The 109,402-nt window shown below is 65.8% G+C and carries 110 protein-coding genes (2 of these 110 cut by a window edge); 63 read left to right on the plus strand and 47 right to left on the minus strand.

Annotated elements, in window-relative coordinates; translation table 11 throughout:
- The 3 genes from dapD to ACUCV0_RS06530 form a co-directional block, all read right to left on the minus strand.
- On the minus strand, positions 1-603 hold the 5' portion of the coding sequence (dapD, locus tag ACUCV0_RS06520) for a 2,3,4,5-tetrahydropyridine-2,6-dicarboxylate N-succinyltransferase (RefSeq protein ID WP_059315746.1). The gene continues 432 nt to the left of window position 1, outside the view; the window shows 603 of its 1,035 coding nt (coding positions 1-603); it begins with the start codon at positions 601-603; its stop codon lies beyond the left edge, outside the window.
- A gap of 74 nt (positions 604-677) precedes the next feature.
- Positions 678-1,040, minus strand: a complete 363-nt coding sequence (locus ACUCV0_RS06525; RefSeq protein WP_313648608.1) for an ArsC family reductase — start codon at positions 1,038-1,040, stop codon at positions 678-680.
- A 133-nt stretch (positions 1,041-1,173) separates the two neighbouring features.
- The gene (locus ACUCV0_RS06530; protein ID WP_007160614.1) at positions 1,174-1,614 is read right to left on the minus strand and encodes a Z-ring associated ZapG family protein; all 441 of its coding nucleotides are present in this window, start codon (positions 1,612-1,614) and stop codon (positions 1,174-1,176) included.
- Between the two features lie 185 nt (positions 1,615-1,799).
- Between ACUCV0_RS06530 and ACUCV0_RS06535 the strand changes: the two genes are divergently transcribed.
- The 6 genes from ACUCV0_RS06535 to rpsI all read left to right on the plus strand — a co-directional run bounded on the left by ACUCV0_RS06535 (position 1,800) and on the right by rpsI (position 6,804).
- Positions 1,800-2,435: an alpha/beta hydrolase gene (locus ACUCV0_RS06535; protein ID WP_059315744.1), complete on the plus strand. Its 636-nt coding sequence runs from the start codon at positions 1,800-1,802 to the stop codon at positions 2,433-2,435.
- A 43-nt stretch (positions 2,436-2,478) separates the two neighbouring features.
- On the plus strand, positions 2,479-3,825 hold the full coding sequence (locus ACUCV0_RS06540) for a tryptophan--tRNA ligase (protein WP_059315743.1): 1,347 nt from the start codon (positions 2,479-2,481) through the stop codon (positions 3,823-3,825).
- A gap of 86 nt (positions 3,826-3,911) precedes the next feature.
- Entirely contained in the window at positions 3,912-5,006 is a 1,095-nt protein-coding gene (gene zapE / locus ACUCV0_RS06545; RefSeq protein ID WP_059315742.1) for a cell division protein ZapE, read from the plus strand.
- A 53-nt stretch (positions 5,007-5,059) separates the two neighbouring features.
- The gene (gene nfi / locus ACUCV0_RS06550) at positions 5,060-5,761 is read left to right on the plus strand and encodes a deoxyribonuclease V (RefSeq protein WP_059315741.1); all 702 of its coding nucleotides are present in this window, start codon (positions 5,060-5,062) and stop codon (positions 5,759-5,761) included.
- 206 nt (positions 5,762-5,967) lie between these two features.
- The gene (rplM, locus tag ACUCV0_RS06555) at positions 5,968-6,396 is read left to right on the plus strand and encodes a 50S ribosomal protein L13 (RefSeq protein ID WP_007160609.1); all 429 of its coding nucleotides are present in this window, start codon (positions 5,968-5,970) and stop codon (positions 6,394-6,396) included.
- A gap of 15 nt (positions 6,397-6,411) precedes the next feature.
- A complete protein-coding gene (rpsI, locus tag ACUCV0_RS06560; RefSeq protein ID WP_007160608.1) occupies positions 6,412-6,804 on the plus strand; it encodes a 30S ribosomal protein S9 in 393 nt (130 codons plus the stop codon).
- A 721-nt stretch (positions 6,805-7,525) separates the two neighbouring features.
- Here the strand turns inward: rpsI and rne are convergent.
- Positions 7,526-10,834 carry a ribonuclease E gene (gene rne, locus ACUCV0_RS06565; protein WP_482212336.1) on the minus strand — a complete coding sequence of 1,103 codons (3,309 nt, stop codon included), beginning with the start codon at positions 10,832-10,834 and terminating at the stop codon, positions 7,526-7,528.
- 706 nt (positions 10,835-11,540) lie between these two features.
- Between rne and rluC the strand changes: the two genes are divergently transcribed.
- From rluC to sppA, 3 genes are read left to right on the plus strand one after another with little or no spacing between them, the layout of a single operon-like run.
- Positions 11,541-12,494 (plus strand): 23S rRNA pseudouridine(955/2504/2580) synthase RluC, encoded by a 954-nt coding sequence (gene rluC, locus ACUCV0_RS06570; RefSeq protein WP_434774694.1) that lies wholly within the window; start codon positions 11,541-11,543, stop codon positions 12,492-12,494.
- Positions 12,487-13,173: an HAD-IA family hydrolase gene (locus ACUCV0_RS06575; protein WP_313649672.1), complete on the plus strand. Its 687-nt coding sequence runs from the start codon at positions 12,487-12,489 to the stop codon at positions 13,171-13,173. The genes rluC and ACUCV0_RS06575 overlap by 8 nt, the downstream gene beginning before the upstream one ends.
- On the plus strand, positions 13,166-14,158 hold the full coding sequence (sppA, locus tag ACUCV0_RS06580) for a signal peptide peptidase SppA (RefSeq protein ID WP_271655615.1): 993 nt from the start codon (positions 13,166-13,168) through the stop codon (positions 14,156-14,158). The genes ACUCV0_RS06575 and sppA overlap by 8 nt, the downstream gene beginning before the upstream one ends.
- Positions 14,159-14,179: 21 nt before the next feature.
- On the opposite strand, the gene ACUCV0_RS06585 is transcribed toward sppA, so the two are convergent.
- Positions 14,180-14,758, minus strand: a complete 579-nt coding sequence (locus ACUCV0_RS06585) for a Maf family protein (RefSeq protein ID WP_313649671.1) — start codon at positions 14,756-14,758, stop codon at positions 14,180-14,182.
- 99 nt (positions 14,759-14,857) lie between these two features.
- On the opposite strand from ACUCV0_RS06585, the gene ACUCV0_RS06590 reads away from it, so the two are divergent.
- The 13 genes from ACUCV0_RS06590 (at position 14,858) to ACUCV0_RS06650 (ending at position 24,855) form a co-directional block, all read left to right on the plus strand.
- On the plus strand, positions 14,858-15,385 hold the full coding sequence (locus ACUCV0_RS06590) for a YceD family protein (protein ID WP_082696371.1): 528 nt from the start codon (positions 14,858-14,860) through the stop codon (positions 15,383-15,385).
- A 10-nt stretch (positions 15,386-15,395) separates the two neighbouring features.
- Positions 15,396-15,578: a 50S ribosomal protein L32 gene (rpmF, locus tag ACUCV0_RS06595; protein WP_010797729.1), complete on the plus strand. Its 183-nt coding sequence runs from the start codon at positions 15,396-15,398 to the stop codon at positions 15,576-15,578.
- 24 nt (positions 15,579-15,602) lie between these two features.
- On the plus strand, positions 15,603-16,574 hold the full coding sequence (plsX, locus tag ACUCV0_RS06600) for a phosphate acyltransferase PlsX (protein ID WP_482212583.1): 972 nt from the start codon (positions 15,603-15,605) through the stop codon (positions 16,572-16,574).
- Positions 16,575-16,656: 82 nt separating this feature from the next.
- Complete coding sequence (gene fabD, locus ACUCV0_RS06605; protein WP_271655612.1) at positions 16,657-17,592, plus strand: ACP S-malonyltransferase; 936 nt, start codon at positions 16,657-16,659, stop codon at positions 17,590-17,592.
- A gap of 15 nt (positions 17,593-17,607) precedes the next feature.
- Entirely contained in the window at positions 17,608-18,351 is a 744-nt protein-coding gene (fabG, locus tag ACUCV0_RS06610) for a 3-oxoacyl-ACP reductase FabG (RefSeq protein ID WP_059315736.1), read from the plus strand.
- A 167-nt stretch (positions 18,352-18,518) separates the two neighbouring features.
- Positions 18,519-18,755, plus strand: a complete 237-nt coding sequence (gene acpP, locus ACUCV0_RS06615) for an acyl carrier protein (protein ID WP_007160597.1) — start codon at positions 18,519-18,521, stop codon at positions 18,753-18,755.
- A gap of 137 nt (positions 18,756-18,892) precedes the next feature.
- A complete protein-coding gene (gene fabF / locus ACUCV0_RS06620; RefSeq protein WP_059315735.1) occupies positions 18,893-20,137 on the plus strand; it encodes a beta-ketoacyl-ACP synthase II in 1,245 nt (414 codons plus the stop codon).
- The gene (pabC, locus tag ACUCV0_RS06625) at positions 20,137-20,949 is read left to right on the plus strand and encodes an aminodeoxychorismate lyase (protein WP_313649674.1); all 813 of its coding nucleotides are present in this window, start codon (positions 20,137-20,139) and stop codon (positions 20,947-20,949) included. Before fabF ends, pabC begins: the two co-directional genes overlap by 1 nt.
- A gap of 3 nt (positions 20,950-20,952) precedes the next feature.
- Positions 20,953-22,011 (plus strand): endolytic transglycosylase MltG, encoded by a 1,059-nt coding sequence (gene mltG, locus ACUCV0_RS06630; RefSeq protein WP_482212337.1) that lies wholly within the window; start codon positions 20,953-20,955, stop codon positions 22,009-22,011.
- The gene (gene tmk, locus ACUCV0_RS06635; RefSeq protein WP_482212338.1) at positions 22,008-22,646 is read left to right on the plus strand and encodes a dTMP kinase; all 639 of its coding nucleotides are present in this window, start codon (positions 22,008-22,010) and stop codon (positions 22,644-22,646) included. The genes mltG and tmk overlap by 4 nt, the downstream gene beginning before the upstream one ends.
- A complete protein-coding gene (locus tag ACUCV0_RS06640) occupies positions 22,639-23,622 on the plus strand; it encodes a DNA polymerase III subunit delta' (protein WP_313649667.1) in 984 nt (327 codons plus the stop codon). Before tmk ends, ACUCV0_RS06640 begins: the two co-directional genes overlap by 8 nt.
- A gap of 39 nt (positions 23,623-23,661) precedes the next feature.
- On the plus strand, positions 23,662-24,018 hold the full coding sequence (locus ACUCV0_RS06645) for a PilZ domain-containing protein (RefSeq protein WP_017641886.1): 357 nt from the start codon (positions 23,662-23,664) through the stop codon (positions 24,016-24,018).
- A 54-nt stretch (positions 24,019-24,072) separates the two neighbouring features.
- Positions 24,073-24,855, plus strand: coding sequence for a TatD family hydrolase (locus tag ACUCV0_RS06650; RefSeq protein WP_482212339.1), 783 nt, complete (start codon positions 24,073-24,075; stop codon positions 24,853-24,855).
- 218 nt (positions 24,856-25,073) lie between these two features.
- Here the strand turns inward: ACUCV0_RS06650 and ACUCV0_RS06655 are convergent, their stop codons facing one another.
- Positions 25,074-26,204 (minus strand): aminotransferase class V-fold PLP-dependent enzyme, encoded by a 1,131-nt coding sequence (locus ACUCV0_RS06655; RefSeq protein WP_482212340.1) that lies wholly within the window; start codon positions 26,202-26,204, stop codon positions 25,074-25,076.
- A 171-nt stretch (positions 26,205-26,375) separates the two neighbouring features.
- Between ACUCV0_RS06655 and ACUCV0_RS06660 the strand changes: the two genes are divergently transcribed.
- The 4 genes from ACUCV0_RS06660 to ACUCV0_RS06675 all read left to right on the plus strand — a co-directional run bounded on the left by ACUCV0_RS06660 (position 26,376) and on the right by ACUCV0_RS06675 (position 29,305).
- The gene (locus ACUCV0_RS06660; protein WP_007160588.1) at positions 26,376-27,017 is read left to right on the plus strand and encodes a TetR/AcrR family transcriptional regulator; all 642 of its coding nucleotides are present in this window, start codon (positions 26,376-26,378) and stop codon (positions 27,015-27,017) included.
- 63 nt (positions 27,018-27,080) lie between these two features.
- Positions 27,081-28,049, plus strand: coding sequence for a GTP 3',8-cyclase MoaA (locus ACUCV0_RS06665; protein WP_482212341.1), 969 nt, complete (start codon positions 27,081-27,083; stop codon positions 28,047-28,049).
- Positions 28,050-28,118: 69 nt separating this feature from the next.
- A complete protein-coding gene (locus tag ACUCV0_RS06670) occupies positions 28,119-28,733 on the plus strand; it encodes a DUF4823 domain-containing protein (RefSeq protein WP_313649725.1) in 615 nt (204 codons plus the stop codon).
- An 11-nt stretch (positions 28,734-28,744) separates the two neighbouring features.
- The gene (locus tag ACUCV0_RS06675; protein WP_482212342.1) at positions 28,745-29,305 is read left to right on the plus strand and encodes a DUF1285 domain-containing protein; all 561 of its coding nucleotides are present in this window, start codon (positions 28,745-28,747) and stop codon (positions 29,303-29,305) included.
- A gap of 32 nt (positions 29,306-29,337) precedes the next feature.
- Here ACUCV0_RS06675 and ACUCV0_RS06680 read toward each other — a convergent pair whose 3' ends face one another.
- Complete coding sequence (locus tag ACUCV0_RS06680; protein ID WP_482212343.1) at positions 29,338-30,987, minus strand: electron transfer flavoprotein-ubiquinone oxidoreductase; 1,650 nt, start codon at positions 30,985-30,987, stop codon at positions 29,338-29,340.
- A 292-nt stretch (positions 30,988-31,279) separates the two neighbouring features.
- Between ACUCV0_RS06680 and ACUCV0_RS06685 the strand changes: the two genes are divergently transcribed.
- The 5 genes from ACUCV0_RS06685 to ACUCV0_RS06705 all read left to right on the plus strand — a co-directional run bounded on the left by ACUCV0_RS06685 (position 31,280) and on the right by ACUCV0_RS06705 (position 36,479).
- On the plus strand, positions 31,280-32,032 hold the full coding sequence (locus ACUCV0_RS06685; RefSeq protein WP_059315725.1) for an electron transfer flavoprotein subunit beta/FixA family protein: 753 nt from the start codon (positions 31,280-31,282) through the stop codon (positions 32,030-32,032).
- A complete protein-coding gene (locus ACUCV0_RS06690) occupies positions 32,032-32,961 on the plus strand; it encodes an electron transfer flavoprotein subunit alpha/FixB family protein (protein WP_059315724.1) in 930 nt (309 codons plus the stop codon). The genes ACUCV0_RS06685 and ACUCV0_RS06690 overlap by 1 nt, the downstream gene beginning before the upstream one ends.
- Before the next feature lie 217 nt (positions 32,962-33,178).
- The gene (locus ACUCV0_RS06695) at positions 33,179-34,612 is read left to right on the plus strand and encodes an aminotransferase-like domain-containing protein (protein ID WP_482212344.1); all 1,434 of its coding nucleotides are present in this window, start codon (positions 33,179-33,181) and stop codon (positions 34,610-34,612) included.
- Between the two features lie 107 nt (positions 34,613-34,719).
- Positions 34,720-35,256 carry a hypothetical protein gene (locus ACUCV0_RS06700; protein WP_482212345.1) on the plus strand — a complete coding sequence of 179 codons (537 nt, stop codon included), beginning with the start codon at positions 34,720-34,722 and terminating at the stop codon, positions 35,254-35,256.
- A gap of 113 nt (positions 35,257-35,369) precedes the next feature.
- On the plus strand, positions 35,370-36,479 hold the full coding sequence (locus ACUCV0_RS06705) for a Gfo/Idh/MocA family protein (RefSeq protein WP_482212346.1): 1,110 nt from the start codon (positions 35,370-35,372) through the stop codon (positions 36,477-36,479).
- Between the two features lie 61 nt (positions 36,480-36,540).
- Here ACUCV0_RS06705 and ACUCV0_RS06710 read toward each other — a convergent pair whose 3' ends face one another.
- Both ACUCV0_RS06710 and ACUCV0_RS06715 read right to left on the minus strand, forming a co-directional pair.
- A complete protein-coding gene (locus tag ACUCV0_RS06710) occupies positions 36,541-36,708 on the minus strand; it encodes a DUF2897 family protein (RefSeq protein WP_271655602.1) in 168 nt (55 codons plus the stop codon).
- A 48-nt stretch (positions 36,709-36,756) separates the two neighbouring features.
- Complete coding sequence (locus ACUCV0_RS06715) at positions 36,757-37,212, minus strand: multidrug/biocide efflux PACE transporter (RefSeq protein WP_482212347.1); 456 nt, start codon at positions 37,210-37,212, stop codon at positions 36,757-36,759.
- An 82-nt stretch (positions 37,213-37,294) separates the two neighbouring features.
- On the opposite strand from ACUCV0_RS06715, the gene ACUCV0_RS06720 reads away from it, so the two are divergent.
- From ACUCV0_RS06720 to ACUCV0_RS06740, 5 genes are all read left to right on the plus strand, one after another.
- Positions 37,295-38,170 carry a LysR substrate-binding domain-containing protein gene (locus tag ACUCV0_RS06720; protein ID WP_313648244.1) on the plus strand — a complete coding sequence of 292 codons (876 nt, stop codon included), beginning with the start codon at positions 37,295-37,297 and terminating at the stop codon, positions 38,168-38,170.
- Between the two features lie 91 nt (positions 38,171-38,261).
- Positions 38,262-38,960: an orotidine-5'-phosphate decarboxylase gene (gene pyrF, locus ACUCV0_RS06725; protein ID WP_059315719.1), complete on the plus strand. Its 699-nt coding sequence runs from the start codon at positions 38,262-38,264 to the stop codon at positions 38,958-38,960.
- Between the two features lie 102 nt (positions 38,961-39,062).
- Entirely contained in the window at positions 39,063-39,980 is a 918-nt protein-coding gene (locus ACUCV0_RS06730) for an AAA family ATPase (RefSeq protein ID WP_059315718.1), read from the plus strand.
- Entirely contained in the window at positions 39,977-40,933 is a 957-nt protein-coding gene (locus tag ACUCV0_RS06735; RefSeq protein ID WP_313648243.1) for a DUF58 domain-containing protein, read from the plus strand. Before ACUCV0_RS06730 ends, ACUCV0_RS06735 begins: the two co-directional genes overlap by 4 nt.
- Complete coding sequence (locus tag ACUCV0_RS06740; RefSeq protein WP_313648242.1) at positions 40,930-42,939, plus strand: DUF3488 and transglutaminase-like domain-containing protein; 2,010 nt, start codon at positions 40,930-40,932, stop codon at positions 42,937-42,939. The genes ACUCV0_RS06735 and ACUCV0_RS06740 overlap by 4 nt, the downstream gene beginning before the upstream one ends.
- Here the strand turns inward: ACUCV0_RS06740 and ACUCV0_RS06745 are convergent.
- The 3 genes from ACUCV0_RS06745 to ACUCV0_RS06755 all read right to left on the minus strand — a co-directional run bounded on the left by ACUCV0_RS06745 (position 42,921) and on the right by ACUCV0_RS06755 (position 45,439).
- Positions 42,921-43,100, minus strand: coding sequence for a hypothetical protein (locus ACUCV0_RS06745; RefSeq protein ID WP_059315715.1), 180 nt, complete (start codon positions 43,098-43,100; stop codon positions 42,921-42,923). The genes ACUCV0_RS06740 and ACUCV0_RS06745 overlap by 19 nt on opposite strands.
- Before the next feature lie 74 nt (positions 43,101-43,174).
- Entirely contained in the window at positions 43,175-44,449 is a 1,275-nt protein-coding gene (locus ACUCV0_RS06750) for a methyl-accepting chemotaxis protein (protein WP_059315714.1), read from the minus strand.
- Positions 44,450-44,515: 66 nt separating this feature from the next.
- Positions 44,516-45,439 (minus strand): TatD family hydrolase, encoded by a 924-nt coding sequence (locus ACUCV0_RS06755; RefSeq protein ID WP_482212348.1) that lies wholly within the window; start codon positions 45,437-45,439, stop codon positions 44,516-44,518.
- Positions 45,440-45,527: 88 nt separating this feature from the next.
- Here ACUCV0_RS06755 and ACUCV0_RS06760 point away from each other — a divergent pair, with 88 nt between their 5' ends.
- Positions 45,528-46,958, plus strand: a complete 1,431-nt coding sequence (locus ACUCV0_RS06760; protein WP_059315712.1) for an MltF family protein — start codon at positions 45,528-45,530, stop codon at positions 46,956-46,958.
- A gap of 153 nt (positions 46,959-47,111) precedes the next feature.
- Positions 47,112-47,417 (plus strand): hypothetical protein, encoded by a 306-nt coding sequence (locus tag ACUCV0_RS06765; RefSeq protein WP_059315711.1) that lies wholly within the window; start codon positions 47,112-47,114, stop codon positions 47,415-47,417.
- A gap of 4 nt (positions 47,418-47,421) precedes the next feature.
- Here the strand turns inward: ACUCV0_RS06765 and greB are convergent, their stop codons facing one another.
- The 3 genes from greB to ACUCV0_RS06780 are packed head-to-tail and all read right to left on the minus strand — an operon-like array spanning position 47,422 to position 51,110.
- A complete protein-coding gene (greB, locus tag ACUCV0_RS06770) occupies positions 47,422-47,925 on the minus strand; it encodes a transcription elongation factor GreB (RefSeq protein ID WP_313648240.1) in 504 nt (167 codons plus the stop codon).
- A gap of 3 nt (positions 47,926-47,928) precedes the next feature.
- Entirely contained in the window at positions 47,929-50,439 is a 2,511-nt protein-coding gene (locus ACUCV0_RS06775) for an FtsX-like permease family protein (RefSeq protein WP_313648239.1), read from the minus strand.
- Complete coding sequence (locus ACUCV0_RS06780; protein ID WP_059315708.1) at positions 50,436-51,110, minus strand: ABC transporter ATP-binding protein; 675 nt, start codon at positions 51,108-51,110, stop codon at positions 50,436-50,438. Before ACUCV0_RS06780 ends, ACUCV0_RS06775 begins: the two co-directional genes overlap by 4 nt.
- Before the next feature lie 148 nt (positions 51,111-51,258).
- On the opposite strand from ACUCV0_RS06780, the gene ACUCV0_RS06785 reads away from it, so the two are divergent.
- The 3 genes from ACUCV0_RS06785 to ACUCV0_RS06795 all read left to right on the plus strand — a co-directional run bounded on the left by ACUCV0_RS06785 (position 51,259) and on the right by ACUCV0_RS06795 (position 53,245).
- Positions 51,259-51,813, plus strand: coding sequence for an arylesterase (locus ACUCV0_RS06785; protein WP_271655859.1), 555 nt, complete (start codon positions 51,259-51,261; stop codon positions 51,811-51,813).
- Between the two features lie 98 nt (positions 51,814-51,911).
- Positions 51,912-52,193: a hypothetical protein gene (locus ACUCV0_RS06790; RefSeq protein ID WP_017641915.1), complete on the plus strand. Its 282-nt coding sequence runs from the start codon at positions 51,912-51,914 to the stop codon at positions 52,191-52,193.
- Positions 52,194-52,267: 74 nt separating this feature from the next.
- A complete protein-coding gene (locus ACUCV0_RS06795; RefSeq protein ID WP_059315706.1) occupies positions 52,268-53,245 on the plus strand; it encodes a L,D-transpeptidase family protein in 978 nt (325 codons plus the stop codon).
- A gap of 123 nt (positions 53,246-53,368) precedes the next feature.
- Here the strand turns inward: ACUCV0_RS06795 and ACUCV0_RS06800 are convergent, their stop codons facing one another.
- Positions 53,369-53,620, minus strand: a complete 252-nt coding sequence (locus tag ACUCV0_RS06800) for an Lpp/OprI family alanine-zipper lipoprotein (protein WP_059315705.1) — start codon at positions 53,618-53,620, stop codon at positions 53,369-53,371.
- Between the two features lie 444 nt (positions 53,621-54,064).
- Between ACUCV0_RS06800 and ACUCV0_RS06805 the strand changes: the two genes are divergently transcribed.
- The gene (locus ACUCV0_RS06805) at positions 54,065-54,346 is read left to right on the plus strand and encodes a GNAT family N-acetyltransferase (RefSeq protein WP_017641917.1); all 282 of its coding nucleotides are present in this window, start codon (positions 54,065-54,067) and stop codon (positions 54,344-54,346) included.
- Positions 54,347-54,404: 58 nt separating this feature from the next.
- On the opposite strand, the gene ACUCV0_RS06810 is transcribed toward ACUCV0_RS06805, so the two are convergent.
- Complete coding sequence (locus tag ACUCV0_RS06810; RefSeq protein WP_059315704.1) at positions 54,405-55,484, minus strand: 3-deoxy-7-phosphoheptulonate synthase; 1,080 nt, start codon at positions 55,482-55,484, stop codon at positions 54,405-54,407.
- Between the two features lie 165 nt (positions 55,485-55,649).
- Between ACUCV0_RS06810 and ACUCV0_RS06815 the strand changes: the two genes are divergently transcribed.
- The 3 genes from ACUCV0_RS06815 (at position 55,650) to cysB (ending at position 57,663) form a co-directional block, all read left to right on the plus strand.
- The gene (locus ACUCV0_RS06815; protein WP_059315703.1) at positions 55,650-55,976 is read left to right on the plus strand and encodes a thioredoxin family protein; all 327 of its coding nucleotides are present in this window, start codon (positions 55,650-55,652) and stop codon (positions 55,974-55,976) included.
- A gap of 116 nt (positions 55,977-56,092) precedes the next feature.
- A complete protein-coding gene (locus ACUCV0_RS06820) occupies positions 56,093-56,575 on the plus strand; it encodes a universal stress protein (protein WP_059315702.1) in 483 nt (160 codons plus the stop codon).
- A 113-nt stretch (positions 56,576-56,688) separates the two neighbouring features.
- Complete coding sequence (gene cysB / locus ACUCV0_RS06825; protein WP_059315701.1) at positions 56,689-57,663, plus strand: HTH-type transcriptional regulator CysB; 975 nt, start codon at positions 56,689-56,691, stop codon at positions 57,661-57,663.
- A 116-nt stretch (positions 57,664-57,779) separates the two neighbouring features.
- On the opposite strand, the gene ACUCV0_RS06830 is transcribed toward cysB, so the two are convergent.
- The gene (locus tag ACUCV0_RS06830) at positions 57,780-58,703 is read right to left on the minus strand and encodes a LysR family transcriptional regulator (protein WP_059315700.1); all 924 of its coding nucleotides are present in this window, start codon (positions 58,701-58,703) and stop codon (positions 57,780-57,782) included.
- Positions 58,704-58,805: 102 nt separating this feature from the next.
- Between ACUCV0_RS06830 and araD1 the strand changes: the two genes are divergently transcribed.
- On the plus strand, positions 58,806-59,801 hold the full coding sequence (gene araD1, locus ACUCV0_RS06835; RefSeq protein ID WP_313648237.1) for an AraD1 family protein: 996 nt from the start codon (positions 58,806-58,808) through the stop codon (positions 59,799-59,801).
- A gap of 149 nt (positions 59,802-59,950) precedes the next feature.
- Positions 59,951-61,528 carry an aldehyde dehydrogenase (NADP(+)) gene (locus tag ACUCV0_RS06840; RefSeq protein ID WP_059315698.1) on the plus strand — a complete coding sequence of 526 codons (1,578 nt, stop codon included), beginning with the start codon at positions 59,951-59,953 and terminating at the stop codon, positions 61,526-61,528.
- A gap of 522 nt (positions 61,529-62,050) precedes the next feature.
- On the opposite strand, the gene ACUCV0_RS06845 is transcribed toward ACUCV0_RS06840, so the two are convergent.
- The 8 genes from ACUCV0_RS06845 to ACUCV0_RS06880 all read right to left on the minus strand — a co-directional run bounded on the left by ACUCV0_RS06845 (position 62,051) and on the right by ACUCV0_RS06880 (position 71,389).
- Entirely contained in the window at positions 62,051-63,199 is a 1,149-nt protein-coding gene (locus ACUCV0_RS06845) for an aldose epimerase family protein (protein WP_313648236.1), read from the minus strand.
- Positions 63,200-63,322: 123 nt separating this feature from the next.
- Positions 63,323-65,062, minus strand: coding sequence for an IlvD/Edd family dehydratase (locus ACUCV0_RS06850; RefSeq protein ID WP_442964877.1), 1,740 nt, complete (start codon positions 65,060-65,062; stop codon positions 63,323-63,325).
- 82 nt (positions 65,063-65,144) lie between these two features.
- Positions 65,145-66,113, minus strand: a complete 969-nt coding sequence (gene araH, locus ACUCV0_RS06855; RefSeq protein WP_059315695.1) for an L-arabinose ABC transporter permease AraH — start codon at positions 66,111-66,113, stop codon at positions 65,145-65,147.
- Positions 66,114-66,157: 44 nt separating this feature from the next.
- Positions 66,158-67,684 carry an L-arabinose ABC transporter ATP-binding protein AraG gene (gene araG, locus ACUCV0_RS06860; RefSeq protein WP_059315694.1) on the minus strand — a complete coding sequence of 509 codons (1,527 nt, stop codon included), beginning with the start codon at positions 67,682-67,684 and terminating at the stop codon, positions 66,158-66,160.
- A 59-nt stretch (positions 67,685-67,743) separates the two neighbouring features.
- Entirely contained in the window at positions 67,744-68,748 is a 1,005-nt protein-coding gene (locus ACUCV0_RS06865; RefSeq protein ID WP_271655584.1) for a substrate-binding domain-containing protein, read from the minus strand.
- A gap of 221 nt (positions 68,749-68,969) precedes the next feature.
- The gene (locus tag ACUCV0_RS06870) at positions 68,970-69,839 is read right to left on the minus strand and encodes an SMP-30/gluconolactonase/LRE family protein (protein WP_482212349.1); all 870 of its coding nucleotides are present in this window, start codon (positions 69,837-69,839) and stop codon (positions 68,970-68,972) included.
- An 81-nt stretch (positions 69,840-69,920) separates the two neighbouring features.
- Positions 69,921-70,607 carry a FadR/GntR family transcriptional regulator gene (locus tag ACUCV0_RS06875; protein ID WP_059315691.1) on the minus strand — a complete coding sequence of 229 codons (687 nt, stop codon included), beginning with the start codon at positions 70,605-70,607 and terminating at the stop codon, positions 69,921-69,923.
- A gap of 29 nt (positions 70,608-70,636) precedes the next feature.
- Positions 70,637-71,389: a FadR/GntR family transcriptional regulator gene (locus ACUCV0_RS06880; RefSeq protein WP_059315690.1), complete on the minus strand. Its 753-nt coding sequence runs from the start codon at positions 71,387-71,389 to the stop codon at positions 70,637-70,639.
- A 267-nt stretch (positions 71,390-71,656) separates the two neighbouring features.
- Between ACUCV0_RS06880 and ACUCV0_RS06885 the strand changes: the two genes are divergently transcribed.
- Positions 71,657-72,967 carry an MFS transporter gene (locus ACUCV0_RS06885; protein ID WP_271655581.1) on the plus strand — a complete coding sequence of 437 codons (1,311 nt, stop codon included), beginning with the start codon at positions 71,657-71,659 and terminating at the stop codon, positions 72,965-72,967.
- Here the strand turns inward: ACUCV0_RS06885 and ACUCV0_RS06890 are convergent.
- The 3 genes from ACUCV0_RS06890 to pabB all read right to left on the minus strand — a co-directional run bounded on the left by ACUCV0_RS06890 (position 72,940) and on the right by pabB (position 76,294).
- Positions 72,940-74,220: an MFS transporter gene (locus tag ACUCV0_RS06890; RefSeq protein ID WP_313648234.1), complete on the minus strand. Its 1,281-nt coding sequence runs from the start codon at positions 74,218-74,220 to the stop codon at positions 72,940-72,942. The genes ACUCV0_RS06885 and ACUCV0_RS06890 overlap by 28 nt on opposite strands.
- Before the next feature lie 61 nt (positions 74,221-74,281).
- Positions 74,282-74,902: a phosphoadenosine phosphosulfate reductase domain-containing protein gene (locus ACUCV0_RS06895; RefSeq protein WP_271655579.1), complete on the minus strand. Its 621-nt coding sequence runs from the start codon at positions 74,900-74,902 to the stop codon at positions 74,282-74,284.
- A gap of 48 nt (positions 74,903-74,950) precedes the next feature.
- Positions 74,951-76,294, minus strand: a complete 1,344-nt coding sequence (gene pabB, locus ACUCV0_RS06900; RefSeq protein ID WP_482212350.1) for an aminodeoxychorismate synthase component I — start codon at positions 76,292-76,294, stop codon at positions 74,951-74,953.
- Between the two features lie 154 nt (positions 76,295-76,448).
- Here pabB and ACUCV0_RS06905 point away from each other — a divergent pair, with 154 nt between their 5' ends.
- The 4 genes from ACUCV0_RS06905 (at position 76,449) to prpD (ending at position 80,805) form a co-directional block, all read left to right on the plus strand.
- Entirely contained in the window at positions 76,449-77,150 is a 702-nt protein-coding gene (locus ACUCV0_RS06905) for a GntR family transcriptional regulator (protein ID WP_323149923.1), read from the plus strand.
- Positions 77,151-77,154: 4 nt separating this feature from the next.
- A complete protein-coding gene (prpB, locus tag ACUCV0_RS06910) occupies positions 77,155-78,042 on the plus strand; it encodes a methylisocitrate lyase (protein ID WP_059315684.1) in 888 nt (295 codons plus the stop codon).
- Positions 78,043-78,097: 55 nt separating this feature from the next.
- Positions 78,098-79,225 (plus strand): bifunctional 2-methylcitrate synthase/citrate synthase, encoded by a 1,128-nt coding sequence (prpC, locus tag ACUCV0_RS06915; protein ID WP_482212351.1) that lies wholly within the window; start codon positions 78,098-78,100, stop codon positions 79,223-79,225.
- 95 nt (positions 79,226-79,320) lie between these two features.
- On the plus strand, positions 79,321-80,805 hold the full coding sequence (gene prpD, locus ACUCV0_RS06920; RefSeq protein ID WP_482212352.1) for a 2-methylcitrate dehydratase: 1,485 nt from the start codon (positions 79,321-79,323) through the stop codon (positions 80,803-80,805).
- Between the two features lie 111 nt (positions 80,806-80,916).
- Here prpD and ACUCV0_RS06925 read toward each other — a convergent pair whose 3' ends face one another.
- From ACUCV0_RS06925 to ACUCV0_RS06945, 5 genes are all read right to left on the minus strand, one after another.
- On the minus strand, positions 80,917-81,246 hold the full coding sequence (locus tag ACUCV0_RS06925) for a hypothetical protein (protein ID WP_271655573.1): 330 nt from the start codon (positions 81,244-81,246) through the stop codon (positions 80,917-80,919).
- Positions 81,247-81,272: 26 nt separating this feature from the next.
- Positions 81,273-82,868 (minus strand): isocitrate lyase, encoded by a 1,596-nt coding sequence (locus ACUCV0_RS06930; RefSeq protein ID WP_482212353.1) that lies wholly within the window; start codon positions 82,866-82,868, stop codon positions 81,273-81,275.
- A gap of 595 nt (positions 82,869-83,463) precedes the next feature.
- Positions 83,464-85,491, minus strand: coding sequence for a methyl-accepting chemotaxis protein (locus ACUCV0_RS06935; protein WP_482212354.1), 2,028 nt, complete (start codon positions 85,489-85,491; stop codon positions 83,464-83,466).
- 252 nt (positions 85,492-85,743) lie between these two features.
- A complete protein-coding gene (locus ACUCV0_RS06940) occupies positions 85,744-86,160 on the minus strand; it encodes a GFA family protein (RefSeq protein ID WP_482212355.1) in 417 nt (138 codons plus the stop codon).
- A 96-nt stretch (positions 86,161-86,256) separates the two neighbouring features.
- Positions 86,257-86,538: a peptidylprolyl isomerase gene (locus tag ACUCV0_RS06945; protein WP_059315677.1), complete on the minus strand. Its 282-nt coding sequence runs from the start codon at positions 86,536-86,538 to the stop codon at positions 86,257-86,259.
- A gap of 152 nt (positions 86,539-86,690) precedes the next feature.
- Between ACUCV0_RS06945 and ACUCV0_RS06950 the strand changes: the two genes are divergently transcribed.
- Complete coding sequence (locus ACUCV0_RS06950) at positions 86,691-87,539, plus strand: CAP domain-containing protein (RefSeq protein WP_482212356.1); 849 nt, start codon at positions 86,691-86,693, stop codon at positions 87,537-87,539.
- Here ACUCV0_RS06950 and ACUCV0_RS06955 read toward each other — a convergent pair.
- Both ACUCV0_RS06955 and copM read right to left on the minus strand, forming a co-directional pair.
- Positions 87,536-87,916 carry a VOC family protein gene (locus tag ACUCV0_RS06955; protein WP_174523169.1) on the minus strand — a complete coding sequence of 127 codons (381 nt, stop codon included), beginning with the start codon at positions 87,914-87,916 and terminating at the stop codon, positions 87,536-87,538. The genes ACUCV0_RS06950 and ACUCV0_RS06955 overlap by 4 nt on opposite strands.
- A 61-nt stretch (positions 87,917-87,977) precedes the next feature.
- Entirely contained in the window at positions 87,978-88,313 is a 336-nt protein-coding gene (gene copM / locus ACUCV0_RS06960; RefSeq protein ID WP_059315674.1) for a CopM family metallochaperone, read from the minus strand.
- 418 nt (positions 88,314-88,731) lie between these two features.
- Between copM and ACUCV0_RS06965 the strand changes: the two genes are divergently transcribed.
- Together ACUCV0_RS06965 and ACUCV0_RS06970 are read left to right on the plus strand one after the other, a co-directional pair.
- Positions 88,732-89,922, plus strand: a complete 1,191-nt coding sequence (locus tag ACUCV0_RS06965; protein WP_271655568.1) for a sugar transporter — start codon at positions 88,732-88,734, stop codon at positions 89,920-89,922.
- A gap of 162 nt (positions 89,923-90,084) precedes the next feature.
- Positions 90,085-90,543 (plus strand): DUF4442 domain-containing protein, encoded by a 459-nt coding sequence (locus tag ACUCV0_RS06970; RefSeq protein ID WP_313648225.1) that lies wholly within the window; start codon positions 90,085-90,087, stop codon positions 90,541-90,543.
- Here the strand turns inward: ACUCV0_RS06970 and ACUCV0_RS06975 are convergent.
- On the minus strand, positions 90,540-92,933 hold the full coding sequence (locus tag ACUCV0_RS06975) for a DEAD/DEAH box helicase (protein ID WP_482212357.1): 2,394 nt from the start codon (positions 92,931-92,933) through the stop codon (positions 90,540-90,542). The two genes, ACUCV0_RS06970 and ACUCV0_RS06975, sit on opposite strands and share 4 nt — an antisense overlap.
- A gap of 182 nt (positions 92,934-93,115) precedes the next feature.
- Here ACUCV0_RS06975 and ACUCV0_RS06980 point away from each other — a divergent pair, with 182 nt between their 5' ends.
- The 3 genes from ACUCV0_RS06980 to ACUCV0_RS06990 all read left to right on the plus strand — a co-directional run bounded on the left by ACUCV0_RS06980 (position 93,116) and on the right by ACUCV0_RS06990 (position 95,677).
- Positions 93,116-94,471 carry a cation:proton antiporter gene (locus ACUCV0_RS06980; RefSeq protein ID WP_174523144.1) on the plus strand — a complete coding sequence of 452 codons (1,356 nt, stop codon included), beginning with the start codon at positions 93,116-93,118 and terminating at the stop codon, positions 94,469-94,471.
- A 36-nt stretch (positions 94,472-94,507) separates the two neighbouring features.
- Positions 94,508-95,134, plus strand: a complete 627-nt coding sequence (trhA, locus tag ACUCV0_RS06985; protein ID WP_313648223.1) for a PAQR family membrane homeostasis protein TrhA — start codon at positions 94,508-94,510, stop codon at positions 95,132-95,134.
- Positions 95,135-95,278: 144 nt separating this feature from the next.
- A complete protein-coding gene (locus ACUCV0_RS06990) occupies positions 95,279-95,677 on the plus strand; it encodes a septal ring lytic transglycosylase RlpA family protein (protein WP_482212358.1) in 399 nt (132 codons plus the stop codon).
- 6 nt (positions 95,678-95,683) lie between these two features.
- Here the strand turns inward: ACUCV0_RS06990 and ACUCV0_RS06995 are convergent, their stop codons facing one another.
- On the minus strand, positions 95,684-96,700 hold the full coding sequence (locus ACUCV0_RS06995; RefSeq protein WP_482212359.1) for a GGDEF domain-containing protein: 1,017 nt from the start codon (positions 96,698-96,700) through the stop codon (positions 95,684-95,686).
- Between the two features lie 252 nt (positions 96,701-96,952).
- Between ACUCV0_RS06995 and ACUCV0_RS07000 the strand changes: the two genes are divergently transcribed.
- Together ACUCV0_RS07000 and ACUCV0_RS07005 are read left to right on the plus strand one after the other, a co-directional pair.
- Complete coding sequence (locus tag ACUCV0_RS07000) at positions 96,953-97,585, plus strand: DJ-1/PfpI family protein (protein WP_482212360.1); 633 nt, start codon at positions 96,953-96,955, stop codon at positions 97,583-97,585.
- A complete protein-coding gene (locus ACUCV0_RS07005; RefSeq protein WP_482212361.1) occupies positions 97,579-98,202 on the plus strand; it encodes a glutathione S-transferase family protein in 624 nt (207 codons plus the stop codon). The genes ACUCV0_RS07000 and ACUCV0_RS07005 overlap by 7 nt, the downstream gene beginning before the upstream one ends.
- A gap of 12 nt (positions 98,203-98,214) precedes the next feature.
- Here ACUCV0_RS07005 and ACUCV0_RS07010 read toward each other — a convergent pair whose 3' ends face one another.
- Complete coding sequence (locus ACUCV0_RS07010) at positions 98,215-99,075, minus strand: ion transporter (RefSeq protein WP_482212362.1); 861 nt, start codon at positions 99,073-99,075, stop codon at positions 98,215-98,217.
- Positions 99,076-99,147: 72 nt separating this feature from the next.
- Entirely contained in the window at positions 99,148-100,137 is a 990-nt protein-coding gene (locus tag ACUCV0_RS07015) for a LysR family transcriptional regulator (RefSeq protein ID WP_482212363.1), read from the minus strand.
- Between the two features lie 253 nt (positions 100,138-100,390).
- Between ACUCV0_RS07015 and ACUCV0_RS07020 the strand changes: the two genes are divergently transcribed.
- From ACUCV0_RS07020 to ACUCV0_RS07030, 3 genes are read left to right on the plus strand one after another with little or no spacing between them, the layout of a single operon-like run.
- A complete protein-coding gene (locus ACUCV0_RS07020; RefSeq protein ID WP_059315662.1) occupies positions 100,391-101,686 on the plus strand; it encodes an MFS transporter in 1,296 nt (431 codons plus the stop codon).
- A 16-nt stretch (positions 101,687-101,702) separates the two neighbouring features.
- Complete coding sequence (locus tag ACUCV0_RS07025) at positions 101,703-102,932, plus strand: Zn-dependent hydrolase (protein WP_482212364.1); 1,230 nt, start codon at positions 101,703-101,705, stop codon at positions 102,930-102,932.
- 1 nt (position 102,933) lies between these two features.
- Positions 102,934-103,953 (plus strand): histone deacetylase family protein, encoded by a 1,020-nt coding sequence (locus ACUCV0_RS07030; RefSeq protein WP_482212365.1) that lies wholly within the window; start codon positions 102,934-102,936, stop codon positions 103,951-103,953.
- 38 nt (positions 103,954-103,991) lie between these two features.
- On the opposite strand, the gene ACUCV0_RS07035 is transcribed toward ACUCV0_RS07030, so the two are convergent.
- The 7 genes from ACUCV0_RS07035 to ACUCV0_RS07065 all read right to left on the minus strand — a co-directional run.
- Complete coding sequence (locus ACUCV0_RS07035; protein WP_271655557.1) at positions 103,992-104,339, minus strand: cupin domain-containing protein; 348 nt, start codon at positions 104,337-104,339, stop codon at positions 103,992-103,994.
- A gap of 102 nt (positions 104,340-104,441) precedes the next feature.
- Positions 104,442-105,470, minus strand: coding sequence for an ABC transporter substrate-binding protein (locus tag ACUCV0_RS07040; protein ID WP_187979971.1), 1,029 nt, complete (start codon positions 105,468-105,470; stop codon positions 104,442-104,444).
- A complete protein-coding gene (locus ACUCV0_RS07045; protein WP_482212366.1) occupies positions 105,461-106,597 on the minus strand; it encodes an NAD(P)/FAD-dependent oxidoreductase in 1,137 nt (378 codons plus the stop codon). The genes ACUCV0_RS07040 and ACUCV0_RS07045 overlap by 10 nt, the downstream gene beginning before the upstream one ends.
- Positions 106,594-107,955 (minus strand): FAD/NAD(P)-dependent oxidoreductase, encoded by a 1,362-nt coding sequence (locus ACUCV0_RS07050; RefSeq protein ID WP_482212367.1) that lies wholly within the window; start codon positions 107,953-107,955, stop codon positions 106,594-106,596. Before ACUCV0_RS07050 ends, ACUCV0_RS07045 begins: the two co-directional genes overlap by 4 nt.
- Positions 107,952-108,242, minus strand: coding sequence for a (2Fe-2S)-binding protein (locus ACUCV0_RS07055; RefSeq protein ID WP_482212584.1), 291 nt, complete (start codon positions 108,240-108,242; stop codon positions 107,952-107,954). Before ACUCV0_RS07055 ends, ACUCV0_RS07050 begins: the two co-directional genes overlap by 4 nt.
- 17 nt (positions 108,243-108,259) lie before the next feature.
- Positions 108,260-109,054, minus strand: a complete 795-nt coding sequence (locus tag ACUCV0_RS07060) for an ABC transporter permease (protein ID WP_133863274.1) — start codon at positions 109,052-109,054, stop codon at positions 108,260-108,262.
- A gap of 4 nt (positions 109,055-109,058) precedes the next feature.
- On the minus strand, positions 109,059-109,402 hold the final stretch of the coding sequence (locus ACUCV0_RS07065; RefSeq protein ID WP_059315654.1) for an ABC transporter permease. 523 nt of this gene lie beyond the right edge of the window; 344 of the gene's 867 nt are visible here — the last part of the coding sequence; its start codon lies beyond the right edge, outside the window; its stop codon occupies positions 109,059-109,061.

A 109,402-nucleotide genomic window follows, 5' to 3' on the forward strand; every position in this document is an offset into this window, starting at 1 on the left:
CGTAGTGCCTTCACCCACGTAGGCGCCCAGGCGTACGCGCGCGGTATCGGCGATGCGTACCCCGGCCGGTACCACGTAGTCGGTCATCTTGGGGAATTTGTCCACCGAGAAGACTTCCAGCAGCTTGCCGCGCAGGCGGGCTTCCAACTGCTCGGCCGGCAGCTCGACCAGATCCACGGCGCCCTGGTTGGTCCAGGCCACGTTGGGCAGCAGGGCGAAGATGCCGGTCAGGTTGAGGCCATGGGGCTTCACCAGGCGATGCGACAGCAAATGCAGCTTCAGGTAGGCCTCTGGCGTGGAAGCAGGTGCGGCGTCTTCGGCCAGCAGGGTGGCCACCAGCGGCTTGGTGCTTTCGGCCAGGCGGGTCAGCAGGGCCGACTGCACCGCATCGATGCCCTTGAGGGCCTCGGCCAGGCCGCGAGCCTGGGCCGGGGCGAAGGCGATGGCCTGGTTGCCACCCTCGTAGCCGAGCAGGGGCGCGACCGCCTCCACCAGCGCCGCTGGCGGATTCAGCAGAGGCTGGGCATAGAAGACTTCCAGCCAGGCGTCCTGGCGATTCTGGGTGCCGACACCGAAGGCGATACTGAAGAGGGCATTCGACATGTGACTGTTCCTTTGCAAAGGCACCGATCCGGTCGGTGCGAGATGTCCGGTAGTGGGGGCGGTTGCCGCAGGGCTCAGGTCAGGGCCGCGGCATAGAGCTCAGGCTTGAAGCCCAGCAGGGTACGGTCGCCGAGATCGAGCACGGGTCGCTTGATCATCGAGGGTTGCGCCAGCATCAGGTCGATGGCCTTGGCGGTATCGAGGTCGGCCTTCTGGGCGTCGTCGAGCTTGCGGAAGGTGGTACCGGCGCGATTGAGCACCTTGTCCCAGCCATGCTCCGCGCACCAGGCCGCCACCCGCTCGCGGTCGATGCCGCTCTGCTTGTAGTCATGGAAGTGATAGGCCTGGCCGTGCTCGTCGAGCCATAGGCGGGCCTTCTTCATGGTGTCACAGGCCTTGATGCCGTAGAGGCTCAGGCCATCGGCCGCTACGGGCATGGCGTTCTCCTGCGAAAGACTGCAACCGCAGATTATGCCATGACGGGCCGGAAAAGGGCCGGGTGTCACGCCCCGGGCGAAGAGGGCGGGAGCCGGAAAAGCAAAAGGCCGGGGGAGTCCCCGGCCTTGGCGATCAACCGCGGCTTTTTACGCCGTAGGTTTCATCGAGGGTGCCAGGGGTGCCGTCACCCTTGGGGGCATAGTCCCGAGGCGCTTCGGTCGGGCCGTCGATGCGCTCGCGGCTGGAGGGATAGCGTTGCTCGGCGCTGTGCAGCGACGCCAGCAGGTGCTGACGGGTCAGCTCGTCCTGGGCCAGGCGCTCGGCGCCCTCGGACAGGTGCGACTGCATGTCCTGGTAGGTCTGGGTCAGCTTGCGGACCAGGCCGGCGGTGGTGCTGAAGTGGCTGGTGACCTCGTGCTGGTAGTCGTCGAACTTCTTCTGCAGGTCATCCAGCTGGCGCTGCACCCGGCTCGGCGCGGCACCCGGCACCAGGCGTGCCAGCAGAAAACCTATCCCGACCCCGATCAGCAGCGCGACCAGGGGCAACAACCAGGTAGTGAGCGACTGTTCCACGAAACTTCCTCTATGAGCGGCTTTGCTTTACGGTAACGGCAGACCGGCGAGCCTGTACACTGGGTTGCGTCATCTGCCATTCGCTGGGCGTCATCATACCCCGCACTCAGGCATCGCGCAGGATCGACCCTATCAAAATCAACTCCTTGGATGAGCACTGTTCGTCCGAGGGCACGGAGTCAAGCGTGTCAGCCCGTGAACAATCCCTGCTCCTAGAGGGCCCCGCGGGCACTCTGGAAGCGCTGTACCAGGCCCCGGATACCCCCACCGGTGCGGTCCTGCTCTGTCATCCCCATCCGCTCCACGGCGGCGCCATGCAGAACAAGGTGGTCGCCACCCTGCAGCGCATCGCCCGGGACGCTGGCCAGGCTACCCTGAGATTCAACTTTCGCGGCGTTGGCGCCAGTACCGGCGTGCATGCCGGCGGCGAAGGCGAGATCGACGATGCCGCGGCCGCCGTGGCCTGGTTGCGCGAGCGTCATCCCGACCTGCCGCTGACCCTCTGCGGCTTCTCCTTCGGTTCCTGTGTCGCCGCCTGCCTGGGTGGTCGCCTGGAAGGCGAGGGTGTGGCGGTGGCCAAGCTGTTCATGCTGGCGCCGCCCGTGGAGCGCTTTTCGGTCGATGGCCGCCTGCCCACCCGGGCGCGCCTCACCGTCATCCAGCCCGAAGCCGACGAGGTGGTGACTCCGGCGCGCGTCTATGCCTGGTCCGCCGCGCTCGAACAGCCCCACGAATTGCTCCGCGTCGCCGAGTGCAGTCATTTCTTCCATGGCAAGCTCGTCGATCTCAAGGACCTGGTCCTGCCGCGTTTGCAGGCCTGACCTCTTCAGATAAGCCCTAGTCTCTCGGATTCCCAGCCCCTCCATGACCACTCGCATCCTCACTGGCATCACCACCACCGGTACCCCGCACCTGGGCAACTACGCCGGTGCCATCCGCCCTGCCATCCGCGCCAGCCTGGCCGCCGATGCCGATTCCTTCTATTTCCTCGCCGACTACCACGCCCTGATCAAGTGCGATGACCCGGCGCGCATCCAGCGTTCGCGTCTGGAGATCGCTGCCACCTGGCTGGCCAGCGGCCTGGATCCGGAGCGGGTGACTTTCTATCGCCAGTCCGACATTCCCGAGATTCCCGAGCTGACCTGGCTGCTCACCTGCGTCGCCGGCAAGGGCCTGCTCAACCGCGCCCATGCCTACAAGGCCGCGGTCGACCGCAATTTGGAGCAGGGCGAGGATCCCGATGCCGGGGTGACCATGGGGCTCTACAGCTACCCGGTGCTGATGGCGGCGGACATCCTGATGTTCAACGCACGGCGCGTGCCGGTCGGTCGTGACCAGATCCAGCACGTGGAAATGGCCCGCGACATCGGTCAGCGCTTCAATCACCTGTTCGGCAATGGCCGCGACTACTTCGCCCTGCCCGAGGCGGTCATCGAGGAAAGCGTGTCCACCTTGCCCGGCCTCGACGGTCGCAAGATGTCCAAGAGCTACGACAACACCATCCCGCTGTTCGGCAGCGCCAAGCAGCTCAAGGACGCCATCGCCCGCATCGTCACCGACTCGCGCCTGCCCGGTGAGCCCAAGGATCCCGACAGCGCCCACCTCTTCACGCTTTACCAGGCCTTCGCCACTGCCGAGCAGAGCGCGGCCTTCCGCGAGGCCCTGCAAGGCGGCCTGGCCTGGGGCGAAGCCAAGGGCCGGCTGTTCGAGGTGCTGGATGCCGAGCTGGGCGAAGCCCGCGAGCGCTATGCAGCGCTGATCGCCCGTCCCGACGACCTGGAAGACATCCTGCTGGCCGGTGCCGCCAAGGCCCGCCGCTATGCCACGCCTTTCCTTGGCGAGCTGCGTGAAGCCGTGGGCTTGCGCTCGCTCAAGACCCAGGTCGCCACAAGTGGCACCAAGAAGAAGGCCAGCAAGACCGCTCGCTTCGTCAGCTTCCGTGAAGGGGAGAGCTTCCGCTTCCGCCTGCTCGACGCCGACGGTACCGAACTGGCGCTATCGATCCCCTTCGCCGAGGCCAAGACTGCCGGCATCACCAGCAAGCAGCTGGTCAGTATGCCGGCCAGTGTCGTGGTGGGAGACGGCAATGGCTTCCAGCTGCTGCTGGACGATCAGGTAGTGGCCGAAGGCGTCGCCAGCGATTCCCCCGCCGCCCGTGACGCCCTTGTCGAGCGCACCCGCGCCGCCCTGGCGCAATTGGCCGAAGCCTAAAGGGCACCCGCGGTCCCCGGCGTTGTCAACGCCAGGGACCGCCATTACAGTGACCACCCTTTTTTCCCACCCGACCAGAAGCCGCCATGACCCCCCTCGAGCGTTACCAGGCCGACCTCAAGCGCCCGGAGTTTTTCTACGATGCTGCCCAGGAAGAGGCCGTTCGCCATCTGCAGCGCCTCTATGACGAATTGCTCGCCGAGCCCGCGTCCAAGGGCGGCCTGTTCGGCAAGCTGCTCGGGCGCAAGACGATCACGCCGGTCAAGGGGCTGTATTTCTGGGGTGGGGTAGGGCGTGGCAAGACCTATCTGGTCGATACCTTCTACGACGCCCTGCCGTTCAAGCAGAAGATGCGTACCCACTTCCACCGCTTCATGAAGCGCGTGCATGAAGAGCTGCGTACCCTCAAGGGCGAGAAGAATCCCCTGACCATCATCGCTCGGCGCTTCGCCGACGAGGCACGGGTGATCTGCTTCGACGAATTCTTCGTCTCCGACATCACCGACGCCATGATCCTGGCCACCCTGCTCGAAGAGCTGTTCAAGAACGGCGTGAGTCTGGTCGCCACCTCGAACATTGTGCCTGACGGTCTCTACAAGGACGGCCTGCAGCGCGCGCGCTTCCTGCCAGCCATCGCGTTGCTCAAGGAGCACACCGAGATCGTCAACGTCGACAGCGGCGTGGACTATCGCCTGCGCGCCCTGGAGCAGGCGCAGCTCTTTCACTATCCGTTGAGCGACGAGGTCGAGGCCGCGATGGCCAAGAGCTTCCGTTCGCTCACCGTCGAGTGCAACGACCTCTGCGAAGACGTGCCGCTGATGATCGAGAATCGCGAGATCCGCGCCCGCCGCACCTGCGAAGACGTCGCCTGGTTCGACTTCCGCGCCCTCTGCGACGGTCCGCGCAGCCAGAACGACTACATCGAGCTGGGCAAGATCTTCCAGACGGTGCTGGTCAGCAACGTCGAACAGATGGATGCGCTCAAGGACGACATGGCACGGCGCTTCATCAACCTGGTCGACGAATTCTACGACCGCCAGGTCAAGTTGATCCTGTCCGCCGAAGTCGAACTCAAGGACCTCTATTCCGGTGGTCGCCTGGAGTTCGAATTCCAGCGCACCCTCAGCCGTCTGCTGGAAATGCAGTCCCACGAGTACCTCGCTCGACCGCACAAACCCTGAACCCTGGCTGGGTTGAAGGATCAATCCTTTGACCCAGCTTTCGGGAGGTACGTGTGAATTCTGATCCCTTCGCCGACTGGGATGGCTCGCCTACCCAGGCGCGCATCCTGCAAAAGCAACTGGCCAAGCAGGTCCTGTTGCATGACGACTTCGGCTCGCCGCGGCGTTATGCCGGCGTCGACGTGGGCTTCGAGGAGGGCGGCGAGATCACCCGCGCGGTGGCTGTCCTGCTGGATGCCGAGACCCTGCAGCCCCTGGCCCATGCCGTCGCCCGCATCCCCACCGTGATGCCCTATGTGCCGGGCCTGCTGTCCTTTCGGGAGCTCCCCGCACTGCTCCAGGCGCTGGCGGAATTGCCCGAGACCCCCGAGTTGGTGTTCTGCGACGGCCACGGCATCGCCCACCCGCGCCGGCTGGGCATCGCCGCTCATCTGGGCGTGGTCACCGGTCTGCCGACGATCGGTGTGGCCAAGAAGATCCTTACCGGTCATCACGCCGAACTCGCCGAGACCCGCGGCAGCCAGGTCGAGCTGCTGGATCGAGATGGTTCGACGATAGGCTCGGTATTGCGCAGCAAGGACAGGGTCAAGCCACTGATCGTCTCCCCTGGGCATCGGGTCAGCCTGGCCACCGCGCCGGCACTGGTCATGGCCTGCGTCAGGCGCCATCGCCTACCGGAACCCACACGACTGGCGGACCACCTGGCCTCACGGCGTCAGGGCTCGGCGGCTACCCAGGCGCTGTTTTCCTTCTGATTTCTGCTTGCTTTTTTATCGTGAGCGGGTATCATGCCGCAGCTTTCTTGGCGGGGGATGCCTAAGCCTGCCGAGATCGCCGTAGCGGACGCCGACCCGAGCCCCCGAAGAGCGTCTGTTTCCGGCTGCCCCTGACTTGTCCGGGGTTGCACTGTTGTGTAGAATTTGCCGTCTTTTTACCAGGGCGGCCTCTGAGGCCATAGAGAATGAAAACTTTCACCGCAAAACCGGAAACCGTTAAGCGCGACTGGTACGTCGTCGACGCTGCTGGCCAGACTCTGGGTCGTCTGGCTACTGAAATCGCCACTCGCCTGCGTGGCAAGCACAAGCCCGAATACACCCCTCACGTTGACACCGGCGACTACATCGTCGTCATCAACGCCGAGCAGGTTCGTGTGACCGGTGCCAAGACTACCGACAAGATGTACTACCATCACTCCGGTTTCCCGGGTGGCATCAAGTCGATCAACTTCGAAAAGCTGATCGCCCGTGCTCCCGAGCGCGTCATCGAGACCGCCGTCAAGGGTATGCTGCCGAAGAACCCGCTGGGCCGCGACATGTATCGCAAGCTCAAGGTGTACAAGGGTGCGAACCATCCGCACACCGCTCAGCAGCCCCAAGAACTCAAGTTTTAATCGGGATAGTACAACATGTCGGCAACTCAAAATTACGGTACCGGCCGTCGTAAGACTGCCACCGCTCGTGTCTTCCTCCGTCCGGGCACTGGCAAGATCTCCATCAACGATCGCGCTCTGGACACCTTCTTCGGCCGCGAAACCGCGCGCATGGTCGTTCGTCAGCCTCTCGAGCTGACCGAGACCCTGGAGAAGTTCGACGTCTACGTTACCGTCGCTGGCGGTGGTGTAAGCGGCCAGGCCGGTGCCATCCGTCACGGCATCACCCGCGCCTTGATCGAGTACGACGAAGGCTACCGCAGCTCCCTGCGCAAAGCCGGTTACGTCACTCGTGACGCCCGTGAAGTCGAGCGTAAGAAAGTCGGTCTGCGCAAAGCGCGTAAGCGTCCGCAGTACTCCAAGCGTTAATCTTTCGGGATTCGCTCGAAAAAACCCAGCCAAGCGGCTGGGTTTTTTTATACCCGAGATTTTGTGCTTAGGCGCCGTAGGTTGGGTTGAGGTAGCTCTATCGCCGAAGCCCAACGTTCAGGCTGCGTCCTCAGGCGTTGGGCTTCGCTGCGCTCAGCGCCAACCTACATTGATTCCTCGGGCACCGTAGGTTGGGTTGAGGCAGCTCTATCGCCGAAGCCCAACGTTCGGGCCGCGTCTCCAGGCGTTGGGCTTCGCTGCGCTCAGCACCAACCTACGTCGGTCTGGTGAGTGCCGTAGGTTGGGTTGAGGCAGCTCCATCGCCGAAGCCCAACATTCAGGCCGCGTCCCAAGCGTTGGGCTTCGCTGTGCTCAGCACCAACCTACGTCAGCTTGGTGAATGCCGTAGGTTGGGTTGAGGCAGCTCCATCGCCGAAGCCCAACAAGCAGTGCATCCTCGCTGAAGTTGGGCTTCGCTATGCTGAGCGCCAACCTACGTCGATTCCCAAGCATCGTAGGTTGGGTTGAGGCAACTCCATTACCGTAGTCCAACAGGCAGCCCCTCCCTGGGGTAGGGCCCTGATGCATAAGGGATCGGCCTGCGTCGATCCGCCGGCTCATCTGCATGGGGCCGACTTCTCACCCTCGGTACTTCGTGCCCGCTCGAATCTGGGGCATAAAAAAGGGGCGCCTAGGCGCCCCTTTTCATGGCTGGCGGAGATCAGTCGGGATGATTTTCCCGAGACTCCTTGAGCTTGCGGTCGAGTTCGGCCTGAGTGGCTTCGTCCTCTTTCACCGCATCGGCCTTGGGGGCCTCTGCAGGGGTGTCGTCCTCGCCGGTCAGGGCGACGGTAGCCGCTTCTTCCTGGGCAGGGCTAGGCACGACCTCGACGGGTTCTTCCATCACGATCGGGGCAGACTCGGCTTTAGCTGCAGGCAGCTCTTCGACGACTTGCGCAGGCTGAACCTCGGGAGCCTGTTGCGGCTCTACGGTGCCTACCGCTGCCGTAGCGAAGGTTTCTTCGGTTTCGGCAATGGCGCCCAGTGCAGGGGCCTGAGCGTCCTGCTCGGCCTGCTTGGCACGTGCGGCTTCAGCTTCGCGAGCCAGGCGCTCACGACGACGGCGCTCACGCGGATCGTTGGAGGCGCGACCTGCGGCCGATTCGGCAGCTTCGTTTTCGGCAGGTGCCGCAGGAGTGGGTGCGGTGGCGGTCACCGGAGCGGTCTGCTCGGCAACTGGTGCGGCGATTTCCACTTCCTGATGCGGCGCGCGTTCGTCCTGCAGTTGGCTCACGTTGGGGGTGAGGATCTCCGGCTGGGCAGGGGCGTCGGCGGCAGGCTGTTGCGCTGCGGTTTCCTGCGTCGCTTCGGCGGCAGCGGAGGTGTCGGCAGGAGCTGCAGGCTCTTGCTGACGCGCTTCGCGTACCTGTTCCTGGGTGGCGATGGCGGTCACGCTCTCGCTGACCACGACGGCGGTACCCAGGGCAGCGGCAGCCGGTGCGACGTTGGTGTCCGTGGCTGCTGCGCTCTGCTCTTCGTCTTCGATGAAGTTGCCATTGGCATCACGCTGACGCTCACGGCGGTTGCTGCGACGGCGCTGGCCGCGGGAACGGCGACGCGGACGCTCTTCGCCTTCTTCCAGCTCCTCGTTGCCTTCCAGTACTTCTTCTTCGTTCAGCTCTTCGGCGCTGGCCGCTTCCTGGCGTTCTTCGCGCGCCTTGCGCTCTTCGCGCGGCTGACGCTCTTCACGCGGTTTGCGCTCTTCACGAGGCTGACGCTCTTCGCGACTGGCACGCTCCTCACGGGGCTGACGCTCCTCGCGAGCGGGACGCTCTTCGGTGCTCAGGCGCTCCTCGCGTGGCTGGCGCTCCTCGCGGGGTTGGCGCTCTTCACGGGGCTGACGCTCTTCGCGGTTGGCGCGCTCCTCACGGGGCTGACGCTCTTCGCGCGGTTGGCGCTCCTCGCGAGGCTGACGCTCTTCACGGGGTTGACGTTCTTCGCGGTTGGCGCGCTCTTCGCGCGGCTGACGCTCCTCGCGAGCCGGGCGGTCTTCGCGGGCCTGACGCTCTTCGCGAGGCTGACGCTCTTCACGCGGCTTGCGTTCTTCGCGGGCCGGGCGATCGCTGCGTTCGCCACGGTCGGCGCGCGGCTGGCGCTCTTCGCGTGGTTTGCGCTCGTCATCACGACGGCCTTCGCGACGGCGATTCTGCTGGCGACCGTTGCGGCGCTCATCCTGGCGGCGCTGCTCGTCGCTGCTCTTGGCGACTTCCGGGGCGGCGGCGGTCTTGTCGACCATCGGTTGCTCTTCGGTCTTGCCGGCGAACAGGCTGACCAGGGATTTGACCAGGCCCTTGAACAGATTGGGTTCGGCGGTGGCCTTGGTGGCAGGGGCGGCGGGCGCCACGGTCTCGGCGGCGACCGGGGTGGGCGCCGGGGCGCGCTCGGGTGCGACCTTCACGGCCGCTTCCTGGCGTACCAGGGTGCGAGTGGAGCTGACCGGCAACACCTCTTCGGCTTCGGTGTTGGCCATCTCGTAGCTGGACTGGCTGTTCAGCAGCTCGGGATTGTCGTCACGCAGACGCTGCACCTCGAAGTGCGGGGTCTCGATGTGATCGTCGGGCAGGATGATGATACGCACGCGGGTACGCAGCTCGATCTTGGTGATGCTGTTGCGCTTTTCATTGAGCAGGAAGGACGCCACCTGGATGGGTACATGGGCGCGTACCTCGGCGGTGCGATCCTTGAGCGCCTCTTCTTCGATCAGGCGCAGGATAGCCAGCGACAGCGATTCCACGTCGCGGATGATGCCTTGGCCGTTGCAGCGCGGGCAGACGATGCCGCTGGTTTCGCGCAGCGAGGGGCGCAGGCGCTGGCGGGACATTTCCAGCAGGCCGAAACGGGAGATGCGACCGATCTGTACGCGGGCGCGGTCGGCTTCCAGGGCTTCGCGGACGCGATCTTCCACGGCGCGCTGGTTCTTGACCGGGGTCATGTCGATGAAGTCGATGACGATCAGGCCGCCGATGTCGCGCAGACGCAGCTGGCGGGCGATTTCTTCAGCCGCTTCCAGGTTGGTCTGCAGTGCAGTTTCCTCGATGTCGCCACCCTTGGTGGCGCGCGCCGAGTTGATGTCGATGGACACCAGGGCCTCGGTCGGGTCGATGACGATGGAGCCGCCCGACGGCAGCTTCACTTCGCGCTGGAAGGCGGTCTCGATCTGGCTTTCGATCTGGAAACGATTGAACAGAGGGACGCTGTCCTGATACAGCTTGATCTTGCTGGCGTACTGCGGCATCACCTGGCGGATGAAGCTCAGGGCTTCTTCCTGGGCTTCGACGCTGTCGACCAGGACTTCACCGATGTCCTGACGCAGGTAGTCGCGGATGGCGCGAATGATGACGTTGCTTTCCTGGTAGATCAGGAAGGGGCCCTTGCGATCACCCGAGGCTTCGGTGATGGCGGACCAGAGTTGCAGCAGGTAATCGAGGTCCCACTGCAGTTCTTCGGTGCTGCGGCCCAGGCCGGCGGTGCGCACGATCAGGCCCATGTCGCCCGGGGCGTTGAGGTCGTTCAGGGCTTCGCGCAGTTCGTTGCGCTCTTCACCCTCGATGCGACGGGAGATGCCACCGGCGCGGGGATTGTTGGGCATCAGCACCAGGTAGCGACCGGCGAGGCTGATGAAGGTGGTCAGGGCGGCACCCTTGTTGCCACGCTCTTCCTTTTCGACCTGGACGACTACTTCCTGGCCTTCGGAGAGCACTTCCTTGATGTTGACGCGGCCTTCCGGGTTCTTCTTGAAGTACTCCCGGGAGATCTCTTTCAGCGGAAGGAAGCCATGGCGATCAGCGCCGAAGTCGACAAAGGCGGCTTCCAGGCTGGGTTCGATGCGGGTGATGCGGCCTTTGTAGATATTGGCCTTTTTCTGTTCGCGGGCTCCGGACTCGATGTCCAGATCAAACAGCCGTTGACCGTCGACCAGGGCAACCCGTAATTCCTCGGGCTGGGTCGCGTTGATGAGCATTCTCTTCATGTAATACCACTACGTTCCAGGCTCTCGGCCCGCAGGGTGGCAACAGGATTCGAAAGAAGGGTGCACGGGGTCGTATCGAAACCGGTGTAGATCCGGTCTTCGTGTCCAGCAGCAGGCCCGGGGGCGTGCCGCGACTACGTCTCCTGCAGGCGCTTGAGCGACTGCCGTTGCAGCTCCACAGGAGGAGGAATCAACCAGGCATGGTGCGGGCGTGACAGCCGAAAGGCTCAGGCAGCCGGGTCGTCGCGGGATTCGTGTCAGGTGTCGCTCGGTTGGAGCATCGGCCGTTGGCCTTGAGGCTTCCACCTGCGATCGTCACCTTGGCCGAAGCTGGGCGCGAAGCGGGCTGCAGGCGTACTGTCAGGCTACGCGATACGCTGGTTGTGCATCTCCATCCTGCACACAATCTTCAGGAATCAGGTGCCGCCCGCAAGGTCCGGAGCGGTTGTCGTTTTACAGCTGGCACCCTGGGTGCCGCTGCCTTGGTTACCAGGCGGATCGCAGATCGCCACTCACCCCCTTGGGCAGAGTCGGCGATCTGCTGGACGGCCAGACGTCCAGTGACTATTGCATTTGCAGCCTATATTCGCGGGCGGAATCGACGGCCTCGCGAGCGGCGCCATCCAGACAGGACTGATAACCGCCTCCGGACTATAGCAGCAAGCTTTAAGTGCTTCAAATAAGGGAAAATTGCTATCATTCGCCCATGACTAAGCCTTCCTCTCCCAGCACCGGCGTTCAACTGCTCGATGTGCCCGCCGACTATGCCGGCCAGCGTATCGACAACTTCCTGCGTACCCAGCTCAAGGGCGCGCCCAAGACCCTCATCTATCGCATCCTGCGCAAGGGTGAAGTGCGGGTGAACAAGGGCCGTATCAAGCCTGACTACCGCCTTCAGGCCGGTGACCAGATCCGGGTGCCGCCCCTGCGGCTGTCCGAGCCTGATGAGCCGGCACCTCTGGCCAGAGGACTGCTCGAGCGCCTGGAGGACTCCATCGTTCACGAGGACAAGGCCCTCATCGTCATCAACAAGCCGGCCGGCATCGCCGTGCACGGTGGCAGTGGCCTGTCTGGCGGCGTCATCGAAGTCTTTCGCCAGTTGCGTCCCGATGCCCGCGACATCGAGCTGGTACATCGCCTCGACCGGGATACCTCGGGACTGCTGATGATCGCCAAGAAGCGCAGCATGCTGCGTTTCCTGCACGAGCAACTGCGCGGCGACGGCGTGGACAAGCGCTATCACGCCCTGGTGCGCGGCCACTGGCCGGCGGCCAAGAAGAAAATCAATGCGCCGCTGCTGAAGAACACCCTCAGATCCGGCGAGCGCATGGTCGAAGTCAACGACGAGGGCAAGGAGGCGCTCACCGAATTTCGCGTCCTGCGCCGCTATGGCGAATTCGCCACCCTGGTCGAGGCGCGGCCGGTGACCGGCCGTACCCACCAGATCCGTGTCCATGCCCGTCATGCCGGACATGCCATCGCCGGCGATCCCAAGTACGGCGACGAGGCCTTTTCCCAGGAGATCCGCGACCTGGGTGGCAAGCGGCTGTTCCTGCATTCGGCGAGCCTGGTGATTCCGTTACCAGAAGGTGGCCAGCTGCGACTGGAAGCGCCGGTCGATAGCACCTGGAGTCAGACGCTGGAGCGTCTGGATGCCTGATTATCAGCTGCTGATCTTCGACTGGGACGGCACCCTGGCTGACTCCATCGGCCGGATCGTCGAAGTGATGCACGTGGCGGCCGAGACGCTTGGGCTGCCGCCTCGCAGCGATGTGGCCATCAAGGGCATCATCGGCCTGGAGCTGGTAGCGGCGATCCAGACCCTCTATCCACACCTGGTGACCCAGGCGCAGATCGAGGGCTTTCGCGATGCCTACAGTGCCGAATTCGTCCGTCGCGAGCAGGAGGCGTCGCCACTGTTTTCTGAGGTGATGAGTGGTCTGCAGCGCTTTCGCGCCCAGGGTTATCAACTGGCCGTGGCGACCGGAAAGAGCCGTCGTGGCCTGGCTCGCTCGCTGCAGCAGCATGGCCTAAGTGACTTCTTCGACATTACCCGCTGCGCCGACGAGGCGGCCGGCAAACCCGATCCGCAGATGGTGCAGGAGATCCTCGCCCATTGCGGCGTGGCGCCGGAGCGTGCCCTGCTGGTGGGTGATGCGGTGTTCGACCTGGAGATGGCCCGGCGCGCCGGGGTCGATGCGGTCGGGGTCGCCTATGGTGCCCAGCCGGTCGAGGTCCTGAGGGATTTCGGGCCGCGCCTGGTGATCGAAGCTTTCGCGGACCTGGCGCTATGGCTGGGTGACAATGTTGTGGTCAGGAGTGAGAGTGGGCATGGCTGACGAGTGGAAAGAAGACAGCGGGCGTGCGCGTCCGACGGACGACAAGACTTGGGCCCTGATCGAGAAGACCATGCTCGCCAGTGTGCGCGAGCAGCGGCGGGCACGGCGTTGGGGCATCTTTTTCAAGCTGCTGACCTTCGCCTATCTGATCGTCATGCTGGTGCTGTTCACGCCCCTGCTGTCCCTGGGCAAGAAGGGCGGGGTGACCGAGTCCGGCGCTCATACCGCGCTCATCGAACTCAAGGGCGTGATCGCTGATGACGAGAAGGCCAGTGCCGACAATGTCGTGACGGCGCTGCGCAAGGCCTTTGACGACAGCAACACCCGCGGTGTGGTGCTGCGTATCAACAGCCCGGGTGGCAGTCCGGTGCAATCCGGCTACATCTATGACGAGATCAAGCGCCTGCGTGGCCTGCATCCGGACATCAAGCTGTATGCGGTGATCACCGATCTGGGGGCCTCGGGTGCCTACTATGTGGCCAGTGCGGCCGATGCCATCTATGCCGACAAGGCCAGCCTGGTCGGCTCCATCGGCGTGACGGCGGCTTCCTTTGGCTTCGTCGGCACCATGGAAAAGCTGGGCGTGGAGCGGCGGGTCTACACCTCCGGCGAGCACAAGGCCTTCCTGGATCCCTTCCAGCCGCAGAAGCCCGAAGAAACCCGCTTCTGGCAGCAGGTGCTGGATACCACCCACCAGCAGTTCATCGACAGCGTCAAGAAAGGTCGCGGCGATCGCCTCAAGGTCGAGGGTCATCCGGAGCTGTTCTCCGGTCTGGTCTGGTCCGGCGAGCAGGCGTTGTCCCTCGGGCTGATCGATGGCCTCGGCAGCACCAGCTATGTGGCGCGGGACGTGGTCAAGGAGGAGCGCCTGGTGGACTTCACCCAGGAAGACTCTCCCTTCGATCGCTTTGCCAAGCGCCTGGGCGCCAGCGTCGCCGAGCGTCTTGCTCTCTATATGGGCTGGCAGGGTCCGATGCTGCGTTAGCCGGCATGGTCTGGGGGTGGCCTAAGGCACCTGCAGACCCGCTTCGCGCAGCAATGCGGTCAGGCGAATGAGGGGGAGGCCGATCAGGCTGGTCGGATCGTCCCCCTGCATGGCTTCGAAAAGGGCAATGCCGAGGCCTTCGGCCTTGAAACTGCCTGCGCAATCGTAGGGTTGCTCCGCCAGCAGGTAGCGGTCGATTGTCGCAGCATCCAGCGGCCGAAAGCGGACCTGGAAATCCACCACCTCGCTCCGGCATTCACCAGTCCGGCTGTCCAGCACCGCGAGGCCGGTATGGAACACCAGCGTCCGGCCACTGGCTCGGGCCAGTTGCTGGTGGGCACGGTCGTGGCTCAGGGGCTTGCCAAGAATCTCGCCCTCGATGGCGGTCGCCTGATCCGAGCCGATGACGAGCGTGTGGTCTGACTGGTCGCCCAGGGCGGCGGCCTTGAGTCTGGCCAGCCGCTCCACCAGATCGCGAGGGTGCTCGCCTGGTAGAGGCGTCTCATCGATATCGGGCGACTGGTGAGCGAAGGGCAGGCAGAGCCTTTCCAGCAATTGGCGGCGGTAAGGCGAGCTGGAAGCGAGTAGAATACGGGGCATCAGTTTGTTCTCGGGCGAGGTCGACCAAAGGTCGGTCGGAGTCGCTTCGGGGTTAATTTCCTTTGACAGCCGTAAGGCCGTCCCTATAATGGCGCGCTTATGTTGAATGGGCCAATTCCACCTCAGGTCGATCCTCGCAAATTGGCGGATCGCGGCGTAACCCTCAAGGGTGAGCTGCCTCTCGCGAACATGCGGCGTGTCGGCGAGCAGCTCGTGAAGTCCGAAGGCGCGGTAGCCGTCGTCCTCGACTTCGGGCGTGATCAACAGCGGCAGTACGTCATCCACGGTGTCCTCGATACCGAGGTCGAGATGATCTGCCAGCGTTGTCTGGAGCCGGCAGTGCTTCCCATCCACAGCGAATTCGATTTCGCCGTGCTCTGGGAGGGGCAGTCGGCCGATGCCTTGCCACAGGGATACGATGCCCTGGAGGTTGGTGAAGATCCGCTGGATCTGCATGGCTTGGTCGAAGAGGAGCTGCTGCTCGCTCTGCCGATCATCCCCGCGCATCCAGAAGGGGCTTGCCAGCATCCTGAAGGTTTCGAGGCGCCCGAAGAGCCGGCGGACGAGGAAAAGCGACCCAACCCGTTCAGTGTACTTGCGCAGTTGAAGCGTGACCCAAACGTTTAGGAGTTAAATCATGGCTGTTCAGCAGAACAAAAAATCCCGTTCCGCTCGTGACATGCGTCGTTCGCACGACGCTCTCGAACCGAACGCTCTGTCCGTGGAAAAGAGCACCGGTGAAGTTCACCTGCGTCACCACGTGTCGCCCGACGGTTTCTACCGCGGTCGCAAAGTGATCGACAAGGGTTCCGACGAGTAATCCTCGATCGAAATCGTCATCGCGATCGATGCAATGGGCGGGGACTTCGGTCCCCGCTGCATTGTTCCTGCTTCACTCAGCGCTCTCGAGCGTTTCCCCGCCTTACGTCTTCTCCTCTGTGGTCAGCGCGACGCCCTTTCGGCCTGGTCACCGCCTGCTTCCCTTGCCGCTCGCCTGGACTTCGAATACGTCGACTCCCTCGTCGGGCCTGACGAAAGACCCGCCACGGTGGTGCGCAGTCGCGCCCGTACCTCCATGCATGCCGCCCTCGAAGCGGTTCAGCACGGGCGTGCCCATGGCTGTCTGAGTGCCGGCAATACCGGTGCCTGGATGGCGCTCGCGCGGCTGTTGCTCGGGACGCTGCCGGGGATCGACCGGCCCGCCATGATGTCGGCGCTGCCGGGGCGGGGAGAGCATCAGACGCTGCTGCTCGATCTCGGCGCGAACCTGGACACCACAGCCGAGCAGCTGGTGCAGTTCGCCTGTCTGGGCGCGGGTGCGGCCCAGGCGCGCGGCCTGGCCCGGCCCAGGGTGGCGCTGCTCAATGTCGGGCGGGAGCCGGGCAAGGGCACGCCGGTGATTCAAGAGGCGGCGCGCCGCCTCGCCCAGAGTCCGGCGTTCGATTTCATCGGCTTCGTCGAGGGTAGCGATCTCTATGCCGCCGTCGCGGATGTGGTGGTCTGCGATGGCTTCACCGGCAACGCCGTGCTCAAGTCCGGCGAGGCCTTGCTGCGTCTGCTGGTCGAGCGCAGCGGCACGGCCTCCTGGCTCGAACGTCGGCTGCTGCAGCCCTGGCTGGCCCGGCGTTTTCGTCACTGGGATCCGGAGCTGCGCAACGGCGCGAGCTTTCTCGGCTTGAATGCGGTAGTGGTGAAGAGTCATGGCGCGGCAGGCGAAGTCGGTCTCGTTCAGGCCATCGAGCGCGCGCTGCGCGATGTGGAGACTGATCTCCCCGAGCGTATCCGGTTAAACTTGGCGGCTCTGAAAGCGGTGTGACCGACCGGTCGACACCGACATCTCAGTCTGTCAGTGGCGGAACCGCGGTTTCGCCGGCAATGGACCTACAAGAGACCTGCCTATGTCTGCCTCTCTCGCTTTCGTCTTTCCCGGTCAGGGTTCCCAGGCCCTGGGCATGCTGGGTGAGCTGGCCACGCACCACGCGCTGATCGGTGAAACCTTCGCGGAAGCATCCGCCGTCCTCGGCTATGACCTCTGGGCGCTGACCCAGCAGGGCCCCCAGGAGTCGCTCAACCAGACCGACCGTACCCAGCCCGCCATCCTGACCGCCTCCATTGCGCTCTGGCGGCTGTGGTTGGCTGAAGGAGGCGCCAAGCCCGCCTACGTTGCCGGTCACAGCCTGGGTGAGTATTCGGCGCTGGTCGCCGCCGGCAGCCTGCCGTTCGCCGAGGCGGTGCGCCTGGTGGCGCGTCGTGGTGAGCTGATGCAGCAGGCCGTCCCGGCCGGGCAGGGCGGTATGGCCGCCATCCTGGGCCTGGAAGACGCTCAGGTGCTGGCAGCTTGCGCCGAAGCCGCCCAGGGCGACGTCGTGAGTGCGGTCAATTTCAATGCCCCGGGCCAGGTGGTGATCGCCGGTTCCGCCGCTGCAGTGGAGCGCGCCATCGAGGCGTGCAAGGGGCTGGGTGCCAAGCGCGCCGTGGCCCTGCCGGTCAGCGTGCCCTCTCACTGCGAGCTGATGCGTCCGGCGGCGGAGCGTTTCGCCGAGGATGTGCGCGGCTGCAGCTGGAGCCAGCCGGAGATTCCGGTGGTGCAAAACGTCAATGCCGGCGTCAATACCGATCTGGCCAGCCTCCAGCAGGATCTGCTGGCTCAGCTGTACAGCCCGGTACGCTGGGTCGAATCCGTGCAGTACCTGGCTGCCCAGGGCGTCACCCATCTGGTGGAGTGTGGCCCCGGCAAGGTGCTGGCCGGTCTGAACAAGAGATGCGTCAAGGGCGTGGAAACGCTGGCCCTGGACACCCCTGATGCCTTCGCCGCCGCTCGTGCGGCTTTTTGAATCGAGGAAAACGAGATGAGTCTGCAAGGTAAGGTCGCCCTGGTCACGGGCGCCACGCGTGGCATCGGTCAAGCCATCGCCCTGGAACTGGGTCGGCTCGGCGCCACCGTGATCGGCACCGCGACCAGCGAGGCGGGCGCCCAGCGCATCGCCGAGTCGCTCAAGGCCAATGGCATCGAGGGCACCGGCCTGGTGCTCAATGTGTCCGACAACGCCTCCGTCGCGACCGCCCTCGAGCAGGTCCAGGCGCAATTCGGTGCCCCGTCGATCCTGGTCAACAACGCCGGCATCACCCGCGACAACCTGATGCTGCGGATGAAGGACGATGAGTGGTACGACGTGATCGATACCAACCTCAACAGCCTGTTCCGCCTCTCCAAGGCCGTGCTCAAGGGTATGACCAAGGGTCGCTGGGGTCGTATCGTCAGCATCGGTTCGGTGGTCGGGGCCATGGGCAACGCTGGTCAGGCGAACTATGCTGCCGCCAAGGCCGGCCTCGAGGGCTTCACCCGGGCGCTGGCTCGTGAGGTAGGTTCGCGCAACATCACCGTCAATGCCGTGGCGCCGGGTTTCATCGACACCGACATGACTCGTGAGCTGCCGGAAGCCCAGCGCACCGCGCTGCTGACCCAGATTCCTGCCGGTCGCCTCGGCCAGGCCGACGAAATCGCCAAGGTGGTCGGCTTCCTGGCCGGTGAGGGCGCTGCCTATGTGACCGGGGCCACGATCCCCGTAAACGGCGGAATGTACATGAGCTGACCGGCGTTACCCCCGCGCGGCTATTGCGCTAAGCTGGTAAACTGTCGGACCAGCAATGGCCGCGCATACGTCTTGATGTCGCGTCAGCTTGAAATTCGGAAATCCCTTTCTATACACTTACGCGCAATCCGTTGTGCGGATTTTTCCTTTAGGAGTGAGAACACGGTATGAGCACCATCGAAGAACGCGTTAAGAAGATCGTCGCTGAGCAGCTCGGCGTGAAGGAAGAGGAAGTTACCAACAGCGCTTCCTTCGTCGAGGATCTGGGCGCCGACTCCCTTGACACCGTCGAACTGGTGATGGCTCTGGAAGAGGAATTCGAGACCGAAATCCCGGACGAGCAGGCTGAGAAGATCACCACCGTCCAGGAAGCTATCGACTACATCGTTGCTCACCAGCAATAAGTAGCCGCTAGTTTCGGACACAAGAAGCCGCACGTCCTGTAGGGCGTGCGGCTTTTCTTTAGGTCGATGATCAAGATCGATGGAATCGGCTTTTTTAAAGTGGGGTGGCCGCCCCGGAAGGACAAGAGGAGTTGGGTGTGTCGCGTAGACGTGTCGTGATCACGGGTATGGGCATGGTATCGCCGCTTGGCGCCGACGTCGCGAGCAGCTGGGAGGGCATCCTGGCCGGTCGCAGCGGTATTGCGCCGATCGAGCATATGGACGTCTCTGCCTTCAGCACGCGGATCGGTGGATCGGTCAAGGGATTCGACGTGGAGCAGTATCTGTCCGCGAAAGAAGCCCGCAAGCTGGATCTATTCATCCAATACGGTCTCGCTGCCAGCTTCCAGGCCATGCGTGACAGCGGTATCGAAGTCAACGATGGCAATCGCGAGCGCATGGGTGTCGCCATGGGTTCCGGCATCGGCGGGCTGACCAATATCGAGGCGAATTGCCAGTCGCTGCTCGAACAGGGTCCGCGCCGTATTTCTCCCTTTTTCGTACCGGGCTCCATCATCAACATGGTGTCCGGTTTCCTGTCGATCCACCTGGGTCTGCAGGGTCCCAACTATGCCATCGCCACCGCCTGTACCACGGCGACGCACTGCATCGGCATGGCGGCGCGCAACATCGCCTACGGTGAGGCCGATGTCATGGTCGCCGGCGGTTCGGAGATGGCGACCTCGGGTCTGGGTCTTGGTGGTTTCGGCGCGGCTCGTGCCCTGTCGACCCGTAACGACGATCCGACCCGCGCCAGCCGTCCCTGGGACCGCGATCGTGACGGCTTCGTGCTGTCCGACGGTGCTGGCGCTCTGGTGCTGGAAGACTACGAGCACGCCAAGGCGCGAGGCGCTCGTATCTATGCCGAGCTGATCGGCTTCGGCATGAGCGCGGATGCCTTCCACATGACGGCCCCGCCGGAAGACGGCGCGGGCGCTGCCCGTTGCATGCGGGCGACGCTCAAGGACGCCGGCATCGCGCCGGAAGCGGTCGACTACGTCAATGCCCACGGCACCTCCACGCCGGCCGGCGACCTGGCCGAAGTGGCGGCCCTCAAGCAGGTGTTCGGCGAGCAGGCCAAGCGCCTGAGCGTGAGTTCCACCAAGTCCATGACCGGTCACCTGCTGGGCGCCGCTGGGGCGGTGGAAGCCATCTTCACGGTGCTTGCCCTGCGCGATCAGGTGGCCCCGCCCACCATCAACCTGGACAATCCCAGCGACGGCTGCGATCTGGACTTCGTGCCCCACGAGGCGCGTCAGCGGCCCATCGAAGTGGCGCTGTCCAATTCGTTCGGCTTTGGTGGCACCAACGGCAGCCTGGTGTTCCGGCGCTTCGACGCTTGATCCAGGACTGGCTCAACGGCCAACCGCTAACTCCTGGTCTGCAGCGCGACCGGGGCCTGGCCTACGGTGATGGGCTGTTCGAGACCATTGCCGTACGCCGGGGCCAGCCCCGCTTGCTGGAGCGTCATCTGCAGCGACTTGCCACGGGCTGCCAGCGATTGCGCATTCCCTGCGACCTCGCTCAGGTGGGTGCCGAGATCCAGGCCTATGCGGCGCTGCTGGGGGAGGGTGTCGCCAAGCTGCTGCTCACCCGGGGCGATGGCCTGCGCGGTTATGCGCCGCCAGCCGAGCCCGAGGTCCGGCGACTATTGCTGGCTTCACCCGCACCGGCCTATCCGGCGGCCCATGCTGCCGAGGGTATCGCCCTCTTTCCCTGCACCACACGTCTGGCCAGCCAGCCGCTGCTGGCCGGGCTCAAGCATCTGAATCGTCTCGAACAGGTCTTGGCTCGCGGGGAGTGGACCACCACCGAATATGCCGAAGGCCTGATGCTGGATCAGCACGGCAGACCGATCGAAGGCGTGTTCAGCAATCTGTTCCTGGTTCGCGAAGGCCGACTGCTGACCCCCGCGCTCGATCATTGTGGCGTGGCCGGCGTGATGCGCGGTCTGCTGATGGACCTCGCCGCCCAGGAGGGCATGCAGACCGCGGTCATGCCACTGTCCCTGGACGCGCTGTTCCAGGCCGACGAATTTTTTCTCTGCAACAGCCAGTACGGTATCTGGCCCGTGCGCCGGTACGCAGCGGCGAACTGGTCCGTGGGGCCGGTGACCCGTAAACTGCAAGGTTCGATAAACGAGATTCTGGAATAGCCGATGCGCAAGGCGAGAGCTCTGCTTACGGCGGTCTTGGCCGCTAGCGGCCTGCTGCTGGTCATGGCCGGTTGGCGCCAGCACCAGGCGCTGACTCAGCCGCTGAAGGTCGATGGTGAGCAACTGGTGGAGATCGCCAAGGGCGCGACGCCCGGCGGTACCCTGTTGCGCCTGGAAGAGGAGGGCGTGCTCGATGGCGCCTTCTGGCTGCGCCTGTACTGGCGCTTCAATCTAGCCGGGCAGACGCTACACAGCGGCGAATACCGCCTGACCCCCGGCATGACGGTGGAGCAGCTGTTCGGCCTCTGGCGCAAGGGCGAGGTAGTGCAGTATGGCCTCACCCTGGTGGAAGGCTGGAATTTCCGCCAGGTTCGCGCCGCTCTGGCCCGCCAGCCCAAGCTCGAGCACGACACCGCCGAACTGGACGATGCCGCCCTGATGAAGCGGCTGGGTCTGGACGGCGAGCATCCCGAGGGCCGCTTCTTTCCCGATACCTATCGCTATGTGAAAGGCCAGCGCGAGTCGGATCTGTTGCGCCAGGCCAATCAGCGCCTGCAGGCCGTGCTCGACCAGGAATGGCAGGAGCGTGATCCCGCGGTGCCCTACAAGGACGCCTACCAGGCACTGATCATGGCGTCGCTGGTGGAGAAAGAGACCGGCGTGCCCGAAGAGCGCGACGAGATCGCCGGGGTCTTCGTCCGGCGCCTGGCGGCCGGCATGCTGCTGCAAACCGATCCCACGGTGATCTACGGCATGGGCGAGCGCTACAACGGGCGCATCACTCGCGCGGATCTGCGCGAGCCTTCGCCCTACAACACCTATCTCAATGCGGGATTGCCGCCGACGCCGATCGCCATGCCGGGACGCGAGGCCATCCATGCGGCCCTGCATCCCAAGGACGGCGACAGCCTGTACTTTGTCGCCCGTGGTGATGGGAGCCACGTCTTCTCCAAGGATCTGGACGCGCACAACCAGGCGGTCCGGGAATTCCAGCTCAAGCGTCGCTCCGACTATCGCTCGAGCCCCGCCCCGCAGACGCCTGACAGCAAGGAAACCCCATGACCGCAAACGGCCTGTTCATTACCCTCGAAGGCCCGGAGGGCGCGGGCAAGAGCACCAACCGCGATTATCTCGCCGAACTCCTTGGCGCCACCGGCCGTGAAGTGGTGCTGACCCGCGAGCCGGGCGGCACGCCGCTGGCCGAGCGCATCCGCGAGATCCTGCTGGCGCCAGCGGCCGAACCCATGGCCGTGGATACCGAGTTGCTGCTGATGTTCGCCGCGCGCGCCCAGCATCTGGCCCAGGTCATCCGGCCTGCCCTGGCACGGAGTGCCCTGGTGCTGTGTGATCGTTTCGTCGATGCGACCTATGCCTACCAGGGCGGTGGCCGCGGTGTCCCCGTGGAGCGCATCGCCACCCTAGAGGCCTTCGTGCTGGGCGACCTGCAACCCGACCTGACCCTGGTGTTCGATCTGCCGGTGGAGATTGGCCTGGCCAGGGCGGCCCGCCGCGGTGCCCTAGACAGATTCGAGCAGGAGCAACGCGCCTTCTTCGAAGCGGTGCGCCAGACCTATCTGGACCGCGCCCAGGCCGTGCCGGCACGCTATCGCCTCATCGACGCCTCGCGCAGCCTGGCCGAGGTGCAGGCGGATCTGCGCGCCTTGGTCGCCACCCTGGAGCCGACGCTCGGTGGCTGACGTCTATCCCTGGCAGCAGGCGCTGTGGGCGCGGATCTGGCCCCGGCGGCAGCATCCCCACGCCTATCTGCTGCATGGTCCGCGTGGTATCGGCAAGCGTGACCTGGCCGAGCGCCTGGCCGCGCTGCTGCTGTGCCAGGCGCCCCAGGGTGATGCCGCCTGCGGCCAGTGCAAGGCGTGCTCGCTCCTGAAGGCAGGGACTCATCCCGATTACTGCGTGATTCAGCCGGAAGAGGCCGAAAAGCCCATCCGCGTCGATCAGATTCGCGCCCTGGTGGATTTCGTCACCCAGACCGCGCAGTTGGGTGGACGCAAGCTGATTCTCCTGGAGCCGGTCGAGGCGATGAACCTCAATGCCGCCAATGCCTTGCTCAAGAGTCTGGAAGAGCCCTCGGGCGCGACGGTGCTGCTGCTGGTGAGTCACCAGCCGAGTCGCCTGCTGCCCACCGTGCGCAGCCGTTGCGTGCAGCAGGCCTGCCCGGTGCCTTCGCGCGCCGAAAGTCTCGCCTGGTTGGGTGAGCGCCTGCCAGATCTCGAGCCGGAGATCCGCACCCAGTTGCTGGTGCTGGCCGGTGGCTCGCCGCTGGCAGCCCTGCGCCTGCATGGCGAAGACGTGCTCACCCGGCGAGCGCTAGTGGTGGAGGGGGTGAAGCGCCTGCTCAAGCGCCAGGCGGCGCCTAGCCAACTGGCCGAGAGCTGGAACGCCGTGCCCTTGCCGCTGCTGCTCGACTGGTTCTGCGAATGGACCCATGGCGTGCTGCGCCAGCAGTGGGGTGGCGTCGACGACGAGGCCGCGCCGGACATGGCCAAGGTGCTGGGTTATCTGGCCGAGAAGAGCGCGCCGCCCGCGGTGCTGGCGCTGCAGGAATGGCTGCATGCCGAGCGGCAGAAGGTGCTGGGCAAAGCCAACCTCAACCGCGTATTGTTGCTGGAATCGCTGTTGATCCGCTGGGCCGGCCTGGTGCCCGGACGCTAGCGATCCGCGCGTCCGTATTGCCTGTCTCGAGAGAATCTCATGAGTTTGCCGCAGAACCTGGGCCCCCGTAATGGCATCCTGTCCCTCACCATCAAGGACAAGTCGGTGCTTTATGCCGCCTACATGCCCTTCATCCGCAACGGTGGCCTGTTCATTCCGACGGGCAAGACCTACAAGCTGGGTGACGAGGTCTTCATGTTGCTGAACCTGATGGACGAACCGGACAAGATCCCGGTCGCCGGCAAGGTGGTCTGGATCACCCCCAAGGGGGCCCAGGGCAATCGTGCCGCCGGGGTCGGCGTGCAGTTCAACGAAGGCGACAATACCGCGCGCAACAAGATCGAAACCTATCTGGCCGGCTCCCTGAAGTCGGACCGTCCCACCCATACCATGTGAGGCCGTCGCCGTCCCGCTCGGGGCGGGGCGTCTTCCGATTCAAGGCTATTTCTCGTGCACTTCGTCGACTCCCACTGTCACCTGGATCGACTCGATCTTTCCCTTCATGACGGCTCCCTGGATGCAGCGCTGGATGCCGCGCGCGCCCGTGGCGTCAGCCAGTTCCTCTGCATTGGCGTCGATGCCGGCAATGCACCCACGGTGCAGGCCCTGGCCGAGCGCTATGCCGACGTCCACTGCGCGGTGGGCATTCACCCACTGGATGCCGCCCAGGGCAGCGCCATCGATCTCGACTGGTTGCTGGAACGGCTGGCCCATCCCCGCGTTGCCGCTATCGGCGAGACCGGGCTGGACTACCACTATCAGCCGGATACCGCCGAGATCCAGCAGCGGTCCTTCGCCCTGCACCTGGAGGCGGCCCGCCGTACGGCACTGCCCCTGGTGATCCATACCCGGGAAGCGCGCGCCGACACCCTGGCGATGCTTGGCGCCGCCGATCTGCCAGGCGCCGGGGTGCTGCACTGCTTCACCGAGGATTGGGCGACGGCCAAGGCCGCCCTGGATCTGGGTTTCTACATCTCCTTTTCCGGCATTCTGACCTTTCGCAATGCGGCCGAGCTGCGCGAAGTGGCCCGTCAGGTACCGGCCGATCAACTGCTGGTGGAAACAGACTCGCCCTATCTGGCCCCGGTACCCCACAGAGGCAAGGCGAACCTGCCACAATTCGTGGTCGAGGTCGCCCAGTGCCTGGCCGATGTACGTGGCGTCAGCCTGGAGACGCTGGCCGAGCAGACCACGGCCAACTTCCGCCGGCTGTTTCCCCGCGCCACCCTCTAGGCAAAAAAATGGCCCGGGTATCCTGGGATACCCGGGCCGGACCAGCGGTTCGCCTAGACGGAGGACCGCCTGCCTGGCCCGCGTCGCGGGGGTCGACACGGCCAGTCACTTGAGTATTGGTCAGCGCGGGGAAAGGTCCAGCCTGAGCTGGACATTTTTTAAACAGTTTTGGAATAGCACTGCCCTGGTACTGCCGGTCTCAGACCTTTCAGGGCGCTTCAGAAGCGTGCCAGCGCACCGACCAGGTCCAGCGTCTGCTCCAGCACGTGCTCGCTGGTGTAGAAGTGCGGCGACAGCCTGATGCCCGGACCACGTTGGGCGCAGACCACATCGGCGGTCTTGAGGCGCTCGAACAGCTGGCGATTGTCCCAGCCTTCGAGGGAGAAGGTGAGGATTCCGGAACGCCGCTGTGGGTCGGCCGGCGAATGCAGGATGGCACCGGGCAGGCGGCGAATGTGGCTGTCCAGCAGTTCGATCCGCGCCAGCAGATCCTGACCCACCTGCTGCATGCCGGCATCTTCCAGCAGCGATAGGCTGGCCTCCAGCGCCACCGCCCCGAGCATGTTGGGGCTGCCGCACTCGAAGCGCATCGCCGTCTTCGCCGGCTGCCATTCGCGCTGGCTGTAGTCGCCGGCGTTGTCCAGCATGTGCCAGCCGTATTCGTGCAGCTTCAGCTGCTCGCGCAGATCGGCGCGGCAGTAGAAGACCCCCAGGCCTTCCGGACCCAGCATCCACTTGTGGCCGTCGGCCATGGCGAAGGCGCAGTTGCAGGCCTGGACATCGAAGGGCAGGGCGCCCAGCTGCTGGATGGCATCGACGCAGAGCAGTACGCCCTTGGCCTCGCAGCCCTGGCCCAACTGAGGCAGATCCAGTCGCAGGCCACTGGCGTATTGCACGGCGCTGATGGCCATGAGCCGAGTGCGCGGGCCGCAGGCGGCCAGCAGATTGGCTTCTGGCGTCTCGCCCAGACTGACTTCCACTACCTCGACGCCAAAGCGTGCCAGGGCTTCCCAGACGACCCGATTGGAGGGGAACTCCTCGTCGCTGATCACCACCTGGTCACCGCTCTGCCAGTCCAGGCCGAAAGCGACAAAGGAGAGTGCCTCGGAGGTGTTCTTCACCAGGGCGATGTCGCTGCTGGCCGGCGCATTGAGCAGGCGGGTCAGGCGGTCACGCAGGCGCTGTTCCAGGACGAGCCAGGTCGGATAGTTGCGCGCGCCGTATTGGCAGTTCTCGGCGGCGAATTCGGTGACGGCCTGCGCGGCGCGCTTGGGCCAGGGGGCCACGGCCGCGTGGTTGAGGTACCGCATGGCGTAGGCCTGAGGGAATTCGTGCTTCCAGGAAGACATTGACTCGATCCGTACAATCTGGGTGTGATGGGGCATAATAAGGGGCGCGCCCGCGCGGTTCACCGATACTCTCGGTGGAGCTCGCCCAAGGTGTGACGAAGTGCCGGTATGCCGAGGGGCAACCGACGATTCGAAGGCCCTATCCCTTTTCAAAACAACAAGTGGGCTGCCATGCAGAAAGAATCCCGCAAAGTCCGCGAGTTCCGTCGCCGCGAACAGGAAATCCTCGATACCGCGCTGCAACTCTTTCTCTCCGAAGGAGAAGACAGCGTCACCGTCGAGATGATCGCCGAGGCGGTCGGTATCGGCAAAGGCACCATCTACAAGCATTTCAATTCCAAGGCCGAGATCTATCTGCGGTTGATGCTGGATTACGAACGGGACCTTGCCGAGCTGTTCCAGTCGGACAACGTCGCCCGGGACCGCGAAGCGCTCTCCCGCGCCTATTTCGAATTCCGCATGAGCGATCCACAGCGCTATCGGTTGTTCGATCGGCTCGAGGAAAAGGTGGTCAAGACGCGGCAGGTACCCGAACTGGTCGAGCAGCTGCACAGCATCCGCACCTCCAACTTCCAGCGGCTGACCAGCCTGATCGAGGGCCGGATCGACGAAGGCAAGCTCGAGGACGTGCCTCCCTATTTCCACTACTGCGCCGCCTGGGCGCTGGTGCACGGGGCCGTGGCCCTTTACCATTCGCCCTTCTGGCGCGACGTGCTGGAGGATCAGGAGGGTTTCTTCCAGTTCCTCATGGAGATCGGCGTTCGCATGGGCAACCGCCGGAAGCGAGATGTCGAAACGCCTGTCCGATCCTAGGGTCCGATAGAGGCAAGGGATGCCGTGCCATCCCTTTTCTCTTGTCTTATTGGAGTTCCCAAGATGATCGTTGACCGCCAGGGTAGGGCGTTTCGCAACTTGCGGATCAGCCTCACGGCGGCCTGCAACTATGCCTGTACGTATTGCGTGCCCAACGGCAAGCGACTCGTGGCTGCGCAGGACGAGCTCAGTGCCGACACCATGGCTCGCGGGGTGGAATACCTCATCGATGCCGCGGGGATCGAGCGTCTGCGCATCACGGGGGGCGAACCCCTGGTCACGCCGCGGCTGGAGCCCTTTCTTGCCCGCGTCGCCCAGCTCGGCCTCAAGGACATCAGCCTGACCACCAATGGCCAGCTGCTGCCGCGCAAGCTCGATTTCCTCATCGACCACGGCATCCGCCGTCTGAACGTTTCGCTCGATACCCTCGATGCCGAGGCCTTTCCGCGCCTGGCGCGCGGTGGTGACCTGGCCACGGTATTAGCCGGGCTCGAAGCGGCGCGTGCCGCGGGCCTCAAGATCAAGCTCAACATGGTACCGCTGCGGGGCCAGAACCTCGATCAGGTGCTGCCGCTGCTGGAGTACTGCCTGAAGCGCGGTTTCGAACTCAGATTCATCGAGCTGATGCGCATGGGGCATCTGGCCAAGGATTCCGTGCACTTCAACAACCAGCTGGTGCCACTGGCGGAATTGCTGGAGATCATCGGTTCGCGCCATGCCTATGTGCAGGCCGATGCACCGGTGGACTCCACCGCCTTGCGCTATCGCGTCGAGTCGGGTGGTCACTTCGGCATCATCGCCAACGAAAGCGTCCCCTTCTGCCGGACCTGCTCGCGGCTACGGCTGTCGTCCACCGGCTGGCTGCACGGCTGCCTGTCGTCCAGCAACCGCCACTATGTCGGCGATCTGCTGGACAAGCCCAGGCATCTGGCCCTGCCGGCCCTGCAGCGGCTGCTGGTCAAGGCGCTGGGGGACAAGCAGGACGTGGCCTTCTCCGGTGGCGTGACGGTGATGAAGATCATCGGCGGCTAGCAACTGGCGCGAAAGCTGCTAAGGCCCCTGTATCGACGGCATCTTGGCGCCGGACAGGGGCTCTGTTCCATGGTTAATCTGCGTTTTCTGGTCATTTCGGTTTTGCTGAGCTGCCTGGGCGGCTGCATGAACGTCAGTGACATGGCGTCCGGCGTTGAATATCACCTGCGTGATGCAGGGCTGCTCGATTACAGCAAGACCCAGCGGCTGAACAACTTTCGCTTGCAGGCCGACTCCTATATCTACATAGCCCAGGGCGCCTTCGTGCCCGTGGGCCATCCCTACGCCCGCCCGAACGTGGTAGCGGAAGAGGCCTTCAAAGGCTTTGTGGAATACTTCCCGCGGGTAAGGCGCGCGGACAAGCCCGAGGGCTTCGACGAAGCCATGGCCAAGGCCCGGCAACTGGGCGCGCACTATGTGCTCTACACCCGCTTCGCCGGGGCGGATGACCGCATCGGTACCTGGGAGGAATGGGAAGATCAGGATGATATCGGACGAGTAGGCCGCGACCGCAGCGTCGTCCAGATGATGCTGGTGGAGACCGCTACCTTCCGCCTGGTGGACACAGCGCGGATCCGCAGCCGTGGCGGCTTCTTGACGTTCTATGATGAGCGTCCGGAAGACCTGCTCGGTCCGGCGCTCAATGAATATGCCCAACGTCTACTCGGCTTGGGCACCCGGTAGAGGAGAAGGGAGTGACCCAGATTGACGTGACGCGGAATCTGCTGGCGCAGCTGCCAGTCGCCGAGGACGGCAAGCTGCCGCCCGTGGACCTCTGGCATCCGCCCTTCTGTGGCGATATCGATATGCGCATCGCCCGTGATGGGACCTGGTACCACCAGGGTACGCCCATCACCCGACCAGCGATGGTGCGCCTGTTCTCCACCATCCTGAGGCGCGATCCCGAGCGCTACGTGCTGGTCACGCCGGTGGAGTGCGTGGGCATCCAGGTCGAGGATGTGCCCTTTCTGGCCGTGGATGTCGAGTGGAGCGGCAGCGGCCGGGACCAGGTCCTGGATTTCCTCACCAACGTCGGGGATCGGGTCACCGCTGGCGCCGAGCATCCGCTGCGCTTCGCCGAGCAGGATGACCAGCCGGCACCCTATGTACAGGTGCGCGGTGGGCTGGAAGCACGGCTCAATCGGGCGGTCTTCTACCGACTGATGGACAGGGTCGAGGAGGGCACCTACGAGGGTAAGGCCTGGCTTGGGCTCTGGAGCCGCGGAGTGTTCTTTCCCGTTGCGGCTGCCGGATAGCAAAAGGGCCCCTCGGGGCCCTTTTGCATAGCTTACATGTTGGGGTAGTTGGGTCCGCCACTGCCTTCCGGCGCCACCCAGGTGATGTTCTGCGCGGGGTCCTTGATGTCGCACGTCTTGCAGTGGACGCAGTTCTGGGCATTGATCTGGAAGCGAGGCTCGCCGCCATCCCGGACCACCTCGTAGACCCCGGCGGGGCAGTAGCGCTGCGCCGGCTCGTCATATAGCGGCAGGTTCTGCGCGATGGGGATCGACGGGTCCTTCAGCTTCAGATGGACCGGCTGGTCTTCTTCGTGGTTGGTGTTGGAGAGGAATACCGAGGACAGCTTGTCGAAGCTCAGCTTGCCGTCCGGCTTGGGATAGCTGATGCGCGGCGCCTCGTCGGCCTTCTTCAGGCAGGTATGGTCCATGCGCCGATCGTGCAGGGTGAAGGGCAGGGCGCCACCCAGCAGGTTGTGTTCGACGAAGGCGAAGGCCGGGCCCAGCAGCGGGCCGAACTTGTGCATGGCCGGACCGAAGTTGCGGCTGGCATGGAGTTCTTCCTGTACCCAGCTGCCCTTGAAGCCATCCACGTAACCCTGGAGTTCGTCACCCTCGCGACCGGCAGCCAGGGCGGTGACGATGGCGTCGGCGGCGAGCATGCCGGACTTCATCGCGGTATGGCTGCCCTTGATCTTGGCCGGGTTCAGGGTGCCGAGGTCGCAGCCGATCAGGGCGCCGCCCGGGAAGACCATCTTCGGCAGGGAATTTAGGCCGCCCTTGACCAGGGCGCGGGCGCCATAGGAGACGCGCTTGCCGCCTTCCAGGTACTGGGCCACCACCGGGTGGTGCTTGTAGCGCTGGAATTCGTCGTAGGGTGAGAGGTGCGGGTTGCTGTAGGCCAGGTCGACGATCAGACCGACCACTACCTGGTTGTCTTCCAGGTGATAGAGGAAGGAGCCACCCGGATTCTCCTTGTCCAGCGGCCAGCCGGAGGTATGGATCACCAGGCCCTGCTCGTGCTTGGCCGGATCGATCTCCCACAGCTCCTTGATGCCGATGCCGTAGTGCTGCGGATCGGCGCCCTCGCCAAGCTTGAATCTCTGGCCGAGCTGTTTGCCCAGATGGCCACGGCAGCCTTCGGCGAACAGGGTGTACTTGCCGCGCAGCTCCATGCCGGGGGTGTAGACGCCGTCCTTGGGCTGGCCTTCGCGATCCACGCCCAGATCGCCGGTAATGATGCCGCGTACCACGCCCTGATCATCGATCAGCGGTTCCTGGGCGGCGAAGCCCGGATAGATCTCCACGCCCAGGGCCTCGGCCTGCTGACCCAGCCAGCGGCAGAAATTGCCCAGGGAGATGATGTAGTTGCCCTCGTTGTGCATGGGCTTGGGCACGAAGAAGTTGGGAACCTTGGTGGCCTGGCGATCGTCCTTGAGCAGGTAGATGTCGTCGCGCTTGACCGGAGTGTTAAGCGGCGCACCCAGTTCCTTCCAGTTGGGAAAGAGCTCGTCCAGGGCGCGGGGTTCGAAGACGGCGCCGGAGAGAATGTGGGCACCGACCTCGGAGCCTTTCTCGACCACGCACACACTGATTTCCTGGCCGTTTTCGGCGGCCTGCTGCTTGAGGCGACAGGCCGCGGACAGGCCCGCGGGGCCGGCCCCGACGATCACCACGTCGAATTCCATGTATTCGCGTTCCACGGCTCACTCTCCTCAGGCAAAACTCACGATCTGGTTATTTATGTAGGGGTGCAACAAAAGACTTCATTATATCCGGCGTGCTCCCTGACACCCATTCAAACGTTTGTTTAAATTTTCTGCAAGCCTGTTAGACTCGGGAGTTACTGGCCCCTGACGGACTGTCGCGTTGACCCCTGCTGCCGTGGAGGTCAACATAGGAAAGATTTGCAACAAGGTTGGATCGGCAGGGGTCGTGTCCAACGCAAGGCCGCCTTGGCGTCCTGTTTATTCACCAGAATAAATCGAGGGATTCATGAAGGTTCTCGTAGCTGTCAAACGCGTGGTGGACTACAACGTCAAGGTCCGCGTCAAGGCCGACCAGAGCGGTGTCGACCTGGCCAACGTCAAGATGTCCATGAACCCCTTCTGCGAGATCGCCGTGGAAGAAGCGGTGCGCCTGAAGGAAAAGGGTATCGCCAGCGAGATCGTGGTCGTGACCGCGGGTCCGGCCCAGGCGCAGGAGCAACTGCGTACCGCCCTGGCACTGGGCGCCGATCGCGCCGTGCTGATCGACACCGGTACCGCCGAGCTGTCGTCGCTCACCACGGCCAAGCTGCTCAAGGCGGTGGTCGACAAGGAACAGCCCCAGCTGGTGATCCTTGGCAAGCAGGCCATCGACAGCGACAACAACCAGACCGGCCAGATGCTGGCCGCCCTGACTGGCTTCGCCCAGGGTACCTTCGCCTCCAAGGTGGAGCAGGCGGGTGACGGCCTCAACGTGACCCGCGAGATCGATGGCGGTCTGCAGACTGTATCGCTCAAGCTGCCGGCGGTGGTCACCACCGACCTGCGCCTGAACGAGCCGCGCTACGCCTCGCTGCCCAACATCATGAAGGCCAAGAAGAAGCCGCTGGAAACCCTGACCCCGGACGCCCTGGGCGTGGCGGTGAACGCCTCTTACGAGGTGGTCAAGGTAGAAGCCCCGGCAGGCCGTCAGGCGGGCATCAAGGTCAAGTCCGTGGCCGAACTGGTCGAAAAACTCAAGAACGAAGCGAAGGTGATCTGATGGCCATTCTCGTCATTGCCGACCACGACAACGCCAACCTCTTTGGCGCCACCCTGAATACCGTGGCCGCGGCCCAGGCCATCGGCGGCGACATCCATGTGCTGGTCGCCGGCCAGAATGCCCAGCCGGTCGCCGAGGCCGCCGCCAAGATCGCTGGCGTCAGCAAGGTGCTCCTGGCCGACAACGCCGCCTATGCCCACCAGTTGCCGGAGAACGTCGCGCCGCTGGTGGTCGAGCTGGCCGCCAACTATGGCCATGTCCTGGCCGCCGCCAGCACCAATGGCAAGAACTTCCTGCCGCGTGTGGCCGCGCTGCTGGACGTCGACCAGATCTCCGAGATCATCGCCGTCGAATCCGCCGACACCTTCAAGCGGCCGATCTATGCCGGTAACGCCATCGCCACCGTGCGCTCCACGGCGCCGGTCAAGGTGATCACCGTGCGCGCCACCGGTTTCGATCCGGTCGCCGCCGAGGGTGGTTCCGCCGCCATCGAAGCCGTGAGCCTGGTCAAGGACGCTGGGGTTTCCAGCTTCGTCGGCGAAGAGCTGGCCAAGTCCGATCGTCCCGAGCTGGGCGCCGCCAAGGTGGTGGTCTCCGGTGGTCGTGGGCTGCAGAACGGCGACAACTTCAAGATCCTCTACGCCCTGGCCGACAAGTTGGGCGCTGCGGTAGGTGCCTCGCGCGCCGCGGTGGACGCCGGTTTCGTGCCCAACGACATGCAGGTCGGCCAGACTGGCAAGATCGTCGCCCCCCAGCTGTACATCGCCGTCGGCATCTCCGGTGCCATCCAGCACCTGGCAGGCATGAAGGATTCCAAGGTGATCGTCGCCATCAACAAGGACGAGGAGGCGCCGATCTTCCAGGTGGCCGACTATGGCCTGGTGGGTGATCTGTTCGAGCTGATCCCGGAGCTGGAAAAGGCCATCTGAGGTTTTTCGCCAGCCAAGAGCCCGCCCTTTGGCGGGCTTTTTCATGGGCGCGGCAAGCCTCTCGGCAGAGCCCTTGGCGTCAAAGAGGGGTGCGCCGGTTCCTTGTCGTTTTTGGACATTGCCGCCCCGGGAAGGGAAGCGTTAAGGTCGAGGCTAGCTGTACCGGTATACCTCCAGAATAGCCTGCTACTGTTCCGCTCTCGTCCAGGAAGACGCCATGACCAACCTGTTGCTCTATCAGCGCATCGCCCAGCAATTGGCGAACGATATCCGCACAGGGGTCTACAAGCCCGGCGAGCGGGTGCCGTCGGTGCGCAAGCTGAGTCAGCAACTGGGCGTGAGCCATGCCAGTGTCCTGCAGGCCTATGCCACCCTGGAAGACCAGGGGCTGATCCGTGCCCGACCGCAGTCGGGATTCTATGTGCACCAGACTCCGGCGCTGACCGCGCCGACGCCGGACATCGCCACGGTGGAGCGGCCCAGTCTGGTGACCCGCGCGGGCATCATCAGTCAGGTCCTGGCCGAATCGCGTCGCGAAGGCGTGGTGCCCCTGGGCATGGCCGTGCCCCAGACCGATTACCTGCCGCTGCGGGCGCTGCACCAGCAACTGTCCAAGGTCACCCGCTTCCAGGCCCGCGCGGCTTTCTCCTACCTGCACAGTCCGGGCTTTGAGCCCCTGCGCCGTCAGGTGGCGATCCGCCTGCGCGATGCCGGGGTGGTGGTGAGTCCGGAGGAGGTGGTGATCACCCACGGCTGCGTGGATGCCCTGCAGATGTCGCTGCGGGTGCTGACCAAGCCAGGCGATCTGATCGCCACCGAGTCGCCGTCCTACTATGGCCTCCTGCAGCTGGCCGAGGTGCTGGGCCTCAAGGTGATCGAGATTCCCTGCGATCCCGAAACCGGTCTCAGCGTCGAAGCGCTACAGCTGGCGGCGAGCCAGTGGCCGGTCAAGGCCCTGGTGGTGACCCCGCGACTGAGCAATCCCCTGGGTGGCAGCATGCCCGAAGCGCGGCAGAAGCAGCTGCTCAGGCTGGCGGCGGAGCGCAACATCGCCATCGTCGAAGACGACATCTATGGGGAGCTGACCTACGAAAGCGGCTCCAAGGCGCTCAAGGCCCTCGACAAGCAGGGACGCGTCATCTACTGCTCGAGCTTTTCCAAGACCCTGTCGCCCGGCGTCCGTATCGGCTGGGTGGTGGCCGGGCCCTATCAGGAGGACATCTGCCGACTGCAGACCTTCACCACCCATTCGGCCTGCAGCGTGACCCAGATGGGCGTTTCCGCCTATCTGGAGAACGGTGGCTACGACCGCCACCTGCGCGCCATCCGCCAGGAGTACCGGCGCAACATGACCGCTTTCCAGCTGGCGATCCAGGAGCATTTCCCCGAGGGCACCCAGATGAGTCGGCCCAAGGGTGGCTTCATCCTCTGGGTCAGCCTGCCGGTGCGGGTGGATACCCGCCTGCTGCACCAGCGGGCCCTGGATCAGGGGGTGAGCATTGCCCCGGGCATGATCTTCAGCAACACCGACCAGTTCAACCACTGCATCCGCCTCAATTGCGGTCTGCCCTGGGGGCGCGATGCCCAGCGGGCGCTGATGACCCTCGGCCTGCTCGCTCGTCAGCTCTGCCAGGAAACCCTGGCCGCCTAGCGGCGCTTCTGGAACCCGGTTCGCGGCCGGCGGGTCGGTTGTAGTAGCTGACTCCTGTCGCGCCCGCCGCTCCGGTCGAGGCGCCTTGCCTTGCTGATGGTGGACCTATGCGTGCATACCTGGCGATGATGGTGACGGCGGTGGCTCTTTCGCTGGTCGGTTGCGACAACGACGCGCCACCAAAGACCGCTAAGGCCCCAGCCGCGCCGGCTGCCGCTCCGGCACCCGCACCTGCCGCGCCACCCGTGGCAAGTGCGGCGCAAGGTAGTGCGGCGGACCTGCGTGCCCTGCGTCTGGACCCCTTGCCAGCCAAGGCCTTCGTGCTAACCGCGCCGCCACTGAAAAAGCGGGACCTGGCGAAGAACAGTCAACTCAAGAAACCTGCCGCGCCCAAGGCGCCACCGGCCGCAGCCCATCCTCTCGACCTCAGCATGCCGGGTGAAGTCGAGGCGCCCCAGGCGCTGACGTCACGCCGCGTCGCGCCCAAGAAGGCCGAGAACACCGTTGCCGAAGCCAACTTGCTGCCACAGCTGTTTCGCGGCAAGGATGACCCTGGCCGTTTCGAGCTGGGCGGGCGGGTCATCAGCCGGGATCGCAGCGACGATTTCGAAGGGGCCGAGGTCGAGTTGCGCTTTCGACGCTAACCCGCTGCAGCTGGCTTGCCATTGTTGAACACCCGTCCGGAACTTAGTCGCCTGGATGCTTGCCGACAGTTCAGGTGGCGGACACGTCGTCTGCCTGGATTCGGGAGCGTTCCATGCCCAGTGCGACTGGTAAAATTCGTTATGCGGTAGTAGGCGGTGGTTGGATTTCCCAGGGCGCCTTCATGCCCGGGGTTGGTCAGACAGACAATTCCGAGATGACCGCCCTGGTCACCGGCGATCCCATCAAGGCGCGGGATCTGGCCGCCAAGTACGGCCTCAAGAGCTATGCCTACGAAGAGTTTCCAGCCCTGCTGGCGTCGGGTGAGATCGATGCAATCTACCTGGCCACGCCCAACTTCCGTCATCTGGAATTCGCGGTGCCGGCGCTGGATGCCGGTATCCACGTCCTGCTGGAAAAGCCCATGGCGATCAGCGAGGAAGAATGCCAGGCGATCAACGCGGCAGCGAAGCGCTCCGGGGCCAAGCTGATGATCGCCTATCGACTGCATTGCGAGCCGGGCACGGTGGAGATGATCGAGCGGGTGCGCAAGGGCGAGATCGGTGATCCGCGCCTGTTCACCGCGACCTTCACCCAGCCGGTCGATACGACCAATCACCGGGCGCAGAGTGGCTTCTGGGCTGGCCCGGTCACCGACATGGGGCCCTATCCGCTCAATGCCGTGCGGGCGCTCTTTGGTGACGAGCCCATCGAAGTCAGTGCGGTGGGTGCGCAAACACCAGGACGCGACGTCACGACCTGGGATGCCGTGGCCGTGACCCTGCGCTTCCCCGAGGAGCGGCTGGCGAGTTTTACCGTCAGCTTCAGTGGTCCCAATACCGAGCGTTTCCAGCTGGTGGGCCGCAAGGGTGAGATCGAGGCCTCGCCGTGCTTTGGTTTCGGTGAAGGGGTCGCCATTGGCTATCGCCTGACCGTGGATGGCGAAACCCAAGAGCACAAGGCACCGGTGGTGGATCACTTCGGCGCCGAGACGGCCTATTTTTCCGATTGCATCCTGCAGGATCGCCAGCCAGAAATGGACGGGGAGGAGGGCTGGCGCGACGTACGCGTGCTGGCGGCCATTGAGCGCGCCCTGGAAAGCGGTCAGCCGCAGCGCCTGGAGCCGCTACCCAAGCGCCAGGGACCCACCGCTGAGCAGGTACGCAGCCTGCCGCTGGCGCAGGTGCCGGAGTACGTTAACACCAAGGCGCCACTGGAGTCCTGACGAAGCAAGGCCCTGCGGCACGCTGATGCGGCAGGGCCTTCTCTGGGAGCCAGGGTTGCCTTCAGCGGTCCTGGGCCTCCTTGGCATCCATCTCGGCATTGCGTTGCCGAATCTTGTCTTTCTGTTCGTCGGTCAGGGGCACCTTGCGCGCCGTGTCCTTGAGCATGAGCAGGCTGCCGACCACCGAGCCGACGGCGACCAGCAGGATCAACCAGGCATACCAGGGCATCTGTCTTCTCCTTGAGTGGCTGTAAAGTTTCGACCACAGGAGAGCTTATCAGTGCGCCCGGCAGGCTACGCTCGTGCGTTTGAGCCAGGCGGCATAACCCAGGTCGTAGAGCCAGTTGAACGCCAGGGTATAGGGCAGGAAGAACAGGATCAGCCCCAGGTCCAGCAGCAGGGCCTGCCACAGGCTGATGGACAGCCACCAGGCGGCCAGCGGCACCAGCACCACGATCAATCCACCCTCGAAGCCCAGGGCATGCAGCAGGCGCACACCCAGGCCACGGGTGAAGCCCAGGCGTTGCTGCAGTCGATCGAAGCCCAGGTTGAAGACCAGGTTCCAGATCATGGCGATGGCGGAAAAGGCAGCGGTAAGCAGGCCCATGTGCCCGAGGAGGCGATCCAGCAGCCAGGCCAGGGTCGGAGTGGCGAGCAGCACGGCCATCCCTTCGAAGAGCAAGGCGTGCAGTACGCGGGCACTGGCGGGACGCTGGGTGAGCTGGATGGACATGAGGCTACTCCGCAATGGACAGGCCTTCAGTCTCATCGGCTAAGCTAGGGGGATCAAAGTGGTGTCCATAGGCGGAGCCGATATGTATCCCAATGCCGAGGCCTTGGAGGCCTTCGTCGAAGCTGCTGCCTCGGGCTCTTTCAGCGCGGCCGGACGCGTCCTGGGCAAGCGCCAGTCCAGCATCAGCGAGAGCATTGCCCGGCTGGAAGATGAATTGGGAGTGGTGCTGTTCGACCGGCAGGGCCGTTATCCCCTGCTTACGGCGGCGGGCGAGCAGCTCCTCGATCAGGCGCGTGCCGTGCTTTCCGCCCACGACCGCCTGGCCAATCGCGCCACCCAGCTCGCGGCCGGCGTGGAGCCACGCCTGACGCTGGTGATTTCCGATACCTACCAGCCCACCCGCTATGAGGCGCTCCTGACCGAGCTGGACCAGCGTTATCCGGATCTCGAATTCGAATGCCTGATCGCCGAGGACGCCGATGTGCTCAACCTGGTGCAGGGGCGGGCGGACCTGGGCCTGCTGGCGGGTCAGCCGCCGTACCCGGCGGATATCGAGGCGGCGACCCTGGATGGCCTGGTGACCTTTGGCCTGTACGTGGCTGCCGATCACCCGCTGGCGGAACTGCCGCGGGTCACCACTGCCGACCTCGCGCCCTATCGCCTGTTGCGCCTTAGCACCGTGACCGAATCCTCCCAGCAGGTCTGCCGTCTGCCGGACACCCGGGGGCGCTGCTGGTCGGCGCCGGACTACCTGCTGCTGCTGGACATGGCGGTGCAAGGCTTCGGCTGGGCCGAGCTGCCGCTCTGGTTGGTGAAGACCTTTGGCCAGGACCGTCTGGTGGAACTGGCCGTGCCAGGCTGGCCGCAGCGGGTGGCGGTGGATGTGGTCTGGTCACGGCGACGAGCACTGGGGCCAGCGGGCAACTGGCTGCGCGAGCGGTTGCTCAGGCCCAGTTGACTGACCAAGGCCCGTGTCGGGCAGCTGCCAAGTGCCCGCGCGGCGCTTTTCTGCGAAAATGCCGGCCTTTGCCGTTTTGCCGAGAGCCCCCATGTCCGCCTGCCAGTCTCCCATCATCGTCGCCCTGGATTTCCCCTCGTCGTCCGCCGCCCTGGCGCTGGCCGACCGGCTCGACCCCGCCACCTGCCGGGTCAAGGTTGGCAAGGAGCTGTTCACCGCCAGCGCCGCCGGTGTGGTGGAGGCCTTGCGCACACGCGGTTTCGAGGTGTTTCTCGACCTGAAATTCCACGACATTCCCAACACCACCGCCATGGCGGTCAAGGCTGCCGCGGAGATGGGCGTGTGGATGGTCAACGTCCACTGCTCAGGTGGCCTGCGCATGATGACCGCCTGTCGCGAGACCCTGGAGGCCTTCAGCGGACCCAAGCCGCTGCTGATCGGTGTCACCGTGCTGACCAGCATGGAGCGTGAGGACCTGGCCGACATCGGTCTGGACGTGGATCCCCAGGAACAGGTCCTGCGTCTGGCTGGCCTCGCCGCCCGCGCGGGAATGGACGGCTTGGTCTGTTCGGCCCAGGAGGCGTCGGCGCTCAAGGCCGCGCAACCAGCGCTGCAACTGGTCACCCCTGGTATTCGCCCGGCCGGCAGCGCCCTGGACGATCAGCGCCGCATCCTTACCCCGCGCGAGGCGCTGGATGCCGGCTCCGACTACCTGGTGATCGGCCGTCCCATCGCCCGGGCGGCCGATCCGGCACGCGCCGTGGAAGAGATCCTCGCCACCCTGAAATAAGCGTTAAATCTCCCGGGCGCGGCTACCGGCAAAAGGTGCTGCTATTCTCGTTCTGCAGGCCGACGCCTTCCCGCGTCGGCGCAAGGCGAGAGACCTCAGGGCATGCACGATAGGTTGAACGCCTGTCTCAAGGCGGTAGACGGCGTTTTGTTGGGCAAGGAAACCCAGGTCAGGCTGGCATTGGCCTGCCTGCTGGCGCGGGGGCATCTGCTGATCGAGGACCTGCCCGGCATGGGCAAGACCACCCTCAGCCATGCCCTGGCCAAGGTGCTGGGGCTGTCCTTCCAGCGTATCCAGTTCACCTCGGACCTCTTGCCCGGCGATATCCTCGGCACCTCGGTGTTCGATCGCGACAGCGGTCAGTTCGTCTTCCATCCCGGCCCGGTGTTCGCCGAGCTGCTACTGGCCGACGAGATCAACCGGGCCACGCCCAAGAGCCAGAGCGCACTGCTCGAAGCCATGGAGGAGGGGCAGGTGACCATCGAGGGCGCCACCCGGCCGTTGCCCGAGCCCTTCTTCGTCATCGCTACCCAGAACCCGGTTTCCCAGGGCGGCACCTTCGCCCTGCCGGAATCCCAGCTCGACCGCTTCCTGATGCGGCTGTCGCTCGGTTATCCCGGCCGCGCCGCGGAACGCGCCCTGCTGCTTGGCGGTTCCGGGCGCGAGCAGCTGCCGCGCCTGGAGCCACTGCTGGATCATGCCCAGCTGCGGCTGATCCAGACCGAGGTGCCGCGCATCCATGCCAGCGAGGCGGTGGTGGACTATGTGCTGCGCCTGGTGGAGGCCACCCGCACCCAGACCTCTTTCGCGCTCGGCCTGTCACCCCGCGGCAGCCTGGCCCTGCTGGCCGCGGCCCGAGCCTGGGCCTTGCTGGCGGGCCGTGACCACGTGCTGCCCGAGGATGTCCAGACGGTGCTGCCGGCGGTGGCCGGGCATCGCCTGCGCGACATCGCCGATCCTGCCGGGCATGGCGGCGGCGCCCTGGTGCAGTGGCTGCTGCGCGAAGTCCCGGCGCTGTGACCGGCGGCGCCTGGCAGCGCTATCGAGACGGTTGGCTGGCCCGGCGGATTCCGCCAGCCAATCGCATCACCCTCGATCAGCGACGCATCTTCATTCTGCCCACCCGCCAGGGTGGCGCCTTCGCCATTGCCCTGCTGCTGATGCTGCTGGCTGGCATCAATTACCAGAACAGCCTGGCCTATGGCCTGACCTTCCTGCTGTTTTCCCTGGCGCTGGTGGCCATGTTGCATACCTATCGCAACCTGGCCGGCCTGCAACTGGCCGGTGGCGGGGCCGGCCCGGTGTTCGCCGGAGAGGCGGCCGGGTTTCGCCTGCGCCTGGAAAGCGACCGTCGGGCACACCAGGGCATCGGCCTGGGCTGGCATGGCGAGCCCCTGATCCTCAGCGATGTGCCCGCCGGGGAGAGCGTCGCCCTGCAGGTGTTCCATCCGGCGCCGACGCGCGGCTGGCTCAGGCCCGCGCGGATGCGGGTGGAGAGCCGTTTCCCGCTCGGCCTGTTCGTCGCCTGGAGCTGGCTCGACCTGGACGTGCGCGCCCTGGTCTATCCGCAGCCGCTGGCGACCACGACGCCGCTGCGCAGTGGCCAGGATGCCGGTAGCGAGGAAGGCCAGCGCCAGACGGGGCAGGGCGCCGACGACTTCCAGGGGCTGCGGCCCTATCAGCCCGGCGATTCACGGCGGCGGCTGGACTGGAAGGCCTTTTCTCGCGGGCAGGGGCTGCTGGTGAAAGACTTCACCGCCCTGGCCGGCAGCGAACTCTGGCTGGATTTCACCGTACTCGATGGCGATACCGAGACGCGGCTATCCTGGCTGTGCCAGGCGGTGCTGGACTGCAGTAGCCGTCAGCTGGGCTTCGGCCTGCGCCTGCCCGGCGTGGAGCTGAGTCCGGCCACCGGTGAGCCTCACCGCGATGCGGCCCTGCAGGCCCTGGCCCTGTTCGGGCGGCCGGCATGAGCACCGCCGTGCCGCAACCCATTCCGCGCATCGCCCTGGTCTGGCTGCTGGTGGCCCAGGCCCTGGTGATCCTGCCGCATCTCACCCATCTGCCGCCCTGGGTCGGGCTGCTCTGGGGCTTTTGCGCCGGCTGGCGGGTGCTGCTGTTCCGCATGAAGGTTCGCGCGCCCACCCGTCTGGAAAAGGGCGGCCTGCTGCTGCTGACCATGGGCGGTATCTGGCTGTCGCGCGGGTCCTTCATCGGTCTGGACGCGGGTGCCGTCCTGCTGCTGGTGACCTTCGCCCTCAAGCTGATCGAGATGCACAGCCGTCGCGATGCCCTGGTGGTCATCTACCTGGGCTTTTTCGCCGTGGTGATCGCCTACCTGTTCGAAGACGGCCTGCTCGCCGCGCTCTACAGCCTGCTGCCGGTGACCGCCCTGGTGGCGGCGCTGATCGGCCTGCAGCAGAGTGCCCTGGCCAGCCGTCCGCTGGCGACCCTCAAGGTCGCCGGCACGCTGTTGCTCCAGGCGGTACCCCTGATGCTGCTGCTGTTCCTGGTGTTTCCCCGTATCGGCCCGCTGTGGTCACTGCCGCAACCGGGCGACCAGGCGCGCACTGGGCTGGGCGACAGCATGGCGCCCGGCGAGATCGCCCAGCTGTCGCAGTCCGCCGAGCGGGTGTTCAGGGTGAGCTTCGACGGCGAGCGGCCGGCCCAGCGTGACCTCTACTGGCGCGCCACCACCTATGAACGCTTCGATGGTACGCGCTGGTCGGTCGACCCGGACACGGCCTGGAGTCCGGAACCGGCCTGGACGCCCGTCGGACCCCGGCTGGACTATCAGGTGGTGATGGAGCCGAGCGGTCGGCCCTGGCTCTATGGCCTGGACGTGGCGCGCACCGATCAGCGCGACGTACGCCTGGCCAGCGACTTCCATCTGCAGCGCCGCCGTCCGGTGGACCAGGCGCTGCTCTATCGCGCGAGCAGCTGGCCCCAGGCCCGCCGTGAGCCGGACCGGCTCTCAGCCTCCAGCCAGCGCCGGGCCCTGCAGGTGCCCAGCGGGGGCGAGCCGCGCACCCGAGCCTGGGTGGCCCAGCTCAAGGCGCGCGAGCCGACGCCCGACGCCCTGGCCCAGGCGATCCTGGCCTATTTTCGCCAGCAGCCCTTCGTCTATACCCTGCAACCACCCACGGCGAGCGTGGATGCCATCGATGCCTTCCTCTTCGACAATCGTCGCGGCTTCTGCGCCCACTATGCCGGCGCCATGACCTTCGCCCTGCGGGTTGCCGGCATTCCAGCGCGAGTGGTGGCCGGCTATCAGGGTGGTGAATTCAACACCGCGGGCGGCTATCTGCTGGTGCAGCAATTCGATGCCCACGCTTGGGTGGAATACTGGCTACCGGCGCGCGGCTGGATCAGTGTCGATCCCACCGCCCAGGTGGCGCCCGAGCGGATCGAACGCGGCCTGCAGGAAGCCCTGGCGGCCCAGGGCGCGGCCAACGAATTTCTCGCCGACGATCCCTTCGCCGCCAATCGCTACCGCGACCTGGCCTGGCTCAACGGCCTGCGGCTCGGCTGGGATCGCATCAACTACGGCTGGCAGCGCTGGGTGCTCAACTACCAGGAAGATACCCAGGGCGAGTTGTTCAAGCGCCTGCTCGGTGAGGGTTCGCTGCAACGGCTGGGGCTGCTGTTGGCACTGCTGGTGCTGGGCGTACTCGGGGTGATGGCGCTCCTGGTGCTCAAGCCCTGGCAGCGGACGCGAGATCCGCTGCTGGCGCGCTTCGGCCAGTTCGAGCGCCTACTGGCGCGCCAGGGGGTGAGACGGCGCAGTGGTGAACCGGCCGGCTCCTTCGCCGGTCGGGCGATGGCGGAGCTGCCAGCAGCCCGAGAGGCCATTACGGCTTTTTCCCAGGAATTCCAGGCGCAACGCTATGCTAACCGGCCGAGCGATCCGGTCGCACTGGCGAACGCCTTGAAGCAGCTGAAGCGTCAGCTGCGTGGCCGTCAGGCGCGCAGTGACTGAGGTGCGGGGAGGGCGTCAGGCTCTTGCAGCGCGAAGGCCACTAGGCAGACGACGGCCGCCAGGATCAGCGGTTGCGGATGGGGGTTGCCCAGGGCCTGGGCGATGCAGCCCAGGCCAAGCAAGAGCAGAACGGCAGAAGTGAGGGTAGTGACCGAGCGCATGACGGTTCTCCGAAAACGTGCGGGCATCTTGCCGCCTGTCGGGCAACCGTGCGAATGCGCTCTCGCTATGGAGGCTATAGGCGCAACTGGCGGATCGCCTGATTCAGGGTTCCTGCGAGGGCGGCCAGTTCCGTGCTGGTGCTGGCCGACTCCTGCGTCAGCAGCATGGTCCTTTCCGTGACATCGCGGATGCCTACAACCGACCTGCTCATCTCTTCCGCCACCTGGGCTTGCTGTTCCGCGGCAACGGCGATCTGGGTGTTGCTGTCGCGCATCAGGGTCACGGCAGCGGTAATGTCGGCCAGGGCCTGCCCAGCGGCGCCGGCCTGCACCACGCAGTCGTCGGCCTTGAGCGAACTCTCGCGCATGAATTCCACGGCATCGCGGGTACCGGCCTGAAGACCGTCGACCATGCGGGTGATCTCGTCGGTGGAACCCTGGACGCGCTTGGCCAGGTTGCGCACCTCGTCGGCCACCACGGCGAAGCCACGGCCGGCCTCGCCGGCGCGAGCGGCTTCGATGGCGGCGTTGAGCGCCAGCAGGTTGGTCTGCTCGGCGATACCGTGAATGACATTGACCACGCTGGTGATGCGTTCGCTGTTCTCGGCCAGCTCCTGGATCATCACCGCGGTCTGCTGCACGCCCTGGGAGAGGCCGGCGATGGAATGGCTGACGCGATCCACCGCCTGCTGACCCGCCCCGGCCAGGCGATCGGCTTCCTGGGACTGGTCGCGAGTACCGGCGGCGTGTTCGGCGATCTGCTGCACGGTGGCGCTCATCTCGTTGATGGCAGTGGCGGCCTGATCGGTCTCGTGCTGTTGATCCTGCATGCCGCCGCGGACGCCCTGCATGCCGCTGGCCAGGCGCCCGGCGCCCTCGTCCAGGCGCGAGGCGCTGGCAGCCACGGTACCGACGACGCGGGTGTAGCTGTCCTGCATGGCGTTGAAGGCCTGGGTCATCTGCCCGACCTCGTCGCGCCCGCGGACCTCGACCCGCGCGGTGAGGTCGCCCTCGCGCTCCACCCGCAGCATGGTGTCCTTGAGGCGCTGCAGATTGCCGAGGATGAAGCGGATCAAGAGCTGCGAGGCCACCAGCAGCACCAGCATCAGCACGCCTACGGCCAAGGCGTATTCCGGGGCGCGGGCGAGGAAGACTTCACCGAAGGTCGGGGCGCTCAGATGGGCGGCCGCGTCACCCACGGCGGTCTTGACCGCCTTGAGCTGTTCAGCGCGACCGGAGACTTCCAGCTGCATGGCGAACAGCACCAGCAGCAGGCTGGTGACGAAGGCGACGGCATTGACCGCCCAGAACTTGTATTTGAGGGAGATATCACGCAGCCAGGCAAACATAGGGGGCATCCAGTCGGCGGGGCCGCACAGCCTGGCAGGCTGGCACAACCCGGATCTTGACTGGCGTCAACGTCCTGCCAGAGGAAGGCGACGCCGTGGAACAAGCCCTGAGTTTAACGGCCCGCGCGGCCCCGACTTTAGCGCAGCGGCACCCCGTACATATCTGAATTCCTCATCCCGCTCTGGCACGATGATCTCCGGCAGCTCGAAGAAGGCCCGGGCGGTAGCGGTGGTGTGCAGGGCAGTCTGTTCAGGTGTTTCCTGGCGCAGACGGGCCACGGTGCGCAGGATTTCCGGCAGGAAAGCCGGTTCGTTGTGGCCATGGCGCGGCTTGGGTCTGAGGGTGCGTGGCAACAGGTAGGGCGCATCGGTTTCCAGCATCAGTCGGCCGACCGGGATCTGTCCGACCAGCTCGTGCAGGTGCAGGCCGCGGCGTTCGTCGCAGATCCAGCCGGTGATACCCAGGTGCAGGTCGAGATCCAGGTAGCCGTAGAGCGCCTTGCGTTCGCCGGTGAAGCAGTGGACCACCGCCGCCGGCAGGTGGTCGCGATAGTCGCGCAGGATGGCCAGCATTCGCTCGCTGGCGTCGCGCTCGTGGAGAAACACGGGCCGGCGCAATTCGGCGGCTAGCGCCAGCTGTTCCTCGAAGCAGCGCTCCTGCTGCGGTCGCGGGGTGAAATCGCGATTGAAGTCCAACCCACATTCGCCCAGGGCACGCACCTTGGGCTGGCTGGCCAGGTCGCGCAGGGTCTTGGCGGCGGCTGCGTTCCAGGTCGAGGCTTCGTGGGGATGGACGCCCGCAGTGCTGAACAGGGCTTCGCCCGCGTCCAGGCGCAGGCAGAGGTTGAGGGCGTTCTCGCTGTCCTCCAGCGTGGTACCGGTGAGCACCAGCTGCATCACCCCGGCGGCCTGGGCTCGCTCGATCACCGCGTCCACCTCCTTGAGCAGACTGGGATGGGTGAGGTTGACGCCGATGTCGATCAATTGCATGGTGCGGGCCTTCTACAGACTTTGTTTCTTCATTCTATCCGTAGTCCGGGTGCTATCGGCGCTGTCCCGGCCAGGTCAGGAGTCCTGGATGCCGTTTCGATTCACCCTTGCCATCCTCGGCTGCCTGCTCGCCTGCTCCGTCCAGGCCCGGTTGGGCGCCTTGCCACCGGAAGCGCCGCGCCATGTCGCGGCGCGCGACCTGGCCACCATCGAGCGCGCCGGGGAATTGCGCGTCCTGGTCAACCAGAGCCGGCACAGCTCCGGCGAATGGAACGGCCAGGCGCTGGGCGTCGAGTATCGGCGGCTGGAGGCCTTCGCTCGTTATTTGCAGCACCAGCCTGGTGGCCGGCCGCTACGGCTGGTCTTCGTCCCCAAGGCCAAGGACGATCTGCTGCCAGCGCTGCAAAGAGGCGAGGGCGATCTGGTGGCGCCGGGCGAAACCCTGCTGCCACCACCGCATTCGGCGCTGATCGCCGCGTCGGTGGCAGCACCCACCAGCCTGGTGGTGGTGAGTGGGCGTGGTCAGCGTCTGCCACGCCATTTGGAACAGCTGGCGGGCCGTCGAATCGTGCTGCCCCAGGGCAGTGCCGCCGGGCCGGCCCTGGCGCGGCTCAACGCCCAGCTGGAGAAGCGTAGGCTGCGGCCGGTACAGGTCGAGTGGGCCGATCCGACCCTGGCGGTGGAAGATGTCCTGGAGCTGACCCAGGCTGGTATCTACCCGCTCACCGTCGTCGAATCCGGCCTGGCTCATCGTTGGGCGCGGGTGCTGTCCCGACTGCGGGTGGCCGACCGCCTGGTGGTGGCGCATGACCAGGCCCAGCTCTGGTATCTACGCGCCCCGGCGCACCAGCTCGCCGAGCGGGTCCGGGCCTTCGCTCGGCAACCCGTGGCGCGGGACGACGACAAGGCCTTTCGCCAGGCCTATGCACGCCGCTACCAGGTACGCGATCCGCTGCAGGCCCATGACCGCAAGCGGCTGGCCAGGGTCCGGCCATTGCTGCAGCGCTATGCCAAGGCCTACGACTTCGACTGGCTGACCCTGGCCGCCATGGCCTACAAGGAATCCGGTCTCGATCCCCACGCCCGCGGCGCCGGACGCGCCGCCGGACTGCTGCAGATCACGCCACGGGCGGCGCGCAGTGTCGGGGTGCGCAGCCTTCATTCCGCCGAGGACAACGTCAAGGCCGCCACCCGCTATCTGGCACGCCTGCGCCGGGAATTCTTCTCCAGTCCCAGGCTGACCGAGCGCGAGCGCCGTGCCTTTACCCTGGCGGCCTACAACCTGGGGCCGGAGCGCGTCCAGGCACTGCGGGCCAAGGCGCGTAAGCAGGGGCTGGATGGTGATCGCTGGTTCTTCCAGGTCGAACGCATCGCCGCCGAGGAAGTGGGCATCGGGGTGGTCAACTATGTTGCCAGCGTCAACAAGTACCGGGTGGCTTTCAGTCGTGAACGGGCGCGTCTCGAGGCGCCGGCCGTGGCGGCGGCAAGCCCTGAAGAGACTGGGCATAAGGACGGTTGAGACCCGCTTGACAGGGCAGCCGAGGCCTCCCTAGGATGATCCTGCGCCGATTTAAACAGCAACTTGCGGGGCGCTCCCAAATACCGCTAAAGCGCTGGACGGAACAGGCCTCGTACTACCGCCCAGCTGGATCTACGAGGCGGAATTTCGTCCATGCTTCCTCTCCCGCTACGCCTTACCCCGCTCACCCAGGGCAGGCTCGCCTGTCATCCCACCATTCTGCTCGGCGGTCCCGACCAGCCTACGCTGCTGCGCTATCTCGAAGGCTGGCCCAAGCGCTGGCCCCACAGCCGCACCCTGCAGATTCGCTTCGCCAACCAGGCCGAGCAGTTGCGTCTCTTCGGCGATGACAGCTTCGACTTCGCCGTGGTGCAGTCACCGGGCCAGGCCGGTCTCGAACCCCTGGTGCGGGAACTGACCCGGGTAGCGCGGCAGGGCGTGATTACCCGACGCCGTTGAGTCGTCAGTCGTCGGGGTAGGTGATCTCGACGATATACCAGCGCTGGTCACCGGCTGGCGTCTCCAGCCGGACTTCCGCGTCCAGCGCCTTGCCCACCAGCGCCCGCGCCAAGGGCGAGTCGATGCTGATGAGGTTCTGCCTGAGGTCCAGTTCGTCCGGGCCGACGATGCGGTAGCGCTTTTCGGCGCCGTCGTCGTCTTCCAGGGTGACCCAGGCGCCGAAATAGACCTTGGTCGGGTCGGCAGGGCGGTCGCGAATCACCTTGAGATTCTCCAGGCGCTTGCGCAAAAAGCGCACCCGGCTGTCGATCTCGCGCAGCATCTTCTTGCCGTAGATGTACTCGGCGTTTTCCGAACGGTCGCCCAGCGCGGCCGCCTCGCTCACCGCCTGGGTGACCTGGGGCCGGCGCACGTTCCACAACTCGTGGAGTTCGGCGCGCAGGCGCGCCTCGCCAGCGGCGGTGATCAGGGGCGTGCCGGCGGTGCGCGGCGGACGGTAACGACTCATGGATCAGCTTTCTCTCAGGATCAGTAACGGACTGGCGGTGATGGCCCGCCGCGTGCCCAGCAGTCCGGCCGCGCCGACCAGCAAGGCGCCCAGCACCGGCAGGAGCAGCAGCCAGGGGTGGGGTTGCCAGTCCAGGTCGAAGGCCAGCCGGTAGAGCAGGGCGCTGACGATCTCGCAACCAAGCGCCGCGAGCAAGCCGCTGGTGCCACCGAGCAGGATGAATTCGGTTCGCCGCGCCCGTTGCAGCAGCTCTCGTCGCGCACCCAGCGCACGCAGGAGGGCGCCCTGGCGGATGCGCTCGTCCAGGGTCGCCTGCAAGCCGGCCAGCAGCACGGCAATGCCGGCAGCCAGCACGAAGAGCAGCACGAACTCCACCGCCACGCTGACCTGGCGCAGGATACTGCGCAGCTGGTCCAGCAGGGCGTCGATGGGCAGCAGGGTCACCGCCGGGAACTGTCGGGCCAGGGCCAGCAACTCGCGGTCATGGCCCGGCGGCAGGTAGAAGCTGCCCAGGTAGGTGAAAGGCACGCCTTCCAGGGCACCCGGGGCGAAGATGACGAAGAAGTTGGGCTGGAAGTTGTCCCAACCCACCTGCCGCAGGCTAGTGACGCGTGCCTCGATCTGGCGATCACCGATGACGAAGCCCAGGGTGTCACCCAGGCCGACGCCAAGGCTGCGCGCCAGCTCGCTTTCCAGCGAGACGCCGGGCAGGTCGCCGGCGGGCAGGGTATCCCACCACTGGCCGGCTTCCAGGCGGTTGCCTTCCGGCAACTGCGCCGACCAGGTCAGGTTGAGATCGCGTCGGGTGGCGCGCCCACCGCGGGAGTCGTCCTCCAGGCCTTCCTGGGCCGGATGCCCCTTCACGCTGACCAGGCGGCCCTGGACGATGGGGTAGAGCGGACTGGCATGGGGCGAGAGCTTGCTCACCGCCGTGGCGAAGGCCTGGCGCTCGTCCGGCAGCACATTGAGGGCGAAGTGATTGGGCGCCTCGGCCGGCAATTGCGCCTGCCAGCGCTCCAGCAACTCGCCCCGCAGCAGCACCACCAGGCTCATGGCCAGCAGGATCAGGCCGAAGGCCAGGGTCTGGCCCACTGCCGCCAGCGGATGGCGCAGCAGTTGACCCAGGCCCAGGCGCCAGGCCAGGGGCGCACCCTGCAATCCTCGCCGCAGCAGGCGCAACGCCAGGTAGAGCAGGCTGCCGAACAGCAGGCCGGCTACCAGGCCGCCCACCAGCAGCGCCAGGGTCAGGCGCAGGTCCAGCGACAGCCGCCACATGATCAGCCCCAGGGCGAGCAGGGCGCAGCCATAGACCAGCCAGGTCCGCAGGGGCACCGGTTGCAGATCGCTGCGCAGTACCCGCAAGGGCGGTACCCGGCCGAGGGCCGCCAGGGGTGGCAGGGCGAAGCCAGCCAGGGCGACCAGTCCGGTACCCATGCCCGCGAGTGCCGGACCAATGCCGGCCGGCGGCAGCCGTGCTGGCAGGAGACCGTGGAGGAGCTGGAACAGCACCAGCTGCGCCAGCCAGCCCAGCAGGGCGCCGAGCAGGCTCGCGGCCAGCCCCAGCAGTCCCAGTTGCAGGCCATAGAGCACCAAGGCGTCGCGCCGGGTCAGGCCCAGGCAGCGCAGCAGGGCGCTGGCGTCGAAGCGCCGGGTGGCGAAGCGATTGGCCGACAGCGCCACGGCCACACCGGCCAGCACCACTGCCACCAGGCTGGCCAGGCCGAGATAACGCTGGGCACGCTCCAGGGCGTTGCCCAGCTGGCGATTGCCATCGCCGGGTCCCTCGAAACGCTGGTTGGCGGCAAGGTCCGGCGTGAGGGCCTGGCGGTAGGCGGCCAGGGCCTGAGGCTCGCCCCGCCAGAGTTCGCGGTAGCGCACCCGGCTGCCGGGCTGGATGACGCCGGTAGCGGCGACGTCGTCGAGATTGATCAGCACCCGTGGTGTCAGGCTGTAGAAGTCACCGGCGCGGTCCGGTTCATAGGTGAGTACCCGGGAGATGGTGAGGGGCTTGCGCCCGATGTCGAGACGGTCGCCGACCTTGGCGTCCAGGGCCAGCAGCAGGCGTGGTTCGACCCAGGCTTCCCCAGGAGCGGGAGCGCCACCCGGCTGGTCGGGAGCGTCCGGTACCGTAGCGCTGCGCATCTCCCCGCGCAGCGGGAAATTCGCCTGGACCGCCTTGACGCTGGCCAGTTGCAAGGCTTCGGCACCCGCGGCCATGGTGCTGAAATTGAGCGTGCGACTGTGTTCGAGGCCCAGTTGCAGGCCAGCGTCCACCTGCTCCGGCCGCGCCGGTTCGCTGCCCAGCAGCACCAGGTCGGCGGCGAGGAATTCGCTGGCACGATTCTCCATGCCGGCGCCCAGGCGGGCGGTGAAGTAGCCGATGGCGACACTGGACGCGACGGCCACCACCAGGGCCAGGCAGAGCATGCGGATCTCGCCGGCACGAATCTCGCGCAGACTCTGGCGCCAGGCCAGGAGGAACAGCCGCGCCAGCGGCAGACCGGTCCTGTTCATGCCGCGACCCGCCGACCGCCTTCCAGGCGCAACTGGCGGGCGCAACGGGCGGCCAGGCGCTCGTCATGGGTCACCAGCACCAGCGTCGTACCCTGTTCCCGGTTGAGCTCGAACAGCAGGTCACTGATGTGGCCGCCGGTGCGGCTGTCGAGATTGCCGGTGGGTTCGTCGGCGAAGAGAATGCTCGGCCGCGGGGCGAAGGCCCGTGCCAGGGCGACCCGCTGCTGCTCGCCGCCGGAGAGCTGGCGAGGATAGTGACGCAGGCGCTCACCCAGGCCGACCCGCTCCAGCAGGGCCATTGCCTGCTCACGGGCCTGGCGCGCGCCCTCCAGTTCCAGGGGCAGCATGACGTTTTCCAGGGCGGTGAGGCTGTCCAGCAACTGGAAGGACTGGAAGACGAAGCCCACCCGTTCCGCGCGCAGGCGGGCTCGGGCGTCTTCGTCGAGGGTGTCCAGGCGCTGGCCGGCGAGATGGACCTCCCCGCTGCTGGGCAGGTCGAGACCGGCCAGCAGCCCGAGCAGGGTGGACTTGCCGGAACCCGAGCTGCCGACGATGGCCAAACTGTCGCCGGCTTCCAGTTCCAGATCCAGCGCCTGGAGGATCGGTAGCGCACCTTCCGCGCCCGTGACGACCTTGCTAAGGTCTCGTGCCAGCAAAATGACTTCGCTCATGAGGTATCCGATGCCGTATTCGAGGGGCCCGCAAACGGGCGGCTGTGGCGAGTTAGAGTCAAAAAGCCGCGCGAAGTCCAGAGCGCCTTTGCGCCAAGGCATTGCCTGGCTACTGGCCCTGCTGTGCCTGACCCTGACGCCGCTGGCCATGGCGCGCACCCTGCTGGTGGTGGGTGACAGCATCAGTGCCGGCTACGGCCTGGCCGATGGCCAGGGATGGGTACGGCTGCTGGAGCAGCGCCTGCAGGAGCAGAAGATCGATTACCAGGTAGTGAACGCCTCCATCAGCGGTGATACCACGGCTGGAGGCCTGGCACGGCTGCCACCCCTGCTGGCCGACCATCGGCCTGAGGTCGTGGCCATCGAGCTGGGCGGCAACGACGGGCTGCGCGGCCAGCCGCTGGCCCAGATCGAGCGCAACCTCACCGCCCTGGTGGAGCAGGCCAAGGCCAAGGGCGCCCGTGTCCTGCTCCTGGGCATGCGCCTGCCACCCAACTATGGGCCGCGCTATACCGACGGCTTCGCCCAGGTCTACACGGACGTGGCCAAGGCCCAGCAAGTGGCCCTGGTGCCCTTCCTGCTCGAAGGGGTAGGGGGCGATCCGGCCTTCATGCAGCCGGACGGCATTCATCCCCAGGCCAATGCCCAGCAACGGCTGCTGGAAAACGCCTGGCCGCACCTGCAGCCACTGCTGCGCGACTGAACGTCGGACTTTTCCCCGAAGGGGCTTTCCGCTAAGGTTGCGCGCCCCGCCGGTCCGGCCAATCGACCGCCCGGCGGAACCGCCCCTGGAGTATCCCGATGTCCCGCCTTTCCCGGTCCATGCACGGCTATCAGCTGATCCAGCCCGATGCCCAGCTCGACCTGTTCGCCTGCCGCGAGGGCCGGGTCCATATCGTCGCCCGGCAGCTGGAGCTGGGCTCGCCCACCGACCGGACCCTGTGCGGCACCCTGTTGCCGGCGCGGCCGCGACTGCACCCGCTGGATCGCCGTGGACTGGCGCTCAAGACCTTGTGCCCGGCCTGCCTGCAGCGGTTGCAAGGCGCCAAACGGGGGCTGCCCAATCCGTTACAGGCTTTTTGAGGCTCTGCCGGACGCGGGGCGAGCCGTGTACAATTCGCGCCGTCACCTTATTGCTCCTTGCAAGGATTCATCCCATGCCCGCGCGCGTTTCGACCCTGGTCGGTTCCCTCTCGCTGTTTGGTCTGTTGAGCGCGGGTACGGCGCAGGCATTGGAGTTGCCGCTGCCGCCACCCGGTGAAGACGTGGTCGGCGAGGTTCAGGTCATCAAGGCCGCCTACGAAGACACCTTCGCCGACCTCGGCCAGAAGTACGACCTGGGCTACACCGAGATGGTGGCGGCCAATCCAGGCGTCGACGCCTGGCTGCCCGGCGCCGGTACCGAGATCGTCCTGCCGACGCGCTTCATCCTGCCGCCCGGACCGCGCGAAGGCATCGTCATCAACATCGCCGAATACCGCATGTACTACTACCCCAAGGGTGGTCATTCGGTGTTCACCTACCCGCTGGGTATTGGCCGTGATGGCTGGGGCTCGCCGGTCGGGGTGGCCAAGGTGGTGGACAAGATCAAGGATCCAGCCTGGTATCCGCCGGAGTCCATTCGTGCCGAGCATGCCGCCGAAGGCGATCCGCTGCCCAAGGTGGTGCCGCCCGGCCCGGACAATCCCCTGGGCCCCTACAAGATCCGCCTGACCCTGCCGGGCTATCTCATCCACGGCTCGGACAAGAAGTTCGGCATCGGCATGCAGGTCAGCCACGGCTGCTTCCGCATGTACAACTTCAACGTCACCGAACTGGTGAGCATGCTGCCAGTCGGTACCCCGGTGCGGATCATCGACGAGCCCTACAAGTTCGGGGTCAGCCAGGGCAAGCTCTACCTGGAAGCCCATCAGCCGGTCAACCTCAAGGGCGATCCGACCGACATCGACCGTCAGGCCGCGGTGGTCAATGCGCTGATCAAGCGCGACGACCTGCTGCAGGCCAACAGCGCGGTGAACTGGGCCACGGTGCGTGACGTGGTGCAGGGCCAGGACGGCCTGCCAGTGGAAATCGCCGATCTGCCCGCCGGTGTGGTTCCCGGTGCGGTGGCCAAGGCGCCCGCCAAGTCGCTGTGAGTCCAACCGGCTGAGCACGCTCGGCCGGTCCGACAAACAAAAAGCCCGCCATCTGAGATGGCGGGCTTTTTGTTTGCTCCGAGAAAGGCGACTGTTGCCATTCGCCTTTCCAGCCGGGGCGCCTTACTTGCGGCTGGCTTTTTCCAGCATACGCAGGGCGCGCTCGTTGGCTTCGTCAGCGGTCTGCTGAGCTTTCTGAGCGGCGGCCAGAGCCTCGTCAGCGTGACGGTAGGCTTCGTCAGCACGAGCCTGGGCGCGGGCAGCGGCGTCTTCGGTAGCGGTCAGGCGAGCTTCGCTTTCCTTGTTAGCGGTGCTGCAACCAGTGGCCATAGCAGCGGCCAGAGCCAGGGCGGCGAATTTCAGAGCATTGTTCATCGTAAACCCCTTGAGGTAGACATCCTGTTTTAAGATCAATTTTCCAGGTGGAAAATTGCGGCTACATACTACTCATTACCGGTCGTAAGTAAACTGAGCTAAACCCGTTGAAGAAAGATTTTTTGCGGAAATCCTCCTTCGCTCCCCGAGTTCGTCCCAGAATGCGTGCAGCCGGTATCAGCAACTGCTTGGATGGCTGAAAGCCACGAACGTTTCAAAACGTTAGAGGATGAGCGGAAGTTGTCAAGAAGGACGTCGTGGCTGCTCCCGCGTCGAAGGCCCTGATATAGTGCTACATTACGGTGCGACGGCTGGTCAGAACCTGTTTCTTCCGTAGGGGTCTGACGTGCTGTGGCTCAGTCCCGCACAGGAAGGGTGCGTTCTCGTCTTCGGGTATCACCGATAACAATGGATAAGGCGGAGCCAAACCGCCAAGGAGTAGTCATGAACGAGTCCCTGCACGTGGAACACGATGAAGCCAATCATCAGTTCCAGCTTTCCGTCGACGGCCAGCGCGCCTATCTCGCCTATATGGATCTGGGCAAGCAGACGATGGATTTCTATCGCACCTTCGTACCCGATGCCCTGCGTGGGCGCGGCCTGGCGGCGCGGCTGACCGAGCACGCGCTGAACTACGCCGAGAGTCGCGGCTATAGCGTCATTCCCTCCTGCTCCTATGTGGAGCACTACCTGGAGCGGCGTGGGCAGGTGACGCCGCTGGCCTGAATGGCCGCTGTATGAAAAACGCCGGGCTGAGCCCGGCGTTTTCGTGTGCGCTGATCCGTCAGTCGCGGGCGCGACGCGGCAGCACATCCTTGAGCTTACGGTGCATGTCGAGAATGCTCTTCTCGGTCATGGCCCAGTCGATGCAGGCATCGGTCACCGAGACGCCGTATTCCAACTGCGCCAGGTCCGCCGGGATCGGCTGATTGCCGAAGCCCAGGTGGCTTTCCACCATCAGGCCGACGATGGAGTTGTTGCCCTCGACGATCTGGTTGGCGACGTTGTCCATCACCAGCGGCTGCAGGGCGGCGTCCTTGTTGGAATTGGCATGGCTGCAGTCGACCATGATGTTGGGCTTGACCTTGGCCTTGACCAGCGCCTGCTCGCACAGGGTGACGCTGACCGAATCGTAGTTGGGCTTGCCGTTGCCGCCGCGCAGTACCACGTGGCCATAGGGATTGCCCTTGGTCATCACCACCGAGACCTGGCCGCGCTGGTCGATGCCCAGGAAACGGTGCGGGCTGGAAACCGACTGCAGGGCGTTGATGGCCACGGTCAGGCTGCCATCGGTGCCGTTCTTGAAACCGACCGCGGAGGAGAGGCCCGAGGCCATTTCGCGGTGGGTCTGGGACTCGGTGGTGCGCGCGCCGATGGCCGACCAGCTGATCAGGTCCTGCAGGTACTGCGGGGAAATGGGGTCGAGCGCCTCGGTGGCGGTGGGCAGGCCCTTTTCCGCCAGGTCCAGCAGCAGCTGACGACCGATGTGCAGGCCGTCCTGGATCTTGAAGGAGTCGTCCAGGTAGGGATCGTTGATCAGGCCCTTCCAGCCCACGGTAGTCCGGGGCTTCTCGAAGTAGACGCGCATGACCAGATAGAGGCTGTCGCTGACCTGGGCGGCCAGTGCCTTGAGCCGCTCGGCGTATTCGTGGGCGGCCTTGATGTCATGGATCGAGCAGGGGCCGATCACCACGAACAGGCGATGGTCCTTGCCGTCGAGGATGTCGCGGATGACCTGGCGGCCCTGGGCGACGGTGTCGGCGGCGAGATCGCTCAGCGGGATCTCCTGCTTGAGCTGCTCGGGCGTGATGAGCGGCTCGTTGGCTTCGATGTTGAGGTCGTTAAGGCGGGGCTGTGCGGCCATGGTGCTACTCGTCGGTCACGGCGCTGCGACAGGACGGGGCCCGTGCAGGCAAAATACGGTGGGGAGGGTGGGGCACCTTAACGCGTGTCCCGCCCGGTCACAATGGTTACGAGGATATTGGCGAGCCTGAGGGCGCGCCTTGGCGATGATCGCGGCGAGGAATCGATGGAATTGGACGATGGCACGGCGGATGCCGTTCTGCTGGAGGCGCCCGGGCGCTCTCTGCTGATCTTTACCAGCGTCGGCTGTGCGACCTGCCGGCTGGCCCGCCAGGTACTGCCTGCAGCGGTGCTGCCGGTCGACCGGCTGTACTGGGTCGACGCCGAGCGCAGCGGCGGCCTGGTGCAGCGCTATGGCGTCTTTCATCTGCCGGCGCTGTTCCTGGTCCGTGACGGCGAGTTTCTTGGTCCGGTACAGGCGCCGCTACGCGAGCCGGCCCTGGTGGCAGCGATCCAGGCGGCGGACGGGCGGGAGTCCGAAGAGCTGCCCTGAGCGTCCTGAGCAGGCTCTAAGGCGCGGGTTGCAGCGCAATCGGCTATCCCCTGCTACGCTGGTGAGGCTATCCCGCGTCGTACCGGCCCGATCGGCTGATCTGGCCAGGAGGAATCGTGATCCGCTCCCTGCTTTACGCCACGGACCTGGGCCTGTGTTCGTCCTATGTGTTCCAGCACGCCTTGACGCTCGCCCGCATCCATCAGGCGCGGTTGTATGTCGTCCATGTGGTGGAGCCGCTGGGATTGCTGGCCTCCACCCTCCTGCAGCAGCATCTGGACGGCGAATCCATGGATCGGCTGCGTAACGGCGGACTGGATCTGGTCATGGAGACCATCGAGCAGCAGGTGTTCGAGTCCTTGCGTGAGGACCTGCTGGAAACCCCGGCTACCGTGGGGCTGGTACGGGCCGTCCGGGTGGTGCAGGGCGATCCGCCAGCGGTGATCCTCAAGCAGGCCCAGGACTTCGCTGCGGATCTGCTGGTGATCGGCAGCCGCAGCCAGGGCGATGCCCAGGTAGCGCCGCTGGGCCGTACCGCCAGTCGCCTCCTGCAGACGGCCCATATCCCCGTCTATCTGGTGCCCTTGCGCCAGGGCTGATCCGTAAGCGTCAGCGCGTGCCCTTCTGCGACTTAATTCGATTTCGGTCTAGAAAAAGCTTAAGGGCTGCTTTAAAGTTATATGCTTGCGCATGGGGTCAGCGAGGAGCCGGCATGAAGCTGCAACAGTTGAGATATATCTGGGAAGTCGCCCATCACGACCTGAACGTATCCGCCACTGCCCAGAGCCTCTATACGTCGCAGCCTGGCATCAGCAAGCAGATCCGCCTGCTCGAAGACGAACTGGGGGTCGAGGTCTTTGCCCGTAGTGGCAAGCATCTGACCCGCGTGACCCCCGCCGGCGAGCGGATCATCCAGACCGCTGGCGAGATCCTGCGCAAGTGCGAAAGCATCAAGCAGATCGCCCAGGAGTTCTCCAACGAGCGCAAGGGCACCCTGTCCATCGCCACCACCCACACCCAGGCGCGCTATGCGCTGCCGGATGTGATCAGCGAATTCATCAAGCAATACCCCGATGTGGCGCTGCACATGCACCAGGGCTCGCCGACCCAGATCGCCGAGATGGCCGCCGACGGCACCGTCGACTTCGCCATCGCCACCGAGGGCCTGGAGCGCTTCAACGACCTGGTGATGATGCCCTGCTATCGCTGGAACCGGTGCGTCATCGTTCCGCAGAATCATCCGCTGGCCAAGGTCGAGAATCTGACCCTGGAGCAGCTGGCGGACCAGCCACTGGTGACCTACGTCTTCGGCTTCACCGGGCGCTCCAAGCTCGACGAGGCCTTTGCCCGCCAAGGCCTGGAGCCCAACGTGGTGCTGACCGCGGCGGACGCCGACGTCATCAAGACCTATGTACGCCTTGGCCTGGGCGTGGGCATCGTGGCCGACATGGCGGTGGATCACAAAGCCGATGCCGACCTGGTCTGCCTGGACGCCAGCCACCTCTTCGAAGCCAGCGTGACCAAGATCGGCCTGCGCCGTGGCACCTTCCTGCGCGGCTTCATGTGCGACTTCATCGGTCGCTTCGCGCCGCACCTGACCCGGGATGTCCTCACCGAGGCCATGCAGACGCCGACCCGCCAGGAGCTGGAGACGCTGTTCCATGGGGTGACGTTGCCGACGTATTGAGGTTGGCTGCGGACCGTCGTAGGTTGGGTTGAGCGCAGAGAAGCCCAACAGGCTCTGCCTGGGAACGCGGTAATGTTGGGCTTCGACGATGGAGCCGTCTCAGCCCAACCTACGATCTACCCTTCAAGCCGCCACTGCTCCAACAGCAGCTGCGCCGCCGCTGACAGCCCCGCGCCCTGGCGCACCAGGATCGAATAGGGTTCGTTGCGCGTGCGCTGGACGACCGGCAGGCGACGCAGCAGGCCATGGCGTTCGCCGAACTGAGCGATGTCGCTGGGCAGCATGGCCACCTGGTTGGGGTCTTCCTGAAGCAGGCCGAGCAGGGTGAAGGTCGAGGCGGTTTCCACCGGATAACGGGGAAACTCCAGCTCCGCTGCGCGAAACTCCCGTTCCAGGGTCAGCCGCATCGGCAGGTTGGCCGGGTAGACGATCCAGCGGCTGTCGACCAGCTCGGCCAGGCCTAGCTCTGTTGCCTCGGCCAGCGGATGGCGGGGATGGCAGACGATCTCCAGGCGCTCCTCGCGCACCTCCAGGCAGTCGTAGGCATCCGGGCGGCGGCTGACGCTGCTGCGGCAGATCGCCACCTCGATGCGCCCGGCGTCGAGCAGATCGAGCAGACGCACACTGGTGTCCTCGATGATCTCGATCCCGAGCTGTGGCTGCGCTGCGCCCAGACGGGATACCGCCGCGATCAGCCGGGGCACCGCGCCCATGATCACGCCCACCGCCAGGCGGCCGCCTTCACCCTGCAGGATGCCGAGCATCTCCTCGCGCAGATGAGCCAGGTCGCTCTCGATCAGTCGCGCATAGCGGATCACGCAGCGGCCCAGGTCATTCGGTTGCAGGCCCTGATGGGTGCGCAAGAAGAGGGTGGCGCCCAGGGTACTTTCAATCTCGTGCAGCGCCTTGGTGGCGCCGGGCTGGGAAATGGCGATGCGTTCGGCGGCCTTGTGCAGCGAGCCTTCCTCGTCGAGGGCGATCAGCAGGCGCAGCTGGCGCAGGCGCAGGCGGGAAGCGATGGAGCCCAGGGATGGCAGCATGGGAATAACCGTTGGTTATCACGGGATAGGGAGCTCTCATTAGGCAGGCCCTGTAGCGCCTAGTAAAGTCTCTTTTAGGCGATAACCAACAAGGAGAATGCCATGCACCTGATTCAGTTCGAAGACCAACAGGGCCAGCGCCGCGTCGGCGTGGTCGAGCGCGGCGAAGTCCAGCAGGTCCGCGGCGCTACCAGCACCCGGACCCTGGCGCTGGAAGCCATCCGCGCCGGCGTTTCGCTGGAGTCTCAGGTGCAGGCCCTGGGCCTGGAGCCCGGACCGGCCTATGCCGACCTGCTCGACGCCGGTCGCCTGTTGCCGCCGCTGGACCATGAGGATCCGGCACACTGCCTGGTCACCGGGACCGGCCTGACCCACCTGGGCAGCGCCGCGACCCGCGACAAGATGCACCAGCAGAACAGCCAGGAGGAGGCCAAGCTGACCGACTCCATGCGCATGTTCAAATGGGGTGTGGAGGGCGGTCGGCCTGCCGCTGGGAATGCCGGTGCCCAGCCGGAGTGGTTCTACAAGGGCGACGGCGGCATCCTGGTCCGTCCCGGTGCCGATATTCCGCTGCCGGAGTTCGCCGAGGATGCCGGCGAAGAGCCCGAGTTGACCGGCCTCTATGTGATTGGCGATGACGGCAAGCCCTATCGGCTGGGTTATGCGGTGGGTAACGAATTCTCCGATCACGTGATGGAACGCAAGAACTATCTCTACCTGGCCCATTCCAAACTACGCTACTGCAGCTTTGGGCCCGCCCTGCGCACGGGTGAGCTGCCGCGTCATCTGGCCGGAACGAGCCGTATCCGTCGTGGCGACCAGGTGCTGTGGGAGAAGGAGTTTCTCTCCGGCGAGGACAACATGTGCCATAGCCTGGAGAACCTGGAATATCACCATTTCAAGTACGCGCAGTTCCTGCGTCCGGGCGATGTCCATGTCCATTTCTTCGGCACGGCGACCCTGTCCTTCGCCGATGGCGTCCGCGTCGAACCGGGCGATAGATTCGAGATCGCCGTGCCCGAATTCGGCGAGCCGCTGAGCAATGGCGTCAAGGCGCATGCGGCTGCCTTCCAGCCCGGGCAGGTCCGGCAACTCTGATAGTTGTATGATGACTGCTGACTATGCGAATGCTAGAGTGGGTATCGCACAGGCTGGTCCGGACGCTCAGATGCTGAGCGTGCCACCCTTTCGAAGATCCCCAGGCGGGCGGTCTTCCCTGAACCCCTAGGTATAAGGAGTCGAGAACAATGCAGATCCAAGGCAAAAACTACATCGGTGGCGCTCGCAGCGGCGAGGGCGAGGTGCGGGTCTACAGCATCGACGCCAGCACCGGCGAAAAACTGCCCTACGAATTCTTCCAGGCGTCCACGGCCGAGGTCGATGCCGCCGCCCGTGCCGCCGAGCAGGCGGCACCCCTGTACCGCAAGCTGAGCGCCGAGAAGCGCGCGGCCTTCCTCGACGCCATCGCCGACGAACTGGATGCCCTAGGCGATGACTTCGTCCAGCTGGTCTGCCAGGAAACCGCACTGCCGGCTGGCCGTATCCAGGGCGAGCGTGGCCGTACCAGCGGCCAGATGCGCCTGTTCGCCAAGGTGCTGCGTCGTGGTGACTTCCACGGGGCCCGTATCGACACCGCCTTGCCCGACCGCAAGCCGCTGCCGCGCCCCGATCTGCGTCAGTACCGCATCGGTCTGGGTCCGGTGGCCGTCTTCGGCGCCAGCAACTTCCCGTTGGCTTTCTCCACTGCCGGTGGCGACACCGCTGCGGCCCTGGCCGCCGGTTGCCCGGTAGTGTTCAAGGCCCACAGTGGCCACATGGTGACCGCCGAGCACGTCGCTGACGCGGTGATCCGCGCCGCCGAGAAGACCGGCATGCCCAAGGGCGTGTTCAACATGATCTACGGCGGTGGCGTGGGCGAGCAGCTGGTCAAGCATCCGGCCATCCAGGCCGTGGGCTTCACCGGTTCCCTGCGTGGTGGCCGTGCCCTGTGCGACATGGCCGCGGCGCGTCCGCAGCCCATCCCGGTCTTTGCCGAGATGTCCAGCATCAACCCGGTGGTCGTGCTGCCCGAGGCGCTCAAGGCCCGCGGTGATGCCATCGCCACCGAACTCAGTGCCTCGGTGGTGCTGGGTTGCGGTCAGTTCTGCACCAATCCGGGCCTGGTCATCGGTGTGCGTTCGCCGGAATTCAGCGCCTTCCTGGAGCGTCTGGCCGGTGCGATGAACGAGCAGGCGCCCCAGACCATGCTCAACCCGGGCACCCTGAAGAGCTACGAGAAAGGCGTCGCGGCGCTGTTGGCCCATTCCGGCGTAGAGCATCTGGCTGGTGCCAGCCAGGAAGGCAACCAGGCCCGTCCGCAGCTGTTCAAGGCTGACGTCAGCCTGCTGCTGGAAAGCGATGAGCTACTGCAGGAAGAAGTCTTCGGCCCCACCACCGTGGTGGTCGAGGTGGCTGATGACGCTCAGCTGCAGCAGGCGCTGCAAGGTCTGCACGGTCAGCTGACCGCGACCCTGCTGGCCGAGCCGGCCGATCTGCAGCGCTTCGAGGCCATCATCGGCCTGCTGGAGCAGAAAGCCGGTCGCCTGCTGCTCAACGGCTATCCCACTGGCGTGGAAGTCTGCGACGCCATGGTCCACGGCGGTCCCTACCCGGCGACCTCCGACGCCCGCGGCACCTCTGTGGGTACCCTGGCCATCGATCGCTTCCTGCGCCCGGTGTGCTACCAGAACTACCCGGACGCCTTCCTGCCGGAAGCCCTGCAGAACGCCAACCCACTGGGCATCCAGCGCCTGGTGAACGGCGAGAACACCAAGGACGCGATCTGATCGCACGGCCTTGAGTAGGTAGAGAACCCGGCGTCGAGAGACGCCGGGTTTTTTATTGGGCGGCGGAAAGGGTAGGTGACAAAACAGTGGAAAAGGCTGCGCCGTTTTCCACGCTACGGGGTGGTTGGGTGTGGGGTGATGGAGGGCGGTGCAAGTGGAAAAGGCGGCGCCGTTTTCCACGCTACGGGGTGGTTGGGTGTGGGGTGGTGGATGGCGGTGCAAGTGGAAAGGCTTTGCCGTTTTCCACGCTACTGGGTGGTTGGGTGTGGGGTGGTGGATGGCGGTGCAAGTGGAAAGGCTGCCCCGTTTTCCACGCTACGGGGTGGTTGGGTGTGGAGTGGTGGAGGGCGGTGCAAGTGGAAAGGCTTTGCCGTTTTCCACGCGACGGAGCACGAGGCTACGGGTAGCGCCGGGGCGGCCCCCTCTCCCTCTGGGAGAGGGCTGGGGTGAAGGGGTCACGACACGGCGCCGAAACGCAAAAGGCCGCTTCTGAGAGCGGCCTTTCTTGCACCCGAGGCAGCCTTACTTGGCGGCGAACTTGAAGATCGTCGTCTGGGTGTAGGTCTGGCCGGGGTCCAGGCGGGTGGTGGGGAAGTCGGGCTGGTTGGGTGCGTCTGGATAGTGCTGGGTTTCCAGGGTAAAGGCGCCCCAATGGCCGTAGGTCTTGCCGGCCTTGCCCTTGATGTTCCCTTCCAGGAAGTTGCCGGTATAGAACTGCACGCCCGGCTCGGTAGTGTAGAGGGTCAGGGTGCGCCCGGAGCCTGGATCGGTCACCACGGCGGCGGCCTTCTGCAGATCGCCACCGGTGTTGAGCACCCAGTTGAAGTCATAGCCACCCTGCTTGGGCTCGGCGTACTTCAGTTGTTGGTTTTCGTCGGCGATATGCTTGCCGATGGCGGTCGGCTTGCGGAAGTCCATTGGCGTGCCGGCCACCGGTGGCAGTTCGCCGGTGGGGATCAGCTTGGCGGTGACCGGGGTGTAGGTATCGGCGTTGAGCATCGCCACCTGCTTGAGCACGGTGCCACTGCCGGCGCCGGCCAGGTTGAAGTAGCTGTGGTTGGTCAGGTTGAGCACCGTCGGCTTGTCGGTGGTCGCGCGATATTTGAGGGTCAGCTGGTTGTGCTCGTCCAGCTGATAGGTCACCTGGGTGGTGAGGGTGCCGGGAAAGCCCATCTCGCCATCGGGGGAGACATAGCTCAGGGTCACGCCGACCCAGCCTTCACCCTTGGCCGGCTCGGCCTTCCATACCTTTGTATTGAAGCCCTGGGGGCCGCCGTGCAGGGCGTTGGTCTTGTCGTTCTGGGGGATCTGGTAGCTCTTGCCGTCAAGACTGAAACGGCCCTCGGCAATGCGGTTGCCGAAGCGGCCGATGGTGGCGCCAAAGAACACGGTGGGGTTGTCGAGATAGCCCTGGACGTCATCGAAACCCAGCACCACGTCTTCGCTATGGCCCTTGCGGTCGGGCACCTTGAGCGCCTGCAATACGCCACCGTAGGTGATGACGGTGGCCTGCATGCCGTGGCTGTTGCTGAGGACGAACTTCTCGATGGGCGTGCCGTCGGGCAGCTTGCCAAAGCTCGACTGCTGGCTGGTGAGGCCGGCCGCCTGGGCGGTGAGGGTACTGATCATGAGTGACAGTCCAAGTCCGGTAAGGGCTAACGTGCGTTTCATCTCGACCACCTTTTCGGTTTGTTGTTGTGCAAGAGTGGGGCGGAGGGCCCCGAGTTCCGGAAAGAGAGGCTGCGCCAGCCCCTCACCCCGACCCTCTCCCGGTGGGAGAGGGGGTAGAGCCGGTCAATGGGAGTGGCGGGGCACTTCGGAACCGCGGCAGCCGACCAGGAAGTCGAAGTCGCAGCCTTCGTCGGCCTGCAGCACATGGTTGACGTAGAGGCGCCGGTAGCCGCCAGCCAGCAGCTGGTCCGCCGGCGGTTGCCAGTCGGCCAGGCGCGCGGCCAGTTCCGCGTCCGGGATATCCAGGTGCAGGCGGCCGGAGGCGCAGTCCAGTTCGATCATGTCGCCTTCGCGGACCACCGCCAGCGGACCGCCGGCCGAGGCCTCGGGCGCCACGTGCAGGACCACGGTGCCGTAGGCGGTGCCGCTCATGCGGGCATCGGAGATGCGCACCATGTCGGTGATGCCCTTGGCCAGCAACTTGGGCGGCAGGCCCATGTTGCCCACCTCGGCCATGCCCGGGTATCCCTTGGGTCCGCAGTTCTTCAGCACCATCACGCAGGTCTCGTCGATATCCAGGTCCGGATCGACGATGCGCGCCTTGTAGTCTTCCAGGTTCTCGAACACCACGGCGCGACCGCGGTGCTGCATCAGCTCCGGGGTGGCGGCCGACGGCTTGAGTACCGCGCCCTTGGGCGCCAGGTTGCCACGCAGCACGCAGATGCCGCCGTCGGCGCGCAGGGGGTTGTCCAGGGCGCGAATGACCTCGTCGTCACCGTAGATGGGCGCCTCGGCGCAGTTGGCCCAGATGCTCTTGCCGTTGGCGGTCAGGGCCTCGGGGTGGGGCAGCAGGTTAGCTTCGCCCATGCGGCGGATCACTGCCGGCAGGCCGCCGGAATAGTAGAACTCCTCCATCAGGAAGCGGCCGGAGGGCTGCAGGTCGACGATGGTGGGGGTACCGCGGCCGACCCGGGTCCAGTCGTCCAGCTCCAGGTCCACGCCGATGCGGCCGGCGATGGCCTTGAGGTGGATCACCGCGTTGGTGGAACCGCCGATGGCGGCATTGACGCGGATGGCGTTCTCGAAGGCTTCCTTGGTGAGGATCTTCGACAGCCGCAGATCCTCCGCCACCATGTCGACGATACGCATGCCGGAGAGGTGCGCCAGCACGTAGCGACGTGAATCCACGGCCGGGATCGCGGCATTGTGCGGCAGCGAGGTACCCAGGGCTTCGGCCATGCAGGCCATGGTGGAGGCGGTGCCCATGGTGTTGCAGGTGCCGGCCGAGCGGGACATCCCGGCTTCGGCAGAGAGGAATTCGTTGAGGTCGATCGTCCCGGCCTTATAGGCTTCGTGCAATTGCCAGACGATGGTGCCGGCGCCGATATCGCGGCCCTGGTGCTTGCCGTTGAGCATGGGGCCGCCGGTGACGACGATGGCCGGCACGTCGCAGCTGGCGGCGCCCATCAGCAGCGCCGGCGTGGTCTTGTCGCAGCCGGTGAGCAGCACCACGGCGTCCACCGGATTACCGCGGATGGCTTCTTCGACGTCCATGCTGGCCAGGTTGCGGGTCAGCATGGCGGTCGGTCTGAGGTTGGACTCGCCATTGGAGAACACCGGGAATTCCACCGGGAAACCACCGGCTTCATAGATGCCGCGCTTGACGTGCTCGGCGATCTTGCGGAAGTGGGCGTTGCAGGGGGTCAGCTCGGACCAGGTGTTGCAGATGCCGATGACGGGCTTGCCCTGGAATTCGTGGTCCGGGATGCCCTGGTTCTTCATCCAGCTCCGGTACATGAAGCCGTTCTTGTCGTTGCTGCCAAACCACTGGGCGGAGCGGAGCGGGCGTTTGGGCGTGGTCATGATGGTGTCCTCGGGCATTTCACGGGCAAAGCGGTCCCCGGCACGGCGCCCGTGGCGCCGCGGGGGAGGGCAGAGTCTGGGTTTAGCGCTGCTTGAAGCGGTCGATGACCACCGCCAGCAGCAGGATGGTTCCGCGGATGACGTACTGATAGAAGGTGTCGATGTTCTTCAGGTTCATGGCGTTCTCGATGATCGCCAGGATCAGCACCCCGGCGATCACGTGGCGGATCATGCCGATGCCGCCGGCCAGGGAGACCCCACCCAGCACGCAGGCGGAGATCACCGTGAGTTCGAAGCCCTGGCCGATCATCGGCTGGCCAGAGGTCATGCGCGAGGCCAGGACGACGCCGGCCAGGGCACCGATCACCCCGTGCATGGCGAAGATGATGATCTTGGTGCGGTCGACGTGGACACCGGCCAGCAGCGCGGCTTCCTCGTTGCCGCCGATGGCCATGGTGTTGCGGCCGAAGGTGGTGTAGTTGAGCAGCCAGCCAAAGAACAGGATGCACAGCAGGGTGATGACGATGGGGACCGGCAGCCCGAACAGCTGGCCGTTACCGAACACGAAGAACTGCTCCTGGGAGACGCCGACGGCCTTGCCATCGGAAAAGATGTAGCCCAGGCCGCGCACGATCTGCATGGTCGCCAAGGTCGTGATCAGGGCGTTGATCTTGAGCTTGGCGATCACCAGTCCGTTGATCAGGCCCACCACCAGGCCCATGGCCAGGGCGGCGGCGACGCCGAGGAAGACGCTGTCGAAGTCGCGCATCACCACAGCCGCGACCACGCCGGCGCAGGCGATTACCGAGCCTACCGAGAGGTCGAAGTGGCCAGAGGCCAGGCAGAAAAGCATGGTGCAGGCGGCGATGCCCACGGTGGAGATCGCCAGGCCCAGGCCGCGCATGTTCAGCGGCGAGAGGAAGTTCTGCACGAACAGCGCGCAGAGGGCGAAGATGACCAGCGCGGCCAGCATCATAGCCCAGTCGTCGAGGAAGCGACGCATGTCGAAGCCGCGGCGCGGCGGGGTCAGGCTGTGGGGTTGGGCGGACATGGATAGGACCTCTTTATTGTTATCTCGACCAGCAAGGCGCGCCCTTAGGCGCGGGTACGGGGCAGGGCGAGCTGCAGCAGCCGCTCGTCGTTGAAATCGGCGCGCGCCACCTCGCCGGTGATGGCGCCTTCGCTCATCACCAGGATGCGGTCGGCCACGCCCATGACTTCCATCAGGTCGCTCGAGACCACCACCACGGCGATGCCGCGCGCGGCGAGGTCGTGGATGATGGCGTAGATCTCCGACTTGGCACCCACGTCGATGCCACGGGTGGGCTCATCGAGCAGCAGCACCTGCATGGGCATCGACAGCCAGCGTCCGAGGATGGCCTTCTGCTGGTTGCCACCGGAGAGATTCTTGATCCTCTGTCCGGCGTGCGGGGTCTTCACGTTGAGGGCGCGAATCTGCTTTTCCGCGTTGGCCTTTTCCCAGCGGCCCTGGATCAGGCAGCCGAGGCTGGCGTGGTGAGCGCGGGCGCTGATGTTGATGTTCTCGGCCACGCTGGCCAGGGGTACGATGCCTTCCTTCTTGCGATCTTCCGGGCAGAGCAGGATGCCAGCGGCGATAGCGTCGCGCGGGGATCTCAGATTGACCGGCGCACCCTTGAGGCTCAGGCTGCCGGCCTTGTGCTTTTCCAGACCGGCCAGCAGGCGCAAGAGCTCGGTGCGCCCAGCGCCGACCAGGCCGAACAGGCCAAGAATCTCGCCCTGGCAGACCTCGAAGCCCACCGGCTGCTGCAAGCCCTGGCCGAGCAGGCCCTCGACCTTGAGGCAGCCGCCACCGATCTCGCGCGGCCGGTAGTCGTAGATGTCGGCGAGATCACGGCCGACCATCAGGGTGATGAGCTGGTCGGGAGTGATGTCGGCCAGGCGTTCGACGGTGCGCACGTGGCGGCCGTCCTTGAACACCGTTACCGCGTCGCAGATGCGGAAGACCTCTTCCATGCGATGGGAGACATAGAGCACCACCCGGCCTTCGTCGCGCAGGCGGGCGATGATGGTCATCAGGCGGTCGGTTTCGCGGGCGGACAAGGAACTGGTGGGCTCGTCGAAGGCGATGACGCGAGCGCCACGGGAGAGTGCCTTGGCGATCTCCACCAGCTGGCGCTGACCGAGCGACAGGCGCCCGACCTTGGTGTTGGGATCGATCTCTTCGGCCAGGCCCTTGAGCAGGTCCAGCGCCTGATGGCGCAGGTGGCCGCGATTGACGATGCCGTAGCGTGCCGGCAGGTGCCCGAGAAAGAGGTTTTCGGCGACGGTCATCTCCGGCACCAGCTGCAGTTCCTGCTGGATCACCGCGACGCCGGCGCGGATGGCTTCGGCGGTGCTCTTGAACACCAGCTCCTGGCCGTCGACGTTGAGGTGACCGGTGGTGGGAGCGTGGTAGCCGCTGAGGATCTTCAGCAGGGTCGACTTGCCCGCGCCGTTCTCGCCCATGAGGGCATGCACCGAACCGGGACGTACGTTGAAGGAGATGTCGGCGAGCGCCTTGACGCCAGGAAAGGTCTTGCCGATGCCGACGAAACCGAGGCTGTCGGCGCTCTGGGCGGTAGTGTGTTCCAGGGCTGCCATGAAGCACTCCTGTCAGACGAAAGAGGAGGGCGGCGCCAGGACCGGCGCCGCCGGGGTCATCACTTCCAGAGGCCGATCTTTTCCAGCTCTTGCTGGAAATTGGCGCGGGTGATGAGGGTGACCTTGTCCATCGCGGTGTACTTGGGCGGCTCCTTACCGGTAGTCACCCATTCGTACATCATGCTGGCGGTCTGGTAGCCCTCTTCGTGGGGGCTGGGCAGCATGGAGCCGAAGAAGCCACTGTTGGCTTTCTTCAGTTCGCCGATGGCGTCGGTGCCGTTGATGCCGATGCCGATCACCTGCTCGGCCTTGAAGCCGGCGCTTTCGGTGGCGCGGACGCCGCCCAGCACGGTGTTGTCGTTCATGCCACCGATGATCAGGTGCTTGGCGTTCGAGGGCAGCTTGACCAGGGCCGAAGTGGTGGAGTCCATGCTGCCGGGCACGTCCAGGGTCTTCTGCGGGGCAAAGATGATGTGGTCGGTAGGCAGGCCAGCCTTCTTCAGGGCTTCCACCGAACCGTCGGTGCGCTTCTTGCCGGTATCCAGCTCGTTGTAGGTGTTGATCACCGCATAGGTGTCATCCCACTTCCAGCCACGTTTCTCGGCTTCGGCCGCCATGGCCGCGCCCTGCTGCTGACCGACCTCGAAGGCGGCCATGCCCAGGTAGGGCACGTCTTCCATGAACTTGCCCTTGGCGTCGACGAAACGGTCGTCCACGGCCATCACCTTGAGGTCGTTGAGCTTGGCCTTGGCCACGATGGCCGGGCCGAGGGCCACGTCGGGCGGGCAGATCACAAAGCCCTTGGCGCCGTTGGCGGCCAGGCTGTCGATGGCGGCGAGGGTCTTCTCGCCATCCGGCACGGCGATCTTGAGCAGGGTGAAGCCCTTGTCCTTGGCGGCTTTTTCGGCGAAGGCCCATTCGGTCTGGAACCAGGGTTCTTCGGGCTGCTTGACCAGGAAGCCGATCTTGACCGGATCGGCGGCGAAGGCGGAAAGGGACAGACTGACAGCGCCAGCGGCGAGGGCGGCACGCAGCAGAGAACGAACTCCCGGAACACGGAACATAGCTGGAACTCCTTGTTTTTATTGGTGTGGCCAGGCAATGCGAGGCGGCGGCCTGTCGTCTTGGAGGTCAGACGACGCCGCTCTGTATTGATATTATGATTGGATGGATGCCGGTGCAAGAAAAAGGTGACGAGATTTTTCGTCACCTCTGTCACCAGGCTGTTACAAAGGGCCAGAGGGCAAGAGGGGCCTCTGGCGGGCCTCAGGGCCGGTAGGATGAATCAGCCGGCGAACCTGTGGCAGGGCATGCCGGCCACGGGAGCGGTCGCCCGCAGCAGGGTGCCGTCGAGAGCACCGTCGGCCGCGGCGCTGGTGACGTACAGGGTGCGCAGATCCGGTCCGCCGAAGACGCAACTGGTGGGGCGCTGGACCGGCAGCTCGACGATCTCCAGCACCTCGCCCTCGGGCGAGAAGCGCAGCAGGCAGTTGCCGTCCCAGCGCGCGTTCCACACACAGCCTTCGCTGTCGATGGCCGAGCCATCCGGCGAGCCGCGCTCGTGGGGACCGGCCCAGACGGTGGGTTCGCCCAGGTTGCCGCTGGCATCCAGCGGATAGCGATAGAGGGTGTCCTTCAGGGTGTCGGCGCTGATGACGTGATTGTCCGCTGCGCTCCAGACCAGGGTATTGGCGATGCCGAGGTCGCTGGCATGGCGGCTCACGCTACCGTCGGGGTCGATGCGGAACAGGCCGCCCGAATGCCTGTCGATGGGCACGTCACCGCCCTCGGCATCGAGATTGTTCTGCATGGTGCCGAGCCAGAGACGGCCCTGGGCGTCGCAGCGTGCTTCGTTGCCACGGTTACCGGGGTCGGGATCGGCCACGCAGAAGAGTTCCAGGGCGGGATGGCTTTCCGGGGAATCCAGGTCCAGGCGGAAGACGCCGTCCGGCAGCGTGACCAGGGCATCGCCGCGAGCCGTGGGCACGAAGGCGGAGCAGGGACGATCCAGTTGCCATTCCTGGTAGCGCTCGCCGTGCAGGCGGCAGGCCTTGAAGTCGGCGATGTCTACCCAGTAGAGCGCCTGGGTCTGCTGGTCCCAGAAGGGGCCCTCGGCCAGCTTGAAGCGCTGGGGAAGCAGCGGCTGCCAATCCATCGTTCACCTCTCTTGTTGTGGCAGGACGGGAAATCCAGGCATAGGAACCCGTGGAGACGCGCAGGTTGCGCTGGCGCGCCGTCAATCGGTATAGCGCGCCAGGGTCACTGCGGCGCTGTCGATCAGCATCATGCAGGCCCAGACGGCGCGCGCGGCATCGCGCGAGGCGATGCCGTCGGCGAGGGTCTTGTGCAGGGGGAGGGTGCGTCGCAGCTCGTCAGGGTCGGCCGACGACAGGGTGAAGGAGGCTGCCAGCAGAGCGCCCAGGGCGGGCACCATCTGCTCGATGAACTGATTGTGGCTGGCCGCCAGCACGCATTCGTGGAAACGCTGGTCGGCGGTGTTGTAGTCACCGCCGTCGAGGGAGGCTTCCAGATGTTGGTAGGCGACCTGGATCGCCTGGACCTGATCCGGGGTGGCCCTTTCGCACGCCCAGCGTACCGCGGCCGGCTCGATGGCGTGGCGCAGGTCCAGCAGGTCCTTGACGAAATGCGCGGGCAGGCCGCCCGTTGCCAGCCAGCCCACCACCTGGGTGTCGAACAGATTCCAGCGGCTGAGCGGCAGGACCCGGGTACCGACCTTGGGGCCGACTTCCAGCATGCCCTTGGCCGCCAGGGTCTTGATCGCCTCGCGCAGGATGGTACGGCTGACGCCGAGTTCCTGGCAGAGGTCCGCCTCTACCTTGAGCGAGCTACCGGGTGGGAATTGCCCGGCCGCCAGACGCTGGCCGAGCTGTTCGACGGTGGAAGCGTGGTAGCTGCTGGACATGAGGGCATACCGCGAGTGGGTTATTGCCCTTAATGATCATACGAAACTTCCTTGGCAGACAAGGGTTCCGTCCGGAAGGCTTCGGCCACCAGGTCATCGACACCAGCCAGCTGGGCGATGGAGGCGTGCCGGGCACTGAGCGGGTCGCGGTGCTGGATCGCGGTCAGGATCGCCTTGTGGCGGGAGACCAGCAGGGCCAGGCCCTCGCCGGCGAAGAGCGCCGAGGAGCGCTCCAGATAGTCGCGCACCGGTATCAGCATGATGCTGTAAAGGTGGATCAGCAGCTCGTTGTGAGTCGCATTGGCGATGGCCAGGTGGAAGGCCATGTCCGGCTCTGCCATGCCACCGATATCGTCTGCCTTCTCCATCCGCTCATAGGCGTCGGCAATGGCCGTCACGTCTTCGGGCTGGGCATTGGCAGCAGCCAGAGCCGCTACTTCCGGCTCGATGATGTTGCGTACCTTGACCAGCGTTTCATAGAAGTTGTGTCGCGAATCGCTTTCCAGCAGCCAATGCAGGACATCGGGATCCAGCAGATGCCACTCGTTGCGTGGCTTCACTACGGTCCCGACCTTGGGTTTGGACCGCACCAGGCCCTTGGCTACTAGCACTCGCGTGGCCTCCCGCAGGACGGGTCGGCTCACCTCATAGTCTTCGCACAGTTGCGACTCGGGCGGCAGGCGTTGTTCTGGCAAAAAGTGGCCAGACACGATCTGGGTTCCGAGTTCGTGGACGATGCGTGCATGTCTGCTTTTGCGCGGCAGCGGTGTCTTGTAATTCATCGAAAGGCATCCGAGTCGTCGTGCCATCACTATAACACTGTCAGCGCGATAACCGACTCAGCCACGGGCTCGACGGCTCTGGAACAGGGATCAGCGGAAAGCAAGTGGTAAGATTTCCTACTTCGTAACTTTATTTTAATAGTACCAAAATGTCTTTGAAGGGCGACTAATGGCCATTTTTGGCTATTTAACGCTTCAATGATATTACGTTAGACTTTCAGCTGATCTGCGCTCGAACCGCACAACAACAACAAGTCGGAGAACGCCATGCACTCTGAATCCGCCCTCATCCGCCGGATCACGCGCAAGCTGGTCCCCTTTCTCGTATTGCTCTACCTCGTCGCCTACATCGACCGCTCTGCCGTGGGCTTCGCCAAGCTGCACATGGGGGCCGACGTGGGCATCGGCGATGCTGCCTATGGCCTCGGTGCGGGGCTGTTCTTCATCGGTTACTTCCTCTTCGAAGTGCCCAGCAACCTGTTGCTGGAGCGCTTCGGGGCGCGCCGCTGGTTCGCCCGGATCCTGGTGACCTGGGGTGCCATCACCATGGGCATGGCCTTCGTCCAGGGGCCGAACAGCTTCTATGCCATGCGCTTCCTGCTCGGGGTGGCCGAGGCCGGCTTCTTTCCCGGGGTGCTCTACTACCTCACCCAGTGGTTCCCGGTGCGTCACCGCGGCAAGATCATGGGCCTGTTCATCCTCTCCCAGCCCATCGCTATGCTGGTAACGGGGCCTCTGTCAGGCATGCTGCTGCAACTGGATGGCGCCCTCGGCCTGCACGGCTGGCAGTGGCTGTTCCTGTGCATCGGTGCGCCGGCGGTGCTGCTGGCCTGGCCAACCCTGACCCGGCTGCCGGATGGGCCCGCCCAGGTCGCCTGGCTGGATGCCGACGAAAAGCGCTGGCTGGCCACGGAGCTGGAAAAGGACCTGCACCTCTTCGATCAGACCCGCCATGGCAATCCGCTGCATGCGCTCAAGGATCGTCGGGTACTGCTGCTGGCCCTCTACTACCTGCCGGTGACCCTGAGCATCTATGGTCTCGGGTTGTGGCTGCCGACCTTGATCCACCAGTTCGGTGGCAGCGATCTCACCACCGGCTTCATCTCCGCCATTCCCTATGCCTTCGGCATCCTCGGCCTGCTCATCGTGCCGCGCAGTTCGGATCGTCTCGGGGATCGCTACGGTCACCTGGCGGTGCTCTATGCCGTGGGCGCCCTGGCCATGGCTGGCAGCGCCTGGTTCGGTACTGCCGTGCTGCAACTGGCGGCGCTGTCGGTAGTGGCCTTCTGTCTGTTTTCCCTCACCGCGCTGTTCTGGACCCTGCCCGGACGCTTCTTCGCCGGGGCCAGCGCTGCCGCCGGCATTGCCCTGATCAACTCGGTGGGTAACCTCGGCGGCTATCTGGGCCCCTATGGCATCGGCGCGCTCAAGGCGGCGACCGGCACCCTGGCTTCGGGGCTCTATCTACTGGCCGCGGTACTGCTGTTCGGCCTGCTGCTGACCGGGGTGGTCTACAACCGCCTGGAGCGCAAGAACCGTCGCGAAGCGGATTATGCCGGGGAGCGCTCCGCCGGCTGACGCCCTGGACAGGTCTCGGCGGCGAACCAGGCGGCGCCGAGACAGATCAGATTGGCCGCCAGCAGGTAGGCGGCCGGCGCCATGCGATCGCCCGTGGCACCGATCAGCCAGGTCACCACGATCTGGGCGGTGCCGCCAAAGGCCGCCACCCCCACCGCATAGACCAGTGAAAAACCGGTGGCCCTGACGCGCTGCGGAAAGCTCTCCACCAGCAGCACGATCAGGGCCGCACCGCTCATTCCGTGCAGACCGGAAAGGACCGCCAGGGTGACGAGGAAGGTACCCGCACCGGGCGCCTGGGTGATGAGTTGCAGTGCCGGGTAGAGCAGCACCAGCAACAGCAGGCGCGGCAGGATCAGCACGATGCGCCGGCCGTAGCGATCACTGAGGACGCCGCCCAGGATCGAACAGACCGCCATGGCCGCGCCCATCACCAGGGTGGCGAGCATGGCGATGCCGGTGGGCAGCTTGAGCTCCACCAGGGCGAAGGTGGTCATGTAGTTGAGGAAATACTGGGTGATGGTGCTGCCGGAGAGGATCAGCAGCCCCAGCAGCAGCGGCCGCCGTTGGGTGGCCAGCACCTCGCCCAGGACCGCCCCGGTACCTCGTGTCTCCCCCACATGGGTATCCACCAGGCCGCGCCGGATATAGAGACCGATGGGCAGGATCGCCAGGCCCAGCAGGAAGGGCAGACGCCAGCCCCAGGCCAGCAGTTGCTCCGGCGTCAGCCAGAGGGTCAGGCCATAGCCGATCAGCCCCGCCGCCACCGCGGCCAGACCCTGGGCCACCACCTGCCAGCAGGCGTAGGTGCCGCGCTTGTGCAATGGCGCCGCTTCCAGGATGTAGGTGGTGGCGGGCCCGGCTTCGCCGCCCCAGGCCAGGCCCTGCAACAGGCGCGTCAGCACCAGCAGGATGGGCGCGGCGATGCCGATCTGCTCGTAGCCGGGCAGCACGGCGATGCCACCAGTGCCCAGGGCCATGAGCACCATGGTCAGCAACATCGCCGGCTTGCGCCCGACGCGGTCGGCCCAGGCGCCGATGAGGATGGCGCCCAAGGGCCGGACGATAAAGCCGACACCAAAGGTGATGACGCTGGCCATCAGGCTGGCGAAGGCGTTCTGCGAGGGAAAGAATACCTGGCCGATGAGCACGGCAAAGGTGGCGTAGACGCCGAAGTCGAAAAACTCCACGGCGTTGCCAAGCACCACGGCAAAGACGCCCTTGCGGGAGTGGATAGGGCGGGAAGCGGTCATGGGCGATGTTTCAGCAGGAGCAGGGCGCGCGCCCGGAACCGAGCGCGCGGGAGGTGTCGACTCAGTGGGCGAGGTGCAGGCCGCACTCGCGGTTTTCGTCACCCTTGGTGGGGTCGAAATAGTCGAATTCGTTGGGCAGGTCGTGGGCGGTCAGGTACTGGTAGAGGTCCTTGGAGGTCCAGTGCAGCAGGGGCGCGACCTTGATCAGGCCGTCCGGATTCACGCTGACCGGATCCATCTGGGCACGCACGGCGGTGTCGGTGGCACGCAGGGCGGTGAACCAGACCTCGGGCGCCGTCTCGCGCAGGGCGCGGGCGAAGGGTTCCAGCTTGACCTCTTCGGTGAAGGCGGCGTGGCGCGGATCGTCCAGCCCCGGCACCGAGCCGTCGATGGCCTCGCGGTGGGCACGCGAGCGCCTGGGCAGGTAGGTCACCAGGTTGAGATCGAGCTTGCGCACGATCTCGTCGGCGCAACGGTAGGTCGCGGGGGTGTTGTAGCCGCTGTCCATCCAGACCACCGGGATGTCCGGCTTGACCTGGCTGACCAGGTGCAGGATCACCGCCTCGAAGGGGCGGAAGTTGGTGGTGACGATGGCGCTTTTACCCAGCCCCAGGGCCCAGGCGACGAGCTTTTCGGGATCGCGGCCAAGGTCGGCGTTGATGCGGGCGAGATCGAGAGACATGGCGGGCTCCAGCCGGCGAGAGGATGACCCCATGGTAGCAAAGCCGGATCAGCTGTGGGCTTCCAGCGTCTCCAGCAGCACCCGCACCTTGGCCAGGGATTCGGCGTATTCGTCTTCCCAGTGGGAGTCCATGACGATGCCGCCGCCGCCCCAGCAGCTGAGTACCCCGTCTTCGGCCAGCAGGCTGCGGATCAGGATGGAGCTGTCGCTCTCACCGCGTACGTCCAGATAGAGCAGCGAGCCGCAGTAGGGGCCGCGGCGGGTCTCTTCCAGCTCGTCGATGATCTGCATGGCGCGGATCTTGGGCGCCCCGGTGATGGAGCCACCAGGGAAACTGCCGGCCAGCAGGTCCAGGGCGTCCAGCTCCTCGGCCAGTTCACCGGTGACGGCGCTGACCAGGTGGTGGACGTTGGGATAACTCTCCAGGGCGAACAGCTCGGGCACCCGCACCGAGCCGGTCCGGCAGCTGCGGCCGAGGTCGTTGCGCAGCAGGTCGACGATCATCAGGTTCTCGGCGCGGTCCTTGGGGCTGGCCAGCAGGGCGCGGGCTTCGGCGGCGTCAGCCTGGGCATCGGGCCGGCGCGGCCGGGTGCCCTTGATCGGGCGGGTTTCCACCTGGCCGCGGCTCACCCGCAGGAAACGCTCCGGCGAATGGCTGAGCAGGGCGCCGCGGTCCAGTGCCAGATAGCCGGAGAAGGGCGTCGGGCAAGCCGCGCGCAGGGCCTGGTAGGCGATCCAGGGCGAACCCTGGAAGGGCGCGCGAAAGCGCTGGGCGAAGTTGACCTGGTAGCAGTCGCCGGCGGCGATATAGGCCTGGATGGCCTCGATGCGCTGGCGATAGGTGGCGCGGTCGATGTCGGCGGCGAAGGACGCGGTCAGGCGGAAGCCGTCGGCCTCGGGGCGTGCATCGGCAGCGAACAGCGCGATCAGGCGTTGCCTTTCCGTCTCGTCCAGCCTGGGATGAAAGACCAGTTGGCTGGTCCGCGCCTGATGATCGCTGATCAGCGCCCAGGCATAGAGACCCAGGCGGGCATCGGGCAGCTGCAGGTCAGCGCGGGCGCCGTCCGGTAGGCGCTCCAGGCGTCGACCGAAGTCATAGCCGAGAAAACCCAGCAGACCGCCGACGAAGGGTAATTCGGCACCCTCCGGCAGGTCCGCGTGGCCCAGGCTGGCCAGGGCGGCGCGCGTCCGGGTGAAAAAGGCACGCCCCGTCTCGCCGGAGTCGGGTTGCAGCACCTGGAGTGGCCAGGCCGCCATCAGGTCGTAGCGACCCCGCTCGGCCACCGGCCGCCCCGAGTCGAGCAATACCGCACCTGGCTCGCCGTGCAGCAGGGCGAAACGCACCGTGGGATCGGCGTGGTAGGGCAGGGGATGCAACTGGCAGAGAGGCATGGCGCGGTCGGCTGGGGTGGGCGGCGCGCTAGTGTAGCGAACCGTTGCAGGGCTGAGCGAGATACAGGCTGTCGCAGCGGGATTGTCGACAAATGTTGACTGATAAGGCGTTCAGGCGTAGTTATTCAGCCCATAAACACAAAAGGTGTCGACAATGATCGATAGCCCCTTCCAGGTCGAAGTGCCCGAGACCGACAGCGGGACCCTCTCCGAGCAGGTGTTCCGCCGGATCCGCGAGGCCATTGTCCGCGGCGATGTGGCGCCGGGCAGCAAGATTTCCGAGCCGGAGCTGGCTCGCACCTATGGCATCAGTCGGGGCCCGCTGCGGGAGGCCATCCACCGCTTGGAGGGCCAGCGCCTGGTGGTGCGGGTACCCCATGCCGGTGCCCGGGTCGTCGCCCTGAGCCTGGCCGAGCTGGTCGAACTCTACGAGATCCGCGAATCCCTCGAAGGCATGGCCTGTCGCCTGGCGGCCGCACGCCTCACGCCGCAGGGCATCGACGAACTGCGCCAGCTGCTGGATACCCACGAGCGCGACCCGGCATTCCAGGCCGGCACCGGCTACTACCTGCAGGAAGGCGACCACGACTTCCACTACCGCATCATTCAGGCCAGCGGCAACGGCATGCTGGTGCGGCTGCTGTGCGGCGAGCTCTATCACCTGGTGCGCATGTACCGGCTCAAGGTCTCCGCCACCCCAAATCGTCCGCGCCAGGCCTTCGCCGAGCACCATCGCATCCTCGATGCCCTGGCCGAGGGTGACGGCGAACTGGCCGAACTGCTGATGCGCCGCCATATCGCCGCCTCCAAGCGCAACCTGCAGAACCATCCCCTAGTCACCGACTCCACGAGGTAACGCCATGCCCGCTGTCAGCCCCGGCCAGAAATTCCGCGCCGCCGTCGCCGCCGAACGCCCGCTGCAGGTGGTCGGCACCCTCAATGCCAATCATGCGCTGCTGGCCAAGCGCGCCGGCTTCCAGGCCATCTACCTGTCCGGCGGCGGTGTCGCAGCCGGCTCCCTGGGGTTGCCGGACCTGGGCATCAGCGGTCTGGAAGATGTGCTCATCGACGTCCGTCGCATCACCGATGTCTGCGATCTGCCGTTGCTGGTGGATGTCGACACCGGCTTCGGCGCCTCGGCCTTCAACGTGGCCCGTACCACCCGCGCCCTGATCAAGGCGGGCGCGGCGGCCATGCACATCGAGGATCAAGTTGGCGCCAAGCGCTGCGGTCATCGACCGGGCAAGGAGATCGTCAGCCAGCAGGAGATGGTCGACCGCATCAAGGCGGCGGTGGATGCCCGCACCGACGCGGACTTCGTCATCATGGCGCGCACCGATGCCCTGGCCGTGGAAGGCCTGCAGGCCGCCATCGACCGCGCCTGCGCCTGTGTTGAGGCCGGCGCCGACATGATCTTTCCCGAGGCCATGACCGAACTGCCCATGTACCGCCAGTTCGCCCAGGCGGTAGGGGTGCCGATCCTGGCCAACATCACCGAGTTCGGCGCCACGCCGCTGTTCACCACTGAGGAGCTGGCCGGCGCCGACGTCGGCCTGGTGCTCTATCCGCTGTCGGCCTTTCGTGCCGCCAATCGCGCCGCCGAAAACGTCTACACCGCGATCCGTCGCGACGGTAGCCAGCAGGCGGTGGTCGACACCATGCAGACCCGCGCCGAACTCTACGACCGCATCGATTACCACCGTTATGAGGACCAGCTGGATCGCCTGTTCCAGCAAGGCAAATCCTGACGCTCCACCCTGAACGCCCGCTTTTTCGCACAACAACTCCAAGAGGAGCGAGACGATGGCAGACAGCAAAACCCTTGGCGGCGCCGGCCTGCGTGGCCAGGTCGCCGGCCGCACCGCGCTATGCACCGTCGGCAAGACCGGCGCCGGGCTCACCTACCGGGGCTACGACATCCGCGAACTGGCCGCCGGGGCCGACTTCGAGGAGGTGGCCCACCTGTTGCTCTATGGCGAGCTGCCCACCCAGGCGCAACTGGACGCCTATCGCCAGCGCCTGGCTGCTCTGCGCGACCTGCCGCAGCCACTTAAGGAAGGCCTAGAGCGCATTCCCGCCAGTGCCCACCCCATGGACGTGATGCGCACCGGCGCATCCTTGCTGGGCACCCTGGAGCCGGAGCACAGCTTCGCCGACCAGCAGCAGGTCGCCGATCGCTTGCTCGGCGCCTTCCCGGCGATCCTGCTCTACTGGCATCACTTCAGCCAGAGCGGCACCCGCATCGACTGCAGCAGTGACGCCCCGGATATCGCCAGCCACTTCCTCACCCTGCTGCATGGCAAGGCGCCCAGCGAGTTGCACGCGCGGGTCATGAACGTCTCGCTGATCCTCTATGCCGAGCACGAATTCAACGCTTCCACCTTTACCGCCCGGGTCTGCGCCTCGACGCTGTCCGACCTCTATTCCTGCGTCACCGGTGCCATCGGCTCCCTGCGCGGGCCGCTGCACGGTGGGGCCAACGAAGCAGCCATGGCGCTGATCGAGCGCTTCGCCTCGCCCGAGGAAGCGGTCACTGGCCTCAAGCAGATGCTCGAACGCAAGGAAAAGGTGATGGGCTTCGGCCACGCCATCTACCGCGACAGCGATCCGCGCAACGAAGTGATCAAGGACTATGCCCGGCAGCTGGCGGCGGAAGTGGGCGACAGTGTGCTGTTCCCCGTCTCGGAAGCCATCGATCGCACCATGAAGGAAGAGAAGGGGCTGTTTCCCAACGCCGACTTCTATCACGCCTCGGCCTACCACTTCCTCGGCATCCCGACGCCGCTGTTCACCCCGATCTTCGTCTGCTCGCGCACGGCTGGCTGGTGTGCCCACGTCTTCGAGCAGCGCGCCGACAACCGCATCATCCGCCCCAGCGCGGACTACATCGGTGTCGAGCAGCGGGCCTTCACGCCCATCGCCAATCGCTGAATATCTCTGATCGCGGCCATGGGCCGCTCCTACGGGAGCGATCCATGACCAAACTTGTAGGAGCGGCCCAAGGCCGCGATAAGGAACCAAAACCCATGAGCGCCAACGTCGATCTTAACAACCGGCCCGACTACGACCAGGTCATCCAGGACCTGGCCGACTACGTGCTGAACTACCAGGTGGAATCCCGGGAAGCCCTGGACACCGCCCGCAACTGCCTGATGGACACCCTCGGCTGCGGCCTGCTGTCCCTGCGCTTCCCCGAATGCACCAAGCTGCTCGGCCCCCAGGTGGAAGGCACCGTGGTGCCCCAAGGCGCGCGGGTGCCCGGCACCAGCTATCGCCTGGACCCGGTCAAGGCGGCCTGGGACATCGGCTGCATCATTCGCTGGCTGGACTACAACGACACCTGGCTGGCGGCCGAATGGGGCCATCCTTCCGATAACCTCGGCGCCATCCTGGCGGTGGCCGACCACCTCTCCCAGCGCCGCGTCGCCCAGGGCGAAGCACCCCTGACCATGCGCCAGGTGCTGGAGGCCATGATCATGGCCCACGAGATCCAGGGGGTGTTCGCCCTGGAGAACTCCTTCAACCGCGTCGGCCTGGACCACGTCTTCCTGGTCAAGCTGGCGTCCACCGCGGTCAGCGCCAAGCTGATGGGCGCCAACCGCGAGCAACTGCTGTCAGCCCTGTCCCATGCGTTCGTCGATGGCCAGGCGCTGCGCACCTATCGCCATGCGCCCAATGCCGGCAGCCGCAAGTCCTGGGCCGCCGGCGACGCCTCCAGCCGCGGCGTGCGCTTGGCCGACATCGCCCTGCGTGGCGAGATGGGCATCCCTGGCGTACTCAGCGCGCCCCAGTGGGGCTTCTACGACGTGCTGTTCAGCCACACCAACAAGGACCTGGCCACCAAGCCCGTCGACCAGCGCCAGTTCCGCTTCCCCCAGGGCTTCGGCAGCTACGTAATGGAGCACGTGCTGTTCAAGATCAGCTTCCCGGCGGAATTCCACGCCCAGACCGCCGCCGAGGCCGCGGTGATCCTGCATCCCCAGGTCTGCGACCGGGTGGACCAGATCGAGAAGATCGTGGTGACCACCCACGAATCGGCCATCCGCATCATCTCCAAGCAGGGCCCCATGGCCAACGCCGCCGACCGTGACCACTGCCTGCAGTACATGATCGCCGTGCCGCTGCTGTTTGGCGATCTGGTCGCCGAACACTACGAGGATGCCTTCCACCAGGCCCATCCGCGCATCGACCAGTTGCGCGAGAAGATGGAGATCGTCGAGGACGAGCGCTACAGCCGCGAATACCTGGAAGCCGACAAGCGTTCCATCGCCAACGCCCTGCAGGTGTTCTTCACCGATGGCAGCAGCACCGAGAAGATCGCCATCGAGTACCCGGTAGGTCATCGCCGTCGTCGTGAAGAGGGCATTCCGCTGCTGGAGCGCAAATTCCAGAACAACCTGGCGACGCGCTTCCCGGCCGGTCGCTGCGCCCAGATCTTCGACCTGTGCAAGAACCAGGCAGGGCTGGAAGCCACCCCCGTGCACCGCTTCGTGGATCTGTTCGTTCTTTGAATAGAGGAGGCGACTCGACCGAGCCTGCAGGGCCATGCAGGATCAGGCGAGTCGCCTCATGGGTGGGGCAGGGCGTGGCGGGTGGTCAACTACCCGTCGCGCCCTTTTCTTTTAGTAGTAACGGTCCACATAGGCCGGGCGTTGCTGCCGACCGGCCAGGCGCCAGTGTTCCTGCAGGGCAGCGTGGACGCTCCTGATGAAGTGCTCGTCCGCTGCCGCCGACTTGCCGACGTAGCCGCCGCCTCTGTTGTAGGTCTTGAAGCGGATGCGCAGGCTGGGATGGCGCTGCTCGAACTGGTCGGGCGTCTCGCCGCCGGGCAGGCGGTCGACATGCACCGCGCCGCTCTCGCAGACCCAGAGGATGTGGTTGTGGTTCTTGTCCTTGAGCCCGGCAAAGAGTTGCTTGAGATCGTCCAGGCTGGGGTTGTCGTTCAGGTTCATGAGCGTGTCCTCCACAGTGGCCGTGATCAATGGAATTGGTTCATGGTGTTGTCCTTGCCCGCCGCCTTGAGGGCGGCCTCGCCGGCAAAGTATTCCTTGTGGTCGTCGCCCATGTCCGAGCCGGCCATGTTCTGGTGCTTGACGCAGGCGATGCCCTGGCGGATCTCCTGGCGCTGCACGCCCTTGACGTAGGCCAGCATGCCCTCCTCGGCGAAGTAGCCCTTGGCCAGGTTGTCGGTGGACAGGGCCGCGGTGTGGTAGGTGGGCAGGGTGATCAGGTGGTGGAAGATGCCCGCCTCTCGGGCCGCATCGCGCTGGAAGCTCTGGATACGTGCATCGGCCAGGCGACCCAGCTCGGTGTCGTCGTAGTCCACGCTCATCAGCTTGGCGCGGTCGTAGGCGGAGACGTCCTTGCCCTCGGCCTGCAAGGCGTCGAACACCTGCTGGCGGAAGCTCAGCGTCCAGTTGAACGACGGGCTGTTGTTGTAGACCAGCTTGGCGTTGGGCACGACCTCGCGGATACGATCGACCATGGCCTTGATCTGGCCGACGTGGGGCTTCTCGGTCTCGATCCACAGCAGGTCGGCACCGTTCTGCAGCGAGGTGATGCAGTCCAGCACCACCCGGTCCACGCCGCTGCCGGCGCGGAACTGGAACAGGCCACTGGCCAGGCGCTTGGGCCGCAGCAGCTTGCCGTCGCGGCTGATCAGCACCTCGCCGTTGCCCAGCTGGCTGGCGTCCACCTCGTCGCAGTCGAGAAAGCTGTTGTACTGGTCACCCAGGTCGCCCGGCTGCTTGCTCACGGCGATCTGCTTGGTCAGGCCGGCGCCCAGGGAGTCGGTGCGGGCGACGATGACGCCCTCGTCCACGCCCAGTTCGAGGAAGGCGTAGCGCACCGCGTTGATCTTGGCCAGGAAGTCCTCGTGGGGCACCGTGACCTTGCCGTCCTGGTGGCCGCACTGCTTCTCGTCGGAGACCTGGTTTTCCAGCTGGATGCAGCAGGCACCGGCTTCGATCATCTTCTTGGCCAGCAGGTAGGTGGCCTCGGCGTTGCCAAAGCCGGCGTCGATGTCGGCGATGATCGGCACCACGTGGGTCTCGTAGTTGTCGATCCTGGCCTGGATGGCGGCGGCCTTGGCGTTTTCGTCGGCGCCGCGGGCGGCATCCAGCTCGCGGAACAGCATGGCCAGCTCGCGGGCGTCGGCCTGGCGCAGGAAGGTGTAGAGCTCTTCGATCAGCGCCGGGACGCTGGTCTTCTCGTGCATGGACTGATCGGGCAGCGGGCCGAATTCCGAGCGCAGCGCGGCGATCATCCAGCCGGACAGGTAGAGGTAACGACCCTGGGTGCTGCCCAGATGCTTCTTGATGGCGATCAGCTTCTGCTGCCCGATGAAGCCGTGCCAGCACCCCAGCGACTGGGTGTAGGCGCTGCTGTCGGCGTCGTAGGCAGCCATGTCCCGGCGCATGATGGCCGCGCAGTGGCGGGCGATGTCGAGACCGGTCTTGAAGCGATTCTGCAGACGCATCCGCGCGGCATATTCCGGATTGATGGCGCTCCAGTGTTTGCCGGCAGTGGTCTTGAGGGCGGCGATGGCCTGAACGTCGTTCTCGTAAGCGGACATGAGTCGATCCTTCTCGATGAGGTTGGCTTGGGTACCAGTCTTTTCCCAACGTCTGGCAGCGGGGTGGCGGTTGCCACCCGGATGCCAGTCGCGAAGGCGAAAGGTCAGCCCAGCTGTCGAGTCATGTCGCCGTACGTACCTGCATGGATCCGGACGTCACCTCTGGCGACGCTGCCTCGAGCAGCGCGGCATTTCAGTCGTCTTCTCTTGTAGTGCCTCTTGAGCATCACTACGCAAGACGGCCCGAGGGTCACCCGGAGCCCAGGCGCGACCCGCATGGATAGGGGGTTCGCGTCCGGTGCAGCTAGAGATTTGCAGGAGATGAGCACGTCGTCAACCGTGTTTTGTAGTGCTTTCGTATAAGAACTACAAAAGTCGTAGAGGCGGCCAGGAGCGGGTTTGGGGCGTCTATTGCTGACCCATTGGTCGCCGGATTGAGCAAAATAGGGCCGCAAGCCATGGCACTGGCCGTGACCTTGCGGTCACTCGGAAGGTGATCCAAGGGGTTCCGGTATCTGCCTCTGGCGAGAGGCAGAGGCAGGCAAAGGCGGCGGGACTTACCGGTCAGTACCGACGAACGGTAAGTCCCTTTGGCTCAAGGTGCCGTGGCGGCGGTGAGGCCGGTCAGGGTGTCGGCGATGTCCTTGGTGCGGTGGGAGGTCTGGGCGGTGAGGCGGCCGGACTCGCGCAGGGCGGCGAGCAGATCCTGCAGCGAGCCCACGTCCTTGGCCTGGCCGGCGATATGGGCGCCGACCTCGCTGATGGCGCGGGACAGCTGGTCGATGTCGGCTCCGATCTCGGCCGCGTTCTTGTGGGTGATGGCCGCGAGGTTGCGCACCTCGTCGGCCACCACCGCGAAGCCCCGGCCGCTCTCGCCGGCGCGCGCCGCCTCGATGGCGGCGTTGAGCGCCAGCAGGTTGGTCTGGCCGGCGATCTGCTGGATCACCTGGACGATGGACTGGATGCGCAGGCTCGACTGGCTCAGCTCGTTGGCGCTGCGGACCACGTCCTCGGCCTGATCGGTGAGGTTTTGCACGGTGCTATCGGCCTGCCGGGTGACTTCGCCCTGCTGCAGGATGTTGCCCGTCAGGTCGTCCATGCTGCTGTGCAGCTCGCCGGAGTAGTGCCGCAACTGTTCGCCGATCTCCTGGCGGCTCTGATGCGCCTGGCGCAGGACCTGGCCCAGATCGGCGAGGCCGCCGAATACGGCCTGAATGGAGTCGTCGAGGCCCTGGGCATCCACGATGCCGGTGAAGTTCTGCCGCTTGAATTCGTCGATCTGGTTGACGACCACCTGGCTCAGGCCCGCCAGCTTCTTGATCTGTCGACGCAGGAAGAAGGCCTTGAATTCGCCATAGTGGGCGGCGAAGTTGTCGATGTAGTTGTCGCGGAAGGGCGCACCTTCGGGAGTGCGGAAAAAGAACACCGCGGTGAGGGTCTGGTTGAGGTTCAGGCCGAGGATCTCGCCAAAGGTGGAAAAGCCCACCACTGGCGTCTGGCCGAACACCTCGCCCATGCGCGGCAACTCGGCGCCATTGTTGGCGCGGCGCAGGATGCAATCGTTGAGTACCCCCACCAGCGGGGTGCCGCTCTTGCCCTGCAGGAAGCGCGCGAAGTCCTGGCGGGTGGTGTCCACCAGGGAGGTGCGCTTGACCATCACCAGCTCTTCGCCGGGCGCCACGTCGCAGAACAGGTGGATGCGTTCGCGCTCGTAGTCGATGCGGGCGATGGAGCGGACGAACAGCTCCTCGCCGACGCGGATGGCGAAGGAGTAGTCCGCCAGGCGTTGCTCCAGCTGGTCCGCGCGGCAGCTCAGGGCCTCGCAGAGGGCGGCCACCATGCTGTTGATCTGGCCACGGCTGTCGACCACCTGACTGATGTAGCGCTCTTCCAGGGACGCGGTGAGAACGTTGAGGCTGAGCGGGGTGGCGCTGAAATTCTGGCTCTTGAACACCCCGAAGCGGGCGTTCTTGGCCATTTTCAGAAAGACCAGCTGGGCGTGGTTTTCATAGGCCTTGCGGCCGTCGTGCAACAGCGTCTGGCGAAAATCGCCCTTGCCGCCGGCGGAGCCGCCGACGAACAGGCAGGGGAAACGGCCGGACTCGTACAGCGCCTCCATGAAAAAGGATTCCGAGGCGGACAGGCCGTCGAACAGCAAGAAGGCCAGGGTATCGCGGTGATCGATGGGCGTGCGTACCTGCAGGCGCTTGAGCGATTCGGTCAGGCGGGCGAGGCGCTCCTTCATGCTGCGCCGCGGTCCGCCACGGCGGATGTCCTCGCTGTCCAGCGGAACGTGCACGACCTCGGCCGAGGCGATGACCGAGGCGTCGAAGAATTGCAGCACCAGCCGGTCCCAGGCGCCATCGGCGGCGCAGTACAGCCGCTGTTCGCTGCCGCAGAGTTCGCCGGAGGTGGTACACAGGCTGATAGAGGCTTCGGGATAGCGGGCCACCAGCTGCCGGGCGATGGCGTCCAGGTCCAGGTGCGGCGATACGAACCCGGTGATGAAGGTGGGCTTGAGGGCGACGCCGCCAAGGCGGTCGCTCAGTTCACGTGCGGTGCAGGTCAGGCTGAACACGCCGCTGCTGCTCGTGCGGGCGCCTAAGCGTTGTAGAAACCCCATGATTGTTCCTCTTGTGGGCAGACTGGGAAAGGAGCTCACAGAGGCATCGGCGCCTTTGGCGGTGGCTTGATAGGGGTGTGCGCCCAGGCCGCAGGCGTGCGGCTGCGCTGGGGCGGAGGTGGCGACGAAGCCGAGGCTCTGGCACGAGCCTTGGCGCGCTAAGGGAAGTGCCGGGCGCCTTCAAGGAGCCCCGGTCGAGGCGACCAGTGGTCGCAGTTGACGCCGACCGGTGGTGGTAGCGCTAGGCTTGCGCTACTGGCCGTGCTCGGCGAAGGCCTCGGCGCCGGTCAGCCGGCGGCGCGAATGGGCGAAGCAGTACCAGGCCGGCTGTTCCTCGATGAAGATCTCGCTGTCCAGCAACCAGTCCTCGCCGTCGAGCAGGCCCACCGGAATGGCGTAGTGTGGCTCCGCCTTGAGGCGGTAGAACAGGTGGGTGCCACAGTGGCGGCAAAAGCCGCGCTCTGCCCAGTCGGATGAGGCATGGACGGCCAGGGCGTCGCCACCGCTGATCAGGGGCGGCTCGGCGCATTCCACCGCCAGCAGCGGACCGCCGCTCCAACGGCGACAGGTACGGCAATGGCAGGCCGAGACCTCGGGGGTAGCGATACGGCAGTCGAACTGGACCGCGCCACAGAGGCACTGGCCGTGACGGGAGAGCGGAAGGGGCATGGGGCTATCCTCGCGAGACGGTAGCTCTGCAGGATAGTCGGTCAGGCAGGAAACGCAGGGATGGCGCTCTCGCTACGGACGAGAGCGCGGGCGAGATCAATCCTCGCGGCTGGTGACTTCCACCAGGTGATAGCCGAACTGGGTCTTTACCGGACCCTGGACCTGGTTCAGTGGCGCGCTGAACACCACGGTGTCGAATTCCTTGACCATCTGGCCCGGGCGGAAGGTGCCCAGGTCGCCGCCCTGACGGCTGGAGGGGCAGCTGGAGTTGTCCTTGGCCACCTGGGCGAAGTCGGCGCCCCCTTCGATGGCGGCTTTGAGTTCGTTGCACTTGTCTTCGCTGGAAACCAGGATGTGGCGGGCAGAGGCTTTGGCCATGGGAGAGACTCCTGTTGAATGAGCGGGCGAGCCTACTCCAATCACCCTTGCAAGCAAACTGCCATCCGTTCCTCGGCTGACGGGCCGTTTGGGTTGCGCCTCGGGTTCAGGGCGGGTAAATAGCGCTTCCCTCTTTTCGGATCGGCCCGCGCATGCCTCGCTTTCTTGCCTTTTCCCTGCTGCTGACCACGAGCCTGCTGACCGATGCCGCGCTGGCGGCGACGCCCGAGGAGGCACGGCTGGTCAGCCTGATCAACGCCTATCGCGCTGCGCCCCAGGGCTGCGCCGGCATGCGCGCGGCCGCGCCCCTTGCCGCCGACAATCGCCTGGCCGCCGTACGGCTGACCGGACGGGATCGCCTGCAGAGCGATCTGCGCGCCGCGGGTTACCAGGCGTCCGCGGTGCAGGTGATCATGCTGGCGGGCGCGCCCACGGCCCAGGCGGCCATGGCCGGGCTGCGCCAGCAGTATTGCCGGCCGCTCGCCAGCAGCGACTATGCCCAGATTGGTGTGAGTCAGCAGGGGCCACGCTGGCAGCTGGTGCTGGCGCGTCCGGTGGTGAGCGCCGGATTGGGCGACTGGCAGACAGCCGGCAAGACCGTCCTGGCCGAGGTCAATCGCGCCCGTGCCCAGGCCCGCACCTGCGGCACCCGGCGCTTCGCCGCCACCACGCCGCTACGCTGGAATCCGGCCTTGGCCAATGCTGCCCTGGCCCACAGCCAGGACATGGCCGGCCGCGACTACTTTTCCCACACGGCGCCCGGCGGCGGCACCGTGGCCGAGCGGGTGGCCAAGCAGGGCTATGGCTGGACCCGTATCGGCGAGAACATCGCCGCCGGCGCCGGTTCGGTCACCCAGGCCATGCAGGGCTGGTTGGCCAGCCCGGGGCACTGCGCCAATCTGATGAATCCGGAGTTCACCGAGATGGGGGCGGCCTACGCCCTGAATCCGCGCAGCACCCATAGCCTCTACTGGACCCAGGTGTTCGGCCGGCCGCGCTAGGTCTGGTATTCGGCGATCTCGATGAGGTTGAGATCGGGATCGCGCACATAGACCGAGCGGATCGGTCCGGTCGCGCCGGTCCGCGCCACCGGGCCTTCCAGGATCGGCCAGCCTTCGCGCTGGAGGTGGGCGATCACGGCGTCCAGCGGCTGGCGGGCGATAAAGCAGAGGTCGAGCGCGCCCGGCACCGGCAGGTGCGCCTTGGGTTCGAATTCATGGCCCCGCTCGTGCAGATTGATCTTCTGGTTGCCATAGCGCAGGGCCTTGCGCCCCGTACCGAATACCTCCAGGCGCATGCCCAGCACCCGGGTATAGAAATCCTCGCAGGCGGCGAGGTCCACCGTGGTCAGGACCAGATGATCCAGGTGATCGATCAGCATGGGAGTCTCCGCGACAGGACTGGCCTTTCACTGTGCCAGTCCCGCACGCGGTGCACCATTACTTGCCGTGGGCCTTGATCCAGCGATTGAGCTGATCGATTTCCGTTTGCTGGGCCTGAATGATGTTTTCGGCCAGCGTGCGCATCTCCGGGTCCTTGCCGTGCTGGAGCTGGTAGCGGGCCATGTCGACGGCGCCCTCGTGGTGGGCCAGCATGCCCTTGGCGAAGGCCAGGTCAGGATCCTTGGCCTTGAGGCCTTCTTCCATGCCCTGATGCATGGCTTCCATGCTCTTCTGCATGTCCTGGTGGGCCTGGTGGTCGTCCTGGGCGGCACTGGCGAAACCACTGGCCAGGAGGGTGAGGGCGAGCAGGGTGGTGGGAAGGGCAATACGCATGGGGAAGGCTCCTGAACTGGCTGACGTTGCCGAGGCTAGAGCTTGCCCCTGGGGCAAGGTCAATCGCCGGACCTGTCTCGCTGGGAGCCCCGTCGCAGGAAAAGGTTTCGCGATGTTTTGTCGCACCGCCAGGTCGGTTGCGTGCGGCGCCACGGCAGCAAAAACGCCGCCGCTCAGGGAGTTGAAGCCGCTGCCTGGCGCCACGGCCTGACCTGCGCGCAACTGCGGACGGTTGTGGTGGTCCGAAACGACAGCGTAGAATTTTTACTACATCCAATTCCAATCTTCCCTACAGCAGACTTCTCGCTCGCGACCCCAGCGTCGCAGGCGGGCAATGCCTTTGCTTGTGGGTTTCTGTCGTCGGCTCCCTGACCGGGAGTCACGGTCCACCCTTTCGCTCTGGAGTAGAAGACCTTCCATGGATGCTACCGCCGAAGCCCGGAAATCCAGCTGGTCCGGTGTCATCGCCCTGGCCCTGGCCGCCTTCATCTTCAACACCACGGAATTCGTGCCGGTGGCGCTGCTCAGCGACATCGGTCGCAGCTTCGACATGCGCCCGTCTCAGGTCGGGCTGATGCTGACCATCTATGCCTGGGTGGTCGCTCTGATGTCGCTGCCGATGATGCTCGCCACCCGTGCCATCGAGCGCCGGCGTCTGCTGATGTTCGTCTTCGCGGTGTTCATCCTCTGCCATGGCCTCTCCGGCGTGGCCTGGAGCTTCGAGGTGCTGGTGGCCAGTCGCATCGGCATTGCCTTCGCCCATGCGGTGTTCTGGTCGATCACCGCCTCGCTCGCCGTGCGCATCGCACCGGCCGGCAAGCAGACCCAGGCCCTCGGCCTGCTGGCCACCGGCACCTGTCTGGCCATGGTGCTGGGCATCCCGCTGGGCCGGGTGTTGGGTGAGCTGCTGGGTTGGCGCTACACCTTCGTCGCCATCGCCGCCCTCGCGGTGGGCACGGTGCTCTGGCTGGCGCGCAACCTGCCGTTGCTGCCCAGCGAGAACTCCGGCTCCCTGGCCAGCCTGCCGGTGCTGTTCAAGCGGCCGGCGCTGCTGTGCATCTACCTGCTCACGGTGCTGGTGGTAACCGCCCACTTCACCGGCTACAGCTACATCGAGCCGTTTGCGGTGGAAGTGGCGGGGATGGGCGGCATGCAGATCACCGCCTTGCTGCTGCTGTTTGGCGGCTCCGGGGTGATTGGCTCGCTGCTGTTCAGCCGCTACAGCCTGAGATTCCCCAATGGTTTCCTGATCATCGCCATCGGTGGTATCGCCTTGTCGCTGCTATTGCTGCTGCCCTTCGCCTGGAAGGACTTCATGCTGGAGGGGCTGAGCGTGATCTGGGGTGTCGCCATCATGAGTTTCGGCCTGGCGCTGCAATCCAAGGTACTGGCCCTGGCCAAGGACGCCACCGACGTGGCCATGGCGCTGTTCTCCGGCATCTACAACGTCGGTATCGGCGGGGGCGCCCTGCTGGGTAGCGTGGTGGGCTCCCAGGTCGGCATGCCCTATATCGGCCTCGTGGGCGGCAGCCTGGCGGTGGCTGGCCTGCTGTTCGCGGTGTTCATGACCCGTCGCTATGCCGAGCAGCTCAACGCCAATCCGCTGTGATGGGCCAGGGCGCCTCGGCTGTTTCGAGGCGCCCTGGACCGCGCGACTAGCGAGTCGCGAACTGTCTGCCGGGCCGTGCCCGCCTGCCATGGAGCGACCCGAGGTGACGCGCTAAGCTGCGGGGCACCTGGCGCTTCAGCCAGGCTGCCGGATGCGCCTGCCATGAATCGACTGCTGTTCAATCTCTTCGCCTGGACCAAGATACCCATCGCCAAGATCGCCGGCTTGCGCCTGCGTCACCTGGACGCCACCGGCTGCCAGATGCAGGTCACCCATGGCTGGCTGAACCAGAATCCCTTCAAGAGCATGTTCTGGGCGGTGGAAGGCATGGCCGCGGAATTTTCCACCGGCTTGCTCGCCGACCTGCATATCCGCCGCTCCGGCCAGCGCTTCGCCATGCTGGTGGTGGCGATGAGCGCCAGTTTCACCAAGAAGGCGGTGGGCACCATCGTTTTTCGCTGCGACCAGGGCGCGGTCATCGCCGCGGCCCTGACCCGGGCACGGGAGACAGGCGAGCCGCAGGCCGTCCAGTTGCGTAGCGTCGGCACCGATGAAAGCGGCGAGCAGGTGGCCGAGTTCTTCTTTACCTGGAGCTTCAAGGCGCGGACGCCGGCGGCCTAGCGCCCGAAGCGTCCACCTTGGCGTTCGCCACGTCCCTGGCGCCTGCCACCCTTGCCCTGGCCTTTCTCCTGTCCACGCGGCCGGCGGCGGCGCGACAGCTCGCGGGTGATGGCGTCGTTGAGCAGGTCGCGATGATCCTGGCCGCGTTCCAGTGCGGGAAACAGTTCAGGCAGACTGCGCGCCAGGTGCAGATAGGTCTCCACCACGTGCAGGGCGCTTTCCAGTCCGGCGAGATCGGTACCCATGGGAATGCGCGGCAAATCCACCGGCTCGCCGCGGGCGACCATGCGCAGCCAGCGCTGGGCCTGGCCACTGGCCGGGCCCTCCAGGCCGCCGCGGATCGGCGTGCAGGCGAAGATCCAGCGCAGCTGGAAATCGATGCCGGGCAGGTCGATCAGCTTGATCCACTCGGCCAGTTCATCGGGGAGCACCGAGACGAAGGCATCGCCGTAGTTGATGTTGCGGTTGAAGGTCAGCCAGGTGCGCAGCAGGCTGGGCTCCTCCATGAAGTCGGACAGGGCGCGGAGATGTTCCAGGCTCGGTCGCACCTGGAACTGGTGCAGGTCCACCGGATCGTCCGGGCTGTGGAACAGCCGCTTGATGTTACGCAGCACATGGGGTTCCAGCGCGGTGATCTCGCCCTCGGCATGATGGCCGAAACGCCCGGCGCGACCGCCGATCTGCTTGACCTCCTGCACCCGCAGCGGGCGATTCTGCACCCCGTCGAATTTCTCGTCGGTATAGAAGCACAGGGTATGGGCGGGTAGGTTGAGGCCCATGCCCACCGCATCGGTGGCCACCATGATCTCGGTCTCGCCTTCGCGGAAGCGCCGCGCCTGTTCACGACGCACCTCCGGGGAGAGGGCGCCATAGACCACCGAGACCCGACGGCCGGCCATCTCCAGCAGGCCCTTGAGCTCCAGCACCACTCGCCGGCTGAAAGCCACCAGCAGCGACCCGGGTTCCAGGCGCTCCAGGGCGGTGGCATGGCGCGCCACCGTGACCGGCGACAGGCGCTTGGTGGGCTTGATCTCCAGGCGGTCCTCGCACAGGTCGCAGAGGGTGCGCAGCGAGGGTTCGATCAGCGCCGGGCCGGTCATCAGCAGGCGTTTGGTATGGGCGCTGACCAGGGCATCGACCCAGGCCCAGCCGCGTTGCGGATCTGCCAGCATCTGCACCTCGTCGACCACCACCACCTCCCATTGCTGGCGCCGGAAGCGGGCGAATTCCTCGACGGTGCAGCAGAAGTGGGTGGCGCCCGGACGAATGATCTCTTCCTCACCAGTCACCAGGGAGCAGGGCACGCCGAGGGATTCCAGGCGCTCCTGGTTCTCCAGGGCCATCAGCCGCAGCGGTGACAGGTAGATGGCGTGGGTCACCGCCGCCATGGCCTCGATGGACCTGTGGGTCTTGCCGCTGTTGGTGGGGCCGAGCAGGGCGGTCCAGGTGCGGGTCAGGCGCCGGGCCGGATAGTTCTGGTGGTACTGGCCGAAGCGCGGGTTGTTTTCCAGCAACACGGCGAAGGCCATCTTCTCGCGCTGCTGGGTCACGGCATGGCGCAGGGCCCGACGCAGCTTGTCGGCCTCCAGACGCATCAGCTCCTGCAGGCGCGGCGTGCCGAGCTGGTGCAGATCGAAGTCCAGGGCATCGGCTTCGCTCACCAGCACGGCGAAGCGCTCGCGCAGTTCCCGCTCGGCCTCCGCCTTGAGCGCGGCGACATCGGCGTCGCCGAGCAGGCGCCCCTGATTGGCCGCCAGGCGCCGGGGGATCTCCAGGCGGATGTCCTCGTGGGTCAGCACCACGTTGAACCTCAGTTCGTGGCGCGTCTCGTTGAGCACCTCCACCGCGCGCGGCAGGAAGTCGTCCAGGCGGATCAGGGCCTGAGGCACCCGCTCCAGCACACGTTGGCGATCTTCCTCGGCCATCTCGGCGAAGGGCGCTGCCATCACGCCAAGCCGCTCGCGCACGCTCGCACCCAGGCGTTGCCGTACCGCGGCCTCGAATCCGGTCGCGGAATCGCTTTCCGCCAGCTGCAGCGCCCAGTGAGGTTCGAGCAACTCGCTCGCTGCGCCACCCGTGAAGAGTTTCTCGCTGCCGAAGATATCCACCGGATAGCCAAAGGTCTTGCCCGCTCCGAGCAGGGCCTGGCCCAGCAGGGTATCGGGATCGGGCGTGCTGCCAGCCGCTACCGCGGCAGCTTCGTCCAGACCCAGCCAGAACGCCTTGGCGATGCGCCCCAGGTGCGGCAGGGGATAGCCCGCGTAAGGCTTGAACCAGAGTTCCTGGTGCTGCTGCTTGGCAGTGAAGGTCGCGTGGGTGCGGCTGGCCCAGTCGAGGAATAGCTGCAGGCGGTCGAGACGGCGTTGCTTGCGGAGGCGGTGATCGCTCATGCGGGAAGAGGCTTTCCGTGGAGGGACTGTAAGGCATGGGACCCCGGTCAGGGCCTTGGGGTCACTGCAGGGCACGCCATTCGGCAGATAGGCGGCACTGTGGCGGCCTTGGCGCAGTCTCCATCAGGAAGGTGGCGCCCGCCACCGGCTCTTCCTCTCCTGTTCTGGATCACGCTACCCACATGACTTTTCTCGTCTGGGTTGGGGTATTGGGATCGCTATTGATGATCCTGGCCCTGACCTCCGCTTATCTCCGTTGGCTGCCGGTGACCACCTCGGTGGTCTGCCTGGCCTTTGGCATGCTCATCAGTCCCATCGGCCTGGGCCTGGCCGAGGTCGACTTCCAGCAGTCGGCGAACTGGATCGGCCACCTCACCGAGGTGGCGGTGCTCTTCTCGCTGTTCGTCAGCGGCCTCAAGCTGCGGCTGTCGTTCCGTCGCTCCTCCTGGCACGGTGCCTACCTCCTGGCCGGGCCGGTGATGGTCCTCAGCATCGCCGGGGTCTGCCTGGTCGCTCACTATCTGCTCGGCCTGCCCTGGGGCGTGGCCCTGCTGATCGGTGCCATCCTCGCGCCTACCGATCCGGTGCTGGCCGGCCTGGTACAGGTCAACCACGCCCAGGATTTCGACCGGGTGCGCTTCGGCCTTTCTGGTGAGGCCGGCCTCAACGACGGCACGGCCTTTCCCTTCGTGCTGCTCGGTCTGCTGCTGCTGCAACATGGCGAGCCCCAGTGGGGCTGGACCCTGGAGTGGTTCCTGAAAAGCGTGCTCTGGGCGGTACCGGCGGGCCTGTTGCTGGGCTACACCATGGGCAAGGGCGTGGGCCGGTTGATGATCTACCTGCGTACCCGGCACGGTGACAGCACCATTTCGCCCAACGACTTCCTCGCCCTGGCGCTGATCGCCCTGTCCTATGTGCTGGCCGACGAGATCGGCGGCTACGGTTTTCTCGCGGTGTTCGCCGCCGGGCTGGGCCTGCGCCAGGCCGAGGTGCAGACCTCCGGCAATGCGGAAATCCCTTCCGAACAACTGGCGCAGCCGGTGATCGGGCATCTCACCGGCGCGCCGGAGCATGCCACGGTGGCCAAGGCGGACGATCTCGAAGAGCCCAAGATGGCGGCCGGCGTGATGATGGGCGACATGCTCGCCTTTGGCAGCCTGGTGGAGCGCTCCTTCGAAGTGCTGCTGGTCACCCTGCTCGGCGTGGTGCTCATCACCCACTGGGACAGCCGCGCCCTGCTGCTGGGTGCCTTGCTGTTCGCCGTGATCCGGCCGCTGGGGGTAGCGACCATGCTGCCCTTCACCCGTATCGAGCGGCATCAGGGGGCGCTGATCGGCTGGTTCGGCATTCGTGGAATCGGTAGCCTGTATTATCTGTGCTACGCGCTCACGCATCATGTCACGGCCGACTGGGCCGGGACCATCGTCGACCTGACGCTGTCGGTGGTAGCCCTGAGCATCGCGGTACATGGGGTTTCCATCCAGCCACTGCTCGACCGTTATGAGCGCCTCACCGCCCGTCGCGAGGGCTCAGGCTGAGCCTGAGTCACGGTGCGACCCTGACCTGGAGGACGCATGTATCACGGCGAACGTCTCAATGCCTGGACCCACCTGGTCGGTGCGCTGCTGGCGCTGGCCGGGGCCATTACCCTGGTGGTGCTGGCCAGCCTGCAGGGCGATCCCTGGCGCATCGTCAGCGTGGCCATCTACGGGGTCGCGCTGGTGATCCTCTACAGTATTTCGACCCTCTACCACAGCGTGAAGGGACGGGCGAAACGCCTGTTGCAAAAGCTCGATCACCTGTCTATCTACCTGCTGATCGCCGGCAGCTACACGCCGTTCTGCCTGGTGACCTTGCGCGGGCCCTGGGGCTGGACGCTGTTCGGCATCGTCTGGGGCCTGGCCCTGGTCGGGATGGCGCAGGAGCTCAAGCCCCGCTCGGAAGCGCGCATCCTGTCGCTGGTGATCTACGCCGTCATGGGCTGGATCGTGCTGGTGGCGGTGGGGCCGCTGCTGGATCGCCTGGGCGGCGAAGGCTTCGCCTGGCTGGCAGCCGGCGGCGTGCTCTATACCGTCGGCATCCTGTTCTTCGTCTTCGACGATCGTTTTCGTCACTGGCACGGCATCTGGCATGGCTTCGTCATGGCCGGCAGCGCGCTGCACTTCGTCGCCATCCTCAGGTACGTGCTACCGACGCCCTAGCCTGGTCTTGAGGGGCTCGTCACAGATATGGCGGCCTATGGCCATCGGTGGCGAACCCTTGGGTGGCTGTTTGGTTCTCAGATAGCTGAACCCATTCCCAGTGCGTTGCTTTCCCCAAAACGAAGAAGAAGAGGAAGGTGAAACGTGTTCAGCAGCCCCAGATTTCTTGTATTGCTCCTGTTGCTCGCCTGCACGGCCTGCCAGGAAAAGGATGCCAAGACCGTCGCCGCGCCCATCAAGAAGGAAGCCAGCTTCGAACAGCGCGGCAAGGCCTCCTTCTATGCGCGCAAATTCCATGGCAAGGAAACCGCCAGTGGCGAGACCTTCAACAACAATGAACTGGTTGCCGCCCACAAGACCCTGCCGCTTGGCACCCGGGTCAAGGTGACCAACCTGGAAAACGATCGCGCCGTCGTCGTACGCATCAACGACCGTGGGCCCTATATCCGTGGACGCATCATCGACCTCTCGCGTGCCGCTGCCCGGCGAGTGGACATGGTCGAGGATGGCACCACGGCGGTGAAGGTGGAAAAACTGGAGTAGAGCGCCTCAGGCAGCCCAGACTGCCTGATCCTTGCCCTGTCGCTTGGCCCGATAGAGACTTTCGTCCGCTCGCCGTAGCAGGTCGCTCAGCGATCCGTTTGGCTCCAGACGCATCACTCCGGCGCTGAAGGTGATGCCCAGGGGGGCGGCCTCGGCCAGCCGCGTCTGCAGGGTACCCAGCAAGGTACGTACCCGGGCATCGTCCTGTCCGCGAATCAGCAGGCCAAACTCCTCGCCACCCAGCCGACCACCTTGCAATGCCGGATCGAGCTGGTTGATCTCCCGGGCCGTGGCGATCAACACCTCATCGCCCACCTGGTGGCCGTACTGGTCGTTGATCTCCTTGAAGTTGTCGATGTCGAGCATGATGAAATGGCCGGGTGTGTCCTGGCTCGCCGCCAGCGCGGCCTCTACCTCGCGTAGGAGCTTGCGCCGATTGGCGATCCTGGTCAGCTCGTCCGTTTCCGCCAGCAGGCGATAGCGCTCCTTGAGGCTGAAGGTCCGGCGCATTCCCTGGCTGCTGGCATGGTTGTAGGCGATGCCGATGGCCAGGGCCACCGCCAGCAGCAACCCAACCAGAGGACCGGGCATGGCGGCTGGCACCAGCTGGTCCTGGCCGACGAAGAGGATGAATAGCGTGCCCAGCAGGGTGAGCAGGTAGTGGGAGAGGCGATAGGTCAGGCCACAGGTACCCAGGCCGAAGACCAGGGCGACGGGCAGATTCCAGTAGAGACCCGCGTCACCCGCATCGTTGATCTGGATCCGAAAGGCGAAGGCGAGCGCCCAGATGTTGCCGGTGAAGGCCAGACTCATCAACCGAGCGCTGCGCACCACGCTGAGCAGGGCGCTGACGCCCAGTAGCAGCAACATCACCGCGAAATAGCGTGGCTTGTAAGGGCTGCCGATCAGAGGATTGCTCAACAGGCTCAGCGGCCACATCACCAGCATCAACGGCTGCAGCACCAGCAGAGGCGTGCGCAGCACTCGCCTGACGTGCAGCTCGTAACGGTTTTCGTCGTCCATCTGGTTCTCGGAGGGGGTGCTGAGGAGGGCTGCAAGTGGGAGGCCGGGTGGCGTCAGCCTATCGGCCGATAGGCTGACTACTTTAATGGCCAGGGGCCACTATCCGCTGAGTGGCGGCACATGGGAGCGCCGGACCAGAGCTATGACGGCGCTCTACCTGGCTGTATGCCTGGCTTGGCGCGGCACTGTATCTGGCCGGTCGGCCCGAAACGGGACGAGAATCCGGACTCCTCCCGTTCATCCGGTAGCCCCATGCACCTCGCCATCCTCACCTTCGACGGTTTCAACGAGCTGGACTCCCTGATCGCCCTGGGGATTCTCAATCGCATCAAGCGCCCGGACTGGCGCGTCTCGCTGATGGCGCCCTCGCCCTGGGTGACCTCCATGAATGGCGTCCGCCTGGAGCGGCAGGCGGGCTTCGAGGAGCTGGCCGGCTGCGACGCCGTGCTGGTGGGTAGTGGCATCCGCACCCGCGAACTCGCCCGCGATGCGGCGCTGCTGGAGCAGCTGGCCGTGCTCGATCCCGCTCGCCAGCTGATCGGCGCCCAGTGTTCCGGCACCCTGCTGCTGGCGCGACTTGGCCTGCTGGACGGCGTGCCCGGCTGCACCGATCTCACCACCAAGCCCTGGGTGCAGGACGCCGGCATCGAGGTACTGGAACAGCCATTCTTCGCCCGTGGCAACCTGGCCACTGCCGGCGGCTGCCTGGCGTCCAGCTACCTGGCCACCTGGGCCATCGCTCGGCTGCTGGGCCGCGAGGCGGCGGCCGAGGCGCTGCATTACGTCGCACCGGTCGGCGAGAAGGAGGTCTATGTCGAGCGGGCGCTCGGTAACATCGAGCCCTATCTCAGCCGCCAACCTCTGGAGGTCGCTTCAGCATGTTAAAGATCCTAGGTCGCATCTCTTCGATCAATGTGCGCAAGGTGCTCTGGTGCCTGGATGAACTGGGCCTGGGCTACGAGCGCGAGGACTGGGGCGCCGGCTTTCGCTCGGCGCAGTCCGCCGAGTACCTGCAGTGGAATCCCAATGGCCAGATTCCGCTACTGCTGGATGGCGATTTCGTGCTCTGGGAGTCCAACAGCATCCTGCGCTATCTGGCCAATGCCCATGGTGGCGAGGCGCTCTATCCGCAAGCGCCACGGGGCAGGGCACGGGTCGATCAGTGGCTGGACTGGCAGGCCAGCGAATTCAATCCCGCCTGGAGCTATCCCTATCTGGCGCTGGTCAAGCACCAGCCGCCAGTGCCCCATCCGCAGCGTCTGAAGGAGGGCGTCGCCGCCTGGAACGGGCGCGTTGCCATCCTGGAGGCGCACCTGGCGCAACACGGCCCCTATGTGGCCGGCGAGCACTTCAGCCTGGCCGATATCGTCCTGGGCCTGTCACTGCATCGCTGGCGGCGCACTCCGATCGAGCGGATCGCGACGCCGGCGATCGAGGCCTATCTCGACCGCCTGGCCACCCGGCCCGCCTGGGCATGCCATGCCAGCGATGCCACGCCTTAGGCGGCCTCCGCTCTAGGACGCCGACCTATCCTGCTGACCCGTCGCAGGACGGGGAAACAGCGGGCTGCCGCAGCGGTTGCAAAAGGAGGAATCGGGCTCGTGGGTGGGCTTCTGGCAGTGCGGACAGTCGCGCTGCAGCGTGGCACTGCGCATGGCATTGGCTAGCTCCGCGGTGAAGATCCCGGTGGGCACGGCGATGATCGAGTAACCGGTGATCATGATCATGCTCGCCAGGGTCTGGCCTAGGGCGGTCTTGGGTACCATGTCGCCGAAGCCCACGGTGGTGAGGGTCACCACCGCCCAGTAGATGCTGCGCGGGATACTGGTGAAGCCATTGGCCGGCCCTTCGATGACGTACATGAAGGTACCGAACATGGTCACCAAGGTGCAGATGGCCAGCAGGAAGACGGTGATCTTCTGGCGACTGCTGCTCAGCGCCACCATGAGGAAATCCGCCTGGCTCAGGTAGGGCGTGAGCTTGAGCACCCGGAACACCCGCATCATCCGCAGCACCCGGATGACCAGGAAATACTGGGCGTCGGGCATCAGCAGGGCGATAAAGGCCGGGAGCACGGCCAGCAGGTCGATGAAGCCATAGAAGCTGGTGACGTACTGCCGCGGTCGGGGCGCGCAGATCACCCGCAGCAGGTACTCGATCGCGAAGAGGCCGGTGAAGATCCATTCCAGCCCATAGAGCCAGCTGCCGTAGCGCAGGTGGATGGACTGGATGCTGTCGAGCATCACCACGCCCAGACTGGCCATGATGACCGCCAGCAGCAGGGTGTCGAAGAGTCTTCCAGCCGGGGTATGGGTATGGAAGATGATGATGTACAGGCGCTCTCGCCAGGTGCCTGGGCGAGGGTAGGGGTCCATGGAAGCTCCTTGGCGAGGGTGTCCGGTGCACAAGGATAGCAAGGCGCCCCTCGCAGGCGGGTGGAATGCGCGTTAGAGCCGCGCCGCCACCTCGGTGGTTGCCAGCAGATGCTGGAAGCCTTCCAGCAACGCCGTTTCCGCCTGGGTCATGCGCTGCTCGCGGTGCCAGAGCAGATGCACGTCGACATCGGCCACTCCCTCGCTGGGCGGCAGACGCCAGAGTTCGCCGGCAGCCACATCGTCGGCCACCACGTGCTGGGGCAGGCAGCCGATGCCGTAGCCGGCCCCGACCAGGCGGCGGATCTCTTCGAGACTGGGCGAGGAGGCCACGATGCGGCCGGTGAAGCCCTGCTGGTCGCGAAAGATGGTGAGCGGCGAGAGACTGCCGCCGATCTGGTCGCTGGTGAAGCTGACGAAATTCTCGCCCTGCAGATCGGCCAGCGACAACCCGCTCCGGCCGAACAGTGGGTGGCGCCGTCCGCAGAAGAAGGCATAGCGCTGCTGCAACAGCACCCGCTGTTCCAGCTTGGGTTGGGGCAGCCGGCACAGGGCGAGGCCCAGGGTCGCGGTCTTCTGCAACAGAGAGCTGATGATGTCCGAGCTGCGCATCACGTCGATCTCCAGCTCCACCCGCGGAAAGCGCCGATGGAAGTCAGCGAGGAAGTCGTCGTAGCAGCGTGACTGGATGCGGCTGATGGTGAGCATCCGCACCTTGCCCACCACGGTTTCCGTGGAATGCTCCAGGGCGGCGCCAAGACGGGAGACGTTGCCATAGAGATCGCTGGCGATCCGGGCTACCTCTTCCCCGGCCTCGGTGAGGGCGAAGCGCGGTCCGCGGCGGATGATCAGCGCGCGGTCGAGTTGCTCCTCCAGCCGCTTGAGCGCCTGGCTCACCGCCGGCTGGGTCAGGTGCAGGCGCGCGGCGGCACGACTCACGCTGCCTTCTTGGACGATTACCAGATAGGTGCGCAGGAGATTCCAGTCCAGCCGATCGTTGAGAAAGCGCCGACCCCCCTCCTGCGTAGGCGCGGGGGAGAGCGGCCTATCCTTATTATTAGTCATGCTTATAGATAAGTATAAGAATTAGAAAATTGACTAATCTTAGCCCTCCAGGGGATAACGACGTCAAGGCGTCCTAGAACGCTCCTGCATCCTTTTTCCTCTCCTGCCCAACAAGAACGACATCCCAGGAGTGCTGCGTCCATGTCTCCCTGACCGCTCCGGCCCATCGCCCTCTGGGCGTTCGACCGTCCAGTCCGCTTCGTCCGCGCCCCTCGGCGCCCCTCTTTTCGGTAGTCGATAGGAGCACCCCTGCATGCCGTCCACTTCGCCTCGTCGCCAACCCCGGCGCGCCGCCGCGGCAGCCTTCGTCGGTACCACCATCGAGTGGTACGACTACTACATCTTCGCCACGGCCGCCGCACTGGTCTTCGGCCAGCTGTTCTTTCCTTCCGATGATCGTCTGCTGAGCACCCTGGCCGCCTTCGGTACCTTTGCCGTCGGTTTCTTCGCCCGGCCTCTGGGTGGCCTGGTGTTCGGCCACATCGGCGACCGCATCGGCCGGAAGAAATCCCTTATCGTCACCCTGCTGATGATGGGCGTGGTGACGATACTCATCGGGGTGCTGCCGACCTACAGCCAGGCCGGGGTCTGGGCGCCGATCCTGCTGATCCTGCTGCGGGTGGTGCAGGGCATCGCCGTGGGTGGCGAATGGGGTGGTGCCGTCCTGATGGCCGGCGAACACGCACCCAAGGGGCGGCGCACCTTCTTCGCGTCCTTCGCCCAGTGGGGCAGCCCGGCTGGGTTGATCCTGTCGATCCTGGCCTTTCGCAGTGTCACCAGTCTGCCGGAAGAAGACCTGCTCAGCTGGGGCTGGCGCCTGCCGTTCCTGGCCAGCGCGCTGCTTCTGGTGGTCGGCCTGGCCATTCGCCTGGGCGTGGACGAGTCCCCCGAGTTCGCGGAGATGAAGGGGCGCCAGGAGACGGTCAAGGCACCGGCGGCCGAGGTGTTGCGCACCGCCTGGCGGCCGCTGCTGCTGTGCATCGGCGCCAATACCCTGGGCATCGCCGGGGTCTATTTCACCAACACCTTCATGCTCAGCTACACCACCCAGGTGCTGGAGCTGTCGCGCTCGCTGATCCTCGACTGCCTGCTGTTCGTCGCGCTCATCCAGTTCCTGGTCCAGCCGCTGGCCGCGCTGCTCGCCGAGCGCCTGGGCAGCGCGCGTTTCCTGCTGCTGATCTCCGCCCTGGCCATGGCCTCGCCCTATCCGATGTTCGTGCTGGTCAAGACCGGCTCGGCGCCGCTGATCGTGCTGGGGATCGCCCTGGCGGCGGCCTGCATGGCGTCTTTCTATGCGGTGATCGCCGGCTTCGTCAGCGGCGTCTTCGCCACCCGGGTGCGCTACACGGCGATTTCCCTGGCCTACCAGATCTGTGGCGCCATCGCCGGTGGCCTGACCCCCATGGTCGGCACCCTGCTGGCGCACCGCTTCACGGGCGAGTGGTGGCCGCTGGCGGTCTTCTACTCCCTGCTGGCGGGCCTCTCGTTCCTGTGTGTGGCGGCCCTGGCCCGCCGCCGGGAGGCTACCGCCCATGTCACTCCCGCCTGATCACGAGGAACACAGCATGTATCGAATCGACGGTGAACGCCTCTGGCAAAGCCTGGCCGCCATGGCCGAGGTGGGCCCCGGTGAGGCCGGTGGCAGCAGCCGCTTGGCGCTGAGCGAGGAGGATCGCCAGGGACGTGCCCTGTTCGGCCAATGGTGCGAGGCTGCCGGCCTGAGCCTGGCGGTGGATCGCATCGGCAATCTGTTCGCCCGCCGGCCGGGTCGCGATGCCCAGGCCGCACCGGTGGTCATGGGCAGCCATCTGGACACCCAGCCCAAGGGCGGCCGTTTCGATGGCGTCTATGGCGTGCTCGCCGGGCTCGAGGTGATGCGCAGCCTGAACGATGCGGACATCCAGACCGACCGGCCGCTGGAACTCGCCGTCTGGACCAACGAGGAGGGCGCTCGCTTCACCCCCGCCATGCTGGGGTCCGCGGTCTTCACCGGGCAACTGCCCCTGGCCGATGCCCTGGCGACCTGCGACCGCGACGGCATCTCCGTGGCCGCCAGCCTGGAGCGCATCGGTTATGCCGGTGACCTGCCCCTGGGTCGGCCCTTCGACGCCTACTTCGAGGCGCACATCGAGCAGGGGCCGGTGCTGGAAGACGCGGGTGTCCCTATCGGTGTGGTGACCGGCGGCCAGGCGATCTGCTGGCTCGACATCCGTGTTCAGGGGACCGCCGCTCACGCCGGCACCACGCCGATGGCCAGGCGCCGGGATGCCCTGTTCGGTGTCGGCCGGATGCTGGCTGCGCTGGAGGATCTCGCCTCTCGCTTCGGCGACGGACTGGTCACCGTGGGGCAGCTGGAGGTCGCGCGCTCCTCGCGCAACACCATCGCCGGGGAGGTACATTTCACCCTGGACCTGCGGCATCCCCAGGACCAGACGCTGGCCGCCATGGAAGCGGCCGCGCGCGAATGCCTGGCCACCGTGGCCGACGAGCGCGGCTTGTCGCTGAACGTCCAGCGGCATTGGCTGAGTCCTGCTACCCCCTTCGCTGCCGATTGCGTCGCCGCTGTGCGCAATGCAGTCCAGGCGTTGGGCTATCCCTACCGCGACATCATCAGCGGCGCCGGTCACGACGCCATCCACCTGGCCAGGCACTGCCCCACCGCGATGATTTTCATCCCCTGCGCCGGCGGTCTGAGTCACAACGAGGCCGAATCGGCCACCTTCGAGGACGTCCGCCGTGGCGCCGACGTCCTGTTCAATGCGGTGCTGGCTCGCGCCGGCCACCAGGAGAGATGACGTGAAGACCTTCTTCCATCCCGACCAGCGTCTGCATCACCCACGCAGCTACCTGTCCCGCGGCCAGATGCGCACGCCCCAGGAGGTGCCGGCCCGCCTCGATGCCCTGCTCGCGGCGGTGGAGCGCCTGGGCTATCCCCTCGAACAGCCGGTGGATCATGGCCGCGAGCCGCTGCATGCGGTGCACGGCGAAGCCTATGTGACCTACCTGGAAAACGCCTACCACGACTGGCATCAGGTGCCCGAAGACTGGGGCGACGAGGTGATGTCGAACATCTACATTCGCGAAGGCAATCCGTTGCGCGGCATCCTCGGCCAGACCGCCCGCTACCTGGCCGATGGCAGTTGTCCGATCGGCGCCCAGACCTGGGCTGCCGTCTATGGCTCCGCGCAGAGCGCGGTGGCGGCGGCGCGCTGCGTGCGTGACGGCGAGCCGGCCGCCTATGCGCTGTGTCGCCCGCCAGGCCACCATGCCCGGGCCGAGGCGGCCGGTGGTTTCTGCTACCTGAACGGAGCGGCCATCGCCGCCCAGGAGCTACGGACGCGCTTTGCCCGGGTCGCCATCCTGGATACCGACATGCACCACGGTCAGGGCATCCAGGAAATCTTCTACGAGCGCGACGACGTCTTCTACCTGTCGATCCACGGCGATCCGACCAACTTCTATCCGGTGGTGGCCGGCTTCGCCGATGAGCATGGCAGTGGGCAGGGCGAAGGCTGCAACCTCAACCTGCCAATGCCCCATGGCGCCTCCGAGGCCGACTTCTTCGCCCGCCTGGATGAGGCCGAGGCGGCGCTGCGTCGGTGGGCGCCGGACGTGCTGGTGCTGTCCCTGGGTTTCGACATCTACGAGAAGGACCCGCAATCCAAGGTGGCGGTGAGTCAGGCAGGCTTCGGCCGGCTGGGGGAAAGGATCAAGGCCCTGGGGCTGCCCACGGTGATCGTGCAGGAGGGTGGTTACGACCTGGAAACCCTGCGCGACAACGCCGAGCGCTTCTTCCGCGGCTTCGACGGTCGCTGAAGCCTGGCCCCCGGCAGCGGCGCCGGGGGCTGGCAGGATCAGGCGAAGACGAAGTACTTGCGTACCGTCTCGACCACTTCCCAGGTGCCCTTCATGCCGGGCTCGACGACGAAGATGTCGCCGGCTTTCAGGTGGATGGGTTCCTGGCCATCGGGGGTGATGATGCAGTAGCCCTCCTGGAAGTGGCAGTACTCCCACTTCACGTAGTCGACGCGCCACTTGCCGGGGGTGCAGATCCAGGTGCCCATGATCTTGCTGCCGTCATCGGAGGTATAGGCATTGAGGTTGACGGTATGGGGATCGCCTTCGATGCGCTCCCATTTGCAGGCATCGACCACGGGCATGGGTTGGGTGTCGCGCAGAACGGTGATGGGCGGGTTGGCCATGGCGGCTCTCCTGGTGATGGAAGCCGCCAAGGGTGAGGGGTCGCCCCGGACCGGAGTTGTCCAGGGTCGACCTCTAGTGGTGCGTTTGCGCTATCCGACCGACTAGCGCTCCACCTGCCGGTTCCAACGCGCATTCCACTGCGGCCGTACCTTGTTGACCTCGTCCCAGTCGATGGTCACGGCGGTCTTCAGGTAGTTCTGCATGGCGTCCACCTGGCCGCGGGTCTTGTCGGTGGTGGGGGTATTGGGGTTGGACGGGATCTGGTCGCCCAGTTCCAGCGCCGGCGCCTGGGCTTCGGGGGTCAGCAGGTACTCAGCCAGTTGCTGGGCCAGCTCCGGCTGGTCGTTGTTGGCGGTCACGCATTCGGCCACGTTGAGTACCACGGCGCCTTCCTTGGGCGGTGCGTATTCCACCGGGATACCCTTGAGCTTGAGCGCGGTGACCTGGGTGGGCGTGAGCGGGAACAGCGCCGCCTCGTCGGTCTGCACCATCTCCGAGAGCTTGGCCGAACTGGGGATGTACTCCAGCACATTGGGGCCGACGGTGGTGGGCCAGGCCTTGAAGCCGGGGTCGACGTCCTGCTCGGTGCCGCCCTTGAGGCGGTTGAACATCAGGAAACCGTGCAGCCCGAAGGTCGACGAGGACAGCGACTGGAACACCACCTTGCCCTTGTACTTGGGATCGGCGAGGTCAGCCCAGGAGGTCGGCGCTGCCCAGCCCTTGTCCTTGAACAGCCGGCTGTTGTAGGCCAGACCGGTCACGCCCAGGCTGACGGCGGCCGCCTGGTCCTTGATCTTGGCCTTGTCGGGGATCTGCGCCAGGCTCGCGCTGGGCTTGAGCGGGCTGCACAGATTCATGCCGATGGCGCGGTACATGATGCCGTCGTCGAGAAACATCACGTGGATCGGCGGCTTCTGCGGACTGGCCTGGACCTTGGCGAGGATGTCCGCCGAGGTGCCGGGCACGATCACTACCTTGACGTTGTGCGCCTTCTCGAAGGCGGGCAGCACGCTGTCGGCATAGAGGCGCTCCATGGTGCCGCCGTTCATGCCGAGGTAGAGCGTCGGTTCGGCCACGGCGGCCAGGGGCAGGCCGGCGAGGGCCACGAGCAGGGCAGGGGTCAGGCGCATGATTGGGAACTCCTGGGCTGGGAAGGGAAACGGGCGATGGAAAAGGCCTGCAGGCTGTGCCGGGGCGCGCCCTGCAGGATGCACTCGGCCAGGGCTTCGCCAGCCGCCGGCCCGATCTGGAAGCCCGCGCCGGCAAAGCCAAAGCCGTGCAGCAGGCCGGGGGTGGTGAGGCTGGGGCCGAGCACCGGCTGGTGATCGGGCAGATAGCCCTCGACGCCGCTCCAGGTGCGGATCGCCTGGGCGCCGGTGAGGGCCGGATAGAGTTCGGCGGCGTTTCTGAGGATGTCGAGGATGGCCAGCTGGCCGGGGCGGGCGCGGTCGGCGTCGAGGGCGAAACCGCGCCCGCCGCCCAGCACGCAATTGCCGCGCGCCACCTGGCGGGCATAGATGCCGCCGCCTTCCACGCCGGTGCTGGCGGTCATGAAGGGCGGCAGCGGTTCGGTCACCAGCATGGCCGGATGGGCCGCGGTGAGGGGGACCGGCTCGCCGAAGCGGGCGGCCAGCTCCGCGGCCCAGGCGCCGGCGCAATTCAGCAGCCAGGGCGCGCTCAAGGTCAGGCCGCTGTCGGTGCGGAGCTGGAAGCGCTGGCCGTCGTGCTCGACGGCGGTCACGGCGGTACGCTCGAAAATCTGCGCGCCGGCACGCGCGGCTGCCCGGGCGAAGGCCGGGGAGACCAGCCGTGGATTGGCGTGGCCATCCTCCGGGCAGAAAGAGGCACCCACGGCGATGTCGCCGACCCAGGGAAAGCGGCGACGCAATTCGCCGCGGTCGAGCAGTTGCAGATCCAGGTCGAAGCCCTGGCTGGCCTGGGCATAGGCTTGCAGGGAGGCGAAGTCGGTCTCGCTGCGGGCCAGCTTGAGATGGCCGGATCTGAGGTATTCGCCATCGGTGCCCAGCAGGTCCTGCAGACCGCCCCAGATCTCATGGGCGCGACTGGACAGCGGCAACTGCACCAGCGGCCGGCCCTGGCGGCGCACCCCGCCGTAGTTGACGCCACTGGCCTGGGCGCCGCAGAAGTTGCGCTCCAGCAGGGCGACGCGCTGGCCGCCCTGGGCCAGGAACAGCGCCGCGCTGCTGCCGACGATGCCGCCGCCGATGATCAGCACATCCACGTCCTGCCGGCTCATGGCGCCAGCTCCACGCCAAAGGGCAGCGGCTTGATCGGCGCCTGGGCGCGCAACCGGCCGATCTGGTCCAGCGGCCGACCACTGGCGCAGGCGATCAGCTCGGCCGCCGCCGCTCCGCAGAGGCGGCCTTGGCAGCGGCCCATGCCGACCCGGCAGGTGGCCTTGACCCTGTTGATCTCCCAGTGCCCCTGATCCACCGCGGCGCGGATCTCGCCGGCGCTGACCTGCTCGCAGCGGCACACCATCAAGTCATCCGGCGCCTTGGCGGCCCAGTCCGCGGGGAAGGGGAAGGCGCGCTCCAGGCCCTGGCGAAAGACCTCGAAGCGGGCTAGGCGTGCTTGCAAGGCGTCGACCCGCGTCGCGTCCACCGTCAGGCCGCGATCGGCCAGCAGGCTCAGGGCGGCCAGCTCGCCGGCCAGTTCGGCGGCATCGGCGCCTTGGATACCGGCGCCGTCGCCGGCCAGGTAGACCCCGGCCTGGCTGCTACGGCCGTCGTTGTCCCGCGCCGGCAGCCAGGCGCGATTGAGCGGATTCCAGGCGAACTCGCAGCCCAGCAGATCGGCCAGCTGGGTTTCGCTGCGCAGTGTCTGGCCGAAGCCGAGAGCATCACATTCCAGCCGATGCGCTTCGCCATCGGCAGTGCGCCAGCGAACGGCCTCCACGCGGCGTTCGCCTTCGACGGCAAGGAGTTCAGCGCCCTGGTGCACGGGCACGCCGTGCAGCGCCAGCCAGCTGCGGTAATAGAGGCCCTTGGCGAAGGTGGCCGGCTGGCCGAGCAGCGCCGGGGTAGCTGCGGCCTGGTCGCGGAAGGGCGCGCTGTCCAGCACGGCCAGCGGCTTGACCCCGGCCTTGGCGTATTGATAGGCCACCAGGTAGAGCAGCGGGCCCGTCCCGGCCAGCACTGGACGGCTACCGATGGCGCAGCCCTGGAACTTGAGTGCCACCTGAGCCGCGCCGAGGCTGTAGACGCCCGGCAGGGTCCAACCCGGCACCGGCAGGATGCGGTCGGTGGCACCGGTGGCAACGATGACCTGGTCGAAGGTCAGGCGATCGACGTAGCGGCCCTGGCTCAGGGTATCCAGGGCGCTTTGCTCGGCATTCCACACCAGGGTGTCGGGGCGATAGTCCAGCGCCGTCTGCACCTCGGTCAAAGCACCGTGGAGTGCCTGGGCCTTGTCGGCTTCGAAGCCATAGAGCGCCTTTAGCGGGCGCCGGAAATTGCCCGGTTGCTGGCGATAGATCTGGCCGCCGCCGCGGGCGCTTTCGTCCAGCAGCACCGGCTCCAGGCCATGGGCGACCAGGGTCTGGGCCGCACGGATGCCCGCCGGCCCGGCGCCCACCACCACGACGGCGCTCACAGCGGCCGCCCCGGATCGCGGCTGACCTGCTGGCCCGCTTCGAGAAAGGTGGCGCAGGCACGCACCCGGCGGCCGTCGGCCAGGCGCACCCAGCAGTCCTGGCAGGCGCCCATCAGGCAGAAGCCGGCGCGGGGTTCGCCGCCGAAGTCGCTGCCGCGCAGGTGATCGCTCTGGGTCAGGATGGCGGTGAGCAGGGTGTCGCCCTGCAGGCCCTCGGCCGGCTGGCCATCGATGGTGAAGACCAGGGTCGGGCGGTCGCGTTCGGCCACCCGCTTGAGCAGTGCCATGGACGGGTCTCGGCTGTTCATTGTTTGCCCACCAGCACGCGATCCAGGCCATAGATGCGGTCGAGCAGGATCATGGTGGCCGCGGTCAGGGCGATCACCAGGGCCGACACCGCCGCCATCATCGGATCGATGGATTCGGTGGCGTAGACGTACATCCGCACCGGCAGGGTCTGGGTCGCCGGCGAGGTGACGAAGATCGACAGGGTCACCTCGTCGAAACTGTTGATGAAGGCCAGCAGCCAGCCGCCGGCGACGCCGGGCAGGATCATCGGCAGGGTGATGCGGCAGAACAGCGTGGTGCGACTGGCGCCCAGGCTCTCGGCGGCCTGCTCGGCGCTGCGGTCGATGCCGATGGCGGCGGCGATCACCAGGCGCAGCACATAAGGGGTGATCACCACCACGTGGGCCAGCACCAGCCAGCTGAAGCTGCCGTTCACCCCCAGCAGCGCGAACAGCCGCAGCATGGCCACGCCCAGCACCAGGTGCGGGATGATGATCGGCGAGAGGAACAGGCCGTTGAGAAAGCCCTGGCCGGGAAAGCGGTAGCGGGTGATGGCCAGCCCGGCCGGCACCGCGATCAGCGTCGCCAGGGTCGCCGAGAGGGCGGCCAGCTGCAGGCTGTTGTAGAAGGCGGTAAGGAAATCCGCCCGCTCGAACACGGCGGCGAACCAGCGCAGCGAGAAGCCGGAGGTGGGCAGGCTGAGGGTGTTCTCCGGGGTGAAGGCCACCAGGCAGACCACCACCAGGGGGGCCAGCATGAAGACCATCACCAGGGTATGGAAGGCGAGCCCGAGCGGGCCGTTGCGGGTCATGAGGTCAGACTCCCAGGGCACGTTTGTAGCGGCGTTCCACCAGGCGATTCCAGCCCAGCATCACCAGCAGGTTGAGCAGCAGCAGCGCTACCGCCAGGGTGGCGCCCATCGGCCAGTTCAGCTCGGCCAGGTACTGGTCGTAGATCAGGGTGGCGACCATCTTCAGCCGGCGTCCGCCCAGCAGACCGGGGATGGCGAAGGAACTGGCGGCCAGGCCGAAGACGATCAGCGTTCCGGAGAGCACCCCGGGCATCACTTGGGGCAGCACGATGCGCCGCAGCACCGTCAGGTGACTGGCGCCCAGGGATAGCGCGGCCTGTTCGGCGGCGGGATCGAGCTTCTGCAGCG

The organism is Pseudomonas sp. VMV1 (genome assembly GCF_056790235.1).

Coding starts and splice junctions, on each gene's coding strand:
- ACUCV0_RS06815 (WP_059315703.1), top strand. CDS start 55,650: ATGGAATTGGACGATGGCACGGCGGATGCCGTTCTGCTGGAGGCGCCC.
- ACUCV0_RS07015 (WP_482212363.1), bottom strand. CDS start 100,137: ATGACTAATAATAAGGATAGGCCGCTCTCCCCCGCGCCTACGCAGGAG.
- ACUCV0_RS06965 (WP_271655568.1), top strand. CDS start 88,732: ATGGATGCTACCGCCGAAGCCCGGAAATCCAGCTGGTCCGGTGTCATC.
- ACUCV0_RS06950 (WP_482212356.1), top strand. CDS start 86,691: ATGCCTCGCTTTCTTGCCTTTTCCCTGCTGCTGACCACGAGCCTGCTG.
- ACUCV0_RS06970 (WP_313648225.1), top strand. CDS start 90,085: ATGAATCGACTGCTGTTCAATCTCTTCGCCTGGACCAAGATACCCATC.
- ACUCV0_RS06940 (WP_482212355.1), bottom strand. CDS start 86,160: ATGCCCCTTCCGCTCTCCCGTCACGGCCAGTGCCTCTGTGGCGCGGTC.
- ACUCV0_RS06885 (WP_271655581.1), top strand. CDS start 71,657: ATGCACTCTGAATCCGCCCTCATCCGCCGGATCACGCGCAAGCTGGTC.
- pyrF (WP_059315719.1), top strand. CDS start 38,262: ATGTCCGCCTGCCAGTCTCCCATCATCGTCGCCCTGGATTTCCCCTCG.
- sppA (WP_271655615.1), top strand. CDS start 13,166: ATGGCTGACGAGTGGAAAGAAGACAGCGGGCGTGCGCGTCCGACGGAC.
- rpmF (WP_010797729.1), top strand. CDS start 15,396: ATGGCTGTTCAGCAGAACAAAAAATCCCGTTCCGCTCGTGACATGCGT.
- rpsI (WP_007160608.1), top strand. CDS start 6,412: ATGTCGGCAACTCAAAATTACGGTACCGGCCGTCGTAAGACTGCCACC.
- ACUCV0_RS06730 (WP_059315718.1), top strand. CDS start 39,063: ATGCACGATAGGTTGAACGCCTGTCTCAAGGCGGTAGACGGCGTTTTG.
- ACUCV0_RS06695 (WP_482212344.1), top strand. CDS start 33,179: ATGACCAACCTGTTGCTCTATCAGCGCATCGCCCAGCAATTGGCGAAC.
- ACUCV0_RS06785 (WP_271655859.1), top strand. CDS start 51,259: ATGGCGCGCACCCTGCTGGTGGTGGGTGACAGCATCAGTGCCGGCTAC.
- ACUCV0_RS06975 (WP_482212357.1), bottom strand. CDS start 92,933: ATGAGCGATCACCGCCTCCGCAAGCAACGCCGTCTCGACCGCCTGCAG.
- ACUCV0_RS07045 (WP_482212366.1), bottom strand. CDS start 106,597: ATGAGCCGGCAGGACGTGGATGTGCTGATCATCGGCGGCGGCATCGTC.
- ACUCV0_RS07040 (WP_187979971.1), bottom strand. CDS start 105,470: ATGCGCCTGACCCCTGCCCTGCTCGTGGCCCTCGCCGGCCTGCCCCTG.
- ACUCV0_RS06830 (WP_059315700.1), bottom strand. CDS start 58,703: ATGCTGCCATCCCTGGGCTCCATCGCTTCCCGCCTGCGCCTGCGCCAG.
- ACUCV0_RS06880 (WP_059315690.1), bottom strand. CDS start 71,389: ATGAATTACAAGACACCGCTGCCGCGCAAAAGCAGACATGCACGCATC.
- acpP (WP_007160597.1), top strand. CDS start 18,519: ATGAGCACCATCGAAGAACGCGTTAAGAAGATCGTCGCTGAGCAGCTC.
- ACUCV0_RS06780 (WP_059315708.1), bottom strand. CDS start 51,110: ATGAGCGAAGTCATTTTGCTGGCACGAGACCTTAGCAAGGTCGTCACG.
- trhA (WP_313648223.1), top strand. CDS start 94,508: ATGTATCACGGCGAACGTCTCAATGCCTGGACCCACCTGGTCGGTGCG.
- ACUCV0_RS06845 (WP_313648236.1), bottom strand. CDS start 63,199: ATGAAACGCACGTTAGCCCTTACCGGACTTGGACTGTCACTCATGATC.
- ACUCV0_RS06660 (WP_007160588.1), top strand. CDS start 26,376: ATGCAGAAAGAATCCCGCAAAGTCCGCGAGTTCCGTCGCCGCGAACAG.
- cysB (WP_059315701.1), top strand. CDS start 56,689: ATGAAGCTGCAACAGTTGAGATATATCTGGGAAGTCGCCCATCACGAC.
- ACUCV0_RS06930 (WP_482212353.1), bottom strand. CDS start 82,868: ATGTCCGCTTACGAGAACGACGTTCAGGCCATCGCCGCCCTCAAGACC.
- fabG (WP_059315736.1), top strand. CDS start 17,608: ATGAGTCTGCAAGGTAAGGTCGCCCTGGTCACGGGCGCCACGCGTGGC.
- ACUCV0_RS06875 (WP_059315691.1), bottom strand. CDS start 70,607: ATGTCCAGCAGCTACCACGCTTCCACCGTCGAACAGCTCGGCCAGCGT.
- ACUCV0_RS06590 (WP_082696371.1), top strand. CDS start 14,858: ATGTTGAATGGGCCAATTCCACCTCAGGTCGATCCTCGCAAATTGGCG.
- ACUCV0_RS06850 (WP_442964877.1), bottom strand. CDS start 65,062: ATGACCACGCCCAAACGCCCGCTCCGCTCCGCCCAGTGGTTTGGCAGC.
- ACUCV0_RS06790 (WP_017641915.1), top strand. CDS start 51,912: ATGTCCCGCCTTTCCCGGTCCATGCACGGCTATCAGCTGATCCAGCCC.
- araD1 (WP_313648237.1), top strand. CDS start 58,806: ATGCACCTGATTCAGTTCGAAGACCAACAGGGCCAGCGCCGCGTCGGC.
- ACUCV0_RS06980 (WP_174523144.1), top strand. CDS start 93,116: ATGACTTTTCTCGTCTGGGTTGGGGTATTGGGATCGCTATTGATGATC.
- ACUCV0_RS06870 (WP_482212349.1), bottom strand. CDS start 69,839: ATGGATTGGCAGCCGCTGCTTCCCCAGCGCTTCAAGCTGGCCGAGGGC.
- ACUCV0_RS06585 (WP_313649671.1), bottom strand. CDS start 14,758: ATGCCCCGTATTCTACTCGCTTCCAGCTCGCCTTACCGCCGCCAATTG.
- pabB (WP_482212350.1), bottom strand. CDS start 76,294: ATGCCTCTCTGCCAGTTGCATCCCCTGCCCTACCACGCCGATCCCACG.
- ACUCV0_RS06525 (WP_313648608.1), bottom strand. CDS start 1,040: ATGCCCGTAGCGGCCGATGGCCTGAGCCTCTACGGCATCAAGGCCTGT.
- ACUCV0_RS07005 (WP_482212361.1), top strand. CDS start 97,579: ATGTTAAAGATCCTAGGTCGCATCTCTTCGATCAATGTGCGCAAGGTG.
- ACUCV0_RS06670 (WP_313649725.1), top strand. CDS start 28,119: ATGGTTAATCTGCGTTTTCTGGTCATTTCGGTTTTGCTGAGCTGCCTG.
- ACUCV0_RS06945 (WP_059315677.1), bottom strand. CDS start 86,538: ATGGCCAAAGCCTCTGCCCGCCACATCCTGGTTTCCAGCGAAGACAAG.
- ACUCV0_RS06750 (WP_059315714.1), bottom strand. CDS start 44,449: ATGTTTGCCTGGCTGCGTGATATCTCCCTCAAATACAAGTTCTGGGCG.
- araH (WP_059315695.1), bottom strand. CDS start 66,113: ATGTCCGCCCAACCCCACAGCCTGACCCCGCCGCGCCGCGGCTTCGAC.
- ACUCV0_RS06935 (WP_482212354.1), bottom strand. CDS start 85,491: ATGGGGTTTCTACAACGCTTAGGCGCCCGCACGAGCAGCAGCGGCGTG.
- araG (WP_059315694.1), bottom strand. CDS start 67,684: ATGGCAGCCCTGGAACACACTACCGCCCAGAGCGCCGACAGCCTCGGT.
- ACUCV0_RS06775 (WP_313648239.1), bottom strand. CDS start 50,439: ATGAACAGGACCGGTCTGCCGCTGGCGCGGCTGTTCCTCCTGGCCTGG.
- ACUCV0_RS06710 (WP_271655602.1), bottom strand. CDS start 36,708: ATGCCCTGGTATGCCTGGTTGATCCTGCTGGTCGCCGTCGGCTCGGTG.
- ACUCV0_RS06890 (WP_313648234.1), bottom strand. CDS start 74,220: ATGACCGCTTCCCGCCCTATCCACTCCCGCAAGGGCGTCTTTGCCGTG.
- ACUCV0_RS06690 (WP_059315724.1), top strand. CDS start 32,032: ATGGCCATTCTCGTCATTGCCGACCACGACAACGCCAACCTCTTTGGC.
- rne (WP_482212336.1), bottom strand. CDS start 10,834: ATGAAGAGAATGCTCATCAACGCGACCCAGCCCGAGGAATTACGGGTT.
- ACUCV0_RS06740 (WP_313648242.1), top strand. CDS start 40,930: ATGAGCACCGCCGTGCCGCAACCCATTCCGCGCATCGCCCTGGTCTGG.
- ACUCV0_RS06755 (WP_482212348.1), bottom strand. CDS start 45,439: ATGCAATTGATCGACATCGGCGTCAACCTCACCCATCCCAGTCTGCTC.
- mltG (WP_482212337.1), top strand. CDS start 20,953: ATGCGCAAGGCGAGAGCTCTGCTTACGGCGGTCTTGGCCGCTAGCGGC.
- ACUCV0_RS07035 (WP_271655557.1), bottom strand. CDS start 104,339: ATGGCCAACCCGCCCATCACCGTTCTGCGCGACACCCAACCCATGCCC.
- ACUCV0_RS06895 (WP_271655579.1), bottom strand. CDS start 74,902: ATGTCTCTCGATCTCGCCCGCATCAACGCCGACCTTGGCCGCGATCCC.
- rplM (WP_007160609.1), top strand. CDS start 5,968: ATGAAAACTTTCACCGCAAAACCGGAAACCGTTAAGCGCGACTGGTAC.
- copM (WP_059315674.1), bottom strand. CDS start 88,313: ATGCGTATTGCCCTTCCCACCACCCTGCTCGCCCTCACCCTCCTGGCC.
- ACUCV0_RS07010 (WP_482212362.1), bottom strand. CDS start 99,075: ATGGACCCCTACCCTCGCCCAGGCACCTGGCGAGAGCGCCTGTACATC.
- ACUCV0_RS06705 (WP_482212346.1), top strand. CDS start 35,370: ATGCCCAGTGCGACTGGTAAAATTCGTTATGCGGTAGTAGGCGGTGGT.
- ACUCV0_RS06800 (WP_059315705.1), bottom strand. CDS start 53,620: ATGAACAATGCTCTGAAATTCGCCGCCCTGGCTCTGGCCGCTGCTATG.
- ACUCV0_RS07025 (WP_482212364.1), top strand. CDS start 101,703: ATGTATCGAATCGACGGTGAACGCCTCTGGCAAAGCCTGGCCGCCATG.
- ACUCV0_RS06865 (WP_271655584.1), bottom strand. CDS start 68,748: ATGTTCCGTGTTCCGGGAGTTCGTTCTCTGCTGCGTGCCGCCCTCGCC.
- ACUCV0_RS07060 (WP_133863274.1), bottom strand. CDS start 109,054: ATGACCCGCAACGGCCCGCTCGGGCTCGCCTTCCATACCCTGGTGATG.
- ACUCV0_RS06995 (WP_482212359.1), bottom strand. CDS start 96,700: ATGGACGACGAAAACCGTTACGAGCTGCACGTCAGGCGAGTGCTGCGC.
- ACUCV0_RS06795 (WP_059315706.1), top strand. CDS start 52,268: ATGCCCGCGCGCGTTTCGACCCTGGTCGGTTCCCTCTCGCTGTTTGGT.
- ACUCV0_RS06760 (WP_059315712.1), top strand. CDS start 45,528: ATGCCGTTTCGATTCACCCTTGCCATCCTCGGCTGCCTGCTCGCCTGC.
- fabD (WP_271655612.1), top strand. CDS start 16,657: ATGTCTGCCTCTCTCGCTTTCGTCTTTCCCGGTCAGGGTTCCCAGGCC.
- ACUCV0_RS06905 (WP_323149923.1), top strand. CDS start 76,449: ATGATCGATAGCCCCTTCCAGGTCGAAGTGCCCGAGACCGACAGCGGG.
- ACUCV0_RS06645 (WP_017641886.1), top strand. CDS start 23,662: ATGAGTTTGCCGCAGAACCTGGGCCCCCGTAATGGCATCCTGTCCCTC.
- ACUCV0_RS07020 (WP_059315662.1), top strand. CDS start 100,391: ATGCCGTCCACTTCGCCTCGTCGCCAACCCCGGCGCGCCGCCGCGGCA.
- ACUCV0_RS06720 (WP_313648244.1), top strand. CDS start 37,295: ATGTATCCCAATGCCGAGGCCTTGGAGGCCTTCGTCGAAGCTGCTGCC.
- ACUCV0_RS06715 (WP_482212347.1), bottom strand. CDS start 37,212: ATGTCCATCCAGCTCACCCAGCGTCCCGCCAGTGCCCGCGTACTGCAC.
- ACUCV0_RS06765 (WP_059315711.1), top strand. CDS start 47,112: ATGCTTCCTCTCCCGCTACGCCTTACCCCGCTCACCCAGGGCAGGCTC.
- ACUCV0_RS06925 (WP_271655573.1), bottom strand. CDS start 81,246: ATGAACCTGAACGACAACCCCAGCCTGGACGATCTCAAGCAACTCTTT.
- ACUCV0_RS06745 (WP_059315715.1), bottom strand. CDS start 43,100: ATGCGCTCGGTCACTACCCTCACTTCTGCCGTTCTGCTCTTGCTTGGC.
- ACUCV0_RS06655 (WP_482212340.1), bottom strand. CDS start 26,204: ATGTCTTCCTGGAAGCACGAATTCCCTCAGGCCTACGCCATGCGGTAC.
- ACUCV0_RS07055 (WP_482212584.1), bottom strand. CDS start 108,242: ATGGCACTGCTCAAGCGGGTGGCCGAACGCGACCGCCCGACCCTGGTC.
- ACUCV0_RS06540 (WP_059315743.1), top strand. CDS start 2,479: ATGACCACTCGCATCCTCACTGGCATCACCACCACCGGTACCCCGCAC.
- ACUCV0_RS06700 (WP_482212345.1), top strand. CDS start 34,720: ATGCGTGCATACCTGGCGATGATGGTGACGGCGGTGGCTCTTTCGCTG.
- zapE (WP_059315742.1), top strand. CDS start 3,912: ATGACCCCCCTCGAGCGTTACCAGGCCGACCTCAAGCGCCCGGAGTTT.
- prpD (WP_482212352.1), top strand. CDS start 79,321: ATGAGCGCCAACGTCGATCTTAACAACCGGCCCGACTACGACCAGGTC.
- ACUCV0_RS06665 (WP_482212341.1), top strand. CDS start 27,081: ATGATCGTTGACCGCCAGGGTAGGGCGTTTCGCAACTTGCGGATCAGC.
- prpB (WP_059315684.1), top strand. CDS start 77,155: ATGCCCGCTGTCAGCCCCGGCCAGAAATTCCGCGCCGCCGTCGCCGCC.
- ACUCV0_RS06685 (WP_059315725.1), top strand. CDS start 31,280: ATGAAGGTTCTCGTAGCTGTCAAACGCGTGGTGGACTACAACGTCAAG.
- ACUCV0_RS06810 (WP_059315704.1), bottom strand. CDS start 55,484: ATGGCCGCACAGCCCCGCCTTAACGACCTCAACATCGAAGCCAACGAG.
- prpC (WP_482212351.1), top strand. CDS start 78,098: ATGGCAGACAGCAAAACCCTTGGCGGCGCCGGCCTGCGTGGCCAGGTC.
- ACUCV0_RS06840 (WP_059315698.1), top strand. CDS start 59,951: ATGCAGATCCAAGGCAAAAACTACATCGGTGGCGCTCGCAGCGGCGAG.
- ACUCV0_RS06805 (WP_017641917.1), top strand. CDS start 54,065: ATGAACGAGTCCCTGCACGTGGAACACGATGAAGCCAATCATCAGTTC.
- greB (WP_313648240.1), bottom strand. CDS start 47,925: ATGAGTCGTTACCGTCCGCCGCGCACCGCCGGCACGCCCCTGATCACC.
- rluC (WP_434774694.1), top strand. CDS start 11,541: ATGACTAAGCCTTCCTCTCCCAGCACCGGCGTTCAACTGCTCGATGTG.
- ACUCV0_RS07000 (WP_482212360.1), top strand. CDS start 96,953: ATGCACCTCGCCATCCTCACCTTCGACGGTTTCAACGAGCTGGACTCC.
- ACUCV0_RS06575 (WP_313649672.1), top strand. CDS start 12,487: ATGCCTGATTATCAGCTGCTGATCTTCGACTGGGACGGCACCCTGGCT.
- tmk (WP_482212338.1), top strand. CDS start 22,008: ATGACCGCAAACGGCCTGTTCATTACCCTCGAAGGCCCGGAGGGCGCG.